Annotated in this window: 96 protein-coding genes, 2 tRNA genes, 3 rRNA genes and 1 pseudogene; 40 read left to right on the top strand and 62 right to left on the bottom strand. The window is 60.1% G+C overall.

What is annotated here, in order from left to right:
• Positions 1 to 3: 3 nt before the first annotated feature.
• The 4 genes from B472_RS16970 to B472_RS13040 form a co-directional block, all read right to left on the bottom strand.
• Positions 4 to 252, bottom strand: a complete 249-nt coding sequence (locus B472_RS16970; protein WP_133176095.1) for a hypothetical protein — start codon at positions 250 to 252, stop codon at positions 4 to 6.
• 292 nt (positions 253 to 544) lie between these two features.
• Entirely contained in the window at positions 545 to 1,921 is a 1,377-nt protein-coding gene (locus tag B472_RS13050) for a hypothetical protein (RefSeq protein ID WP_157951979.1), read from the bottom strand.
• Positions 1,911 to 3,899 carry a CHASE2 domain-containing protein gene (locus B472_RS13045; protein WP_192877870.1) on the bottom strand — a complete coding sequence of 663 codons (1,989 nt, stop codon included), beginning with the start codon at positions 3,897 to 3,899 and terminating at the stop codon, positions 1,911 to 1,913. Before B472_RS13045 ends, B472_RS13050 begins: the two co-directional genes overlap by 11 nt.
• A gap of 2 nt (positions 3,900 to 3,901) precedes the next feature.
• Positions 3,902 to 5,152 (bottom strand): FecR domain-containing protein, encoded by a 1,251-nt coding sequence (locus tag B472_RS13040; RefSeq protein ID WP_019427263.1) that lies wholly within the window; start codon positions 5,150 to 5,152, stop codon positions 3,902 to 3,904.
• A 161-nt stretch (positions 5,153 to 5,313) separates the two neighbouring features.
• On the opposite strand from B472_RS13040, the gene B472_RS13035 reads away from it, so the two are divergent.
• The gene (locus tag B472_RS13035; RefSeq protein WP_019427262.1) at positions 5,314 to 6,018 is read left to right on the top strand and encodes a Crp/Fnr family transcriptional regulator; all 705 of its coding nucleotides are present in this window, start codon (positions 5,314 to 5,316) and stop codon (positions 6,016 to 6,018) included.
• A 9-nt stretch (positions 6,019 to 6,027) separates the two neighbouring features.
• On the opposite strand, the gene B472_RS13030 is transcribed toward B472_RS13035, so the two are convergent.
• The 4 genes from B472_RS13030 to B472_RS13015 are packed head-to-tail and all read right to left on the bottom strand — an operon-like array spanning position 6,028 to position 9,884.
• The gene (locus B472_RS13030) at positions 6,028 to 6,936 is read right to left on the bottom strand and encodes a glycosyltransferase family 2 protein (protein ID WP_019427261.1); all 909 of its coding nucleotides are present in this window, start codon (positions 6,934 to 6,936) and stop codon (positions 6,028 to 6,030) included.
• Positions 6,933 to 7,844, bottom strand: a complete 912-nt coding sequence (locus B472_RS13025; RefSeq protein ID WP_157951978.1) for a hypothetical protein — start codon at positions 7,842 to 7,844, stop codon at positions 6,933 to 6,935. The genes B472_RS13030 and B472_RS13025 overlap by 4 nt, the downstream gene beginning before the upstream one ends.
• Complete coding sequence (locus tag B472_RS13020) at positions 7,844 to 9,070, bottom strand: ABC transporter ATP-binding protein (RefSeq protein WP_192877869.1); 1,227 nt, start codon at positions 9,068 to 9,070, stop codon at positions 7,844 to 7,846. Before B472_RS13020 ends, B472_RS13025 begins: the two co-directional genes overlap by 1 nt.
• Positions 9,060 to 9,884 carry an ABC transporter permease gene (locus tag B472_RS13015; protein ID WP_019427258.1) on the bottom strand — a complete coding sequence of 275 codons (825 nt, stop codon included), beginning with the start codon at positions 9,882 to 9,884 and terminating at the stop codon, positions 9,060 to 9,062. Before B472_RS13015 ends, B472_RS13020 begins: the two co-directional genes overlap by 11 nt.
• 24 nt (positions 9,885 to 9,908) lie before the next feature.
• Between B472_RS13015 and B472_RS13010 the strand changes: the two genes are divergently transcribed.
• Entirely contained in the window at positions 9,909 to 12,683 is a 2,775-nt protein-coding gene (locus B472_RS13010) for a glycosyltransferase (protein ID WP_081504969.1), read from the top strand.
• An 8-nt stretch (positions 12,684 to 12,691) separates the two neighbouring features.
• On the opposite strand, the gene wbaP is transcribed toward B472_RS13010, so the two are convergent.
• Both wbaP and B472_RS13000 read right to left on the bottom strand, forming a co-directional pair.
• The gene (gene wbaP, locus B472_RS13005; RefSeq protein ID WP_116798676.1) at positions 12,692 to 14,170 is read right to left on the bottom strand and encodes an undecaprenyl-phosphate galactose phosphotransferase WbaP; all 1,479 of its coding nucleotides are present in this window, start codon (positions 14,168 to 14,170) and stop codon (positions 12,692 to 12,694) included.
• Positions 14,167 to 15,129: a glycosyltransferase family 2 protein gene (locus B472_RS13000; RefSeq protein WP_202862784.1), complete on the bottom strand. Its 963-nt coding sequence runs from the start codon at positions 15,127 to 15,129 to the stop codon at positions 14,167 to 14,169. Before B472_RS13000 ends, wbaP begins: the two co-directional genes overlap by 4 nt.
• 163 nt (positions 15,130 to 15,292) lie before the next feature.
• On the opposite strand from B472_RS13000, the gene galE reads away from it, so the two are divergent.
• Both galE and B472_RS12990 read left to right on the top strand, forming a co-directional pair.
• The gene (galE, locus tag B472_RS12995; protein ID WP_019427254.1) at positions 15,293 to 16,270 is read left to right on the top strand and encodes a UDP-glucose 4-epimerase GalE; all 978 of its coding nucleotides are present in this window, start codon (positions 15,293 to 15,295) and stop codon (positions 16,268 to 16,270) included.
• 93 nt (positions 16,271 to 16,363) lie between these two features.
• On the top strand, positions 16,364 to 17,539 hold the full coding sequence (locus B472_RS12990; RefSeq protein WP_019427253.1) for a class I SAM-dependent methyltransferase: 1,176 nt from the start codon (positions 16,364 to 16,366) through the stop codon (positions 17,537 to 17,539).
• Positions 17,540 to 17,576: 37 nt separating this feature from the next.
• Here B472_RS12990 and B472_RS12985 read toward each other — a convergent pair whose 3' ends face one another.
• The 8 genes from B472_RS12985 to B472_RS12950 all read right to left on the bottom strand — a co-directional run bounded on the left by B472_RS12985 (position 17,577) and on the right by B472_RS12950 (position 25,170).
• Entirely contained in the window at positions 17,577 to 18,341 is a 765-nt protein-coding gene (locus B472_RS12985) for an enoyl-CoA hydratase (RefSeq protein ID WP_019427252.1), read from the bottom strand.
• A 38-nt stretch (positions 18,342 to 18,379) separates the two neighbouring features.
• The gene (locus B472_RS12980) at positions 18,380 to 18,835 is read right to left on the bottom strand and encodes a DUF2147 domain-containing protein (protein ID WP_019427251.1); all 456 of its coding nucleotides are present in this window, start codon (positions 18,833 to 18,835) and stop codon (positions 18,380 to 18,382) included.
• A 47-nt stretch (positions 18,836 to 18,882) separates the two neighbouring features.
• Positions 18,883 to 20,694, bottom strand: coding sequence for an acyl-CoA dehydrogenase C-terminal domain-containing protein (locus tag B472_RS12975; RefSeq protein ID WP_019427250.1), 1,812 nt, complete (start codon positions 20,692 to 20,694; stop codon positions 18,883 to 18,885).
• Positions 20,695 to 20,785: 91 nt separating this feature from the next.
• Positions 20,786 to 21,532, bottom strand: a complete 747-nt coding sequence (locus B472_RS12970) for a TetR/AcrR family transcriptional regulator (protein WP_019427249.1) — start codon at positions 21,530 to 21,532, stop codon at positions 20,786 to 20,788.
• 110 nt (positions 21,533 to 21,642) lie between these two features.
• Positions 21,643 to 22,506, bottom strand: coding sequence for a fumarylacetoacetate hydrolase family protein (locus B472_RS12965; RefSeq protein WP_019427248.1), 864 nt, complete (start codon positions 22,504 to 22,506; stop codon positions 21,643 to 21,645).
• A 24-nt stretch (positions 22,507 to 22,530) separates the two neighbouring features.
• Complete coding sequence (locus tag B472_RS12960; protein WP_019427247.1) at positions 22,531 to 23,289, bottom strand: SDR family NAD(P)-dependent oxidoreductase; 759 nt, start codon at positions 23,287 to 23,289, stop codon at positions 22,531 to 22,533.
• Between the two features lie 19 nt (positions 23,290 to 23,308).
• On the bottom strand, positions 23,309 to 24,058 hold the full coding sequence (locus B472_RS12955) for an SDR family oxidoreductase (RefSeq protein ID WP_019427246.1): 750 nt from the start codon (positions 24,056 to 24,058) through the stop codon (positions 23,309 to 23,311).
• Positions 24,055 to 25,170 (bottom strand): mandelate racemase/muconate lactonizing enzyme family protein, encoded by a 1,116-nt coding sequence (locus B472_RS12950; protein ID WP_019427245.1) that lies wholly within the window; start codon positions 25,168 to 25,170, stop codon positions 24,055 to 24,057. The genes B472_RS12955 and B472_RS12950 overlap by 4 nt, the downstream gene beginning before the upstream one ends.
• Positions 25,171 to 25,377: 207 nt before the next feature.
• Here B472_RS12950 and B472_RS12945 point away from each other — a divergent pair, with 207 nt between their 5' ends.
• The 8 genes and pseudogenes from B472_RS12945 to manD all read left to right on the top strand — a co-directional run bounded on the left by B472_RS12945 (position 25,378) and on the right by manD (position 34,633).
• Positions 25,378 to 26,115 carry a FadR/GntR family transcriptional regulator gene (locus B472_RS12945; protein WP_019427244.1) on the top strand — a complete coding sequence of 246 codons (738 nt, stop codon included), beginning with the start codon at positions 25,378 to 25,380 and terminating at the stop codon, positions 26,113 to 26,115.
• Positions 26,116 to 26,170: 55 nt separating this feature from the next.
• Positions 26,171 to 27,160 (top strand): annotated as a pseudogene (locus tag B472_RS12940) (sialic acid TRAP transporter substrate-binding protein SiaP).
• A 112-nt stretch (positions 27,161 to 27,272) separates the two neighbouring features.
• On the top strand, positions 27,273 to 27,854 hold the full coding sequence (locus B472_RS12935) for a TRAP transporter small permease subunit (RefSeq protein WP_019427241.1): 582 nt from the start codon (positions 27,273 to 27,275) through the stop codon (positions 27,852 to 27,854).
• Between the two features lie 31 nt (positions 27,855 to 27,885).
• Positions 27,886 to 29,280 (top strand): TRAP transporter large permease, encoded by a 1,395-nt coding sequence (locus B472_RS12930; protein WP_019427240.1) that lies wholly within the window; start codon positions 27,886 to 27,888, stop codon positions 29,278 to 29,280.
• 9 nt (positions 29,281 to 29,289) lie between these two features.
• Complete coding sequence (locus tag B472_RS12925; RefSeq protein ID WP_019427239.1) at positions 29,290 to 30,816, top strand: UxaA family hydrolase; 1,527 nt, start codon at positions 29,290 to 29,292, stop codon at positions 30,814 to 30,816.
• A gap of 81 nt (positions 30,817 to 30,897) precedes the next feature.
• The gene (locus tag B472_RS12920) at positions 30,898 to 31,950 is read left to right on the top strand and encodes a malate/lactate/ureidoglycolate dehydrogenase (RefSeq protein ID WP_019427238.1); all 1,053 of its coding nucleotides are present in this window, start codon (positions 30,898 to 30,900) and stop codon (positions 31,948 to 31,950) included.
• 50 nt (positions 31,951 to 32,000) lie between these two features.
• The gene (locus B472_RS12915) at positions 32,001 to 33,404 is read left to right on the top strand and encodes a mannitol dehydrogenase family protein (protein ID WP_019427237.1); all 1,404 of its coding nucleotides are present in this window, start codon (positions 32,001 to 32,003) and stop codon (positions 33,402 to 33,404) included.
• 17 nt (positions 33,405 to 33,421) lie between these two features.
• Positions 33,422 to 34,633, top strand: coding sequence for a D-mannonate dehydratase ManD (manD, locus tag B472_RS12910; RefSeq protein ID WP_019427236.1), 1,212 nt, complete (start codon positions 33,422 to 33,424; stop codon positions 34,631 to 34,633).
• A gap of 153 nt (positions 34,634 to 34,786) precedes the next feature.
• On the opposite strand, the gene B472_RS12905 is transcribed toward manD, so the two are convergent.
• From B472_RS12905 to rfbB, 8 genes are all read right to left on the bottom strand, one after another.
• A complete protein-coding gene (locus B472_RS12905) occupies positions 34,787 to 35,353 on the bottom strand; it encodes a PaaI family thioesterase (protein ID WP_116798679.1) in 567 nt (188 codons plus the stop codon).
• Between the two features lie 90 nt (positions 35,354 to 35,443).
• Positions 35,444 to 36,862, bottom strand: coding sequence for an MFS transporter (locus B472_RS12900; protein WP_019427234.1), 1,419 nt, complete (start codon positions 36,860 to 36,862; stop codon positions 35,444 to 35,446).
• Position 36,863: 1 nt separating this feature from the next.
• Entirely contained in the window at positions 36,864 to 37,565 is a 702-nt protein-coding gene (locus B472_RS12895; RefSeq protein ID WP_019427233.1) for an SDR family oxidoreductase, read from the bottom strand.
• Between the two features lie 70 nt (positions 37,566 to 37,635).
• Positions 37,636 to 38,223, bottom strand: coding sequence for a TetR/AcrR family transcriptional regulator (locus tag B472_RS12890; RefSeq protein ID WP_040505978.1), 588 nt, complete (start codon positions 38,221 to 38,223; stop codon positions 37,636 to 37,638).
• A gap of 226 nt (positions 38,224 to 38,449) precedes the next feature.
• Positions 38,450 to 39,073: a nucleoid occlusion factor SlmA gene (gene slmA / locus B472_RS12885; protein WP_019427231.1), complete on the bottom strand. Its 624-nt coding sequence runs from the start codon at positions 39,071 to 39,073 to the stop codon at positions 38,450 to 38,452.
• A 43-nt stretch (positions 39,074 to 39,116) separates the two neighbouring features.
• Positions 39,117 to 40,022 carry an acetylglutamate kinase gene (argB, locus tag B472_RS12880; protein WP_026039591.1) on the bottom strand — a complete coding sequence of 302 codons (906 nt, stop codon included), beginning with the start codon at positions 40,020 to 40,022 and terminating at the stop codon, positions 39,117 to 39,119.
• 80 nt (positions 40,023 to 40,102) lie between these two features.
• Positions 40,103 to 40,993, bottom strand: a complete 891-nt coding sequence (gene rfbD / locus B472_RS12875) for a dTDP-4-dehydrorhamnose reductase (protein WP_019427229.1) — start codon at positions 40,991 to 40,993, stop codon at positions 40,103 to 40,105.
• Entirely contained in the window at positions 40,990 to 42,060 is a 1,071-nt protein-coding gene (gene rfbB / locus B472_RS12870; RefSeq protein ID WP_026039590.1) for a dTDP-glucose 4,6-dehydratase, read from the bottom strand. Before rfbB ends, rfbD begins: the two co-directional genes overlap by 4 nt.
• 146 nt (positions 42,061 to 42,206) lie before the next feature.
• On the opposite strand from rfbB, the gene B472_RS12865 reads away from it, so the two are divergent.
• Both B472_RS12865 and B472_RS12860 read left to right on the top strand, forming a co-directional pair.
• Entirely contained in the window at positions 42,207 to 42,662 is a 456-nt protein-coding gene (locus B472_RS12865) for a phasin family protein (RefSeq protein WP_081504973.1), read from the top strand.
• A gap of 23 nt (positions 42,663 to 42,685) precedes the next feature.
• Positions 42,686 to 43,354, top strand: coding sequence for a TetR/AcrR family transcriptional regulator (locus B472_RS12860; RefSeq protein WP_019427226.1), 669 nt, complete (start codon positions 42,686 to 42,688; stop codon positions 43,352 to 43,354).
• Between the two features lie 3 nt (positions 43,355 to 43,357).
• Here B472_RS12860 and B472_RS12855 read toward each other — a convergent pair whose 3' ends face one another.
• The 9 genes from B472_RS12855 to B472_RS12815 form a co-directional block, all read right to left on the bottom strand.
• Positions 43,358 to 44,122, bottom strand: a complete 765-nt coding sequence (locus tag B472_RS12855) for a type III pantothenate kinase (RefSeq protein WP_019427225.1) — start codon at positions 44,120 to 44,122, stop codon at positions 43,358 to 43,360.
• A 46-nt stretch (positions 44,123 to 44,168) separates the two neighbouring features.
• Complete coding sequence (locus B472_RS12850) at positions 44,169 to 44,624, bottom strand: polymer-forming cytoskeletal protein (protein ID WP_019427224.1); 456 nt, start codon at positions 44,622 to 44,624, stop codon at positions 44,169 to 44,171.
• Positions 44,625 to 44,658: 34 nt separating this feature from the next.
• Positions 44,659 to 45,600 (bottom strand): M23 family metallopeptidase, encoded by a 942-nt coding sequence (locus B472_RS12845; RefSeq protein ID WP_019427223.1) that lies wholly within the window; start codon positions 45,598 to 45,600, stop codon positions 44,659 to 44,661.
• Positions 45,601 to 45,732: 132 nt separating this feature from the next.
• Complete coding sequence (locus tag B472_RS12840) at positions 45,733 to 47,145, bottom strand: amidase (protein ID WP_019427222.1); 1,413 nt, start codon at positions 47,143 to 47,145, stop codon at positions 45,733 to 45,735.
• A gap of 80 nt (positions 47,146 to 47,225) precedes the next feature.
• Positions 47,226 to 48,725, bottom strand: coding sequence for a M81 family metallopeptidase (locus B472_RS12835; RefSeq protein ID WP_019427221.1), 1,500 nt, complete (start codon positions 48,723 to 48,725; stop codon positions 47,226 to 47,228).
• 40 nt (positions 48,726 to 48,765) lie between these two features.
• On the bottom strand, positions 48,766 to 50,394 hold the full coding sequence (locus B472_RS12830; RefSeq protein WP_019427220.1) for an ABC transporter ATP-binding protein: 1,629 nt from the start codon (positions 50,392 to 50,394) through the stop codon (positions 48,766 to 48,768).
• Positions 50,394 to 51,278 carry an ABC transporter permease gene (locus B472_RS12825; protein ID WP_019427219.1) on the bottom strand — a complete coding sequence of 295 codons (885 nt, stop codon included), beginning with the start codon at positions 51,276 to 51,278 and terminating at the stop codon, positions 50,394 to 50,396. The genes B472_RS12830 and B472_RS12825 overlap by 1 nt, the downstream gene beginning before the upstream one ends.
• Entirely contained in the window at positions 51,278 to 52,231 is a 954-nt protein-coding gene (locus tag B472_RS12820; RefSeq protein WP_019427218.1) for an ABC transporter permease, read from the bottom strand. Before B472_RS12820 ends, B472_RS12825 begins: the two co-directional genes overlap by 1 nt.
• 59 nt (positions 52,232 to 52,290) lie before the next feature.
• A complete protein-coding gene (locus B472_RS12815) occupies positions 52,291 to 53,865 on the bottom strand; it encodes an ABC transporter substrate-binding protein (RefSeq protein ID WP_019427217.1) in 1,575 nt (524 codons plus the stop codon).
• 61 nt (positions 53,866 to 53,926) lie between these two features.
• On the opposite strand from B472_RS12815, the gene B472_RS12810 reads away from it, so the two are divergent.
• Positions 53,927 to 55,372, top strand: coding sequence for an amidase (locus B472_RS12810; RefSeq protein ID WP_040505971.1), 1,446 nt, complete (start codon positions 53,927 to 53,929; stop codon positions 55,370 to 55,372).
• Between the two features lie 21 nt (positions 55,373 to 55,393).
• Here B472_RS12810 and B472_RS12805 read toward each other — a convergent pair whose 3' ends face one another.
• Entirely contained in the window at positions 55,394 to 55,834 is a 441-nt protein-coding gene (locus tag B472_RS12805; protein WP_019427215.1) for a rhodanese-like domain-containing protein, read from the bottom strand.
• Positions 55,835 to 56,041: 207 nt separating this feature from the next.
• Here B472_RS12805 and icmF point away from each other — a divergent pair, with 207 nt between their 5' ends.
• Entirely contained in the window at positions 56,042 to 59,332 is a 3,291-nt protein-coding gene (icmF, locus tag B472_RS12800) for a fused isobutyryl-CoA mutase/GTPase IcmF (RefSeq protein WP_019427214.1), read from the top strand.
• A 3-nt stretch (positions 59,333 to 59,335) separates the two neighbouring features.
• On the opposite strand, the gene B472_RS12795 is transcribed toward icmF, so the two are convergent.
• Positions 59,336 to 60,268, bottom strand: coding sequence for a 3-keto-5-aminohexanoate cleavage protein (locus tag B472_RS12795; protein ID WP_019427213.1), 933 nt, complete (start codon positions 60,266 to 60,268; stop codon positions 59,336 to 59,338).
• Positions 60,269 to 60,471: 203 nt separating this feature from the next.
• Between B472_RS12795 and B472_RS12790 the strand changes: the two genes are divergently transcribed.
• The gene (locus tag B472_RS12790) at positions 60,472 to 61,968 is read left to right on the top strand and encodes an AMP nucleosidase (RefSeq protein WP_019427212.1); all 1,497 of its coding nucleotides are present in this window, start codon (positions 60,472 to 60,474) and stop codon (positions 61,966 to 61,968) included.
• A 48-nt stretch (positions 61,969 to 62,016) separates the two neighbouring features.
• Positions 62,017 to 62,958: a glutathione synthase gene (gene gshB, locus B472_RS12785; RefSeq protein WP_019427211.1), complete on the top strand. Its 942-nt coding sequence runs from the start codon at positions 62,017 to 62,019 to the stop codon at positions 62,956 to 62,958.
• Positions 62,959 to 62,961: 3 nt separating this feature from the next.
• Here the strand turns inward: gshB and B472_RS12780 are convergent, their stop codons facing one another.
• From B472_RS12780 to B472_RS12765, 4 genes are all read right to left on the bottom strand, one after another.
• Positions 62,962 to 63,612, bottom strand: coding sequence for a hypothetical protein (locus B472_RS12780; protein ID WP_019427210.1), 651 nt, complete (start codon positions 63,610 to 63,612; stop codon positions 62,962 to 62,964).
• A gap of 132 nt (positions 63,613 to 63,744) precedes the next feature.
• Positions 63,745 to 64,512 (bottom strand): class II glutamine amidotransferase, encoded by a 768-nt coding sequence (locus B472_RS12775; RefSeq protein ID WP_019427209.1) that lies wholly within the window; start codon positions 64,510 to 64,512, stop codon positions 63,745 to 63,747.
• Between the two features lie 3 nt (positions 64,513 to 64,515).
• On the bottom strand, positions 64,516 to 64,767 hold the full coding sequence (locus B472_RS12770) for a hypothetical protein (protein WP_019427208.1): 252 nt from the start codon (positions 64,765 to 64,767) through the stop codon (positions 64,516 to 64,518).
• Positions 64,768 to 64,868: 101 nt separating this feature from the next.
• Positions 64,869 to 67,100: a malate synthase G gene (locus tag B472_RS12765; protein ID WP_019427207.1), complete on the bottom strand. Its 2,232-nt coding sequence runs from the start codon at positions 67,098 to 67,100 to the stop codon at positions 64,869 to 64,871.
• Between the two features lie 210 nt (positions 67,101 to 67,310).
• Between B472_RS12765 and B472_RS12760 the strand changes: the two genes are divergently transcribed.
• The 11 genes from B472_RS12760 (at position 67,311) to B472_RS12710 (ending at position 78,053) form a co-directional block, all read left to right on the top strand.
• A complete protein-coding gene (locus B472_RS12760; protein WP_019427206.1) occupies positions 67,311 to 68,255 on the top strand; it encodes a hydroxymethylglutaryl-CoA lyase in 945 nt (314 codons plus the stop codon).
• Between the two features lie 133 nt (positions 68,256 to 68,388).
• Positions 68,389 to 69,315: a LysR family transcriptional regulator gene (locus B472_RS12755; RefSeq protein ID WP_019427205.1), complete on the top strand. Its 927-nt coding sequence runs from the start codon at positions 68,389 to 68,391 to the stop codon at positions 69,313 to 69,315.
• 68 nt (positions 69,316 to 69,383) lie between these two features.
• Positions 69,384 to 71,093 (top strand): arginine--tRNA ligase, encoded by a 1,710-nt coding sequence (gene argS, locus B472_RS12750; RefSeq protein WP_019427204.1) that lies wholly within the window; start codon positions 69,384 to 69,386, stop codon positions 71,091 to 71,093.
• 11 nt (positions 71,094 to 71,104) lie between these two features.
• Complete coding sequence (locus tag B472_RS12745) at positions 71,105 to 71,731, top strand: SPOR domain-containing protein (protein ID WP_019427203.1); 627 nt, start codon at positions 71,105 to 71,107, stop codon at positions 71,729 to 71,731.
• A 30-nt stretch (positions 71,732 to 71,761) separates the two neighbouring features.
• Positions 71,762 to 72,403 (top strand): thiol:disulfide interchange protein DsbA/DsbL, encoded by a 642-nt coding sequence (locus B472_RS12740; RefSeq protein WP_019427202.1) that lies wholly within the window; start codon positions 71,762 to 71,764, stop codon positions 72,401 to 72,403.
• Positions 72,404 to 72,563: 160 nt separating this feature from the next.
• Positions 72,564 to 73,187 (top strand): lipopolysaccharide transport periplasmic protein LptA, encoded by a 624-nt coding sequence (gene lptA / locus B472_RS12735; protein WP_040505974.1) that lies wholly within the window; start codon positions 72,564 to 72,566, stop codon positions 73,185 to 73,187.
• Positions 73,184 to 73,942, top strand: coding sequence for an LPS export ABC transporter ATP-binding protein (gene lptB / locus B472_RS12730; RefSeq protein WP_019427200.1), 759 nt, complete (start codon positions 73,184 to 73,186; stop codon positions 73,940 to 73,942). Before lptA ends, lptB begins: the two co-directional genes overlap by 4 nt.
• A gap of 37 nt (positions 73,943 to 73,979) precedes the next feature.
• Positions 73,980 to 75,521 carry an RNA polymerase factor sigma-54 gene (locus tag B472_RS12725; protein ID WP_019427199.1) on the top strand — a complete coding sequence of 514 codons (1,542 nt, stop codon included), beginning with the start codon at positions 73,980 to 73,982 and terminating at the stop codon, positions 75,519 to 75,521.
• Positions 75,522 to 75,531: 10 nt separating this feature from the next.
• Positions 75,532 to 76,836 carry a class I SAM-dependent RNA methyltransferase gene (locus B472_RS12720; protein WP_050995459.1) on the top strand — a complete coding sequence of 435 codons (1,305 nt, stop codon included), beginning with the start codon at positions 75,532 to 75,534 and terminating at the stop codon, positions 76,834 to 76,836.
• The gene (locus B472_RS12715) at positions 76,833 to 77,264 is read left to right on the top strand and encodes a putative toxin-antitoxin system toxin component, PIN family (protein WP_019427197.1); all 432 of its coding nucleotides are present in this window, start codon (positions 76,833 to 76,835) and stop codon (positions 77,262 to 77,264) included. Before B472_RS12720 ends, B472_RS12715 begins: the two co-directional genes overlap by 4 nt.
• Positions 77,265 to 77,279: 15 nt before the next feature.
• A complete protein-coding gene (locus B472_RS12710; RefSeq protein WP_019427196.1) occupies positions 77,280 to 78,053 on the top strand; it encodes a YecA family protein in 774 nt (257 codons plus the stop codon).
• Between the two features lie 22 nt (positions 78,054 to 78,075).
• On the opposite strand, the gene B472_RS12705 is transcribed toward B472_RS12710, so the two are convergent.
• From B472_RS12705 to B472_RS12680, 6 genes are all read right to left on the bottom strand, one after another.
• On the bottom strand, positions 78,076 to 79,047 hold the full coding sequence (locus B472_RS12705) for an alpha/beta fold hydrolase (protein ID WP_019427195.1): 972 nt from the start codon (positions 79,045 to 79,047) through the stop codon (positions 78,076 to 78,078).
• The gene (locus tag B472_RS12700) at positions 79,047 to 80,012 is read right to left on the bottom strand and encodes a tripartite tricarboxylate transporter substrate binding protein (protein WP_019427194.1); all 966 of its coding nucleotides are present in this window, start codon (positions 80,010 to 80,012) and stop codon (positions 79,047 to 79,049) included. The genes B472_RS12705 and B472_RS12700 overlap by 1 nt, the downstream gene beginning before the upstream one ends.
• Positions 80,013 to 80,139: 127 nt before the next feature.
• A complete protein-coding gene (locus B472_RS12695) occupies positions 80,140 to 81,690 on the bottom strand; it encodes a class I adenylate-forming enzyme family protein (RefSeq protein ID WP_019427193.1) in 1,551 nt (516 codons plus the stop codon).
• Positions 81,690 to 82,946, bottom strand: coding sequence for an acyl-CoA dehydrogenase family protein (locus tag B472_RS12690; protein WP_019427192.1), 1,257 nt, complete (start codon positions 82,944 to 82,946; stop codon positions 81,690 to 81,692). Before B472_RS12690 ends, B472_RS12695 begins: the two co-directional genes overlap by 1 nt.
• On the bottom strand, positions 82,943 to 83,725 hold the full coding sequence (locus tag B472_RS12685) for an alpha/beta fold hydrolase (RefSeq protein WP_019427191.1): 783 nt from the start codon (positions 83,723 to 83,725) through the stop codon (positions 82,943 to 82,945). The genes B472_RS12690 and B472_RS12685 overlap by 4 nt, the downstream gene beginning before the upstream one ends.
• Positions 83,722 to 84,807 carry a peptidase M29 gene (locus tag B472_RS12680; protein ID WP_026039584.1) on the bottom strand — a complete coding sequence of 362 codons (1,086 nt, stop codon included), beginning with the start codon at positions 84,805 to 84,807 and terminating at the stop codon, positions 83,722 to 83,724. The genes B472_RS12685 and B472_RS12680 overlap by 4 nt, the downstream gene beginning before the upstream one ends.
• Before the next feature lie 121 nt (positions 84,808 to 84,928).
• Here B472_RS12680 and B472_RS12675 point away from each other — a divergent pair, with 121 nt between their 5' ends.
• Together B472_RS12675 and B472_RS12670 are read left to right on the top strand one after the other, a co-directional pair.
• On the top strand, positions 84,929 to 85,378 hold the full coding sequence (locus B472_RS12675) for a MarR family winged helix-turn-helix transcriptional regulator (RefSeq protein ID WP_019427189.1): 450 nt from the start codon (positions 84,929 to 84,931) through the stop codon (positions 85,376 to 85,378).
• A gap of 96 nt (positions 85,379 to 85,474) precedes the next feature.
• The gene (locus B472_RS12670) at positions 85,475 to 86,128 is read left to right on the top strand and encodes a hypothetical protein (RefSeq protein ID WP_133176093.1); all 654 of its coding nucleotides are present in this window, start codon (positions 85,475 to 85,477) and stop codon (positions 86,126 to 86,128) included.
• 384 nt (positions 86,129 to 86,512) lie between these two features.
• Here the strand turns inward: B472_RS12670 and B472_RS12665 are convergent, their stop codons facing one another.
• The 14 genes from B472_RS12665 to B472_RS12605 all read right to left on the bottom strand — a co-directional run bounded on the left by B472_RS12665 (position 86,513) and on the right by B472_RS12605 (position 102,350).
• Positions 86,513 to 87,577, bottom strand: coding sequence for an AbiJ-NTD4 domain-containing protein (locus tag B472_RS12665; protein ID WP_019427187.1), 1,065 nt, complete (start codon positions 87,575 to 87,577; stop codon positions 86,513 to 86,515).
• A 432-nt stretch (positions 87,578 to 88,009) separates the two neighbouring features.
• The gene (locus B472_RS16965; RefSeq protein ID WP_133176092.1) at positions 88,010 to 88,738 is read right to left on the bottom strand and encodes a hypothetical protein; all 729 of its coding nucleotides are present in this window, start codon (positions 88,736 to 88,738) and stop codon (positions 88,010 to 88,012) included.
• Positions 88,739 to 88,919: 181 nt separating this feature from the next.
• Entirely contained in the window at positions 88,920 to 89,315 is a 396-nt protein-coding gene (locus B472_RS12660; RefSeq protein ID WP_019427185.1) for a RidA family protein, read from the bottom strand.
• 50 nt (positions 89,316 to 89,365) lie between these two features.
• Positions 89,366 to 91,045 carry an AMP-binding protein gene (locus B472_RS12655; protein WP_019427184.1) on the bottom strand — a complete coding sequence of 560 codons (1,680 nt, stop codon included), beginning with the start codon at positions 91,043 to 91,045 and terminating at the stop codon, positions 89,366 to 89,368.
• A 1-nt stretch (position 91,046) separates the two neighbouring features.
• On the bottom strand, positions 91,047 to 92,243 hold the full coding sequence (locus B472_RS12650) for an acyl-CoA dehydrogenase family protein (protein WP_019427183.1): 1,197 nt from the start codon (positions 92,241 to 92,243) through the stop codon (positions 91,047 to 91,049).
• A 3-nt stretch (positions 92,244 to 92,246) separates the two neighbouring features.
• On the bottom strand, positions 92,247 to 93,107 hold the full coding sequence (locus B472_RS12645) for an enoyl-CoA hydratase family protein (RefSeq protein WP_019427182.1): 861 nt from the start codon (positions 93,105 to 93,107) through the stop codon (positions 92,247 to 92,249).
• A complete protein-coding gene (locus tag B472_RS12640) occupies positions 93,104 to 93,592 on the bottom strand; it encodes a MarR family winged helix-turn-helix transcriptional regulator (protein ID WP_019427181.1) in 489 nt (162 codons plus the stop codon). The genes B472_RS12645 and B472_RS12640 overlap by 4 nt, the downstream gene beginning before the upstream one ends.
• Positions 93,589 to 94,389, bottom strand: a complete 801-nt coding sequence (locus B472_RS12635) for an SDR family NAD(P)-dependent oxidoreductase (protein ID WP_019427180.1) — start codon at positions 94,387 to 94,389, stop codon at positions 93,589 to 93,591. The genes B472_RS12640 and B472_RS12635 overlap by 4 nt, the downstream gene beginning before the upstream one ends.
• Position 94,390: 1 nt before the next feature.
• Positions 94,391 to 96,724, bottom strand: coding sequence for a bifunctional salicylyl-CoA 5-hydroxylase/oxidoreductase (locus B472_RS12630; RefSeq protein WP_019427179.1), 2,334 nt, complete (start codon positions 96,722 to 96,724; stop codon positions 94,391 to 94,393).
• A 204-nt stretch (positions 96,725 to 96,928) separates the two neighbouring features.
• Positions 96,929 to 97,041, bottom strand: a 5S ribosomal RNA gene (gene rrf / locus B472_RS12625).
• 150 nt (positions 97,042 to 97,191) lie between these two features.
• Positions 97,192 to 100,071 (bottom strand): 23S ribosomal RNA (locus B472_RS12620).
• 431 nt (positions 100,072 to 100,502) lie between these two features.
• Positions 100,503 to 100,578 (bottom strand) — tRNA-Ala (locus B472_RS12615).
• 67 nt (positions 100,579 to 100,645) lie between these two features.
• Positions 100,646 to 100,722, bottom strand: a tRNA-Ile gene (locus B472_RS12610).
• Positions 100,723 to 100,819: 97 nt separating this feature from the next.
• Positions 100,820 to 102,350, bottom strand: a 16S ribosomal RNA gene (locus B472_RS12605).
• The 16S, 23S and 5S rRNA genes sit together here with 2 tRNA genes alongside, the layout of an rRNA operon.
• Before the next feature lie 574 nt (positions 102,351 to 102,924).
• Here B472_RS12605 and B472_RS12600 point away from each other — a divergent pair.
• The 7 genes from B472_RS12600 to B472_RS12570 all read left to right on the top strand — a co-directional run bounded on the left by B472_RS12600 (position 102,925) and on the right by B472_RS12570 (position 110,636).
• Complete coding sequence (locus B472_RS12600; protein WP_019427178.1) at positions 102,925 to 104,847, top strand: ATP-binding cassette domain-containing protein; 1,923 nt, start codon at positions 102,925 to 102,927, stop codon at positions 104,845 to 104,847.
• 63 nt (positions 104,848 to 104,910) lie between these two features.
• Positions 104,911 to 105,528 (top strand): LysE family translocator, encoded by a 618-nt coding sequence (locus B472_RS12595; RefSeq protein WP_019427177.1) that lies wholly within the window; start codon positions 104,911 to 104,913, stop codon positions 105,526 to 105,528.
• A gap of 64 nt (positions 105,529 to 105,592) precedes the next feature.
• Positions 105,593 to 106,510, top strand: coding sequence for a DMT family transporter (locus tag B472_RS12590; RefSeq protein ID WP_019427176.1), 918 nt, complete (start codon positions 105,593 to 105,595; stop codon positions 106,508 to 106,510).
• 21 nt (positions 106,511 to 106,531) lie between these two features.
• Positions 106,532 to 107,716, top strand: coding sequence for a PLP-dependent aminotransferase family protein (locus tag B472_RS12585; RefSeq protein WP_116798677.1), 1,185 nt, complete (start codon positions 106,532 to 106,534; stop codon positions 107,714 to 107,716).
• 23 nt (positions 107,717 to 107,739) lie between these two features.
• On the top strand, positions 107,740 to 108,675 hold the full coding sequence (locus tag B472_RS12580) for a PhzF family phenazine biosynthesis protein (RefSeq protein ID WP_019427174.1): 936 nt from the start codon (positions 107,740 to 107,742) through the stop codon (positions 108,673 to 108,675).
• Between the two features lie 49 nt (positions 108,676 to 108,724).
• On the top strand, positions 108,725 to 109,399 hold the full coding sequence (locus tag B472_RS12575) for a histidine phosphatase family protein (protein ID WP_019427173.1): 675 nt from the start codon (positions 108,725 to 108,727) through the stop codon (positions 109,397 to 109,399).
• Positions 109,400 to 109,475: 76 nt separating this feature from the next.
• Positions 109,476 to 110,636, top strand: coding sequence for a lipoprotein (locus B472_RS12570; protein WP_040505970.1), 1,161 nt, complete (start codon positions 109,476 to 109,478; stop codon positions 110,634 to 110,636).
• Between the two features lie 56 nt (positions 110,637 to 110,692).
• Here the strand turns inward: B472_RS12570 and B472_RS12565 are convergent, their stop codons facing one another.
• On the bottom strand, positions 110,693 to 111,520 hold the full coding sequence (locus B472_RS12565) for a creatininase family protein (RefSeq protein WP_019427171.1): 828 nt from the start codon (positions 111,518 to 111,520) through the stop codon (positions 110,693 to 110,695).
• A gap of 102 nt (positions 111,521 to 111,622) precedes the next feature.
• On the opposite strand from B472_RS12565, the gene B472_RS12560 reads away from it, so the two are divergent.
• Both B472_RS12560 and B472_RS12555 read left to right on the top strand, forming a co-directional pair.
• Positions 111,623 to 113,992, top strand: a complete 2,370-nt coding sequence (locus B472_RS12560) for a protein-disulfide reductase DsbD (RefSeq protein WP_019427170.1) — start codon at positions 111,623 to 111,625, stop codon at positions 113,990 to 113,992.
• 63 nt (positions 113,993 to 114,055) lie between these two features.
• A partial coding sequence (locus B472_RS12555; RefSeq protein WP_304598332.1) for a uroporphyrinogen decarboxylase family protein occupies positions 114,056 to 114,426 on the top strand: 371 nt, incomplete at its 3' end.

The raw sequence follows: 114,426 nt of genomic DNA, 5'->3' as shown, positions 1-114,426 counted from the left end.
GTCCTAGTGAAGGGCGTTCAAGCGAATACGGGCCGAGATAATGGTTGAAGTTAATAAATTACGATTAATAAATCGCTTGTTTTTCTCTTTGCTTGCAGTGAGCGTGAAGGTCTGGTCAGGCGATGAAAACGACAAAACACCAGATTCTTTCTGGTCAACAGCATTGCAGCTGGAGGCGGCTTTGTCTGCCTTTGCAGCATGCAGGCCGACATTGAAAGTTTCTGCTTTCAGTGCGTATGTGCAAATTTGCATTTGATTTTTCCTTAACAAAAAAATCCAGGTTTAAAAACAAGCTTCCTGAAAAAAGGAAACCACTTATAAAAAATTCTTCTTTGGCTTTCAGGACATTTGTACTGACTTGCAAGCCGTTGTTCTTTGGGGCATCAACGCTTAACGTGGTGACTTTCCTCAGAAGTGCTCATTTTAAGCGATGCCTGCACCTTTTTTTGTGTGATTTGAATCACAAGATGGCTTAGTTATTGGGCTTGTTGCGTCAAAACATCGGTTTTTGCCTATTTTTTAAGCAGTTTTTGACTTTTCATTCCTATTTGCTTGTCCATCGCAGCCCCGCATAGATTGATAGATTCTTGATATTTAACAATGCGTTAGAAGATTTTTGTGAAGTTGATTCAACATCTAGGCCTGCACTCCACTGTGGCGCCACGGGCCACCAAGCACCCGTGCCCCAATCGATTCGGGTACTGCGATTGACCAAATCACCCAAAAGAGGACTGAATCGTTCACTGTCTTGCAGTATGGTCTGCCTCAACCACGCTTGGGTTGAAACTTTACCCACCAGTCTTTCGTGTCGGATGGTCCAGTCTTGGCGTTTTTTGTCGCCGCCCGGTCTTTGTGTGGCTTGTGCTCGGTCATGCCCCGTGCCAATACCCCAGTGGGTTTCAGTCTGGTCGGTGTGCTTGCAACTGCCCTCTAATCTAACTTGGGTAAAGCGGCCATTGAGGTTGCTGCTGCTTGTATAAGTTTGATCGGCACTGCCCAAGCTGGTGCGCCATTTGCAAGGCATGGTCCATGGCGCAAAGTGGTATTGCAGCGTCAGGCCTTGGTCTTGGTAGGTAAAGCTGTTGTTGCGGTGAAAGTGGTGTCCGTCCCAGCGCACATGCAGCTGGCCTGCTTTGAAGGGTTCGACATAGGTGGCTGAAACAGCGGCCATGTGGTTTTCAGGCACCCCTGCGGCTTGACGGGTTTGCAGGGCCATGGTCAAGCGAAGGTCAGGGCCGCCGGCTGGGCTTTGGCCTTGAACGGCCAAGAGGTTTTTCAGCCCAGCGCCGCTTTGGGGCTTTGAGCCATCGTCCAAGGGAACCAACACTGGGCCATTGGATAAAAACAGTGTGATGGCATTGGCGTGGGTGGCGCTGGACAGGTTGGTTTCGTGCCCTGCTGTGGTTTGCAACAGTTGGGCCCATGACCATTTAGACAGGGCTGCGGGCCGATCACCAGAGGTGTCGAGCAGCCATTGGCGCAGACTGGGGTGAATGTCGGGCCGGGCACTGACTTGGTTGACGATTTGTTGGGCGCTGGCGGTTTCGCCCAACAGGGCCAATGCATGGGCGAAATCCAGCTGTGTACCCGGTTGCTCGGGGTTGAGCAAGAGCGATTTTTCAAGTGAATTGGCCGCTTGTGCTGCTTGGTTCAGCGCCAACAATAAGGCGCCCAGGTGTGCGTGGTAGTCGGCCCGGTTTTCACATAAGAGGCTGTGGGTTTGGGCCCGCCGCAGGGCTGCTCTTTGGGCTTCGGCGTCGGTTGGGGGCAATGGGGCAAAGCCAGCTGGGCATGAAGCTGCCTGAGGCTCAGTGACCAAGGCGGGCGTTTGGCCATGCGCCAACGCACATGCCAACAGGCCAACAATGCCCATTAAGGCTTGGCGTGGAGAGGCAGCCGTGTGGCTTTGTTTAACCGACAAGGGCTTGGTCTTGTTCGGCACTGTACACAAGGTGCAGATGGGCCGGACCGTACTGGACTGGCAGGCTGTGGATTTTGCGTGGCTGGGTTAGTCCGGCCAACAAAAAGTCACCCAAGGCTTGCGCTTTGGCGGGTTGGGCCAAGCGCACCACTTCGGGGCCCAGAAGGATGGGGTAGGCCAATTCGGCGGTGAGGTTTTCGAGGCGCGATGCGATGGTGACGGTTTCGCCCAAAACAGCGTGAACACGGCGCTGTGCTGGGCCAAAAGAGCCGATCATGATGTCGCCACTTTCGATGCCAATGCCCAAGTCAAGGGGCGGTGTTTTGCGGCTGGCGACTTTGGGTAATTGCGCCACGCCTTCGCGCCAAATTTCTTCGGCGGCACCCACTGCTTTTTGGGCGTGGTCTGGGCAGGGGCTGGAGCCATTCCAAACGGCCATGAGGCCGTCACCCACCATTTGCTCGACCACACCACCGTGTTGGCTGACGATGCGGTCAACGGTGGTGTAAAAAATGTGCAGCACGGTGGCAGATTCTTCTGGCGTGCGGCCTTCGCAATAGGCCGAAAAATTGCGCAGGTCAACAAACATGACCGTGGCTTGTTGGCGCTGGGCCATGACTTGGGCTGTAGGCCCTGCAAAGGCGACTTTGCGGGCAGCACCTTCAGGCAGGTAACTGGCCAGGTTTTGGTAGAGGCGTTCGCGTTCAAAGCGCACGCGCAGCATTTCGGCCACCAGCAAATTGACCGCAAAAACCGCAATGAACATGAGCGGTGTGCCCCAAGCCAGCAGTTGGTGCTGGGCCAAGAGCAAATAGCTGTGCGCGCCCCACACCAGTGCGGCACTGATTAAAGCCATGGCTGGCACAGCTACCGCAGCACCCAGTCGGGGCACACGCAAGGCCAACAACAACAGCAAAGCACTGATGGCACCGCTGACCCATGGCCAGAAAGTAGCCCACTGGGGTGCATAAGGGGTGCGTTCATCCAGGGCTGCTGCCAGCAACTGGGCGTGGACTTCGATGCCGCCTACAGCGCCGCCTTGCGGTGTGGGCACAGCGTCGCCCGCGCCCATGGCGGTAGAGCCAATGAGGGCCCAAGCACCTTGCAGCAGCTGGGCGGGCACGCGGCCGGCCAGAACGTCAGAGGCCGACAAAGAGATAAAGCCTGCACGGGGCGTTTGGTAGGACACCAAGAGTTGGCCTTGTGGGTCGATGGGGAGCTTGAAGCTGCCCACTTGCAAGGTTTGCTGCGGACCGCTGAGCTGGCTTTCGGGTCGCCATTGTGGCTGTGCGCCTGTGGCAGCAGCCAAAGCTGAGACCACCAGTGCTGGGTAGGTTTGGCCTTGGTGGCAAATGAGTGCGGGTACGCGGCGGATGGTGCCGTCAGGGTCTATGACGGGGGTGATGTGGCCCACGCCCTGCCCTGCTTGCAGCACGCTGGCAGCAGGAGCCATGTAACCAAATGCGTTGGGGGTGCCGGGTGGGCAAGCACCTGCCCCAGCAGCACCCATGGCACCCAATGCGCCAGATAAGGTGCCGGTTTGCACGGTGTGTTGGGGGTTGAGGGCAAACAGCTGCGCGATGACGCTGGGAGCACCGTTTTGCAGCGCTTGCTTCAGCGCTGGGTCTTGGGCCTGAGCGCCGTCAAAAAGGATGTCAACGACTTTGAGGCTGACGCCTTGCTGGTCAATGGCTTGCAGCAACTGGGCCACGCGGTCACGGGGCCAGGGCCAAGGACCGAGGGCTTGAACGCTTTTTTCGTCGATGTCGATGACGACCACACGGCGCTCTTGGGTTTGGCTGTCAGCCAAAGACCAGGTACGGCTGCTGAGTCGGTCGTTCCAGCTGCTGAGCCAAGGTGCCATGGTGGTTTGGAGCACCAAAACCACCAACAATGCCAACGCAAGCGCCAAGGCACGCATACGCATGGCGCTGAGCAAGATGCGGGAGAGCCAGGGCGCAGATGAACTGTGGGCCATGCTCATCGCCCCCACAAGGTCGCGCCAGAAACGCTGCCAAGGCCTACGGGGTTGCTGAAGAAGTAACCGGCTTGTCGCCCATTGAGGCTCATCGCACCGGCCAAATTGCCTTGCCCAAGCGCTGCGGGGCTGATGAAGATGCCCGTTTGCACATCGACTTTGCCGCTGTAATGGAGGTTTTGGGTGGCAATGCCGTTGGCCTGGACTTGCAATTGGGTCGAGAAGCTGCGCTGGGCAAAGTCAACGCTGAAGGTGCCACCGTTGACCTGCGCGGCCACGATTTCGTTGGCTGGGTTGCGGTACTGGGCAGAAGCCGCTTGGAGTTTGAAGCCGACTTGACTGTCCAGACTGGGCAATTGGTTAAGGACGTTGGGTTCGCGAAACAGGAAGTAATAACCGTCGCCCACGGTGACTTCATTGCCTTGCAAGGCTTGACGGAAAGACAGAGTGAGCGCATCGCCTGGTGCCGGGACTTGCGCCCAGCGGCCCCAAACCAGTCGGGTTTCGGGGAGCAGCGTGTCGGGCACGTTGCGTGGTGTTACGGCGCGCTCGGTGTTGTCGCGCATTTGGCGGTCAAGCTGGCTGATTTTGCCGGGCTCTTTTTGTCCCGAAATGAGCTGCAGGCTGGGGTCTGCCGCACCGCTGCGATAGACCAGTGCCATGCCGACCATGTCAGCGGTCAGGTCTTTGGCCCGGGCGCCTGTACAGACACCCAATGCTTCGGCGCGGCAAGTTTGGTCAAACGGGGCCATGACGATGGCGCCCTGGTTGACGGTGACTCGTGTGGCGCTTTGCGTGGCTTGGGTGGTGAAGTCGGTGCCTTTAACGCCAATGGCGACCAGGGGGGTATTGAGCCTGAAACGGTCTTTGGCTTCCTGCGTAGCTTGACCGGAAATAGAACGAACCTCGCCTCGGTCAAGGCTCAGACGCACAACCGAGGTGCTGGGCTGAGTGGGGTTGAAGCGGAATTCATGGATGGTGAAGACCGAGTTGGGCCGAACGCTGATAAGGCCGCCGTCGATAAAACGGATGTGAACGTGACCGTTGACGGTGGTCTTGATGACGTCGCCCTCGAGGATGGCGTCGCCTTTGACAAGGTTATGGGCTGGGCCTGCAGGTCGCTGGACTTCAAACTGACCCACCACCAAGGTGATTTCCCCCACACGGCTGTGGGCCCACACAGGCAGCATGAGGCAAACCGCCAAGAGGCTGGTTAACCAGGTTTTGAAAATCATGCTGAGCGGGGTGTTCATGGTGGGATCAAGGCGTGAAAAGATATTTTATGAAATGCGGTGCCTTGCAGCGTGTGCGCACAGTCACAGGTTTGAAAATATTTAAAACAAAGAGAAAAGTCAAAATGTCATCATTTAGGGCTCATTTTCGTGAACTGGCGCTGTTTCATAATAGTAGGCTCATGGCCATTCACCCATCTTTGTTGCTGCAGTTTTCACTGCTCAGGCACTTGCCTGCCCCGGCATTGCCCGAGGTAGCAGCGTTGTCGGTGCTCAAAACCTTTGCCAAGCGCGAAGTGGTGTTGGACAAAAATGCGGATTCTGGTTATTTGTATTTTTTATTAGAAGGTCAACTTCAGGCGACAGGCTTTACCCTGGATGGCAAAGAGGTGGGCTTGTATGCCGTGGCCGAAGGGGAGTATTTTGGCGAAATCGCCATGCTGGATAGCCTGCCCCAGCCAGAGATCATGTTGGCCAACAAGAAGTCACAGGTGGTGTTGGTGCCCAACAGCGCAATCAGGCCCATGATTTTGTCGCAACCCCTGATGACAGAGGCGATCACCTTGGGCCTGACGCGGCGAATTCGCCAACAAAGCGAACAACGGCAAATCTTGTCCATCAACAACCCCTTGCAACGGGTGTGTGCGCAGTTGCTTTTGCTGTTTCGCTATGCCCAAGGGCAAAAAGAGGCCGTGGATTTGGAGAGCAAACAGACTTTGATGAATCCACCGACTCACCAAGAATTGGCCATGATGGTGAACTTGAGCCGCGAGACGGTAACTCGGGTGTTTCAGGTGCTGCAGTCGAACGGCGCCTTGGATCGCCAGGTTGATTTGATGCAAGTGGATTTGAACCACATTGCCCGATTGGCCAACAGCGCCGATTAAGGCTTGCACTCAGTCGGGTACTTGACCCTGAGGGCCGGTACGGCCAGCCCAGCCGTCTCGCAAGCCCCGGACCACATGCGCCAGTCTGGATGAGCGTTCGGGGGCCCAAATCAAATTGGCAACAATGACCCGAATGGCGTACAAAATATGGTGCGTGCGCCAGCCCAAAGGGAATCTTGAGTCTCTAAAGAGTTGCATGGCGTTGCGCAAGACAAAGTAGTGACGAAATGGGCTGTGCACATGGAACTTGCGTCCCAAAATGCCGCCCGATTTTTGTCCGATTCGATGCGGCAAGATCACGCTACCGTCCATCAGCAGGTGGTAGCCCATGTGACGGGCCCGTCCGCACCACTCCACATCGATCCAATCAATGAACAGGCCTTCGTTGTTAGGGCCTATGTCTTGCCATGCGGCCCGAGAGATCAAGCAACCCGAGGTGATGAGGTGGTCCACCACTAAGCTTTTGCCCATTGTGGGTGTCAAGCGCCGACGACGCCAGTTGTATGGGGCAAAGGTATGCAGCATGTGGCCCGTGTCTTTGTCCTGTGGTGCGGGCCCAATGGCTGCAAGCCGGTTTTGGGGCTGTTTTTGTTGAATGGCGTTCCAAGCACAGCGCAACTGCTCGACCAAGCCAGGCGGAGGAAGGCTGTCTTGATCGAACCCAATCACTGCATCAGCACCTTGTGCGAATGCTTGATCAAACCCGAAATTGATGGCGCCCGCCACGCCCAAGTTGCCAGAACACTGGACTTGCTTGACCGAGGCCGGCCAAGGACCTGCCAATGGCTGTGGGCCGTTGTTGACGAGCCAGATGGTTTGCACATCAGGCTGCAGGTTGTCTACCAGTTGCTGGAGTGCTTGGGGATCTGGATGAAAGCACACGATCACGGCACAGACGGTGGTGATCTGTGCCGTCATGGTGTGGATGGGTGCTCGCAAACCGCCAGACCGCTGTACCAATGCCAGCCTTGCCAAGCCCAAGGGGTTTGTTGCACCACTGTGGCGAGAAAGTCAAAGTAGGCCTGCAGCACCTGGTGCGCATTGAGTGGCATGTGCATTTTTTTAAGGTGCAGGCGGTATGAACCCAGCAGGTCCGGGCACAGCAAGGCCAACGTGATGGGGGTGCTGTGGGCCAGGGCTTGCTCGACCACACCCGCACCGACATGGAAGCAGCGTCCCATGAAGCGAACGGGCGGATGGTCGCTTGTGGGGGTGGGGTTGTCGCAAAGACTGATAACAGCATGCTTGCTCTCAAAAGCTTGCTTGAGCCCACGCAAAAGAGCACGGGGTTCGTCGGTGAAAAGGTAACGACCTCCTGCAAACTTGGCTTCACTTTGCCCGTTGATGATGCGCATGAATCGCCCGGTGTAGGGCGCCATGGGGGAGGCTTTTTCGGTGGCTGCAACCCCCCAAGTGGGTACACCAGATTGGCCCAACACAATGCCGAGTGTGTTGTGGTGGTGGGAGTGATAGGTCAAGACCAAGCCACCTTGCTCGCGCAGACTCTGCAGGATATCGGGCTGGTCGGTTTGCATGTGTTGACGGACCCAGTCCGCATCCATGCGGTGGTAGTCAAAAATACTGCGGGCAAAGAGTCCATGGCTGGCCAGCCATTGCTGGCTCAGGGCATTGGCCACTTCGGCTCTGGCACCGTAGGCCTGCATGTAGGACTGCATCAGTGCGGGCAGGTCTGCCTTGTAGGGAGATGCCAGACGCCCCCAACGCCGAGCCAGTCGAAAGTTGGCACCGGGCAAGTGCGACAGCCATTGGGCGCCACGGAAGAATCGCTGGCTGGCTAACGCAAATGCGAGCTGTTTGTCGTCCATCAAAGAGGCTGCCATTGGTGGGGAATGGAGACAACGCCTTGTTCAAGGTGTGGTTGCGTCACTTGCACAGATGCAAAATGCTCAACGCCTTCATAAACGTGAACGGCTCGTTCGCACATGAGGTAGGCAGAGAGGGTGTAACGACCTTTGAGCAGGGGCAGCTTGGGGAACCTCAGGTGCGCGCGGCCCAGGCCTGTTTCGTTGCGGGTCAGTGTGACGCCGTCAATCCACGTGCCCGTGCTGCACAGCACGCGACCATCTGCACCGTAGACCATGAGGGCCAGGTTGGGCATGGGCATATGGGGGTCAGACATGAATTCAAATTCAACCCCCAGTTCGCTTTCGCCGCTGCGGGCATGCAGCTCGGTGCCACTGAGGTCGTCACAACGGGCCTTGAGGCCCGTCAGACGCACAACACCCGTGCCCACCAGACCAGGTTGCAGACTGGCTGCACCCGCTTGAGCGGGATCTTGTCCGGCTGAGCGCTGGGCAAGCCAGTCGTTGTATTGCGAGATGACCTGCGCCGATGGGCCTTGCGCCATGACTTTGCCCTGGTGCAACCAAATGCAGCGCTGACACAAGGCCTCAACCTGAAACAGTGAATGCGAGCAAAACAGCAAGGTCACGCCTTCTTGCTTGAGTTGCATGATGCGGTCAAAAGATTTGCGGGCAAAGACACCGTCGCCTACGGCGAGGGCTTCATCGATGACCAAGATGTCGGGCTTGACGGTTGTTGCAATTGAAAAAGCCAATCGCACGTACATGCCACTGGAGTAGGTGCGCACAGGTTGGTCAATGAATTCACCGATGTCGGCGAATTCAATGATTTCTTGCAGGTGCTGCTGAATGTGGCGGGGCGACATGCCGTAAAGCGCAGCGCTAAAAAGGATGTTTTCGCGACCCGTGAAGTCTTGGTTAAAGCCAGCACCCAATTCGAGAAGAGCAGCCACCTGCCCATTGACTTGAAGGTGCCCATGGCTGGGGGTGAGAGTGCCGCACAGCAGTTGCAGCAAAGTGGACTTGCCGGCGCCGTTTTGTCCGATCAGGCCGATCGCTTCGCCGGGCGCGATGTCAAGGTCGATGCCTTCGAGCGCATTGAAGTGGCCCTGTTGGCTTTCGCGGCCACTCAAAAGTTGCCACAGGCGCTGATAGGGCGATGCCCCCAAAACGTAGCGCTTGCCGATTTGGCGGGCTTGAATGGCGTTCAATGGGCGATCAAATGACATCAGCGAATCCTGCACGAACTCGGCGGTACAGGGCATAACCCAGCAGTGCCATCAAGAGACTGACCAACAGGGATTGGCCCCACATGAGCAAGCTGGGCTGGTGTCCACCAAAGACCCAAGAACGGACTTGCTCTATCCAAACGGTCAATGGGTTCCAGCCGATGATGGTTTGCACCAAAGGCGGCAGTGCTGAGACCGGGTAAAAAACTGGACTGAGAAATTGCAGCAGGCCGATGATGAGCGTGACCACCTGGGGCAGGTCGCGCATGAAGACACCCAAGGATGCTAAAAGCAAGCAAACGCCCCAGAACAAGAGCGCCATGGGCAAGAGCAATAAGGGCAGCAAAAGCCACTGCCATTGGGGTTGAACACCCCAGAAGGCGGCCACCGTGAGCAAGAGCAGCATGGAGATGCCTGCATGAAAAAGGGCGTTGACAACCGGCGCCCACGGCAACAAGGCCAGAGGAAACACGACTTTTTTGACCAAATGCGGTTGCTCAATGATGAGACGCGATGAGCGCCCCCAGCATTCGGCCATGGCCTGAAAGATGAGCAAACCGGCAAAAAGGTGGAGTGCAAAGTCGATGGGGCTGTCGCCAGCGCCAGGCCAACGGACTTTGAAAATGTATTTGAAGGCCAGCGTGTAAACACCGAGCATGAGCAAGGGCGCCAAAAAGGCCCACAACCAGCCCAAGCTGGTGCCGCGGTAACGAACTTCGATGTCTCTGCGAGCCAGCTGAAACGAGAGCCAACCGAAGTAGCGCAGGCTTTGTTGTTGTGCTTGAACGGGCTCTGCTATCGAGGTGGCTGACATGCCCGAATTGTATGATAAGGCGTTATGACGTACCCACTTGTTTCCTTGCTCATTCGCAGTATTGACCGAAATACTCTGACTGAGACTTTGGCCTCTGTTGCCAAACAAACTTATCCGAACATTGAGGTACTTGTGGTGGCAGCAGTCCCTGGTCATTTGCCACTAGTTGGGGCGGATGGCCTGGGCAGGGTACGGCTGGTGACCACCGAGCTTGCTTTGCACCGTTCGGCAGCGGCAAACAAGGCACTGGACTTGGCACAAGGGACATACGCGCTATTCTTGGATGACGATGACTGGATAGGTCCCGATCACATCAGCACCCTGGTCAAGTCGCTGCAAGAATCACCTGACATGGCCGTGGCGTACAGCCGCACCCAAGTGGTGGAAGCGGGTAAGGCTGACAGCGATTGCGCGGTGATGGGATTGCCGTTTGATGAATTGCGCTTGCTGACTGGCAATTGGATGCCGCTGCACAGCGTGCTGTTTTCGTTGCGACTGCGCGAGCTCGGTTGCCGTTTTGACGAACAACTGGACCTTTACGAGGATTGGGATTTTTGGCTGCAAGCGGCTCGGCACACCCCATTTTTGTATGTGCCTGTGGTGTCGGCTTTTTATCGGATTCACGACAGCTCGGGTGTGCACGGACAGGCCATGTTTTACGGAGCGGCTGCCCAAAAAATCTACAAAAAATGGCGCAACCTTTGGACAGAAGCTCAGATGTCGGTTTTGATGTCGCGCGTTTGGCAGCATGAAGATTTATCCACCATCTTGAAAGCGAGCCAAGCCGAGGCCTTGCAACTCAACCACAATGTGCAGGCCCTCACCAGAAAGCAAGAAGTCCTTGCGACAGCCCATGCCCAAGCGCTTGATGAAATCTTTAACAGCCGCAGTTGGCGGTTAACGGCCCCTTTACGGAAAAGTCTTCACAGGGTGCAACAATGGATTCAGGCGGGCCAGTCAACGGGCCGCGTGATGGTGACCGCATTGTCTTCGCTGCACAAATTACCCTCCCTTTTGCGCAAGCAAGGCGTACGCGGTCTTTTGAGACGCCTAGAGTCTGAGTTGGATCAGGGCGCTTCTTATTTGCAGTGGATCGCACAAAACGAGCCTTCTGAAGCTGACCGGAAAAAGATGGGCGAACGTATCCAAAACTGGCCGCACCAGCCACTGGTGAGTGTGTTAGTACCCACTTACAATTCGCCCCTAAATTATCTGAAGGAGGCCGTTGAGAGTGTTCAGGCCCAGATCTACCCACACTGGGAGTTGTGCATTGCCGACGATGCATCCACCGATCCGGAAGTTGCAGGTTATTTGCGTGAACTCGCCCTGAAAGACGCGCGCGTGGTGGTGACTTTCCGCGAAAAAAATGGCCACATTTCGGCCAGCAGCAATTCAGCGCTGGAGAGTGCCAAGGGAGAGTGGGTTGCGCTGCTTGACCACGATGACCGTTTGCACCCATTGGCTTTGTTTCATGTCATCGAGGCTCTTCAGTCACACCCTGATGCTCAAATCATTTACAGCGATGAAGACAAGATCGATGCCCACGGCTTGCGATTCGGGCCCTATTTCAAGGGCGAGTTCAACCGCGAGTTGATGTGGGCACAAAATATGATCAGCCATCTTGGCTGCTACAGGCGTGACGCGCTGGTGGAAATCAACGGTTTCAGATTGGGATTTGAAGGCTCCCAAGACTACGACTTGGCTTTGCGCGTGATTGAACGTTGCAGACCACATCAGGTCGTTCACGTGCCGCATGTTCTCTACCATTGGCGTGCAATCTTTGGCAGCACTGCTCTGGCACCCGATCAAAAACCTTATGCGGATTCGGCCAGTCGGCGGGCATTGTGCGAGCACCTGGCACGGGTTGGGATTTCAGCCGATGTGGAACCTGCGCCAGCCATTCCCAACATGAACAGGGTTCGGCCAAAGTTACCTGACCCATTGCCCTTGGTGAGCATTTTGATTCCAACACGCGACCGTGTTGAATTGCTGAGAACATGCATCGAGTCCATTCAAGGCAGGACGGCCTACCCTCATTATGAAATTGTGGTGGTTGACAATGGAAGTTCAGAATCGGACAGCCTGATTTACCTCGACGGTTTGGTGCAGCAGGGGATCAAGGTGATCCGAGATTCAAGGCCATTCAACTTTTCAGCTTTGAACAACCTGGCTGCATCACAAGCGCAAGGAGACTTTTTGTGCCTGTTGAACAACGATATTGAGATCGTGACAGGCGATTGGCTGGAAGAAATGCTTTCTTTTGCCGCCCTCCCCGGTATCGGGGCTGTGGGCGCCAAGTTGTGGTACCCAAACGCGCATGACGGGCTGCAGCATGCAGGCGTGGTCATTGGCATGGGCGGTGTGGCTGGCCATGCGCATGTTGGTTTGGCAAGGGGGCAAGTCGGGTATTTTGGAAGGATCGCCCTGCACCACCGCTTGATGGCGGTCACGGCAGCCTGTATGCTGATCCGTAAAAACCACTACCTGCAAGTCGGTGGCTTGGATGAGTCAATTGCCGTGGCCTTCAACGATGTGGATTTCTGCTTGCGGCTGCATGAGGCTGGTTTGGCTTGCATACTGACGCCGTATGCCGAAATGATTCACCACGAATCGGCCAGCCGGGGCGATGATTTGTCGGCTGCGCAACGCGATCGTTTTATGACTGAGGAAAAATTCATGCACGAGCGCTGGGGCGATCGGCTCCAAAACGATCGATTTTTCTCGCCAAATTTGTCACTGGCCCACCCCGATTTCAGGCCCGCAGAAAAAAGCCGAACCCAGTCACTGTCAACCCCATGATCTTTTGATCAGTACGCACCTTCGCGTTTGACGACCACTTTGATGGTTTTGAGCAGAATGATGAGGTCGTACCAAAATGACCAGTTTTTGACGTACCAAGCGTCAAGGTACACGCGCTTGTCGTAATCAATGTCGGAGCGGCCACTGATTTGCCACAAGCCCGTCATGCCGGGCCTGACCAACAGGTAGTAACCCACGTCAGAGCCAAAACGCCGCAATTCAGTGCGCACCACGGGCCGTGGGCCGACCAAGCTCATTTCGCCGAGCACCACATTGAGCAGTTGGGGTAACTCATCGAGGCTGGTACGACGTAAAAAATGACCAAAGGCGTTGACTCTTGGATCAGCTTGGAGTTTGCGCTCGGCCAGCCATTGCTTGCGAAGTTCAGGTTTTTGCTGCAAAAGTTTTTCGAGCTGTTTTTCAGCATCGACCACCATGGTGCGAAATTTGAAGCACTTGAAGACCCTGGATTTTTTCCCTATTCGGGGATGGGCGAACAAGGCAGGACCACCATCCCGACGTATCAAGTAGGCGATGGTCAGCATCACGGGACTGAGCAAGGCGAGCAAGATCAGCGCCGTCGCGGTGTCAAAGACGCGTTTGGTCAGGCGAGCGGGCCAGCGCCGCAGGTTGTTGCGCATGCGCAGCAGTGCCACTTCGTGCGAGAAAAAGTGCGACATGTCTGTGCCGTGCAAGGGAACGCCGCGCATGGCTGGGATGACGCTGATGTCTGGCACACCCCATTGGGCCAGTTGCCTGAGCCAGTACTCGCGCTGATCGGATTGGGCGTGCTCAAGCGCTATGACCCACTGGACCCCTGGCTGTTTGGCAATGCGGGACATTTTGGCCAGCGATTGACGGGGGTGGGTTTGTTCATCGATGCTGTTGTCAGCGCCACCAGCATCTACAAAGCAATGCACACGCAAACCCATTTCGGGCTGGCTGCGCAGCGCCTGAGCAGCGTCTGCCGCATTGGGCCCAATGCCAATGATGATGGTGGGGCGCTCCCATAGACCGAGTTGCCGCAGCACTGCGCGTGTGAGCATTCGCCCAAAAATGAGGGCGATCAAGACCAAGGTCCAAGAAACCATCCACCAAAGGCGCGATGCATTCCATTGGGCGGTAGCGACAATGGCGATATCAAGCAGCGCCAGCAAGCCCGTCAATCGAATGAAGTCGCCAAGTTCGTCCCAAAACGGTTTGCGGTCGCTGTAATGCTGGTAGCTCATGAGAAGCAGCACCAGGCCCAACAGCGCCGTGACCGCCCAGGCCAGAAACCGCTCAAGGTCTTGCCCAGACAGCCAAGCGGATGTGTTGACCACCGAGCCGGTGATGAGCCCAGCACATAACAGCAGTGACACCCCAAAGGCCAAAGCCATGGCCACCAAGTCGCCCACCATGATGGCCAATTTGGTCAGTCGAACCTGCAAATGCGTGAGCTCTGACACTTTGGTCGGCATTTGGACTGGGGCGAAGTCTTGCTTCAAGCCCAATACCCCTTGTGCATGGACAGGCCTTGGTTGATCGCCCGGGGCATGAATGGGCTCCAGTGTCCCAGCTTGAAACCTGCGGCTTTAACCAGGTTGCGCAGCAGTGCCAAAGGCAGATGTTGTGGTGCTTGTGCCCAGAGATGTCTCATCTCAGATGTCATGAATTTCAGGCCCTCATTGCCCGCGCTGCCAAAGGTGTCCATGAGCCAGCTTTGCCGGGCATGCAAAACCCCCGTATCGAAGTAGCGGGCCAGTTCTTCACGCAGCGCGTAATTATGTGAATGATAAACGTGGGCGCTGGCTTGGTATCGGATGGCGCCCCCAGCCATCAGCAGGCGGGCGGCCAAATGCATGTCCTCACCCAAGATGAGGTCAGGGGCAAAGCCGCCCACTTCGCGCAGGGCCGAGAGGCGGTAGGCCGCAAACGAGTTGGATAAAAAACAGGTTTTGATGCCTTTTGCGGCTTTGTCTTGCAGGGTGACCGTGTGGCTTTGCGCAGGGTAGTTGAAAAGGCGAGCGTGTGCCGCAATCGGCGTTGCGTTGGCGTGAGGGAGTTGACGGCCGTAGGTGGCGGCAACTTGCGGATCGTCAAAGGCCTTCAGCAGTTGGTGCAAGGCATCGGGGCGGGCCAAGATGGCGTCTTGCGTGAGAAAAATGGCAAACTCTGCGCCCCAGCTGAGTTGATCGATCCCCGCTTGGCGCGTACCGCCGTGACTGAAGCGGCTGCGCTGCACGGGTTGTACGGTGTAACCCAAAGCTTGGGCAGCTTGGGCACTGCCGTCGGTCGATTCGGAATCGAGAACAATGACTTGGTGCGGTGGAACGTCTTGCTGCTGAAGGGCCGAAAGAAATTCGCCCCAAGCCTGGCCCGGGTTGCAAATGGGCACCAAAAGCACGGCACGGCTTTCTGGGCTGGCAGCGTGTGGTGGGTGGGGCACCATGTGAAGAGGGGGCATTGTGAGGATGTTCAAGACCGGGTATTGTGCCTTTGTTGCCCGCTGTTTCAACTGGCTGCGGTGGTCATCGCGCCGGTTGTGCAGGGCGTGAGGCCGCTTGCTGGCACACTGATCGGGTGGCTCGGTTTTTGGTTCAGGGCTCTTTTTTTCAGAGGGACGGTTGATGTTGAATGTTCTGGTGGTGGGCGGTGCGGGCTTTATCGGCTCACACATGGTGAAAATGCTGGGCCAAACCGGCTGCCGCGTGACCACGCTGGACGATTTGTCTTCGGGTCACCGCGATGCCGTGCTGTACGGTGATTTTGTCCAGGGCGATATGGGCGACCGTGCTGTGCTGGATGCGGTGTTGTCGCGTGGTTTTGATGCGGTGATGCACTTTGCATCCTTCATTCAGGTGGGCGAGTCGGTGCAAAAACCAGCTCTCTACTACCAAAACAATGTGGTGAAGACGCTGGGATTGCTCGATGCCATGCGGGCCCACGGTATCCAGCGCTTTGTTTTTTCATCCACGGCCGCCACTTTTGGCGAGCCTCAGTACTCGCCCATCGACGAAAAACACCCGCAGCAGCCCGTCAACCCCTATGGCCGCACCAAGCTGATGGTGGAGCAGGTGCTGGCCGATTACGCACTGGCTTATGGTTTTCGGTCAGTGAGCTTGCGTTACTTCAATGCGGCTGGCGCTGACCCCGAGGGCCAGCTGGGCGAGCGGCACGACCCTGAGACGCATTTGATCCCACTGGTTTTGCAAGTGGCCGCCGGGCGCAGACCGCATCTGCAGGTGTTTGGCCGCGATTACGACACGCCCGATGGCACCTGCATTCGTGACTATGTGCATGTGACGGATTTGTGCAGCGCTCATGCGCTGGCCTTGCAGTCGCTGATGGCTGGGCAAGGGGCCGATTGCCAAGCTTACAACCTGGGCAGCGGGCATGGTTTTTCGGTGCAGGAAGTGATCGACACTGCCCAGAAAGTGAGTGGTCGCTCTGTGGCCGTCATGGACAGCCCAAGGCGTCCGGGTGACCCGTCACGTCTGGTGGCCGACCCGACAATGGCTCGCCAGAATCTGGGCTGGCAGCCCCAACATTCAGACCTGCGCACTTTGATTGAGCACGCTTGGCGCTGGGAAACCCGGCAGGCTTGAGGCATCGGCCAGGCTGGCCAGCCCGACCGGGCTATAGTCCCGCACCGGGCCACAGGCCTCATTTTTAAAACAGGCGCCCTCGGGCGGTATGGCATGACAGGGCTGAGCGAGTTGCGTTGGACGGAAAAAGGTGAGACCCGTTCGGCTTTGTGGCGCATGGATTCGGGTGCGGTGATGCCCAAGACGGTGGTGTTGGCCGATGACACGCTGACGGCCGATTCGGCTTACCGGCTGGCGTGTGCGGGCACGGGCCTGCTCTGGCGCAGCGACTTTCAAAACGCGCGGCAGTTGCTGCAGGCCATGGCCCGCCGCATGGACCAACCCAAAAAGACCCGCGCCAAAAAGGCCACCAGCGATGCGGCCCCTGCCCCGGTGCCGGGCGCGGCTTTTCATGCGCACCGCTTGGCGCAGTCGCAGCGCAACCGGGTGCTCAACTCGATCCTGGTCGAGTTGGATGGTGACTACGGCATGGCTTTGCGCCGCGCCCCCGATGTGCGCCAAGCCTGTGTGCAGGCTTTTGGCCCGGCGCAGGGCCAGCGCTCGGTGCTGTCGCTGCGCAGTTTGCAAGGTGCGGTGGGCGCTTTTGAATGGCGCAAAAACGGCGTGGAAGTGCCCGGCATGGGCGTGGCGCTGCGCATTTATCCGCATTACGGGGTGTTTTCTCCGGTGCGGGGCGAGTATGTGGATTTGGTGGCCCAAGCCCCCTTGCCCGAGGCTTTGAGGACGCAATCGCTGGCTTTTGATGTGGGCGTGGGCACAGGCGTTTTGTCGGCCGTGTTGGCACGCCGGGGCGTTGAGCAGGTAGTGGGTACTGACTTGTCAGAGCGGGCTGTGGCCTGTGCGCGGGACAATTTGCAGCGTTTGGGCCTGCAAAATCAGGTGTCGTTAGTTAAGACCCACTTATTTCCGACAGGCCAAGCCGCCTTGGTGGTGTGCAACCCACCGTGGTTGCCTGCACGCCCGGTGGGCTTGCTCGACCAAGCCGTGTACGACGAGGGCAGCCAAATGCTCAAGGGATTTTTGGCGGGCCTGCATGAGCACCTGTGCGAGGGCGGCGAAGGTTGGCTGGTTTTGTCAGACCTGGCCGAACACCTGGGCCTGCGCAGCCGCGAAGCACTGTTGGGCTGGATCGCCGATGCGGGCTTGGTGGTGCTGGGGCGGCTGGATGCCAAGCCGGTGCACGCCAAAGCGCAAGACAGCACCGACCCTTTGTACGCGGCCCGATCGGCCGAAGTCACTTCGCTGTGGCGCCTGGGCGCAGCGGGCTGAGCCGGCCCCCTGCGCTCCCTGCCCCCTGCCGTGTCCGTCAGACTTTTGAAAAGTCGGGTTTGCGCTTTTCCATGAAGGCGCCAAAGGCTTCTTTGGCGGCGGGCTCGCGCAGCATGCGGCCAAAACTTTGGCCTTCTTCGTCCATCTTTTGCAGCACTTCTTGCTGGCTGCTGCCCTTCATGAGGCGCTTGGTGGCGATGAGCGAGCTGAGCGGCTTGGCCGCCAGTTTGCGCGCTTGAGCTTGGGCATGGCCATTGACTTCGGTGGGCGGCACGACGCGGTTGACCAGGCCGACTTCTTGCGCGGCTTCGGCAAAAAAGGGCTCGCCCATGAGCAAGGCTTCTGCAGCGCGGTGGTAGCCGAACATGCGCGGCGCCAGCAGGCTGGACGCCGCTTCGGGGCACAGCCCCAGGTTGACGAAGGGCATGGAAAACGCCGCGTTGTCACCGGCGTACACCAGGTCGCAATGGAACAGCATGGTGGTGCCGATGCCCACCGCAGGCCCGGCCACGGCGGCGAGCAGCGGTTTTTCGAAGGTGGCAATGCCGCGCAAGAAACGGAAAACAGGCGAGTCTTGCGTGGTGGGCGGCTGGTTCAAAAAGTCGCCAATGTCGTTGCCCGCGCTGAAGATGCTTTCATGGCCTTGAAACAGCACCACACGCACGCTGGCATCGGCCGCGGCTTGGGCCACGGCGTCGGCCATGGTGGCGTACATGGCCGAGGTGATGGAGTTCTTTTTGTCCAAGCGGTTGAAGGTGATGGTCATCACCCCCGCATCGGTGTGGGTCAGGATGTCAGACATGAAGGTCCTTGTGGTGGGGTCTTGCGAGGCGAGAGGGTTTACTGCACCCGAATCCAGGTTTGGGTGCGGCCCAGCAGGGGCGCGCCGATGAAACCACGGACTTCGAGCTTTTTGCCGCCATCGATCGGGGTCAATCGCAGGCTGTAGTTTTTGCCGTTCTCAGGATCGAGGATTTTCCCACCCTCCCACACCGCTTTGCCGTCACTTTGTTGACCGCCCCGGATGATTTCCATGCCAATTTTGGGCTGGCCCTTGCGGTCGTCGGTGCACAAGGTGCAGTTGGGTTCAGGGCTGGGGGTGGTGGCCAAAGAGCGCTCGACCACACCCGACAAACCGCCACCGGCTTTTGGGGTGATGCGGATTTCGGCTTTGGGTTGCTGGGTGGCATCGTCGATGCTGCGCCACAGACCCACCGGGCTCATTTGGGCGTGGGCCGCCAGGCTCAGCAGGCCGGCACTCAGGGTCAGGGTCAGGGTCAAAACGTTTTTGATCATGGGTTCTCCTCCAGATGGGGTTTCAGGGGGGGGATGGACCTGTCGTGTCAGGCCAATGCGGCGTCGGTGTCCATCAGCACCTCGCTGCCGGCCCGAATGCGGCGCATCAGGCTGGAGGTTTCGGGCATCAGGCGGGTGAAGTAAAAACGCGCGGTCTGCAACTTAGCCTGGTAGAAGGGGTCGGGGCGCTGGGCTTGCTCTTCGGCTTCGGCCAATTTGGCCAATGCAATGTGTGCCGAACGGGCCCAGAAGTAACCCAGTACCAGATGGCCCACCACGCGCAGATAGTCCACTGCAGCGGCGCCGACTTCGTCCGCGTTGCTCATGGCTTTCATGCCCACTTCGCCGGTGAGTTGCGTGAGCTTTTGGCCCAGATCGGCCAGCGGTTGGATGAATTCGCCCATGGCCTCGTTGGCCATTTCGGCCTTGACCAATTGCTCGACCAATTTGCCGAATTTTTTGAGCGTGGCGCCTTGGTTGCCCAGCACTTTGCGGCCCAGCAAGTCCAGCGACTGGATGGTGTTGGTGCCTTCGTAGATCATGTTGATGCGGGCATCGCGCACGTACTGCTCCATGCCCCACTCTTTGATGTAGCCGTGACCCCCAAACACCTGCTGGCAGGCGGATGTCGCTTCCCACGCGTTGTCGGTGGTGAAGGCCTTGACGATGGGCGTGAGCAAGGCCACGACTTCGGCGGCTTCGGCCCGCACGGCCTCGTCGGGGTGGTTGAGTTCTTTGTCGAGCAGCAAGGCGCAATAGCAAGCCAGGGCGCGGCCCCCCTCGGCATAGGCCTTGGCGGTCATGAGCATGCGGCGCACATCGGGGTGCACGATGATCGGGTCGGCGGGTTTGCCCGGCGCTTTGACACCGGTGAGCGAGCGCATTTGCACACGGTCTTTGGCGTAAGCCAAGGCATTTTGGTAAGCCACTTCGGTCAGGCCCAGCGACTGGTTGCCCACACCCAAACGGGCGGCATTCATCATGACGAACATCGCCGCCAGGCCTTTGTTGGGCTGGCCCACCAAAGTGCCCACAGCACCGTCCAACACCATCTGGCAAGTCGCATTGCCGTGGATGCCCATTTTGTGCTCCAGGCCGCCGCAGTAGATGCCATTGCGCTCACCCATGCTGCCGTCGGCGGCCACGTTGAACTTGGGCACGATGAAGAGGCTGATGCCTTTGCTGCCGGGAGGCGCATCGGGCAAACGGGCCAGCACCAAGTGCACGATGTTGGGGGCCAGGTTGTGTTCGCCCGCGCTGATGAAAATCTTTTGGCCGCTGAGTTGGTAGGTGCCGTCAGCCTGTGGCTCGGCCTTGGTGCGCAGCATGCCGAGATCGGTGCCGCAGTGGGGCTCGGTCAGGCACATGGTGCCGGTCCACTCGCCGCTGGTGAGCTTGGGCAGGTACAGGGCTTTTTGCTCGGCCGTGCCGTGCGCGTGCAGGCACTCATAGGCGCCGTGGCTGAGGCCCGGGTACATGGTCCAAGCCTGGTTGGACGAATTGAGCATCTCATAAAAGCACTGGTTGACCACAAAGGGCAGGCCTTGACCGCCAAACGCAGGGTCGCAGCTGAGCGCTGGCCAACCACCGGCCACGTACTGGGCATAGGCTTCTTTGAAACCATCGGGCGCTTTCACTTCGTGCGTGTCACGGTTGAGTTGGCAGCCTTGGGTGTCGCCGGAGATGTTGATCGGGAAGATCACCTCGGCGGCAAATTTGCCGCCTTCTTCGAGCACCGCGTTGATGGTGTCGGCGTCGGTGTCGGCGTGCTTGGGCAGGGCTTGGAGTTCGGCACTCACATTGAGCAACTCGTGCAGCACAAATTGCATGTCGCGAAGCGGTGGGTTGTAGACGGGCATGGAAGGCTCCTTGAATCGGTGGAAATGGGGTCAGAAAAAGAAGCTGATGGAGGCTGAAAGAGGCTGTGAAAATCGGGCGCGCTTGAAAAAATCAATGGCCGGCAGGCTTGCGGCGGGTTTTGGGCACGGCCACCAATTTGGCCGCCTTGGCGCCCGCAGCGGGCACGGCCGAAGGGGGCATGGTGGGGGCGCCGTAGCGCGCCAAGATGTGCAAAAAGCCCCGGCGCGCTCGGTCGGTGGCGCTGGGGTTGCGCAAGAAACGGGCTTCGTAATGCAGCGCCAAGATCAAGCCATGGATCTCAAACGCGATCTGGTGGGCGTCGGCCTCTTGACTGAGTTGACCTTCGGCCTGCGCCAACTCCACGGCGCGGCGCAAAGCGGTTTGCCAAGTGGCCACCGATGACGCCAAGGCATCGCGCACCGGGCCACTGCGGTCATCAAACTCGACGGCGCCACTGATGTAAATGCAGCCAGAATCGATCTCGGCCGAGGTTTGAACCATCCAGTTGTCAAACATGGCGTGCAAACGGGGCAAACCACGGCGCTTTTGCATGGCCGCATAAAAAACGCTGGATTCGAAGCGGTCGTGGTATTCGCGGATGACCGAAATTTGCAGCTCTTCACGCGAGCCGAAATGTGCGAACACGCCCGACTTGCTCATGCCGGTGACTTCGGCCACAGCGCCAATGGACAGGCCTTCCAGGCCGATTTGTGAGGCCAAGCCCAGCGCCGCGTCGATGATGACGGCCTTGGTTTGCTGGCCCTTGATGAGCACGCGCCGGCCCGGTTCGGGGGGCGGGAGGCTTTCGACGTTGGAGGGGGTTTGGCGGTCGGTCATGGTGCACAAAAAAGAACGATCGTTCTATTCTGCACCAAAACCACCCGCCAACACCAAGAACCCGTCAGATCGAGGGTAAATCAGGATCTGACGGTCGCGCTGGACAGGGTTCAGGCTTTGAAAGCCACCACCTTTTGGGTTTGCTCGCCCAAACCTTCGATGCCCAAACGCATGACGTCGCCACGCTTCAAGTACACCGGTGCGGGTTTGCCGTCGACCTTGACGCCCATGCCCACGCCGGGGGGTGTGCCGGTGGTGATGATGTCACCGGGCTCCAGCGTCATGAACTGGCTCACGTAGCTGACCAGCTTGGCCACGCCAAAGATCATGGTCTTGGTGTTACCGGTTTGGTAGCGCACGCCGTTCACATCGAGCCACATGCCCAGGGCTTGCGGGTTGGGCACTTCGTCGCGCGTGACCAACCAAGGACCCACGGGGCCAAAGGTGTCGCAGCCCTTGCCCTTGTCCCAGGTGGCGCCGCGTTCGAGTTGGTATTCGCGCTCGCTCACGTCGTTGACCACGCAGTAACCGGCCACATGGTTGAGGGCGTCTTTTTGCGTGACATAACGGGTACGGGTGCCAATGACAATGCCCAGTTCCACTTCCCAATCTGACTTTTTGGAGCCTTTGGGCAGCATGACATCGTCGTCAGCACCCTGAATGCAAGAAATGGCTTTGGTGAACACGATGGGCTCGGCCGGGATGGGCATCCCCGCTTCGGCCGCATGGTCGGCGTAGTTCAAACCAATGGCGATGAATTTGCTGGTGTAAGAGATGGGCGTGCCAAAACGCTTTTTGCCACGCACCAAGGGCAATTTGTCGGTTTTGACTTTGGCCAGCTTGGCCAAGGCTTTGTCGTTCAGCTGGTCTGGCGAGATGTCTTTGACCACCGCGCTCAGGTCGCGCAAGCGGCCTTCGGCGTCGATCAAGCCGGGTTTTTCTTTGCCGGGTTGGCCATAGCGAACGAGTTTCATAATTGCCTTTCAGTTTTCAAAGTATCAATAAGTAGAGCGGCCACCCGACAGGTCAAAGACCGCGCCGGTGGAGAAGGAACATTCTTCGGTGCTCAGCCAGGTCACCATGGCGGCGACTTCTTCGGGCTCGCCAAAACGGGCCATCGGAATTTTGGAAAGCATGAACGCGATGTGCTCGGGCGTCATTTGATCAAAAATCGCCGTCTTCACAGCCGCGGGGGTGACACAGTTGACGCGCACACCGGTGTCGGCCAGCTCTTTGCCCAGCGATTTGGTCAAGCCAATGACCGCCGCCTTGCTCGCACTGTAAGCGCTGGCGTTGGGGTTGCCATCTTTGCCCGCCACCGAGGCGATGTTGACGATGCGCCCGTAGTTGCGCGCCTTCATGTGCGCGCTGAGTTCGCGGCAGCAATAAAACAAGCCATTCACATTGACATCGAACACCTGCTTCCAAGCATCGACCGGATAGTCCCAGACCTTCACATTCGGGCCGGTGATGCCGGCGCTGTTGACCAGCACATCGACGCCTGCCAGCGCCGTGGTTTGCGCGGTGGCCTGCACCACCGAAGCGTGGTCGGTCACATCGACTTGCACCGTGTTGACCACCGCACCCAGCTGACCTTGGCGCAGCTGCTCAGCGGCTTTGGTCATGCCTGCCGCATCGCGGTCCCAGATGGTGACCCGCGCACCGGATGAGAGCATGCGCTGCGCAATCGCAAAACCCAGGCCAGTGGCGCCACCGGTGATGACCGCGTGACGGCCTTTCAAGTTCAATAAATTCATGTCTGTCTTTCTGAGGAGATCAAATGGTCATGCCGCCGTCGACCATGTAGGCATTGCCTGTGGCAAAGATGGATTCGTCGGATGCGAGGAAGGTGACGATGGGCGCGATCTCATGCGCCTGCGCCAAACGCCCCATGGGCTGACGGTTGATGAAGTCTTGGCGCGCCTGCACCGGGTCGGCGTAGCTGTTGATGCGGTCTTGCAGCGAAGGCGTGTCCACGGTGCCGGGGCAGATGCAATTGCAGCGCACACCCTGGCGCACGTAGTCGGCCGCCACGCTTTTGGTGAGGCCAATGACGGCCGCCTTGCTGGTGCCGTAAATGAAGCGGTTGGGCAAGCCGCGCACGCTGGAACACACGCTGGCCATGTTGATGATGCTGCCGCCGCGACCGTCTTGGGCAAACTGCGCCACCATTTTGGGGATGACCGCCTGGATCATCCAGAACTGAGAGCGCACGTTCAGGTTGAAGGCGAATTCCCAGTCCTCGTCGGTGGCCAGTTCGATGTTGCCGTTGTGTACAAAACCTGCGCAGTTGAAGACGATGTCGATGCGCTTGAGGCTGGCCACCTGGGCTGCAATCGCCTGCTTGTCGAGCACGTTCAGCACCGCCGTGTGCACATTCGCCACACCTTGGTAGCTTTTGAGCAAGTCGGCATTCACATCGGTGGCGTACACGGTGGCACCTTCAGCCGCCATGGCCAGCGCCGCTGCTTGGCCAATGCCTTGCCCGGCGGCGGTGACGAGCGCAATTTTTCCTTTGAGTCTCATGATGTCTTGATCTCCAGATGGGTCATTTGTCGTTGTTCAATGGCGGCCCAGTCCCAGGCGATGCCAAGACCTGGGGTTTCGGGTGGCAGGGCATACCCGTCCTGCACCTGCAGGCGCGAGGTGGTGATGTCGTCGAGCTGCGGAATGTATTCCACCCATGCGGCGTTGGGCACGGCCGCGCACAGGCTCACATGCAGCTCCATCAAAAAGTGCGGGCACACCGCCACATCAAAGGTTTCGGCCAGGTGTGCGGTTTTGATCCAGGGCGTGATGCCGCCAATGCGGGCCACATCGGGCTGCACGATCGAGCAAGCGCCTTGCTCCAAATATTCGCGAAACTGCATCGGGTGGTACATCGATTCGCCCACCGCCACGGGAATGGTGGTGTGCTCGCGCAACTGGCGGTGGCCCGACACGTCTTCGGCGGGCAGGGGCTCTTCGATCCAGGCCAAACCCAGCCCGTCGAAAGCCCGCGCACGGCGCACCACCTCGGCCCGGTTGAAGCCTTGGTTGGCATCGGTCATCAGCTCAAAGCCCGGCCCCACCGCGTCGCGCACGGCAGAAAGGCGCGCCACGTCTTCGCTCACATGCGGGCGGCCGATCTTGATCTTGGCCCCTTTGAAGCCCTGCGCTTGCGCCGCCAGTGTTTGGTCCACCAGCGCCTCAGGTGACAAATGCAGCCAGCCACCCTCGGTGGTGTACAGCGGCACACGCGGCTGCGCCCCGCCCAGCAAACGCCACAAAGGCAAGCCCTGGCTTTGCGCGCGCCAGTCCCACAAAGCGGTGTCCACACACGCCAGCGCCAAGCTGGTCATGGCCCCAACGGCGGTGGCGTGGGTGTGAAAAAACAAATCCTTCCAGATGGCTTCAACCATGACCGGGTTGCGGCCCATCAGGCGCGGGGCCAGGTGGTCCTGGAGCAAGGCAATGACCGACGAACCGCCGGTACCAATCGTGTAGGCGTAACCCGTGGCCGCAATGCCGTCACTGCAATGCAGCGTGAGCAAAATCGTTTCCTGCGTCACAAAGGACTGGATGGCGTCGGTGCGCAAGACCTTGGGCGGCAAGTTGACTTGCCGCAGACTCACGCGGTCGATGGTGACGTGGGACATAGGGGGTTAAAACGCAGAACCCATAAAACCCTGCAAGCAAGGCATGAACAAAGGGGTGTGAAGCATGCGGCCGTCAGCCCAAGTGGGTCGTCATTTTTGCGACACACAGCATGCGGGTTTGTGCGGAGTGGCAGGGTTGATGGGTCATGTGATGATTGTGCAATTGGTCTGACCACTTGTCCAATTCACGTTATCCCTGATGCCCTTATGCCCCTGCAAACCGTCGCACCGCATCGCCTTTACCGTCAGATTGCCGAGCAACTTCGGCAACTGATGGTGTCGGGTGAATTTGCGCCCGGCTCGCGTTTGCCCGCCGAACGCGATCTGGCGCTGCAGCTGGGTGTGAGCCGCCCTTCTGTGCGCGAAGCCCTGATTGCACTCGAGGTCGAGGGCATGATCGAAGTGCGCACAGGCTCGGGCATTTATGTCCAGCAAGCTGTCCACAACGCAGCGCATCACGGCATGGCACTGGACGCCGACTTCGATGCCGACACCCCGGCCAATTGGGGCCCGCTGGAAGTCATGAGCGCGCGGATTTTGGTGGAGGCCGAAGTGGCTGCACTGGCTGCTGTCCACGCCCAAAAATCACACGTCAAAGCGATCCAGACAAGCCTGAAACACATGCAGCGCGAAGCTGCGCGCAATGAAGTCCCCCGCGAAGGCGACGAAGCCTTTCACCAGGCCATCGCGCTGGCTTGCGGCAACAGCGTGCTGCTCGACACGGTACAGCGCTATTGGCAAGCACGCCATGGCCCATTGTTTGAGCGGCTGGGCGACTACTTTGAACGCCCAGCGTCTTGGCAAGCGGCCATTGACGAGCACCAAGCGGTGATGCGCGCCATTGAGGCGCACGACAGCAGCGCCGCGCGCAAAGCCATGCAAAAACACCTGAAACAAGCCCACAAAAGATACAGCGCGAGCTGGCGCCGCGCACCCGCCCGTTAGGGTGGTTTTTCTGTTCCCGCGTCAGCATATTTCAAACCCCAACGAGGAGACAACGATGAGCAAACGATTTACCCTGAAAACCCTGGCCGCCGTCGGTGCGGTGGCCATGGGCACGCTTTTGGCCAGCACGGGCGTCATGGCCCAGCAAAAACTCAAGTGGGCCCACGTCTATGAGACATCAGAGCCCTTCCACACCGAGTCGGTGTGGGCTGCCGAAGAAATCAAGAAACGCAGCAACGGCAAGTTCGACATCCAGGTCTTCCCAGCGTCCACCTTGGGCAAAGAGACCGACATCAACCAAGGTCTGACCCTGGGCACGGTGGACATGATCATCAGCGGCCCCTCCTTTGCAGCGCGCACCTACCCGCGTTTTGGCATCGCTTACTACCCCTTCATTTTCCGTGATGGCGACCACCTGCTCGCTTACTCCAAGAGCCCTGTGTTCCAGGAAATGATTGGCGAATTCCGTGCCCGCACGGGCATTCAGGTCACGGCCTAAACCTACTACGGTGCACGCCACACCACCGCCCAAAAAGCCTTCACCAACTGCGCCGGCATGAAGGGCATCAAGATCCGCGTACCCGATGTGCCCGCCTACCGCGCCACACCTGAGGCCTGCGGCGCCAACCCCACACCCATTGCTTTTGCCGAGGTGTATTTGGCCCTGCAAAACGGCACCGTGGAAGCCCAAGAGAACCCATTGACCACCATCGAGGCCAAGAAGTTTTTTGAAGTGCAAAAAGCCATCATGCTCACCGGCCACATCGTGGACGGCCTGACCACGCAGATTGCGCCCCACCTCTGGAATCGCTTGAGCGATGCCGAAAAGAAGATCTTCACCGATGTGACCCAGGAAGCGGCGGTGCGTGCATCGGCCAAGGTCAAGGCCCGCGAAGCCGAGCTGGTGGAAGAGTTCCGCAAGAAAGGTTTGCAGATGGTGCAAGTCGACCGCAAATCCTTCCAGGATGCGGTGCTGAAAAACAAGCCTCTGACCGGCATGGGCTTCACGCAGTCTGACTTCGACAAGATCCAGGCAGCCAAGTGATCTTGGGGCTGTGCCGCCAGCACAGCCCACCCACCACGCTGGGCCATGGCCCAGCGTGCGTTGGCATGACCGGACCTGCGCGTCCGAACATCGACTTTTCAGTTCCGAAAGAATGGCCATGAGCAAGCTGCAAGACCTGGATGACCTGCCCAAAGTCATGGGCGATGACGGTCAGTTCCACGCCACCGATGAGGCGGTGGACTTGTCTGGGACGCCCATCGAGGCTTGGGTGGCCTTGCTGTTTTTCTGGGCCTTGGGCCTGACGGTTTTTTACCAGTTTTTCACCCGCTATGTGCTCAACGATTCGGCCTCCTGGACCGAAGAGATCGCCCGGTATTTGTTGATTGCCACGGTGTTCACGGGTGCGGCCATTGGCGTGGCCAAGAACAACCACATTCAGGTTGATTTTTTCTTTCGCTTCATGCCCGCCCGGCTGTCTTATGCAGTGGCCTTGCTGGTGGATGTGATGCGCATCGCGTTTTTTGGCGCCGCCACCTTTTTGACGGGCCAGATGATGCAGAAGTTGGGCAGCTACAAGATGACGATCATCGACTTGCCCATGAACTGGGTTTACGGCGTGGTGATGGCCGGTTTTGCCGCCATGTGCTTGCGATCCATTTGGGTCATGCGCATCCACCTGCAACGCGGCTACACCGTGCTGGAGCGCCCCGAATCCGAAATGACGGACCGCTGAACAGCCCCCCGAACGACAGAAAGCACCTGCCATGTTGAAAATCATTTTCCTGCTGCTGATGAGTGGCGGCATTCCGGTGGCCATTGCCATGGCCGGAGCCTCGCTCATTTACCTGTTTTTCGCCCAAAGCTCGCCACCGTTTGTGGTGATCCACCGCATGGTCTCGGGCATCGACAGCTTTCCGCTGCTGGCCGTGCCTTTCTTCATCCTGGCGGGCAACCTGATGAACAACGCCGGCATCACCAACCGCATTTACAACTATGCACTGGCTTTGGTCGGCTGGCTCAAGGGCGGCTTGGGTCACGTCAACGTGGTGGGGTCGGTGGTGTTTGCGGGCATGAGTGGCACGGCCATTGCCGATGCTGCGGGCCTGGGCACCATTGAAGTCAAGGCCATGAAAGACCATGGCTACAGCACTGAATTTGCCGTGGGTGTCACGGCCGCATCGGCCACACTGGGGCCCATCATTCCGCCCAGCTTGCCCTTTGTGATCTACGGCATGATGGCCAACGTGTCGGTGGGGGCCTTGTTCCTTGCGGGCATCTTGCCCGGCATTTTGATGGCCCTGTTGATGATGCTGACTGTGGCTTTCTTTGCACACAAGAATGGTTGGGGCGCTGACATCAAATTCGAATGGCCTCGGGTCATCAAGGCCCTGACCGAAACCACCGTGGTCATAGGCTGGCCACTGGCCATTTGGTGGACCGTCAAAACCTTTGAAACACCGCCCCAGATGACGGTGTTTGTGGCTTTGGCCTTCTTGTTTTTGGCCGACAAGCTGTTCAAGTTCCAAGCCGTCTTGCCCATCATGACCCCCATCATCCTGATCGGTGGCATGACCACGGGCGTGTTCACGCCCACCGAAGGCGCGATCGCCGCCTGTGTGTGGGCCTTGATTTTGGGGTTTTTCTGGTACCGCACCCTGAACCTGAAAATGTTTGTCAAAGTTTGTCTGGACACGGTCGAAACCACCGCCACCGTGCTGTTCATCGTCGCCGCAGCCAGCATCTTTGGCTGGATGCTCACCGCCACAGGTGTGACCACCGCCATTTCTGCTTGGGTGCTGGGCTTCACCCAAGAGCCTTGGGTGTTTTTGTTGCTGGCCAATGCCTTGATGTTGTTTGTCGGCTGCTTCCTAGAGCCCACGGCCGCCATCACCATCCTGGTGCCCATTCTTGTGCCGATTTGCCAGCAGTTGGGGATTGACCTGGTGCACTTCGGTCTGGTCATGGTGCTCAACCTGATGATCGGTTTGCTGCACCCGCCTATGGGCATGGTGCTGTTTGTGTTGGCGCGGGTGGCCAAACTCAGTGTGGAGCGCACCACCATGGCCATCTTGCCCTGGCTGTTCCCCTTGTTGGGCAGCCTGGCCGTGATCACCTATTTCCCCAGCCTGGTGCTGTGGTTGCCCAAACAATTTTATTGAGACCTTGTCATGAGTTCATTCATTCGACTTCACCCTGCCGACGATGTCGTCATTGCCCGCGCCCAACTGATGAGCGGCAGCACCGTGGACGGCGTGGCCGTTCGCGGCCTGATTCCGCCGGGCCACAAAATCGCCACCCGGGCCATCGCCGTGGGCGAGCCGGTGCGCCGCTACAACCAGATCATTGGTTTTGCCCACCAGCCCATCGCCCCCGGCGAGCATGTGCACACGCACAACCTGAACATGGGTGCTGAAAAAGGCAACTTCGAGCGCGATTACGCCATCGGGCAAGACGTCAAACCCGATCCGGTGCGCCAGCAAGCGACCTTCATGGGCTACAAGCGCTCGGACGGCCGCGTGGCCACACGCAACTACATCGGTGTGCTGTCCAGCGTCAACTGTTCGGCCACCGCCGCGCGCGCCATTGCCGATCATTTTTCCAAGCGCAACAACCCCGCAGCACTCGCCAACTTCCCGAATGTGGACGGTGTGGTCGCTTTGACGCACGGCACCGGCTGCGGCATGGACAACGAGGGCATGGGCATGCAATTGCTTGAGCGCACCTTGGCAGGCTATGCCACACACGCCAACTTTTGGGGTGTGGTGGTGGTGGGTCTGGGCTGCGAAACCAACCAGCTCAACACCTGGCTGGCACACAGCAGCTTGCGCGAGGGTGACACGCTCAAGGTCTTCAACATCCAGGACACGGGCGGCACACGCTTGACGGTGGAAAAAGGCATTGCCTTGATCCAAGACATGCTGCCGCGTGCCAACGCCATCACCCGCGAGCCTTGCAGCGCCGAACACATCACCGTGGGCCTGCAATGCGGCGGCTCGGATGGTTATTCGGGCATCAGCGCCAACCCTGCGCTGGGCGCGGCGGTGGACTTGTTGGTGCAGCACGGCGGTACCGCCATCCTGAGCGAAACGCCTGAGATTTATGGCGCTGAGCACTTGCTCACACGACGCGCCGTCAAGCCCGAGGTGGCGCAAAAACTGATCGAGCGCATCCGCTGGTGGGAAAACTACACCGCCATCAACGGCGGCGAGATGAACAACAACCCCTCGCCCGGCAACAAGGCGGGCGGCCTGACCACGATCCTGGAAAAATCATTGGGGGCCGTGGCCAAAGGTGGCACCAGCAACCTGCAGGCGGTGTACGAATACGCCGAGCCGGTCACGGCGAAAGGCTTTGTTTACATGGACACGCCCGGCTACGACCCGGTGAGCGCCACGGGCCAGGTGGCCGGCGGGGCCAACTTGATTTGCTTCACCACCGGACGCGGCAGCGCCTATGGCTGCGCGCCCTCGCCCAGCCTGAAGTTCTCGACCAACACGGCCTTGTGGAAAAAGCAGGAAGAAGACATGGACCTGAACTGCGGCGAGATCGTCGACGGCGGGGTGAGCATCGCCGAGATGGGTCAGCGCATTTTTGAAAGGATTTTGGCGGCAGCGTCGGGTGAGCCCACCAAGAGCGAGCGCCACGGCTACGGCCAAAACGAGTTTGTGCCATGGCAAGTGGGCGCGGTGATGTGAACCCATGGACCCGCCTTGCGGACCACCCCACATCGCGCACAGGGTGCGCTCCTACAACCTCTTCGCCTTGAAAGAACCCGCATGAGTCACCTCATTCCAGCCGCCGATCTGCGCCAGCACATCACCCGCATCATCGCCATGACCGGCAGCGCGCCGGCCGAAGCCGCACAAGTGGCCGACAACCTGGTCATGGCCAACCTGAGTGGCCACGACTCGCATGGCGTGGGCATGGTGCCGCGCTATGTGGATGCGGTGCTCGAAGGCGGCCTGAATCCGAACACGGGCGTGAAGGTTTTGCTGGACACCGGCCCGCTGCTGAACCTGGACGGTCAACGGGGCTACGGTCAGATCACCGGCGTGCAAGCCATGCAGATGGGCATTGAACGCGCCAAGCTGCACGGTGTGTGCACCGTGGCCCTCAGCCGATCTCACCATTTGGGCCGCATCGGCCACTTTGCCGAAATGGCCGTGGCGCAAGGCCTGGTGTCGGTGCATTTTGTGAACGTGCTCTCACGCCCTGTGGTCGCGCCCTTTGGCGGTGGCGATGGTCGCTTTGGCACCAATCCCTGTTGCATCGGCGTGCCCATGGGCGGCCGCGCACCCTTTGTGCTGGACTTTGCCACCAGCCGCGTGGCGCAAGGCAAGATGCGCGTGGCCCACAACAAAGGCGAGCAAGTGCCACCCGGCTATTTGATTGACGAGCACGGCCACCCCACCAACAACCCCGGCGTGGTGGTGGTGCCGCAGTCCAACGGCCTGTTTGGTGCGCTCATGACTTTTGGCGACCACAAAGGCTTTGGCATGGCCATGGCCTGCGAGTTGCTGGGCGGCGCGCTGACTGGCAGCGGCACCTGGCACCGCGAAGCCGACCACCAACGCGCCGTGCTCAACGGCATGCTGACAATGCTGATCGACCCGGTGCGCTTGGGCACACAAGACATGTTCGAGCAAGAAGCCCTGGCCTTTGCCGACTGGCTGCGCCAAAGCCCCGATGCCCCTGGCAGCGATGGCGTGAAGCTGGCCGGCGAGCCTGAGCGCACCGCACGTGCCGAGCGCGAGCAAACAGGCATCTGGATCGACGACGCCACCTGGGCCGAGATTGAGGCGTCCGAGCAAAAACTGGCAGGCCGTTGAGTTTTGCCTGACCCCAACCGCCCCATCAGGATCCCGCTCCTCTGACACCCATGCACCTGTGCGCTCTCAACTTGGCATCGCTGCCCGCTGACATCCACACCCCCATTTACGACCGCCGCCGCCATGCCCCGGGTGTGGTGCATTTGGGCTTGGGCGCTTTTCACCGGGCGCACCAAGCCATGGTGTTCGACCAACTGCTGAGTGCGGGCGATACGCGCTGGGGCATCCACGGCGTGGGCATGACGCGACCGGATTTGGTGAACGCCTTGCGTGCACAAGATGGGCTTTACGCGGTGCGCGTGGCCGACGGTCAAGGGGTGAGCTGGCATGTGCCTGGCGCGCTTTGGCGCATGCATGTGGCCGCCACAGAGCGCAACGACGTGGTGCAAGCCATCGCCGCCGCCAGCACCCGCTGGGTCACGCTCACCGTCACCGAAAAAGGCTACACGCCAGCCTTGGCACAGCTGCTGCTGGACGGCTTGCGGCTGCGCCAGCAAGCGGGTCTACCGGGCCTCACCATCGCGTCGTGCGACAACCTGCAAGGCAACGGCCACAAGCTGCAGGCCCTGGTCAAAGCCGCGACGAGGGCACAAGACGCCGAATTGCTGCGCTGGTTGGATGCGCACTGCGCCTTTCCGTGCAGCATGGTCGACCGCATCGTGCCCGCAGCCACCACCGACGTGCTGGCCGCAGCCAGCCAAGCGCTGGGTCTGCGCGACGACGCCGCGCTCAGCACCGAAGGCTTTTGGGAATGGGTGATCGAAGACCGCTTGGCCGACCCGGCTGACGCCGCCCTGCTGCAAAGCGCCGGTGTGCGCGTCACCCCCGATGTGCACAGCTACGAAGAGGCCAAACTGCGCATGCTCAACGGCAGCCACTCGGCCATGGCGCTGATGGGCGCGGTCACCGGCAGGCCTTTCATTGCCAGCTGCATCGGTGAGCCGCCTGTCCGCAGCTTTGTGCACCGCTTGATGAGTCGTGAAGTCGCACCGCACTTGGCCCGCAGCGACTGGGCCGACTACCGCGACGCGCTGATCGCACGCTTTGGCAACCCCTATTTGAAGCACAGCGTGCACCAGATCGCCACCGACAGCTCGCAAAAAATCCCCCAGCGCTGGCCGCCTTCGGTGCTGGGCCAGATTGCGCAAGGCGCTTCGTTTGAACACCACGCCTTGGCAGCAGCGGTCTTTTTGCGCTACACGCTGGGTGTGGACGAGCAAGGCCAGGCGTACGCCCTGAACGACCCGCAAGCCGACAGCCTGATGGCCATGGGCGCTGCGCAACGGACCGAGCCTGAGGCTTGCGTGCGCGCCCTGTTGGCGCGCGAAGACCTGTGGGGCAATGCCCTGTCCGGCCACGCAGCATGGGCCGCCCGCGTGACGCACTGGCACCAGCAAGTGATGCAGCACGGTGTGGATGCAAGCCTCCAGCAACTGCTGCAACTAGAAGCCTGAACTCAAAGGTCTGCGCTATGGAAATCACCACCGCCCGCGTCATCGTCTGCAGTCCCGGCCGCAACTTCGTCACCCTCAAAATCGAAACCGACCAGGGCGTGTACGGTATCGGCGACGCCACGCTCAATGGCCGCGAACTGGCCGTGGTCAGCTACCTGGAAGACCACGTCATCCCTTGCCTGATCGGGCGTGACCCGCAGCAGATCGAAGACATCTGGCAATACCTCTACAAAGGGGCTTACTGGCGGCGCGGCCCGGTGACCATGAGCGCCATTGCTGCGGTGGACACCGCGCTGTGGGACATCAAGGCCAAGATGGCCAACATGCCGCTGTACCAGCTGCTGGGCGGGCGCAGCCGCACCGGGGTGATGGTCTACGGCCACGCCAACGGCCGCGACACGGCCGAAACGGTGGACGAAGTCTTGCGCCACAAGGCAGAAGGCTACTTGGCCATCCGCGCCCAAAGCGGCGTGCCGGGCCTGAACAAGGTCTATGGCGTGGGTGGCCAAAACCGCCTGTACGAACCCGCCGACGGCAACTTGCCCAGCGAGCACGATTGGAGCACCGAGAAGTATTTGCGCCACACCCCCGGCCTGTTTGAAGCCGTGCGCGAAGCCGTGGGCCCCGACATCCATTTGCTGCACGACGTGCACCACCGCCTCACACCCATCGAAGCGGGACAACTGGGCAAAGCCCTGGAGCCCATGCGCCTGTTCTGGATGGAAGACCCGACGCCCGCCGAGAATCAAGACGCCTTCCAGTGGATACGCCACCACACCACCACGCCGATCGCGGTGGGCGAGATTTTCAACAGCATCTGGGACTGCAAGACCCTGATCGAAAAGCAGCTGATCGACTACATCCGCACCACCGTGGTCCACGCGGGCGGCATCACCCACCTGCGGCGCATCGCCGATCTGGCCAGCCTGTACCAAGTGCGCACTGGCTGCCACGGCGCGACCGACTTGTCACCCGTGTGCATGGGCGCAGCGCTGCACTTTGACACCTGGGTGCCCAACTTTGGCGTGCAGGAATTCATGCCGCACAGCGAAGAGATGCTCTCGGTCTTCCCGCACGATTACCGCTTTGAGTCCGGCATGATGCACTGCGGCGAGTCCCCCGGCCACGGGGTGGACATCGACGAGAAGCTGGCCGCCAAGTACCCTTACCAAAGGGCTTACCTGCCAGTGAACCGGCTCCAGCATGATGGGACGCTTTGGAATTGGTGAGTTGGCCTGAATATGAATGGGCTGCTTTGCAGTGTTAGGCGTCTCTCATTGGAAATTTGAACATCGATAGATTTTCCTCAGGCAGCCCATCAACAAGAGGCATCAAGGTAGAGACCCCCAGAATGTCTGCATGTACTCAACGGGCGAGCGAAGTTATCTGACTTGAGGCAGCGCCTCGAAAATGGCACAAGTCGTGGTGGCATGTGCATACAGTTTCCCGTCGGGACCCACAATCCGCGCTTCGGATGTACCGATCTGGCGACCGACGTGAATGGCATTGCCGATACAACGCAGCGGACCTGTTTGGGTGTTGGCGGCTCGCACGATGTTGAGATTGATCTGGCTGGTCGTGTAGCCCAAGCCTGCTGGCAGTTTGGTCTGCACCGCACACCCCAATGCGAAATCCAGCAAGGTCGCGTACCAGCCCCCATGCACCGAGCCCAATGGGTTGTAGTGCTTGAGCTGTGGCGTCGCCTGAAAAACAGCCCGGCCCTCACCCACTTCAATCAACTCGCAGTCAAAAGTGTCCGCCATGTAGGGATGGGGCAGCTCACCCTCCAGCAAAGCCGTCATCACCTGCAGTCCCGTTTTGCCGAGCACCTGTTGGGGTTTCGCGAGACCCGCGTGTCCACCCCCTCGTTCGGCTCGGCGACGTCGAACGTCTTCCAGTTGCGCTTGCCATGCGTTCAAAGTGGCTTGGACTGTGCTGTCAGTTTGCATGATGGGCTCCATCAGTTGGTATGAAAGTTGTTATGCACACGGACACGCCAGTGTGCGCAATGAGAATGGATGAGATGAGTTGACACAAGGTCATGGCTGTGCAACCCGAGGCTTGGTGTCGACAGGCCAGCACAGCAGTCCTGTCAGCAATGCCAGCAGACCATGCAGCAGGTAGAAGGCATTGAAGTCAGCATGTTGGAGCGTGGCATGGCCCAACAGCGCCACGGTGAACGCCACGCCGAGCACGGAGCCAATTTGTCGCGTTGCCTGGTTGACCGCACTGCCTACAGCGTAGTGGGCAACGGGCAAGCGATTCACGGCCGCAGCTGACAAGGAGGGCAGCACCAAGCCCACAGCGATCCCGCTCATCAGCAGGCCGGGCAGCCAGTGCAGCAGATAGTTCGGCGCGTTGCCGGGCACCAGAAAGAACCATAAGCTGCTGAGGGCATACAGCAGCGAACCGCCCACCAAGAATCGTCTGTGGCCCAAGCGTGAGGCCAGTCGTCCGGTGATGATGGCTGTAGGCATGACCAGCAAAGGACCAGGCGTCACGGCCAGGCCCGCCTGTGGCAGCGTGTAATGCCAGACCCCGGTCATGTAGAAAAAGAATCCCAGAAACATCATCGAGAAGGCCGTGCCGAACACCAGCGTGGCCCCGTTCACGTATCGGTAGGTGCGATGTTGAAACAGCGACAAATCGATCAGCGCGTTTTCTCGGGTTCGAGCCCACAGCACAAAGCATGCTCCAGCCAAAAGACCACCGGCCCCAACCCAAGCAATTTGTTGAGCGGACCAGCGCAACTCACCGCTTTCAACAATCGCCAAGGCGACCGCGCCCACTGCAAGCATCAGCAACACCAGGCCCACAATGTCGACGCTTCGACGCTCCATCGGTTGAACTGCTTCTTCGATGTGTGAGGCGCTGCGCCAGAGTGCCCAAAGAACCACGGGCAGGTTGATGTAAAAAGCCCAGGGCCAGCCTGCACTGGCAGTGACCCAACTGCCCAAACTCGGCCCCACTGCTGCGGCCAGACCACCCACAGCACCCCACAAACTCACGGCCACGGCACGCTTTTCGGTGGGGAAGGCGGCCAACACAATGGACATGGAAGCGGGCGTCAACAATGCGGCCCCAATGGCTTGAAAAGCGCGTGCTGCAATGAGCCAATCGACAGAAGGTGCCGCGCCGCAAGCCACCGATGCCAGCAGAAAAAGTGTCAGTCCTATTCGGAATGTGCGGCGACGTCCATAGGCATCGGCCAATCCACCGGCGGGGATCAACATGGCGGCGTACACGACCGTGTAGCCATTGAGCACCCAAGACAGCTCGGCGGCAGAAGTGCCCGCAAAGCTCTGGCGCAGTGCTTCGAAAGCGGCAAACAGCATCGTGGTGTCCAAGGACACCAAAAAGGTGGCGCTGCAAGCAATCCAAAATGCAGGCCACGGAGATTGAGCAGTCTTCGATTTGGACTTGCCCGTCGGTGGTGTGGGAGCCTGATGGGTCGTCATCTCAGCGTGCCGCCAAATAAACGGCCTGATCCGCCGACAGGCCAGCCTTGACCTGTTGGGTCATTTCATCGGCCAGAACCTCATGGGCACCCGCTTCAAGCGCTTGCAGTGTGCGCTCGACGATGGCCTCTGGTGTTGACTTGGGCATCTCGATCCCTTTGGTGAGGTCTGTATCCACAAAGCCCATGTGCAAAGTCAGCACCTGGGTGCCCTGACCTCGGAGGTCATTGCGCAAACCATTGCTCAAGCTCCACAAGGCCGATTTGGAAACGGCATAGCTCGCGAGCTTGGGGCTGGTGATCCAACTGGCAATGGAGGCCACGTTGATCAGTGCGCCGCCACCATGTTGGGCCAGCACAGGCGCAAAAGCACGGCTGATGCGAAGCGGTCCCAGCACATTGGTTTCCAGGTGATTTCGCAGCATGGCCTCTGCATCTTCGGCCATGAAACTACCGAAGTTGGCAATGCCCGCATTGTTCACCACGATCGTGACGTCCTGAGCCAGTTGCGCGGCGGCCTGAACATCTGCAGCTGAGTTGACATCGAGCTTGATGGGGGTCACACCGTTCAAATTTATTTTGGAGGGGTCACGCGAACCTGCATAAACTTTTTTTGCGCCTCGCACGAGAAAGGCTTTGGCAAACGCAAGTCCGATGCCGCGATTAGCGCCTGTGATGAAGACGGTGGAATTTTCAATTTGCATGGTTTACTTTCTTTATGATGATCGTCATATTTTGGAGTGAAAAAATGTCTTGTCGTTTGAGACAAGGCCATCAATGTTGTGTGGGAAGTGGGTGACGCTCGAGCAGCGCCTGCCGTGTTTGGGCCAAAATGGCGCGCCCCTCTTTGCCGCCAACTGTGCGCGCCAATTGCAAGGCACCAACCATCGTTGCAGTGATCACCGATGCCTCACTCGCATCTGCATTTTCAGGCAAGGCAGCCTGCACCAACGCAATCATTGCATCCACTCTGCGGCGAGCCTCCACACGAACCACGTCGTCTTGACGCGTCATTTCAGAAGACAGTGCGGCAACCACGCAACCATCCTCGACACGGTCCATGTGGGCCTGATGCAAGTAAGTTTCGACCAAGGCTTGAAAGCGCGTACCGCCCTGGGTCAGACGGCGCTCAATCACTTCTGTCAAAGAAGCAATGTTTTCTTGTCCTGCTCTGGCCATGGCTTCGACCACCAATGCATCACGCGATTCGAAGTGCGCATAAAAGCCGCCATGGGTCAGTCCGGCTTCTTTCATGATGTCGGCAACACCAACGCCACGGTAGCCCGCGCGACGAATCGCTTTGGATGCCACATCGACGATGCGGGCATGACTCAATTCTTTTCGGTTGGGCGATGATGACATGATGACCATCATATTAGAGACCATCTGGTTTGATCAAGTGTCAGAAACTGCCCATTATTTTGGATGGTCCACCACGCAACCGCTTAGGGTCAGCTTCAGCCAATGGTGAACGCAAGGCCTTGGTCTGCCTTCAGCCTTTATCCGCCATTGACGCACACAGCCCGGACACAGCCAGAACATGCGCAACAACTCCATCTGTGCAGCACACTGGCAAGCTGGGAATGCCTTAAAGCATCCGCGCCAGTGCAGCCTGCAGATGCTCCGATGGCAAGCGCTTGAAGCCCGAGCGGGCAAAGCGCTGCAAGCGCCCTTGCATGAAAGCCACCAGCACCGAGGCCGTCACTTGGGCCTCGGCGCTGGGGGTGGGTGCATCAGCGGTTTTGAGAGATTGGCGCAGCTGCGCTTCGATCTTGTCAAACAACAAATTGATGCGCTCTTGCAAACGGTCATGCTCAAAAGCCAAAGCTTCGCCGTTCATGACGCGGCTCATGCCGGGGTTTTTTTCCGCAAATTGCAAGAGCAGCGCGACGATGCGGCCGGCTTGTTGCGGGCCAGCGGGTTCACGGTCGGTGACCTGGCGGATCAGGCCCATGACGGACTGGTCCACAAAATCAATCAGCCCTTCGAACATTTGGGCCTTGCTGGCAAAGTGGCGGTACAGCGCCGCTTCACTCACACCAATTTTGGCAGCCAAGCCAGCAGTGGTCACGCGCTCGGCGCCCGGCTGCTCCAGCATGGCGGCCAGGGTTTGCAAAATCTGCAAGCGGCGCTCACCCGGGCGCGGGCGCTTGCGGGCAGGGGTGGCGTCTTCGTCGCTGTCGTGTTCGGGCGCTTCGGTTGGGTTGGGCATATCGTCTCTTCTTGGTGTTGCTGCGCGTGTTGGGGCCGCTGCTTTACCGGCTGCGGATCATGGTGCCAAAGGCTTGTTCGGACAAGACTTCAAGCAGCATGGCGTGGGGCACACGGCCGTCGATGATGTGCACGGCATTGACGCCGCTCTTGGCCGCATCGAGCGCGCCCGCGATCTTGGGGATCATGCCACCGCTGATGGTGCCATCGGCGCATAACTCGTCGATGCGGCTGGGCGTCAATTCGGTCAGCAGCCGACCTTCTTTGTCCAATACCCCGCGGATGTTGGTGAGCATGAGCAGTTTTTCGGCTTGCAGCACAGTGGCCAATTTGGCAGCCACCACGTCGGCATTGATGTTGTAGCTTTCGTTGTTGGCACCAAAACCAATGGGGCTGACCACGGGGATGAAGGCATCGTCTTGCAGGCATTGCAGGATGGACGGATCGATGCTTTCGATCTCGCCGACTTGGCCCACGTCGTATTCTTTGCTGGGGTCTTGGGCGTCCACCAAGCGCAATTTTTTGGCACGAATCAGGCCACCATCGCGGCCCGTCAGGCCCACGGCTTTGCCGCCTGCGCGGTTGATCATCCCCACAATGTCTTGCTGCACTTCGCCGCCCAACACCCATTCGACGACCTCCATGGTTTCGGCATCGGTCACGCGCATGCCCTGAATGAACTCGCCGGTTTTGCCCAAACGCTTCAAAGCCGTTTCGATTTGCGGACCACCGCCATGCACCACCACCGGGTTCATGCCCACCAGTTTGAGGAGCACCACATCTTCGGCAAAAGCTTGTTGCAGGGCCGGGTCGGTCATGGCGTTGCCGCCGTATTTGATGACCAGCGTTTTCCCGTGGAACTTGCGGATGTAGGGCATGGCCTGCGCCAGGATCTGGGCTTGGTCGTGCGGGGCTACGGCAGTGGCAACGGCAATAGAGGTGTCGGTCATGGTGGAAGGCTTCAAAAAAACGCGTGATGACGGAAAAAAGAGCGTGCGTTTCAACGATTGTGCCGCAAGGCCAAGGGCGATCAGAGGATCTCGGTCAACAAGCGATTGACCCCGGCTTGCCATGGGGGCAACACCAGCCCAAAGGCTTGCTGCAGCTTGCCCGTGTGCAGGCGTGAGTTGCGTGGGCGCTGCGCTGGGGTCGGGAAGGAAGACGTGGGCACGGGGGCGATCTCATTCACCCGCAAGGCCAGATCGGGGCGCACACAGCGCGCCTGGGTGATCACGTGGCTGGCGTACCCGTGCCAGCTGGTTTCGCCCGAAGCCACCAAGTGGTAAATGCCTGACAAGGCGGGTTTTTGCAGCGCTTGGCGAATGGCATGCGCGGTGACATCGGCGATCAGGTCAGCGCCCGTGGGTGCACCGTGCTGGTCATCGATCACCGTGAGGCGTTCGCGCTCGGCGGCCAGTCGCAGCATGGTTTTGGCAAAGTTGCCGCCCCGCGCCGCATAGACCCAGCCGGTGCGAAAAATCAGGTGTTGGCAGCCACTGGCGGTGATGCGTTGCTCGCCTTCGAGTTTGGTTTGGCCGTACACACTCAGCGGCCCGGTGGCATGGCCCTCTTGCCAAGCCTGCTCACCCTGGCCGTTGAACACATAGTCGGTCGAGTAATGCACCAGCCAGGCACCGATGTCGGCCGCAGCCTGCGCCAGCGCGGCGGGGGCGGTGGCGTTCAGGCAAAGGGCCAGGTCGGGCTCGGACTCTGCCTTGTCCACGGCCGTGTGGGCGGCGGCGTTGACGATGACATCGGGGCGCCAGTCGCGCACCGTTTGCGCCAAGCGTTCGGGCTGGCTCAGGTCGCCACAATAGTCGGTGCTGTGCCGGTCCAGCGCCAGCAGCTCACCCACAGGGGCCAGGCTGCGCTGCAGCTCCCAACCCACTTGGCCGTTTTTGCCGAGCAGCAGGATCTTCATGCTTGACGCTCTGCGTAGTTTTGGTTCACCCAATCGCGGTAAGCCCCGCTTTGCACGTGGCTCACCCACTCGGGGTTGGCCAAGTACCACTCGACGGTTTTGCGGATGCCGGTGTCAAAGGTCTCGGCCGGCTTCCAGCCGAGTTCCGCTTCGAGCTTGCGCGCATCGATCGCATAGCGGCGGTCGTGGCCTGGGCGGTCGGTCACGTAGCTGATTTGCTCAGCGTAGGGCTTGCCGTCGGCGCGAGGGCGCAGCTCGTCGAGCAGCGCGCACACGGTTTTGACGATCTCGATGTTGGGCTTCTCGTTCCAGCCGCCCACGTTGTAAACCTCACCCAATCGACCGGCTTCGAGCACGCGGCGAATGGCGCTGCAATGGTCTTTGACATACAGCCAATCACGCACTTGCATGCCGTCGCCGTACACCGGCAGTGGCTTGCCCGCCAGCGCGTTGACGATCATCAGCGGGATGAGTTTTTCGGGGAAGTGGTAGGGGCCGTAGTTGTTGGAGCAGTTGGTGGTCAGCACCGGCAGGCCGTAGGTGTGGTGCCAGGCGCGCACCAGGTGGTCGCTGGCGGCTTTGCTGGCGCTGTAGGGGCTGTTGGGCTCGTAGCGGTGGGTCTCACTGAAGGCCGGGTCGCCTTGGGCCAGCGAACCGTACACCTCGTCGGTGGAGACATGCAAAAAGCGAAACGCCGTTTTGTCGGCTTCGGGCAATGCGCCCCAGTAGCCGCGCACCGACTCCAGCAAGCGGAAGGTGCCCACGATGTTGGTCTCGATGAAGTCACCGGGGCCGTGGATGGAGCGGTCCACATGGCTTTCGGCGGCGAAATTGACCACCGCACGGGGCTGGTGCACGGCCAACAGGCGGCTGACCAAGGCGGCATCGCCAATGTCGCCTTGCACCAACTGGTGGCGAGCATCGCCTTGCAGGCTGGCCAGGGTTTCGGGGTTGCCCGCGTAGGTGAGCTTGTCGAGGTTGATGATGGGCTCTCGGCTGGCAGCCAGCCAGTCGAGCACGAAGTTAGCGCCGATAAAACCCGCGCCGCCGGTTACCAAGAGGGTCATGACATCCATGGATTGGGGTGCAACAAGAGGCCGCACCAACTGCGCTCGATTTTAGAAGCATTGCGCATGGACCCGCTGACACCTTGGGTTGGCTGCTGCAGGGCTTCAAGCAGCGGTTAAAGTGGTGGCTTGTTCAGGAAACGACCATGGCCACCTCAGACCCCTCCAAGCGCAAAACCGCCAAGCCCACAACGGCCAGCGACCCCTTCACACCACCCGCACAACAAGTGTGGCTGGCGGGTCTGGGGGCCATGGCCAAAGCCCAAGAACAAGGCAGCAAAGCCATGGAAGCCTTGCTCAACGACGGGCTGGCGTTTCAACGCAAAAGTCAGGCCGAGGCACAGCAACGCCTGCAAGAAGCCACCGAGCGCCTGAGCCACATGGCCAGCGATTTGGGCCAGCAGGCCACAGGGCGCGTGGACAAACTGGAGCACCTGTTTGAAGACCGCGTGGCCAAGGCCTTGCACCGCTTGGGCATGCCGTCGCTTTTGGACATTCAGATGCTGACAGAGCGCGTGGCCCAACTGGAAGCGCAGTTGGCGGCTTTGCAAAGCAAATCCAGCCCCGCAGCTGCCAAAAAGTCCCGCAGCCGTTCGGCCTGAGGCCATCACGGCACAGCCCTGACATGGCCAAGAAAGCACCCCGTCGAACCGCCGAGCGCATCGCAGAGGTGACGCTGGAGCTCTTTAACCGGTTTGGCGAACCCAATGTGTCGACCACTTTGATCTCGGCAGAGCTGGGCATCAGCCCCGGCAATTTGTACTACCACTTTGCGTCCAAAGATGCCTTGGTCAACCACTTGTTTGACCGGTACGAAACCGCCATGCTGGGTTTGCTGGAAGCGGCCCCTGACGTGAAGGATGTGGAAGACACCTGGTTCTTCTTGCACTCGCTGTTCGAGCAGGTCTGGAGCCACCGTTTTTTATACCGCGACCTGAACAACCTGCTGTCGGGCAACCGGCATCTGGAAACGCATTTTCATGCCATCTTGGAGCGCAAGACCTGGGCTTTCAGGCAAATGCTGGAGTCATTGGCCGCAGCCGGCCTGATGCGCTTGAGCCCTGACAACATCGAAACCTTGTCGGCCAGCATGTCGGTGATGGTGACCTATTGGCTGAGTTACGAATATGTGCGCAACCCACGCCAAGCGATGGAGCCGGCCAGCGCTGGCTTGGCCCTGACCCGCGGTGCGCAGCATGTCTTGGCGCTGCTGACACCCCACATGGCCGATACCGACTTGCAAAGCCATTTGCTGGCCTTGACTGCGGCGTACAACACGCCCAGTCAAGACTGATGTTCAGTTGAAACGCTGCGCGGCCAGCGCCAGCAGGCCGTCAAAAATCAGGTTGTCCACCAATTCGAACTGCACCGACATGCTGGGCGCCATTTTCCAGCCCGCACCGCCCGTCATGATGCACAGGGGCTCTTGCCCGGTGTGTTCGCGCAGGTGCTGAACCATGCGCTCACAGGCACCCGCAATCGCATAGGTGCCGCCACTGGTCAAGGCATCGCTGGTGTTGGTGGGGAAAGGCGTGACCTCGCCGGTGGGCACGTGCAAGCCGGCCGTGCCGGACTCCAGTGCCCGCAGCATGATGCCGTGGCCGGGCAAGATCAGGCCGCCTAAAAAGCGGCCCTCGGCGTCAATGGCCTCAACGGTCACCGCCGTGCCCACCATTACCACCACCAAAGGACGCGCCGAACCGTGCGCCAACATGCGTTGGCGGGCACCCACCATGGCCACCCATCGGTCAGCGCCCAAACGTGAGGGGTGGTCATAGCCGTTGGTCAGGCCCGCCTCTTGGGCGCTGGGCACCACCCATTGGGGGGTCACATCCCAAATGTCCATTTGCTCTTGCACGCGGCGCTTGATGGCATCGCCCGCCACCACACACCCCAGCATGTGATCGGGTTTGGGCAATTCGGCCCATGCACCGTCGGACAAGCGGTCGATGTTTTCCAAAAATTCAGCGCCTTGCGCCATCAACTGTCCACTGGGGTTAGGTCGGTCGTACAGCGCCCATTTCAGGCGGGTGTTGCCTACATCGATGGCTAAGAATGTCATCCGGCGATGATAATGATTTTTGACGGCCCACTTTCCCGGCGGCGTCTCACTCGGGCTGGCCCGTGCTTTTGGCCTTTTCAATGGCAGCCCGGACATTCCGATCAATGCCCGCCGACGCCTCATGGACTTCCACCTGAAGCATCAAGCCCAGCAAGCGCGCGCCGTGTTCGACGGCCATGGAGGCGTATTTGATGTCGCCTTGCACCAACGCACTGGCCATGAGCTCCACCCGCTCAAAGCCATGCAAATTGCCCGACACTTTGCCAGCCACAATGATGCGACTGGCGATCACATCGCCATGGATCTCACCGGTGGGGCCAATCACCACCGAGATGGCGCCGTCTTTGGGCGCCTCGATGTTGCCCACCACCTTGCCGTCAATCCGCACGCTTTCCTGCAACTTCAGGCAGCCATGGATCTCGGCGTTGCGGCCAATCAGGGTGTCAAACTTTTCCTGCCCCATGACCAGGGGTGTGAGGTTGGTTTTTTTGGATCCGAACATGGGAGTCTCCTTTTGACGATGATTCTGCGCCGCTTCAGGAGCGGCTCCATGCGGCCAATGCCTTGACAGGATGCAAGGCTCGCCCATTGAAGATGACTTCGTAATGAAGGTGCGGACCGGTGGAGCGCCCCGTGTTGCCCAAGGTGCCCACGGTTTGGTGCGGCGCCATGATTTGCCCGACTTCTACATGAATGGCCTGCAGGTGTGCATAGCGGGTCACAAACCCTTCTGCATGCTGGATGTCCACCATCTTGCCGTAGGCGCCCGAATACTCAGCCACCCGCACAACGCCGGGTGCAGTGGACAAAATCGGGGTGCCCACAGGCGCCACAAAATCAATGCCTTCATGCATGCTGGGCAAACGTGACAGGGGATCGACCCGAAAGCCAAAACCACTGCTCACAGCAAAATCACCCGCGATGGGCAGCAAGGTGGGCAACAAGTCGATGCGCCCCAGGTCTTTTTGCCACCGGTTTTGCATCTCCTGCATGGCTTGGTCGTAGCGCTGGGCTTTTTGCAAGGACTGGTCAATCTGGGTGGCGAGGGCGCCCTCATTCGAGCGCCACAGGGGCAGCAGGTTCATGGGGCCACCCCGGCCGAGCCAACCCTCGGTGTGCACCGAGGACGAAAAAGAGAAGAGTTTTTCCAGGCCCAAGCGTCCGAGTGCCTTGTTTTTGATCTGCTCCAGTTGCGTCATGCGGTCGGTGACGCGGGCCAGCTGTTGGTTCAGCTCGTCGAGTTTGCCCCGGTAATCGGCTTCGATTTTTTGCTGCTCACTGTGGCTGGTGACGCCGCCCATGCGATGGGCCAACTCGGGCACGTATTCCACAGCCACCCGCAAACCGATCAAATTGAACACAAACCCCAGCAACACCAAAAAACCGGACACCGCCGCCACCGCCGCCAAGACCGTGCGGGTGGTGATGGACACAGTGACCACTTTGGCGGCAGGCCCTGAGACCCAAATCAATTGCATGGCTTCCCCACATGAATGCGATGTCCCCCCAAGCGCTTGGCGCCAGGGTCAACCGGTCATTACACCAAAAGAATGGCTCGCAGCCAACAGGGCCATACCGGGTAGCGCGTTCAAGGCAAGAGAGGCGCCACTTCAGAGCTGGGGGCGCATGACCGGCTGCACCGATTCATAGGCCCGCGCGGCACGCAGCACCAAGGCATCGCCAAACATCGGGCCCACGATCTGCAAACCCATGGGCAAGCCGGCTTGGGTCAAGCCGCAGGGCACGGTGATGGCCGGTTGCTGGGTCAGGTTGAAGGGGTAACTGAAAGGCGTCCAGCCCAGCATGCTGGCGGGGTCCATGGGTACCGTACCGGCTGGGCGCGCCTCAAAAGCCGGAATCGACACCGAAGGCGTGACCAAAAGGTCGTAGCGCTGCATGAACTGGCGCATGTGCGAGCCCAACACACCACGGCGCTGGTTCAATTGCTGAACTTGCAAGGCGGTCAGTTGGGCACCCAGTTCGGCCTCCGCCCGAAAATCCGGGTCAGCCACAGCCTGCTGGGCAGCGCTCAGGCCATGCCACACGGTGTGTGCGCCTAAAAACCACAGGCCCGTGGTGATCTCCAGCGGGTCTTCAAAACCCGGATCAAGCTGCTCCACATGCGCACCCAAGGCCTGCAGTTGCCCAACCGCCGCGTTCACCGCCGCAGCGATTTCGGGATGCACATTGTTGGCATAACCCAAGGTGGGCGAGTACGCGATGCGCAGGCCCCGGATGCCGTCTTCAAGGCCCACGGTGTAGTCGCTCGCGTCCGGCGGCAGCGAGGTCCAATCGCGGGCGTCGGCTTGCTTGAGCACGTTCATCATCAAGGCCGCATCGCGAACGCTCATGGTGTGCGGCCCCAAATGGGCCACCGAGCCAAACGGTGACAAGGGGTAAGCAGGTACACGGCCAAAGCTGGGTTTGAGGCCCACGTTGCCGCAAAACGCCGCAGGGATGCGCACACTGCCCGCGCCATCCGTGCCCACGCTCAAGGGCCCCAGACCTGCAGCCACGGCCGCTGCCGTGCCACCCGAGGAGCCGCCGGGTGTGTGGTTCAGGTTCCAGGGGTTGCGCGTGATGCCTGTGGCGGGCGAATTGGTCTCACCCTTGCACCCAAATTCGGGGGTGGTGGTTTTGCCCAGCAGCACCGCGCCCGCTTCGCGCAAGCGGGCCGTGGCCGGGGCATCCACCTCCCAGGGCTGCTGGGGGTCGATGGTGCGGCTGCCGCGCAAGGTGGGCCAGCCGCGGGTCAAGATCAGGTCTTTGATGGAGGCCGGCACGCCCTCGAGCGCCCCCACCGGCGTGCCTTGCTGGCGGTGCGCCTGCCAACGGGCTTCACTGGCACGGGCACTGGCCAAGGCGGCTTTGTCATCCACCAGGCAAAAGGCATTGATTTGCGGGTTGATGCGCTCAATGCGCTGCAACACCGCCTGCGTGACGTCCACAGGCGACGCCTGCCCGCTGCGGTACAGCGCCAGCAGTTCATGGGCGGGTGTTTGGGTCAGGTCTGTGGGGCTCATGCGGATCTCCAGTCTGGGTGGGTCGGGTCACGCCCAGCCCTTCAAAGCCGAGCGACAAGGCCAAGTTTCAGGGCCAAGTTTCAGGGTCGGGTGCGGGTGTGGGGACTGAGTTTTTTCCAAGGCAAATCGCCCGGGTCGGCGGCCATGGGCCCAGCCGCTTTGGCCACCAGCACACGGCTGGCAATGGGCGTGAAATCGGCGCGGAAATGGTTGGAACTTTTCACCACCAAGAGCTTCATCTGCTCGGGGTGGATGCCCACGGCACGGAACAGCTCGCGGTCCAGCATTTGCATCTTGCCACTGGCGACGGCGATCAGCACACCGTCGATTTCCAGGCAGGCGCAAGGGCCGATGTGGGCCTTCATGCCGGTCATCATCGGGCCTTTGAGTTCGCAGTCGTCTGCCCCCAAAGCGCGCACCGTGAAGCGCCCTTGCAAAGGCGGATCACTCGGCTCACCGGTGAAGGTGGGCACGGCTTTGCCCAAGGCCAATTGCAAGCTGGCACCCACCCCTGCGGCGTGGGCCATGCGCGCGGCCTCGGGGTCGTACAACAAACCCAGCGCCACTTGGCCGGGCCAGCGCTGACCCGCGCCTTGCTGCAACAAAGCATGCAGCATGCCCGTGGTATTGCTGTCGCCACCCGCCCCCGGGTTGTCTTGCGTGTCGGCCATCACCACGGGGGCTGAAGACACGTCGGCGGTGGCCAAAGCCTGCGTCACGGCTTCGCGGGCGGGCAGCACATCGGGGCGCCACTGGCCGGGTTCGGCCACGCGTTCAAACAATCGCTGGACCGCCATTTCAGCTTGAGGGCCGTGGCCCCAGACCACGGGGCCACACTCGTCAAAGTCGGACGCTGGAAAGCCCATGCAAAAACTGAGCATGCAGCCTGTCTGCGTTTCCAGCGCGATCATCTCTTCGTAAAGGTCCTTGGCCGGGGCCATCCAAGTGCTTTGCGCATTGAGCGGAATCAAAAACGGCAGGCGACGTGCCTGCACTGGGCGTTTGGCGCCTGCGCGCAAATGCTCGCGCAGCAAGATGGCGGCGCGTTCGCCGGTCGCGGCCATGTCAATGTGCGGGTAAGTGCGGTAAGCCACCAGGCCATCGGACACGCGCAGCATGCGCTCGGTCACATTGGCGTGCAGGTCCAGGCTGGCCACGATGGGCACACGGGGCCCCACCACAGCACGGATGCGGGCGATCAACTCGCCCTCGCTGTCGTCGGCGTTTTCGGCCACAGCCGCACCGTGCAGGTCCAGGTACACGCCGTCCAAGCCCTGCACCATGGCGGCACGGACGTCTTCCAAAATGGCGCTGCAAATGCGCTCAAAAGCGTCACGCGTGACATACGACGATGGCGTGGCCCCGGCCCAAGCCGAAGGCACCAGCTGCCAGCCTTCGCGGCGGGCCGCGTCGATGAAACCGCCCGCAGGGATGTTCACGCCGCTCATCTGATCGAGCATGGCCTGCCCGCGCACATAGGCCGGAAAGGCCTCACCGGTTTGGAAAGCGGCCCAATCGGCCAAGCTGGGGGCAAAGGTGTTGGTCTCGTGCTGGTAGCCAGCGATCAGGATACGGGTCATGGCGGGAAGCAATCAAGATTCGGACAGGATTCGAACGGCCTCAAACGGGTTCAAGTGGCGGCAAGGCTGCGGGTGCAGCAAAAAGCAAACGGCGTGTGTAGTCTTGTTGGGGGTTGGCATACAACTCGGCCGTCGGGCCTTCCTCGACGATGCGGCCTTGGTGCATCACGATGACGCGATCGCACAACTGGGCGGCCACACGCAAGTCGTGCGTGATGAACAACAAACCCAAGCCCAAACGGCCCTGAATTTCTCGCAGCAAATTGAGGATCTGCGCCTGCACGCTCACATCCAAAGCGCTGACGGCTTCGTCGGCCACCAGCACTTGGGGCCGGCATGCCAGCGCACGGGCAATGGCCAAGCGCTGCCGTTGGCCGCCACTGAACTGGCTGGGGTAGCGCTGCAAAGCTTCAACCGGCAAACGCACCTGCGCCATCAATTCCGCCGCCAAAGCTTCGGCCTGCGCTCTGGACTGACCAAAGTTCATGGCCCCCTCCACCATCGACTGGCCTACGGTGCGGCGCGGGTTGAGTGATCGGTTGGGGTCTTGGAACACCACCTGCACCCGGTTGCGCAAAGGCCGCAAACGGGCCTCGGGCAAGGTCGCCACTTCGTGCTCACCCCACAAAATCTGGCCCTCGGTCGGATCGATCAAGCGGATCAGGCAACGGGCCAAGGTGGACTTGCCCGACCCCGACTCGCCCACAATGCCCACCGTCTCGCCCGCACGCACCGCCACATCGGCATTTTGCAAAGCGGCGGTGGCGCGGTTGCGCCCCAGCCAGTCGCGGCTGGCATAGGTTTTACCCACACCTTGCCCGGTCAACAGTGCAGGGCCACTGAAAGCCGGCTTGGCGGCAGGCGGCGTCATGCCTGGCACGGCCGACAGCAACTGCCGGGTGTAGTCGGCCTTGGGGCGGCGCAAGACCTGCTCGCACGGACCGCCCTCGACGGCTTCGCCCTGGTTCATCACCAACACTTCGTCGGCGATCTCGGCCACCACGCCCATGTCGTGGGTGATGAAGAGCACGGCACTGCCTTGCTCGGTTTGCAGATCGGCGATCAAGCGCAAAATTTCTTTTTGCGTGGTCACATCCAGCGCGGTGGTGGGCTCGTCGCAAATGATGAGTGCGGGCTTGAGCACCACGGCCATGGCGATCACGATGCGCTGACGCTGCCCTCCGCTGAGCTGGTGCGGGTAGCTGCGCAGCATGCGTTCGGGGTCAGGCAGGCGCACCCGCTCAAAAATGCGCAAAATCTCGGCGCGGCGTTGTGCCGCTGGCCAATCGGTGTGGGTCGAGAGCAGCTCGTCGACTTGGTCACCACAGGTCATCACCGGGTTGAGCGCGGTCATGGGTTCTTGGAACACCATGCCCATGCTGCGCCCGCGCAAGGCCCTCAAACGCGCGGCCGATGCGCCCAACAAAGACTCGCCTTGCAAGACGATGTCGCCGCCACTGGGTTGGAGTTCTTTGGCCAACAAGCCCATCACGGTGGTGGCCATGACCGACTTGCCCGAACCCGACTCGCCGACCACGCACAAGGTCTGACCTGGCAGGATGTTGAGCGACACCCGGTGCACCGCATGCGCACGGTCACCCCCTGGGGGCAAAGAGACCGACAAATCGCGGATGGACAACACCGGCACAGGGATGGACACCGTGTTCATCACGCCCCCCTTTTGGCAAACTTGGGGTCGAGCACGTCGCGCAAACCATCGCCCAACAAATTCACCGCCAGCACCGTGGGCACCAAAAACAAAGCCGGGTACAGCACATTGCCCGGGTACTGACTGAACTGCACCCGGCCCTCGGCCATGATGTTGCCCCAGGTCGGAATGTCGGCCGGTAAGCCCAGCCCCAAAAAGCTCAAAATGGCCTCGGTCAACACCGCACTGGCCGCAATGAAGGTCCCCTGCACGATCAAAGGCGCCATGGCATTGGGCAAGATATGCCGCCACAAAATGACGGGCGTGGGCGTGGCCAAAGCACGCGCCGCCTCGACAAAGGGTTCTTCGCGCAAAGACAAGACCAAGGACCGCACCAAGCGGGTCACGCGCGGGATTTCGGGCACGGCGATGGCCACCACCACGGTCCACAACTGCGCGCCCAAAGCGGCCACCAAAGCGATCGCCAACAAGATGGCGGGGATGGCCATCAAGCCGTCCATGAAGCGCATCAACACCGCATCAAGTGCCCGAAAATAACCGGCCAACATGCCCAAGGTGCCGCCCACCAACAAGGCGGCCACGGCAGTGAACAAGCCCACCAACAAAGACACCCGCGTGCCGTACAAAACCCGGCTGTAAATGTCGCGCCCAAAGTTGTCAGAACCCATCCAGAAGGTGTGGGCCACGCTGGTGCCGTCCAGCAGCGCAAACGCACCCACGGTGCCCGACAAGGTGTTGATGTGGCCCGAATCCATGGCTGCAGGGTCAACCGTGCCCATCCAAGGGGCCAAACCTGCGATCAGGAGCAACAGACCCAACACCCCTGCCCCAAAACGTATGGAGGTGTTGGCCAGCAATTGAGAAGCCAAGGGTTTCATGGGCATCAGTACCGAATGCGCGGGTCGAGCCACAAATAGCTCAAGTCCACCAGCAAATTGATCAGCACATACAGGGCACTGAAAAACAAGACCACACCCTGAATGACCGGAAAGTCTCGGTTGAGCACCGCATCCACGGTCAGCGAGCCCAAACCGGGGATGGCGTAGACCGTCTCGGTCACCACCACGCCACCAATCAGCAAAGCCACACCGATGCCAATGACGGTGACGATGGGCACAGCCGCGTTGCTGAGCGCATGGCGCATCAAGACAGCCTGTTCGGTCACGCCTTTGGCACGCGCCGTGCGGATGTAGTCTTCGGTCAGGGCCTCGGACACACTGGCCCGCGTGACCCGGGCAATCAAGGCCACATAAATGGTGGCCAAACTGAGCCAAGGCAAAACCAGTTGCCAAGCCCATGGGCCCACGCCTTGAGAAGAAGGCCCCAACAGCCGCTTGTAGCCTTGCACCGGGAACCATTTGAGCTCGATGGCGAAGATGTAGATCAGCACATAACCAATGACAAACACCGGCACCGAAAAGCCGGCCACGGCAAAACTCGACAAGATGCGGTCGAGCCAACCGCCCATGCGCCAAGCCGCCAAGGTGCCCAAAGGCACCGCCACCAACACGGCCAAGAACATGGTGCCCGCCGCCAGCGACAAGGTGGGCTCGATGCGCTGGCCAATGAGTTCCAACACCGGCTTGCCCAGGTAAAAGGAATACCCCAAATCACCCTGGAGCACGCCGCTGAACCAGATCCAAAATTGCGTCCAAAGGGGCTGGCTCAAACCCAATTGCTCGCGGATCCGGTCAATGTCTTCGTTGGTGGCGTTGTTGCCCGCAATCACCGCCGCAGGATCGCCCGGCGTGAGACGCAAGATCAGGAAGACCACCACAGCCACCGTCAACAAGACAGGGATCAGCGACAGCAATCGCTGCATCAAAAAACGCAACATGGGGGCTTTCGTAACGCGGCAAGGCGTTCAAAGTCGGCACGCGGGCGTGCCGACCCGAATCAATTTTTCTTGATGTTCCAGTAAACCTGAGCACCTGCAGGCACCAGACCTGAGATGTTTTTGCGCAGCGCCGCTGGGTTGAAGTACTGACCCAATGGCACGTGCGATGCGGTCTCCATGGCGCGCAATTGAATTTGCTCGGCAAACTGCTTCTTTTGCGCATCGTTGGTGGCCTGGGCGAACTTGACCTTCAAATCCTCGATCTGCTTGTCATCCTGCCAACCGAACCAGCCTTTGTCGCCCGCCGCGTTCATCATGGCCATGGTCAAGGGGTTCAGGATGTCGCCAGCCGTCCAGGCCGTCATGAACGCGTTCCAGCCGCCTTGCGCTGGGGCATCCTTTTTGGCACGGCGTGCCACCAGCGTGGCCCAATCCATTTGCTGCATGTCCACTTTGAAACCAGCAGCTTCCAGTTGCTGCTTGGCCACCAAAGGCAGTTTGGCGATCGAGGCCAGATCGGTCGGGCGCATCAAGAGCACGGGGGTGCCGTCATAGCCGGCTTCTTTCAGCATTTGGGCGGCCTTTTTGGGGTCGGCCATGCCGGTGTAGATGCCCATCTTGTCGCTGGCCAGCGGCGTGCCGCAGGGGTAGATGCTCTTGCAAAAAGCAAACATGCCGGGTGCACCCACCTGGGTTTTCAGGTGCGCCTCTTGACCCAAAGCGACCATGGCCGCTTGGCGGACCTTGACGTTGTTGAAAGGTGCGTGCAGGTGGTTAAAGCGGAAAATGAACTGCAAACCAGCCGGCTGTGCATCCACGATCTGGATGTCTTTTTGCGCCTTCAAAGAAGAGTACTGTTCAAAGGTGGGCTGCTCGACGATGTCGACCTCGCCCGCCACCAAGGCATTGAACTGGGTTTGCGGGTCACGGATGATGACCCACTCCACGCGGTCCACATGCACGGTTTTGCCGCCGGTCGTGCCGTCTGGCGCCTCAGCGCGCGGCTTGTACTTGTCATTTTTGACATACACCAAGCGCTCACCGGGCTTGTATTCTTCGGCCACAAAGCGGTAAGGGCCTGAGCCCACATGCTCTTTGATCTGCTCGGTGCCGGGTGTGGCCGCGATGCGCGCGGGCATGATGAACAGCACGTTGGACGAGGGCTTGCCCAAGGCTTCCAGCATCACACCAAAAGGCTGCTTGAGTTTGATGACAAAGGTCTTGGCGTCGGGAGCGCTGTAGTTGTCCACGCTTTTGGCCAACACACCGCCAAAACTGTCGCGGCTGGACCAACGCTTGATCGAGGCCACCACGTCTTCGCTGGTCACCGCTTTGCCGTCATGGAACTCCAGGCCATCGCGCAGTTTGAATGTCCAGGTCAGGTTGTCTTTGCTGACCGTCCATTTGTCCACCATCTGGGGCTTGACCTTGCCCGACAGATCGGTGCCGAACAAGGTGTCATAAATCATGTAACCGTGGTTGCGGGTGACAAATGCCGTGCTCCAGACCGGGTCCAGGATGGTCACGTTGGCATGGGGCACCACCTTCAGGGTCTTGGTTTGCGCCTGAACAGCCCAAGGGCTCAACAAAGCAGCAGACAAGGCAGCCAGGGCGAAAAGAGAACGACGTTTCATAAAAGCACTCCAGTCAATAGGGCGACATGATCCAACGAACGGTATCACTAAAAATCAGAGGATGAAACCCTCAGCGACACACATTACCGATTTCAGCGCCACAGACTTGTCTCGTGCGATACAGCAACGGCAGGTGTCCTGTCATGAGGTGATGCAAGCCACGCTGGCTCAGGTGGACCGGTTCAACCCGGGCAGCAATGCCATCGTCAGCCGTGTCGATACCGAGGCCTTGCTGCGCCAAGCTCAAGAACGCGATGCGCAGTTGGCGCGGGGCGAATCCATGGGCTGGATGCACGGCATGCCCCAAGCCATCAAAGATTTGGCCAACGTGCAGGGCCTGCGCACCAGCTTGGGCAGCCCCCTGATGAAGGACGTTGTGGCCGCTGAAGATGGCCTCATGGCCCAGCGCATGAAGGCATCGGGCGCGATCGTGATCGGTAAAACCAACACGCCCGAGTTTGGCCTGGGCTCGCACACCTTCAACGAGGTGTTTGGCCCCACCCGCAACGCCTGGGACCCGAGTAAATCGGCCGGCGGCAGCAGCGGTGGCGCAGCTGTGGCACTGGCACAACGCCTGCTGCCCGTGGCCGATGGCTCGGACTTCATGGGCAGCCTGCGCAACCCGGCGGGCTGGAACCATGTGTTTGGCATGCGCCCCTCGCAAGGGCGGGTGCCGATGCAACCTGCGCAAGACGTCTTCATGGCACAACTGGCCACCGAAGGCCCCATGGCCCGCCATGTGGCCGACCTGGCCATGCTGTTGTCGGTGCAGGCTGGCCCCCACCCGGCCAGTCCGCTGAGCCTGGCCGATGACCCTGCCCTGTTGGCAGGCAAGCTGGACAGCGATCCGAAAGGCCAACGCGTGGGTTGGTTGGGTGATCTGCAAGGCCACTTGCCCATCGAAGACGGCATTTTGGAGGTGTGCCAAACCGCCTTGAACAGTTTCACGGGCATGGGCTGCACGGTGGACGAAGCCCAGCTGGGCATGCCGCCCGAGCAAATTTGGCAGACCTGGTTGGTGTGGCGCCAGGCCTTGGTGGGGCCGCGCATCGCGCCTTTGTGGCTCAACCCGGCCAACCGGGCGCACATCAAAGCAGAAGCGCTGTGGGAACATGAACAATACCTCACCCTGACCGGGGCACAACTCATGGCCGCCAGCGCCAGCCGCACGCGTTTTCACCACAGCATGCTGGCTTTGTTTGAAAAGTTCGATGTGCTGGCCATTCCGGTGGCTCAGGTTTGGCCTTTTGATGTGAACCTGCGCTGGCCGCAAAGCATTGCGGGCCGCAGCATGGACACTTACCACCGCTGGATGGAGGTGGTGATTTACGCCACTTTGGCAGGCTTGCCGTCCATCAGCGTGCCTGCCGGTTTTGGCGCCAACGGGCTGCCGATGGGCTTGGCGCTGATTGGCAAGCCACAAGGCGACTGGGCGCTGCTGAAGTTGGCGCACGCTTACGAAAAAGCCAACCCAGAACTGATCAACCGCCGCCCGCCAGGCGTTTGAGTCGCGTCCCGCGGCTTGACCTCAGTTTTGCTGCCAAGGCAGCCCGCGAACGCGCCAGCCGCCTTGGACGCCCCGGTGTGCTTGGTCGTCCGGGTCGCCCTCAAAACCCTCCAGGATGTTGTAGGCCTGCAAACCCAGCTCGGTCGCACGCTGAGCGGCGGCGATCGAGCGCACACCGCTGCGGCACAACATCAGCAGTTTTTTGCCATCTGCGCCCAAGGTCTGTGCACCTGCGTCAAAACCCGGATTCATGACCATGCCGGGCCATTGCTTCCAGGCCAAGGCATGGGCACCGGGCACAAAACCTACCCATGCCCGTTCGGCGTCAGTGCGCACGTCCACCAATTTGGCCTCGCCCGATTGCATCCAGGCCCATGCCTGTTCGGGCGAAATATCGCCTGCATGGCCGGTGGCCGCTTGGATGGACGGAAGTGTAGGTACGGCTGTGGTGGGTGAGGTCATCGGGTGCTCATTCAATCAGTCAAGGCAAAAACGACAAGGACAATTCAGGCGCCAGTGGCCTGAGGTCTATCCCCCAAATCATAGCTTTTTGCCGGGCGGCACAAGTGTCAGTGACAGGACAGGCCGCAGCGGCTAAGATGCGGGTTTTGGTTGACGTTTACGTCAACGTCAAAGCTCAGAACACTGCCCGCTACCGGAGACGCCCTCATGACCGACTTGTCCGCCGAATTCAAAGCCCTGGCCGAATACCGCCCCACCCACAAAGTGCGTTTTGTGACCGCCGCCAGCCTTTTTGACGGGCACGACGCCGCCATCAACATCATGCGCCGCATCCTGCAAAGCATGGGCGCCGAAGTGATCCACCTGGGCCACAACCGCTCGGTGGACGAGGTGGTGACCGCAGCGCTGCAAGAAGACGCACAGGGCATCGCCATCAGCTCTTACCAAGGCGGGCACAACGAATATTTCAGCTACATGGTGGACCTGCTCAAAGCCCGGGGCGGCGAGCACATCCAAGTGTTTGGCGGCGGTGGCGGCGTGATCGTGCCGTCCGAAATCCGCGCCCTGGCCGACAAAGGCGTGCGCATTTTCAGCCCCGAAGATGGCCAAAAAATGGGCCTGGCCGGGATGATTGGCGAAATGGTCATGCGCTGCGATAAAGACATCAGCCCCTTGGCCCCCAAGACCATCGATGCGATTCAAGGCCATGGCGAAATGCACTGGCGTGCTTTGGCGCAGCTGATCACAGCGCTGGAAAACGACAAAGCCGACGCCAGCGTGGTCCAAGCCTTGCGCGAACAAGCTGCCCAAAAGAAGGTGCCCGTGCTGGGCATCACCGGCACGGGCGGCGCGGGCAAGTCGTCGCTGACCGACGAGTTGATCCGCCGCCTGCGGTTGGACCAAGGCGATGCGCTGCGCGTGGCCGTGATCTCGATCGACCCTTCACGCCGCAAGAGCGGCGGTGCCTTGCTGGGCGACCGCATCCGCATGAACGCCATCAGCCCTTGGTCACAAGGCCCGCGCGTCTTCATGCGCTCGCTGGCCACGCGTGACTTTGGCTCCGAGATCAGCAAGTCGCTGCCCGATGTGATCGCCGCTTGCAAGGTGGCGAATTTTGACGTGGTCGTCGTTGAAACTTCGGGCATTGGCCAAGGCGACGCGGCCATCGTGCCGCATGTGGACGTGCCGATGTACGTGATGACGCCCGAGTTTGGCGCAGCCAGCCAGCTCGAAAAAATCGACATGCTGGACTTTGCCGAGTTTGTGGCCATCAACAAGTTCGACCGCAAAGGCTCCAGCGACGCCCTGCGCGACGTGGCCAAACAGGTGCAGCGCAACAAAGAAGCCTGGACCGTGCCGACCGAGCAGATGCCCGTGTTTGGCACCATGGCCGCCCGCTTCAACGACGACGGCGTGACGGCGCTGTACCAAGCCCTCAAGGCCCGACTGTCCGAGCTGGGCATGAACACCACCGAGGGACGGTTGCCCGTGGTCCACGTTCGCCACAGCACGCACCAGAACCCGGTGGTGCCGTCTTCCCGCACCCGTTATCTGGCCGAAATCAGCGACACGGTGCGCGGCTACAAAAAGCGCGCCATCGACCAGTCGCGCCTGGCTCGCGAGATTCAGCAACTGCGCGCCGCCGCCCGCATGCTCGAAGTGGGCAAGTCAGGCCGCGCCAAAGCCGCCGAAGCTGCGATTGACCTGGCCGTGAGCCGCGAACAAACGCAAGACCCCGCAGCCCGCAAGCTGCTGGCCCAATGGCCCGACATGCAAAAAGCCTATGCGGGCGACGAGTACGTGGTCAAAATTCGCGACAAAGAAATTCGCACCGCACTCACCACCAAATCCTTGTCTGGCACCACCATCCGCAAGGTGGCGCTGCCGCAATACGAAGACGACGGCGAAGTGCTCAAGTGGCTGATGCTGGACAACGTGCCCGGCAGCTACCCCTACACCGCAGGCACCTTCGCCTTCAAGCGCGAGGGCGAAGACCCCACCCGCATGTTCGCAGGTGAAGGCGACCCCTTCCGCACCAACCGCCGCTTCAAACTGGTGAGCGAAGGTTTGCCCGCCAAACGCCTGTCCACAGCCTTTGACTCGGTCACGCTGTACGGCAACGACCCCGACCTGCGCCCCGACATCTACGGCAAGATCGGCAACTCGGGCGTGAACGTGGCCACGCTGGATGACATGAAGGTGCTGTACTCGGGCTTTGACCTGTGCAACCCGACCACCTCGGTGTCGATGACCATCAATGGCCCTGCGCCCTCGATTCTGGCCATGTTCATGAACACGGCCATCGACCAGAACATCGACAAGTTCAAAGCTGACAACGGCCGCGAACCCACCGAAACCGAAGCCGCCAAGATCAAGGAATGGGTGCTGGCCAACGTGCGCGGTACGGTCCAAGCCGACATCCTGAAAGAAGACCAAGGCCAAAACACCTGCATCTTCTCCACCGAATTCAGCCTGAAGGTCATGGGCGACATTGCGCAGTACTTTGTGCACCACGACGTGCGCAACTTCTACTCGGTGTCGATTTCGGGTTACCACATCGCCGAAGCCGGGGCCAACCCGATTTCTCAGCTGGCGTTCACGCTGTCGAATGGCTTCACGTTTGTGGAAGCGTACTTGGCGCGTGGCATGCACATCGACGACTTCGCGCCCAACCTGTCCTTCTTCTTCAGCAACGGCATGGACCCGGAATACACCGTCATGGGCCGTGTGGCGCGCCGCATCTGGGCCGTGGCCATGAAAGAGAAATACGGCGCCAACGAGCGCAGCCAAAAACTCAAGTACCACATCCAGACCTCGGGCCGCTCACTGCACGCCCAAGAGATCCAGTTCAATGACATCCGCACCACGCTGCAGGCGCTGATCGCGATCTACGACAACTGCAACAGCCTGCACACCAACGCCTTTGACGAAGCCATCACCACCCCCACTGCAGATTCGGTGCGGCGTGCCATGGCGATCCAGATGATCATCAACCGCGAATGGGGCCTGGCCAAGAACGAAAACCCGAGCCAAGGCGCCTTCATCATCGACGAGTTGACCGAGTTGCTGGAAGAAGCCGTGTTGGCCGAATTTGAAAAGATCGCCGAGCGCGGCGGCGTGCTGGGCGCGATGGAGACCGGCTACCAGCGCGGCAAGATCCAAGACGAGTCCATGCACTACGAGATGCTCAAGCACACCGGTGAGCTGCCCATCATCGGCGTCAACACCTTCCGCAACCCCAAGGGCGACGAGGTCATGGAAACGCTGGAACTGGCCCGCTCAACCGAAGAAGAAAAGCAGTCGCAACTCCAGCGCCTGAACGACTTCCACGCCAAGCACGCCAGCGAGTCGCCCGCCATGCTCCAACGCCTGCAACAAGCCGTGATCGACAACGGCAACGTCTTTGAGGTGTTGATGGACGCGGTGCGTGTCTGCTCACTCGGCCAGATCACCAACGCGCTGTTTGAGGTGGGTGGTCAATACCGGCGCAACATGTGAACCTCAAAAGTTCACCCGATCCCCACCCTTGAGCGCCAGCATGCTGCGCGCCTCATCGGGTGTGGCGATCTCCAGGTTGAGGGCTTCGAGCACGGTGCGGATGCGCTGGACCTGCTGCGCGCTGGACTCGGCCAATTTTCCGGGGCCGATCCACAGCGAGTCTTCCAGGCCCACACGCACGTTCGAGCCCATGGCCGCGCCGATGCTGGCCAACGCGATCTGGCCCTTGCCTGCGCCCAGAATCGACCACTGGTAATCGTTGCCAAACAGCCGGTCTGCGGTGCGGCGCATGTGCATCAGGTCTTCCGGGTGCGGGCCAATGCCGCCCAAAATGCCGAACACCGATTGCACAAACAAAGGTCCTGTGACCAGCCCCCGGTCACGGAAGTGCGCCAGGTTGTAGAGGTGGCTGATGTCGTAGCACTCGAACTCAAAGCGGGTGCCGTTTTCGGTGCCCAGGCGCAAAATGGTTTCGATGTCCTTGTAGGTGTTCTTGAACACCAGATCGCGGCTTTTCTCCAGGTGCTCGCGCTCCCACTCATGCTCAAAATTTTTGAACCGGTCCAGCATGGGGAACAAACCGAAATTCATCGAGCCCATGTTGAGCGAAGCCACCTCGGGCTTGAAGGTCAGCGCTGGCTGCATGCGCTCGTGCACCGTCATGTGCGGGCTGCCGCCTGTGGTCAGGTTGATCACGGCCTTGGTGTGGGCCTTGATCTTTTGCAAAAACGGCACAAAAAACGCCGGGTCTTGGGTGGGGCGGCCGTCTGCCGGGTCGCGGGCGTGCAGGTGCAAGATGGCCGCGCCCGCCTCGGCGGCCGCAATGGCCGCGTCGGCAATTTCGTCGGCTGTGACCGGCAAATGCGGCGACATGCTGGGCGTGTGGATGGCGCCCGTGGGGGCGCAGGTGATGATGACTTTGCGGGCTTTGCTCATGAACCGTCTCCTGAAAATGGTGAACCCGCTGCATGCAGGCTTCGCGTGCGCTCTAGCATGCCTGACAGGCCAGGGCGGCGTGGTCACCAAGGCAACAACCCCACGGCCACGACACACGCGGGTCACGCGATTGCAGCAAAATGCACAAGACCCGAGCACCCACTTTGTGGACGCCCCCACCAGACCCCCTGCCCAGGAACCCTATGCAGCACCTGCCGCCGTTCATCGCCCCCTCTGAACACCAAGATGCCGAAAGCGCTTTGGCGCAAATCCAGCACATCTACCAGCACAGCGTGAACCACCTGCGCCAAGCCATGCGTGAATTTGTGGCAGGGGCCGACATGACCGACACCCGGGTGCGGGCTTATTACCCGTTTGTGCGGGTGCACATCAGCAGCCCCAACCGCACAAGCACAGGACTGGACAGCCGGCTGAGCTATGGCTTTGTGGCCGAGCCGGGCCGCTTTGAAACCACCCTCACGCGGCCCGACTTGTTCGCCTTCTACATCCGTCAGCAGTTGGCTTTGTTGCTGCAAAACCATGGCGTGAGCTTGCAGGTGGGCACCAGCAACCAACCCATTCCCATCCACTTTTCTTGGGCAGAAGACGAGCACATGGAAGGCAGCCTGAGCCCCGAGCGTCAGGCCCTGATGCGCGAGGTGTTTGACCTGCCGGACTTGGCCGCCATGGACGACGGCATCGCCAACGGCACGCACGAGCCCGCAGCCTCCGAAGCACGACCGCTGTCGCTCTTCACCGCGCCGCGCATTGACTATTCCTTGCAACGGCTGCGCCACTACACCGGCACCTCGCCGCGCTGGTTTCAGAACTATGTGCTGTTCACCAATTACCAGTTCTACATCGACGAGTTCATTGCGCTGGGTCGCACCGAGATGCAAAACCCCCACAGCGAGTACATCGCCTTTGTCGAACCCGGCAACATGGTCACGCGCCGCGTGGGCCTTTCGCCCGAAGACGTGGACGCCCAGGGCCAAACACCGCCGCGGCTGCCGCAAATGCCCGGCTACCACCTGGTGCGCAAGGGCCACAGCGGCATCACCATGGTGAACATCGGCGTGGGCCCCGCCAACGCCAAAACCATCACCGACCACATCGCCGTGCTGCGCCCGCATGCCTGGCTGATGCTGGGCCACTGCGCGGGCCTGCGCACCACGCAGCTGCTGGGCGACTATGTGCTGGCCCACGCCTATGTGCGCGAAGACCATGTGCTGGACGAAGAACTGCCACTGTGGGTGCCGATCCCGGCGCTGGCCGAAGTGCAGGTGGCGTTGGAACGTGCCGTGTCCGAGGTCACCGGTTGCCATGGTGCAGACCTCAAACGCCTGATGCGCACCGGCACGGTGGCCAGCACCGACAACCGCAACTGGGAGCTGCTGCCGGACAACAAGCCGCAACGGCGTTTCAGCCAAAGCCGCGCCGTGGCCCTGGACATGGAAAGCGCCACCATTGCCGCCAACGGCTTTCGCTTTCGGGTGCCCTACGGCACCTTGCTGTGCGTGAGCGACAAACCCCTGCATGGCGAGATCAAGCTGCCCGGCATGGCCAACCACTTCTACCGAGAGCGGGTCAATCAGCACCTGCAAATTGGTATCCGCGCCGTGACTTTGTTGCGCGACGCTGGCCCCGAACAACTGCACAGCCGCAAACTGCGCAGCTTTGCCGAAGTGGCCTTCCAATAAGACGCTCCGGCGTCACGGTTTCGCCCTTTTTTGTGACACAGTCCTGCCATGCACATTCTTTTCATTGCCGACCCCCTCGAGTCCTTCAAGATTTACAAGGACACCACGTTTTCGATGATGCGCGAGGCGCAAAAGCGCGGCCACCAGGTCGTGGCCTGTGAGATGACCGATGTGCGCTGGCAGCGTGACGAAGCCGTATCGGCCCAAGTGCGCGACATCACGCTCACAGGACAAGCCGACACCTGGTTCACCCCAACCGCGACACGACGCGCCCATTTGAAAGACTTTGGCGCGGTGATCATGCGCACCGACCCGCCGTTTGACAGCGAATACTTTTACGCCACCCACCTGCTGAGCCAAGCCGAGCGCGAGGGCGCCAAGGTCTTCAACAGCCCCGCGGCCCTGCGCAACCACCCCGAAAAGTTGGCGATTTTGGAGTTTCCACAGTTCATCGCGCCCACGCTGGTCACGCGCAGCGAAGCCGATATTCGCGCCTTCCATGCCGAACACGGCACCATCATCTTGAAGCCCCTGGACGGCATGGGCGGCACGGGCATTTTCAAGGTGGGCGCAGACGGCCTCAATTTGGGCGTGATCGTCGAAACCTTGAACCGGGGCGGCGCACAAACCGTGATGGTGCAAAAGTTTCTGCCCGGCATCGCGCAAGGCGACAAGCGCGTGCTCCTGATTGGCGGCAAGCCCGTGCCCTTTTGCCTGGCCCGCATCCCGCAAGGCGGCGAAGTGCGCGGCAACTTGGCAGCAGGTGGCAAGGGCGTGGCGCAACCCATTTCAGCGCGCGACCGCGAAATCGCCGAAGCGCTGGGCCCCATCCTGTTTGCGCGCGGCTTGATGCTGGTGGGCCTGGACATCATTGGCGAGAGCCTGACCGAAATCAACGTGACCAGCCCCACCTGCTTTCAGGAAATCACCGACCAGATGGGCTGTGATGTGGCCGCGCTGTTCATGGACGCGGTTGAAGCAGCGCTTTAAAGCTCAGGGGAATTTCTCAGGGGTCCAGCGCAAGCCCAAGGACAGCCACTGCTGATCGGCGCGCTGGACGTTCGGCCCACCTAAAGGCGCTCCTAAAGGCGCTCCTAAAGTTGCATCCACCTGCAACACACCGGGCAACACCTGGTAACGCAGGCCGGTTTGCCAAAACGGTTTTTGCCGGTCTGTGCCAAAGCTTTCGGCAATCCACATCCAGCGTTCATGGAACTGGAACTCCAGGCCCGTGCCCCAAGTCATCTGGTCACGCCTTGTGGCCCGGTCTCTGCTCCAACCCAGGTTGGTGTGGCTGACCCACCGGTCGTCCATGAAGGACACCGACACCGGCACGTAGGCATAGGTTTGACCTTGCGCCAAGTCCAAATCGGTGTGCGGGCGATGGCGCGTTTGGCCGAGGGCCAAGCCCGCGCCCCAACCGTTGGGGGCCATGGTTTTGAACAGGGTTTTGACTTGCAACACGGCATCCACGCTGTGCCCCAAGGCGGCATCGCGCAAAGCGGCCCCACCCGCCGTGATCTCGAACCGACCCGTCGGGTTGCAGGCCGGCAATGCCCATTGCTCGGTGCGGTTGGCATCGCGGCGTGACCAGGTTTCAAGTTGGCAGCTGCCCGCGGTGGTCATGCGGGCATCGTCGGTCATGAACGGCCTGGCAGCCCACGTCAACGTGGGCGTCAGCAGCAGCCCAAGCAGTGCTATCCAATTCAAAAGGGTCCTCATACCACGATGTTAAAGCGCTTCTGTGACACAACGATCACCGTACACCGCTGGGCATCATGCCCCCAGCAGGTCACCGCCTTCAAAGGTGTACAAGCGGCCAGGCTCAAAAGCCACCCAGGCCTCGTCCGTGGTCAACGGCGCGGTCACGACCACCGCCACCCGGTCACTGGCACGGGTGTGGTCGGCAAAGTTCACACTCAGATCTTCGTCACTCAAAGTGGCTTGGGTAAAGGGGTGCTTGCGCAGCACATGGTGCAATTGGGTGCTGGCGTGGGCCCACAAGGCCTGTCCGTTGGACAGCAAAAAATTGAAGGTGCCGTGCCGGGCAATTTGGGGGACGAGTTCGCGCAATGTGAAGCTGAGCTCTTGCACGCTGGGCACGCTGGCGTGAGACTTGGCCAGCTCTTGCATGAGCCAGCAAAACGCCCGCTCGCTGTCGGTCTGCCCCACGGGTTTGAAGTTGCCGTGCAGGCGTGGCGCAAAATCCACCAGGTTGCCGTTGTGCGCAAACACCCAGTAGCGCCCCCACAACTCGCGCACGAAGGGGTGGCAGTTTTCCAGCTTGACGTCGCCTTGCGTGGCTTTGCGGATATGGGCAATGACGTTTTGGCTTTTGATCGGGTAGCGCCGGATCAACTCGGCAACAGGCGAGCTGCTGGCACTTTGGTGGTCCACAAAATGACGCAAACCCTGACCTTCAAAGAAAGCAATGCCCCAGCCATCACCGTGGTGGTCGGTCAGGCCGCCGCGCTGCGCAAACCCACTGAAACTGAAAGTGATGTCGGTCGGGGTGTTGGCATTCATGCCCAGCAGTTGGCACATGCTTCAGTCTTTCTGGCTCAAAGCTTGGTTTGCCCATCGGCGCCGCTGCGCATCGCGCCACAGGCGAATGGCCAGCACCACCAGGGGCAGGGTGTGCAAGAAGAAGTCAAAAATGTCGATGGGCCGACTCAAATGGCCCTCGAACAACATGCGCCACTTTTCCACCAAATGCGGCTCGGGCACAAAAGGCGCACCCGCCAAGTAGATGGCCAAGGCCACCAACAGCCACTTCGGTATCCGGTCAATCCAGCGCATCGCGCCCTCCTCAAAACACCATTTTCAGCCATACACAGCAAAACGGCTCCCGAGGGAGCCGTTTTTTTTCAAGCACCGGACCGTGTCCGATCTCGGCGCTTTCAGGCCGCCTTGACCTTCAGGCGCCAAGCGTGCAACAGCGGCTCGGTGTAGCCACTGGGCTGCGCTTTGCCTTTGAAGACCAGATCGCAAGCCGCTTTGTAAGCCGCCGACTTGGCAAAGTTACCCGCCATCGGTTGGTAGGCCGCGTCGCCCGCGTTTTGTGCGTCCACCACGGCGGCCATGCGCTGCATGGTTTGCTTGACTTGCTTTTCGGTCACCACGCCGTGCTGCATCCAGTTGGCCATGTGCTGGCTGCTGATGCGCAAGGTGGCACGGTCTTCCATCAGGCCCACACCGTTGATGTCGGGCACTTTGGAGCAGCCCACACCTTGGTCCACCCAGCGCACCACATAACCCAAGATGCCCTGGGCGTTGTTGTCGAGTTCTTTTTGTTTGTCTTCGGCCGACCAGTTGGCCGCGTCTTTGGCGACCACGGGGAACTGCAGCAAGGCGTTGAGGGTGGTTTCGCGCAGCTCTTTGGCGTCTTGCTTGGCCACGGCTTTTTCCATCTGCTTTTGCAGCGCAGGCACGTCCACCTGGTGGTAGTGCATGGCGTGCAGCGTGGCAGCGGTGGGGCTGGGCACCCAAGCGGTGTTGGCACCGGCCATGGGGTGGCCGATCTTGGCTTTCAGCATGTCGGCCATCAGGTCGGGCATGGCCCACATGCCTTTGCCGATCTGGGCGCGACCGCGCAGGCCGCAAGCCAGGCCCACGTTGACGTTGTTCTTCTCGTACGCACCCAACCAGGTGCTGTTCTTGATGTCGCCCTTGCGCATGACAGGGCCGGCCAACATGCAGGTGTGCATTTCGTCGCCCGTGCGGTCCAAAAAGCCGGTGTTGATGAAGGCCACGCGGCTCTTGGCGGCGGCGATACAGGCTTTGAGGTTGGCGCTGGTGCGGCGCTCTTCGTCCATGATGCCCAGCTTCACGGTGGAAGGCTTCATGCCGATGACTTTTTCGACACGGCCAAACAGCTCGTCGGCAAAGGCCACTTCTTTGGGGCCGTGCATCTTGGGCTTGACGATGTAGACGCTGCCGGTGCGGCTGTTGCGCAGGGGGTGCGAAGACTTTTTCTGCAAGTCGACCAAAGCACAGGTCACGGTGATCATCGCGTCCAGAATGCCTTCAGGGATTTCGTGGTTTTTGCCGTCAGCGCCTTTGTAAAGAACAGCGGGGTTGGTCATCAGGTGACCCACGTTGCGCACGAACATGAGCGAGCGGCCGTGCAGTTTCACGGTGCCCTTGCCCGCGGGTTTGGTGTACTCGCGGTCACCGTTCATGGTGCGGGTGAAGGTCTTGCCGCCCTTGTGCACTGCTTCACTCAGGCTGCCTTGCAAGATGCCCAGCCAGTTGGCATAGGCCAACACTTTGTCCTCAGCGTCCACAGCCGCCACCGAGTCTTCCAGGTCAAGAATGGTGGACAAGGCGCTTTCAGCGATCAGGTCGGACACGCCGGCCGGGTCGGTTTTGCCGATGGGGGTGGTCTTGTTGATTTGCAGGTCGAGGTGAATGCCGTTGTGCACGAACAGGACGGATGCCGGGGCCTTGGCGTCGCCCGTGTAGCCCACGAATTGCTTGGCGTCTGCCAAGCTTGAAGTTTTACCGTTGGCCAGGGTCACGACGAGCTTGCCCGCTTTCACAGCATAGCCCTTGCTGCCCACATGCGAGCCGGTCTTCAGCGGCGCGGTGCGGTCGAGGACGTTGCGGCAGTAGTCGATGACTTTGGCGCCGCGCTTGGGGTTGTAGCCCGTGCCTTTTTCACACCCTTCGGCCTCAGAAATGGCGTCGGTGCCATACAGCGCGTCGTACACAGAACCCCAACGGGCGTTGGCCGCGTTCAGGGCGTAGCGGGCGTTCAGAATCGGCACCACCAACTGTGGGCCGGCCAGCTTGGCCAGCTCGGCGTCCACGTTGGCGGTGGTGGCTTGGGCGTTCTTGGGCTCGGGTACCAGGTAGCCGATTTGCGCAAGGTATTTGCGGTAGGCCTTCATGGCTTTGCCGTCGGCCACTGGGCCGGGGTTGGCGGTGTGCCAAGCGTCCATGGCGGTCTGGATGCGGTCACGCTCGGCCAGCAAGGCGATGTTTTTCGGGGCCAAGTCGGCCACGATGTCGTTGAAGCCTTGCCAGAACTTGTCTTTGTCCACGCCGGTGGCGGGCAGCATCTGGTCGTTGATGAAGTTCAGCAGCGGGTTGGCCACTTGCAGGTTGTGAATCGCGGTGCGTGCAGTCATGAAAACCTCTGGGGTCAAGTCAAAAAAATGGGGCGTGGTCGCGCTGCTGGTCGTGCAATGGGCAGGCTGACACTTCTCGGAAAAGACTCTATTCTAAATTTAGACACAGATAAACTCGCCCAAACTGCATAGACCCATGACTTTTAAACACAAATGCAGGCCCTCACGGGGCCCCAGCCAACGCTTGACGCTCTGCGGTTTAATTCAGCCATGACCAGCGCCAACACCCCAGTTTTGCCTGCCGAAGTTTTGATCAGCGAAGTCGGCCCACGCGATGGGCTGCAATCGGTCAAGGCCACCATGCCCACGCTGGACAAACTGCGCTGGATCGACGCACTGGCGGCGGCAGGCTTGCAAGAGATCGAAGTCGCCTCGTTTGTACCCGCCCATCTGTTGCCGCAAATGGCCGATGCGGCCCAGGTGGTGCAGCACGCGCTGCGCCACAGCGGTGTGCGGGTGATGGCCCTGGTGCCCAACTTGCGTGGCGCCCAAGCGGCACTGGCTGCTGGCGCGCAAAAGCTCACCCTTCCCGTGTCGGCCAGCCCAGCACATTCGTTGGCCAATGTGCGCAAAACACCCGAAGCCATGGTCGAAGAAGTGCGGGCGGTTCTTCGCTTGCGCGACGAGATGGCACCGGGCGTGCCGGTTGAGGTGGGCATGTCGACCGCCTTTGGCTGCACCCTGCAAGGCTGGGTGCCCGAAACCGATGTGCTGCGTTTGGCACTGCAACTGGCAAAAGCGGGCGTGGACGAGATCGGCCTCTCGGACACCACCGGCATGGGCAACCCGGCGCAGGTCACGCGCTTGTTCAAGGCGCTGTTCAGCGAGATTGGCGCATTGACGGGCGCGGCCCACATGCACAACACCCGGGGCCTTGGCCTGGCCAATTGCTTGGCCGCCTATGAGGCAGGTGTGCGCACTTTCGACAGCTCGCTTGGCGGCTTGGGCGGCTGCCCTTATGCCCCGGGCGCTTCGGGCAATGTGGTGACCGAAGATTTGGTCTTCATGTTCGAAGCCATGGGCGTGCACACCGGCGTTGATTTGGAACGACTGATGGCCGCCCGCGAGCCCCTGAAATACGGACTGCCCGGCGAGCCGCTGTATGGCATGACCCCCGAAGCGGGATTGCCCAAAGGGTGGCCCACGCCTTTGTAGGCGTTCCCCCCTCTTGGCCATGCCTGGGTGGGCTGATGCCATTCCATCGCCACGGGGTGAGCCCCCACAAAGACAGCGGCAATCGACGGAAATCAACAGGAATTGCAACCTTACACCCGCATAATCGGGCCGCATGGACAAACTCAAAGTTTTCGAAACCTTTGTCTCGGTGGCCACCAAAGGCAGCCTGACGGCTGCGGCCAGGACCGAGGGTGTGGCGCCAGCCATCATTGGCAGGCGGCTGGATGCGCTGGAAGAAAACTTGGGCGTCAAGCTGTTGATGCGCACCACTCGCCGCATCAGCCTGACCCACGAAGGCAGTGCGTTTTTGGAAGATTGTCAGCGCTTGCTCTCCGATGTGGCCAATGCCGAAGCCAGTGTGTCGGCCGGAGGCGTCAAGGCCAGTGGGCATTTGCGCATCACCGCACCGGCCGGATTTGGGCGCCGGCATGTGGCCCCGCTGGTGCCGCGCTTTCGCGAGCTGCACCCAGATGTCTCCATCTCACTGAACCTCAGTGACCGGGTGGTGGACCTGGCCGCCGAAGGTTTCGACTGCGCCGTGCGGGTGGGCGATCTGCCTGACTCGTCTTTGGTCAGCGTGCGACTGGCCGACAACCGCCGCTTGTGCGTGGCAACGCCGGCTTACTTGGCCAAGCGTGGCACGCCCTTGCAACCCTCGGACCTGCTGCAGCACGATTGCTTGACCTTGTCGAGTGACGCGTCGCAAACCCGGGGCTGGGCCTTTCGCAACCCGACCGAAAGCGGTCACGAGGTGGTCCACCTGCGCCCAGGTGGCCCGCTCGACTGCTCTGACGGGCAAGTGCTGCACGACTGGTGCCTGTCAGGCTATGGCATCGCTTGGCGCAGCACCTGGGAAGTGGAGGCCGAAATTCGCGCAGGCCTATTGGTCGCAGTGCTCGAAGACTTTGCGGCGCCACCCAACGGCATTTTTGTGGTGTTCCCCCAGCGCAAGCACCTGCCCCTGCGGGTGCGGTTGTGGATCGACCACCTCAAACACCATTACGCCCAGCCTGGCTTTTGGCAAGCGCCAGGGGATTGACCTCCCACATGCACGGCCGTGCGTGGTGACACCGGGTTGCTTTGGATGCAGCCCGTAAAATCGACCCCATGCTTTCAGCCAAACAACATTTGCTCGCGGCCTTGGCCGCCGAGCTTGAAAAACTCCAAACCGGCGCCGGTGCGCGTGCGGCCTTTGAATCGCCCAAAGTGGCTGCCCACGGCGACCTGGCCTGCACTGCCGCGATGCAACTGGCCAAAGCCCTCAAGCAAAACCCCAGGCAGCTGTCCGAAAACCTGCGCACCGCTTTGTTGGGCACCCCTGCTTTTGAGCGTTGGGTCGAGGCCATCGAGATCGCAGGGCCCGGTTTCATCAACATCCGCCTGAAAGACGCGGCCAAGCAGGCCGTGGTGCACGAAGTGCTGCAAGCGGCCGAATGCTTTGGCGAGCAACCCGCCCAGCCCAACAAGGTGCTGGTCGAATTTGTCTCTGCCAACCCCACAGGCCCGCTGCATGTGGGTCACGGCCGCCAAGCTGCTTTGGGTGATGCCATTTGCAACCTGCTCGCCACGCAGGGCCAACAGGTTTACCGTGAGTTCTATTACAACGACGCGGGCGTACAGATCAGCACCTTGGCCAAGAGCACGCACATGCGGGCCCAGGGCATCCAACCCGGCGATGCCACATGGCCCACCGACCCGGACAACCCCGAGAGCAAAGCGTTCTACAACGGCGATTACATCCAGGACATCGCTGCCGATTTTCTGGCGGGCAAAACCGTACAGTCCGATGACCGCACCTGCACGGCCAGCGGCGATGTCAATGACGTGGACGGCATGCGCGAGTTCGCCGTCGCTTACTTGCGCCGCGAGCAAGACCTCGACCTGAAGGCCTTTGACGTTCGGTTTGACAACTACTATCTGGAGTCCAGCCTGTACACCAGCGGCAAGGTCGATGCGGCGGTGCAAAAGCTCAAAGACGCGGGCAAGACCTACGAAAAAGATGGCGCGCTGTGGCTGCAATCCACCGATTACGGCGACGACAAAGACCGCGTCATGCGCAAGGGCGACGGCACCTACACCTACTTTGTGCCCGATGTGGCTTACCACATCACCAAATGGGAGCGCGGCTTTTCACGCGTGGTCAACATCCAGGGCACCGACCACCATGGCACGATTGCCCGGGTGCGGGCCGGCTTGCAAGCAGCCAATGTGGGCATCCCCGAGGGCTACCCCGACTACGTGCTGCACACCATGGTGCGCGTGATGCGTGCTGGCGTTGAAGTCAAGATTTCCAAGCGTTCTGGCAGCTACGTCACGCTGCGCGACCTGATCGATTGGACCAGCAAAGACGCGGTGCGTTTTTTCTTGCTCTCGCGCAAACCCGACACCGAGTACATCTTCGACATCGACTTGGCGCTGGCGCAAAACAACGACAACCCGGTGTACTACGTGCAATACGCCCATGCCCGGATTTGCTCGGTGTTGGCGGCTTGGAAAGAAAAAGACGGGGGCGATGTGGCCACACTGGCCCATGCCGACCTGTCGCCTCTGCAAAGCCCGCAGGCCCAAGCGCTCATGTTGGCCTTGGCCAAGTACCCCGACATGCTCACATCGGCTGCCACCGACTTTGCGCCGCACGACGTGACCTTTTATTTGCGCGACTTGGCCTCGCAGTACCACAGCTACTACGACGCCGAGCGCATTTTGGTGGACGACGAAGCGGTCAAAAAAGCGCGCCTGGCGCTGGTGGCCGCCACTGCGCAGGTGCTGCGCAATGGCCTCAAGGTGCTGGGCGTGTCCGCCCCGCAAAAAATGTGAATGGACTTGTCATGACTTTGAAAACCCAACATGGCGGCACTTTTTTAGGTTTCATCCTGGGTCTGGTGTTGGGTCTTGGCGTGGCCTTGGGCGTGGCCATTTATGTGACCAAGGTACCCACACCGTTTTCGAACAAAAACCAGCCCCGCACCAATGCGCAGGATGTGCAGGAAACCGAAAAGAACAAAGACTGGAACCCCAACAGCGTGCTGCAACCGAAGGCACCCGCCGAGCCGCCAGTGGCACCCAGCGCCAGCCAACCCAATGCGGACACCCCTGCCGCTGCGGCTGACGCAGCCAAACCCGTGCCTCGGCCTGCAGTGACCGCCGATCCTCTGGGCGATTTGGCCAAAACCAAATCGGGCCTGAGCACACCCGTGACACCCCCTGACTCGACCGATCCGTTTGACTACCTGGTCCAAGCCGGCGCCTTTCGCACCAGTGCCGACGCCGACGCCCAAAAGGCCAAGCTGGCCATGCTGGGTCTGGATGCCAAAGTGTCCGAACGCGACCAAGCGGGCCGTGTGGTGTACCGTGTCCGCATGGGGCCGTTCAGTGACAAAAGTGTCGCCGAACGCATCCGCACCCAACTCGAAGCCAACGGCATCGAAAACACCTTGGTCCGCGTTCAGCGCTGACCGCCTTCTTGTCATCTAAGGGAGCACTCCATGAAACGTCGCCTTTTTTCCACCCTCATGCTGTCCTTGACCGCTTGGTTGGGCAGCACCTCGGCTTGGGCACAGCAAGCCTTCCGTTCGGGCAAGGACTACATCACCCTGGAGCGCCCGGTCGCCACCGAATCGGGCACCGGCAAGATCGAAGTGCTGGAGTTCTTTTGGTACAGCTGCCCCCACTGCAATGTGTTTGAGCCGGCATTTGAGCAATGGGCCAAAAACGCCCCCAAAGACGTGGTGGTGCGCCGGGTGCCCGTGGCTTTCAGAGAAGACTTTGTGCCCCAGCAGCGCCTTTACTACACGCTGGAAGCGATGAACTTGGTCGAAAAAATGCACATCCGGGTGTTCAACGCCATCCACGGCGAAAAGCTCATGCTCAACAGCGAAGCCACCGTGCTGGCTTGGGCCGAGAAACAGGGTATCGACAAAGCCAAGTTTGCCGAAACCTACAAGTCATTCGGCGTGGCCGCCAAAGCCAAGCGGGCCGTGCAGTTGCAAAATGATTTCAAAATTGAAGGTGTCCCTTCGTTGGGCGTGGCTGGCCGTTACTACATCGACGGCACTTTGGCAGGCAACATGGACCGCGCCCTGAAGGTGGCCGAAGCCCTGATCGCACAAACCCGTCAGGGCCGCTGAGGCCCTGTTGGCGGCGGCCCAGCACCGTGCCGCGATGCCCACCCACCCGCAAGCACTTGTGTTGGCGGGTTTTTTGCTTTTTAAAGGCATCATGGCCTGCCTTTTGGGCTTGAATGGGCGCAACTTGCACCTACAATGGGTGCGTTGCACAGCAAGATTCATGCCCCCTAAAGCCCATCCTCTTTCCAGCCGTCCCATCCTGGCCTTTTTGGCGCTGTGCGCCAGCCTGCTCGCTTGGCCCTGCTTGGCAGAAAAAGCCGATCGCGACAAACCCATGCAGATCGAAGCCGACAGCATGCGGCACGACGAGGCAAAACTGTTGACCCAATTCACGGGCAAGGTGGTGGCCACCAAGGGCACCTTGATCTTGCGGGCAGCCCGCATGGACGTGCAACAAGACAGCCAAGGCCGCCAAGTGGCCAAATTGTGGGCTGCACCCTCTGAGCGCGTTTTTTTCAAGCAAAAGCGCGAAGGTCTCAATGAATTCACCGAAGGCGAAGCCGAAGAAGTCATCTACGACAACCAATCCGATGTCGTGACCTTGTTGCGCCGGGCCGATATGCGCATCCTGCGCGGCACCGAAGTGGCCAACCAGTTGCAAGGCCACACCATCGTCTTCAACAACATCACCGAAGTGATCACCGTGGATGGCCAACCCAGCCCGTCTGCCGAACGGCGGGTGCGTGCCACCTTGGTGCCGCGCGCCAAAACACCCGACAACACCCCGGTGATGGCCCCTGCATTGCGCACCAGCCCGGGCGTGGCGCCCACCCAAAAGCCATGAGCCAGACCGACAAGCCAAGCCGTCTGGAAGCGCACCACCTCCAAAAAGCCTATGGCAGCCGCAAGGTGGTGCACGACGTGTCGGTGCAGGTGGACAAAGGCGAGGTCGTGGGCTTGCTCGGCCCCAACGGCGCCGGCAAAACCACTTCGTTCTACATGATCGTGGGCCTGGTTCGTGCCGATGGTGGACAGATCCTGATCGACGGAGAAGACGTCACGCGCATGCCCATCCACAAGCGCTCGCGCATGGGCTTGTCGTATTTACCGCAAGAAGCCTCTATTTTTCGCAAGCTCTCCGTGGCCGACAACGTGCGCGCCATTCTGGAATTGCAAACCGACGCGCAAGGCCGCACCTTGAGCAACGCCGATGTCGAAAAACGCCTGAGCGAATTGCTGGGCGATTTGCGGGTGGACCACCTGCGCGACTCGCCCTCAGTGGCCTTGTCAGGCGGTGAGCGCCGCCGCGTGGAGATTGCTCGCGCCTTGGCCACCGACCCCCGCTTCATTTTGTTGGACGAGCCCTTTGCGGGCATCGATCCGATCGCGGTGATTGAGATCCAGCGCATCATCGCTTTCTTGAAGCAGCGCGGCATTGGCGTGCTGATCACCGACCACAACGTGCGTGAAACGCTGGGCATTTGCGACCACGCCTACATCATCAGCGAAGGTCGCGTCTTGGCCGAAGGCACGCCCGACGAGATCGTGGCCAACGCCGATGTGCGTCGGGTGTATCTGGGCGAACACTTCAGAATGTGATGCACACCCAGCCCGTTCTCGCGAAGAAAGTGCAGCCATGAAGCCCGGCCTGTCGCTTCGCATGTCCCAGCACCTGGCGCTCACGCCCCAGTTGCAACAATCGATCCGCCTGCTGCAACTGTCCACGTTGGAGCTGTCGCAAGAAGTCGACCAGATGCTGGACGACAACCCTTTTCTGGAACGCGCTGAAGAAGAAGCCCCAGCCGAAGCCTTTGGTCTGGAGCAAGCAGACAGCTACGTGAGCTTGGGCGACCGGGTGAGCGAAAGCGCCAGCACGTCGAGCAGCAGCGAAGACAGCGCCAGCGAAACCCGTGACGAAGTGGTGACCGACGTGGCCGAAAGCTGGGACGGTGACGGCAGCGTGGACATGCGGCCCGACGACAGCGAATGGGGGGGCGATGCCACACCCCGTCAAAAGAACGGCGAAGAAACTGCAGACGCCATTGACTTGGCCCGCAGCAGCGGCTCGCTGACCGACTTTTTGCACCGCCAGGCTTTGTCACTTCGCCTGTCTGAAGTGGACCGCGCCGCCCTTCGCTTTTTGATCGAGTCGCTTAATGACGATGGCTACCTGACCGACACGCTGCCCGAGCTGGCGGCCAGTTTGGCCGGCACCGACGACTTTGAGCAGATCGACGAGTTGGTGCACCGTTTCACCGTGGCGCTGGGCTTGCTGCAATCACTCGAACCGGTGGGCGTGGGCGCACGCGACTTGACAGAATGTCTGCGCATCCAGGTCAAGGCTTGGCTGCAAGACGACCCGCAAAGCGAAGTCGCCCAAGCCGCATTGGCCATTTGCGCTCAACCGCTGGAGATGCTGGCCAAGCGCGACTACAAACGTTTGGCGGTGGCCTGTGGCCTGAGCGAAGCCGTGGTCAAGGCCGCCATCCCCTTCATCGCCCGGCTTGAACCCAAGCCCGGCCGCCCCTTTGTCCATGCCGAGCAAAACATCATCATCCCCGACGTGTTGGTGGTGAACACCAGCAAGACGGCCAGCCCCAAGTTCCGCATCCAGCTCAACCCCGATGTGATGCCCAAACTGCGCGTGCACGACATCTATGCCAACGCCTTGCGCGGAGGCAAGGGTGACAACCATGCGGGCCTGCAGCAGCGCCTGCAAGAAGCACGCTGGTTCATCAAGAACATCCAGCAGCGCTTTGACACCATCTTGCGCGTGTCCACCGCCATCGTGGAGCGACAGAAAAACTTTTTGACACACGGCGAATTGGCCATGCGCCCACTGGTGCTGCGCGAGATCGCCGATGAGCTGGGCATGCACGAGTCCACCATCAGCCGGGTGACCACGGCCAAATACATGGCCACACCACAAGGCACGTTTGAGCTGAAATACTTCTTTGGCTCGGGCCTGGGCACCGACAGCGGCAGCGCCGCATCGAGCACCGCCGTGCGGGCACTCATCAAGCAGTTTGTCTCCGCCGAAAAACCCGCCAAACCCCTGTCCGACAACCAGATTTCTGAGATGCTGAAAGAGCAAGGCATCGACTGCGCACGCCGCACGGTGGCCAAATACCGCGAAGCCCTGAAGATCGCGCCTGCGAACCTGCGCAAAACCCTTTGAGAGTATTTGAGTGAATTCATTGAACCTGTTCATGCCCTGCGCCGCGGGCGTTGAAGGCTTTTTGGCCGACGAGGTGCACGCCATCACCGGCCTCACAGGTCACGACCTGATGACCGGCCGCGGCGGCGTGATGGCACGCGCCTCATGGCGTGACGCCATGCGCATCAACCTGCACAGCCGCCTCACCCAGCGCGTGTTGGTGCAGTTGTCGGTGACCGATTACCGCCACGAAAACGACCTGTACAACGCCGCCAGCGAAGTGGCCTGGGAAATCTGGTTCACCCCCAAACAAAGCTTCAAGATCGACATCACCGCGCAGCACAGCCCGCTGACCAGCCTGAACTTTGCCGCGCTCAAGATCAAGGACGCGGTGGCCGACCGTTTCCGCGCCAAGCGCGGCGAGCGCCCCAACGTGGACACCACTTGGCCCGACGTGCGCATCTATGCCCACGTCACGCCCGAAACCCTCACGCTGTACATCGACACCTCGGGCGAGCCCCTGTTCAAACGCGGTTGGCGCACCGACAAGGGCGACGCACCCCTCAAAGAAACATTGGCCGCCGCCATGATTGCCGCCAGCGGTTGGGACGCCACGGTCCCGCTGTACGACCCCTGCTGCGGCAGCGGCACGATTCCGATCGAAGCGGCGCAAATCGCCTGCGGCATCGCTCCCGGCTTGCAGCGCCGCTTTGGCTTCGAAAAATTGCTGCCCTTCCAGAACCACGTTTGGCAAGGCCTGATTGAAGAAGCCCGCGACCTGGAACACGAACCCACCGCGCCGGTTTTTGGCAGCGATGTGGCCTTCCGCATGGTCGACTTTGCCGAGCGCAACGCCGAGCGGGCTGGCGTGTCGGGCGTGATCGAGTTGCGGGGGGGCGACGCGCTGCAGCGCATGCCACCCAGCGAGACCCCCGGCGTCATGCTGCTCAACCCGCCCTATGGCGAGCGCATTGCCGCAGCGGGTGTGGCCGGGCGTGGGCGTGACAACTTCCAACCAGGCGCCTTGGCAAACGCACGGGCCTCCGAGCAGAGCCACCACCGCGAAACCGCCCAGACCGACGACGGCGGCGACTTCTTCGCCCAACTGGCCAGCCACTGGAAGAAGAACTACAGCGGTTGGAGCGCCTGGATGCTCACGCCCGACCTGAAGCTGCCCAGCAAAATGCGCCTGAAAGAATCCCGCCGCGTGCCCATGTGGAACGGCCCCATCGAATGCCGCTTGTTCCGCTTTGACATGGTCAAAGGCAGCTTGAAGCGCACACCGACAGACGCCTCTGCAGACAAAACAGGGGATACCGGAACGCCTGCCGCATGAGTGTGAGTACCCCAGTGCGCCGCGTGCTGGACACCAACATCGTGCTCGACCTCTGGGTGTTTGACGAACCTCAGGCCGAGGCCCTGCGCACCAGCGTGGAGAGCGGCAGCACGCAATGGCTGGCCACCGCCGCCATGCGCGAAGAGCTGGCCCGCGTGCTGGCCTACCCGCAAATCGTCAAACGCCTGACGCACCGCCAACTGCCCGCCAGCGCCGTGCTCGACCACTTTGACCGCCACGCACAACTGCAGCCCAACGCCCCCAAAGCCGAATACACCTGCAATGACGCCGATGACCAAAAATTCATCGACCTGGCCGTCGCCCACACCGCCGCCCTGCACAGCAAAGACGCGCAAGTGCTGTGCATGAAAAAGCGCCTGGCGCGCTGCGGCGTGGCGCTGAACCCGGTCACTACAATCCCCGCCTGACCACAGGAACACACCATGAACACCACCGCTGGCTTGGAAGCCGAAGACTTTGACACCCTGGACAACATCCTGGACGAACTGCGCGAGCGTTTTGAAGAAACACCGCAGTGGGAATTTTGTGAGGGTTTCATGGCCGCGCTGGTGTGCTGCCGCCGCGCCATTCCTGATGCCGAATGGCTGCCCATGCTGCTGGGTGTGGACGATGGTGAGGATGGCGGCAGCTTTGCCGACGACGCCCAGCGCCAGCAGTTCATGGCTTTGTGGCAGCGCCGTTTTGACGAAATCAAACTCGCGCTCGACACCCCCGTGGAAGCACTGGACGACGACAAAGCCTATGCACCCGAGGTGATGGATGTGCGCGGGGCGATTGCATCCTTGCCGCCCGAAGAGCGCGAAGACATTGAAGACAGCGAAATCCCCTCTTTTGCGCAGGTGTGGGCGCTGGGTTTCATGTTCGCGGTGGAAAACTGGCCCGAAGAATGGGCCACCCCCAAGGACAAGGAAGCGGCCAAGTGGTACGACCTGTCACTCGAGGCCATCGTGGCCCTGACCGAAGACGATGATGCGGTGCCCACCTTGTCGGCCTTGTCCGAAGACGGCCCACCCAGCGTCAGCGAAGAGCGCCTGAACGCCTACGGCGAAGCGCTGTGGGCGGTGTACGACCTGCGCGAAATCTGGCGCAACATCGGCCCGCGTGTGGCGCAGGTCATCAAAGAAGCCACGCCAGGTCGGAACGATGCGTGCAGCTGTGGCAGCGGGAAAAAGTTCAAAAAGTGCTGCGGGGCCTGAGGCCGCCGCCAAACCAGCCCAGTCAAACCATCCACTTGGCCAAGGCTTCGCTGGTGGCCTCGGGCAGCTCTTCCGGAATGAAGTGACCTGAAGACATCAGCTGACCGCTGACTCGGCCAGCGCATTGCGCCTGCCAGAGCTCGACCGGCTTGAACATGCGGTTGACCACGCCGCGATCGCCCCACAGCACCAGGGTGTCGCAGGCGATTTTGTCGCCACGCGCACGGCTGTCTGCGTCGTGCTGCAGGTCGACGCCTGCGCTGGCGCGGTAGTCTTCGGCCGCGCTGTGGATGGCCGCGGGCCAGCCCTTGTCATTCACCGCCGGGTTGCAAAATGCGCGTTCGTATTCGGCCAGGGCTTGCGGCTCGATGAAACCCAGCCCCAAGCTGCCCCAGCCGCCCAACTTGGCGTGCAGGTAGGCCTTGGGCTTGCCGCCGATCATGAATTCGGGCAAGGGTGCGGGTTGCGTCAGGTGGAACCAGTGGTAGTAGGCCTGTGCAAACGCAAAGTACGGATCGGTCACCGGGCCGGAGACCTCGAGTGTTTTGCCCCAAAGACCGCTGTACATGTCGAGGGTCGGCGCAATGTCGATGATGCACAGCTTCTTGACGCGCGGCGCGTGGTCGAGCGCCAAACGGTGCGCCACGCGCCCGCCCCGGTCGTGACCGCACAAGAAAAAATCGCCCACGCCCAAGACATCGAGCAGGCCGACGACTTCTTGCGCCATGGCGCGCTTGCTGTAATGCAGGTGCTGCGCATCGCCCACAGCATGGGACGAATCGCCATAGCCACGAAGATCGGGCATGACGATCCGGTAACGGCCGCGCAAGTTTTGCGCGACGCGCTGCCACATGACATGGGTTTGCGGAAAGCCGTGCAGCAAAACCAGCACAGGCAAATGCGATTGCCCCGCCCAATCGGCGGTGCGCCGAAAGCACACCGGCAAGCCCGCCACGGTGAGCGTCTGGCGCTCGAAGTCGTCAAACCAGGCCATCAGTCGACCTTGGCGCCCGAAACCTTGACCACTTCAGCCCACTTTTTGTGTTCTGACTCAATGAGCGCTGCAAATTGCGCGGGCGTGTTGCCGCTGGGAATCGCGCCCAATGTGGCCAGGCGTTCTTTCATGGCAGGGGAAGCCAGTGACTTGGCCACTTCCTGCTGAATGCGGTTGACCACATCGGCGGGTGTGCCGGCTGGCGCCAAGAGACCGAACCAGCTGCTGGCTTCAAAACCTCTGAGGCCAGCCGCCTCTTCGATGGTGGGCAACTCGGACATGGCCGCGGAACGCTGGCTGCTGGTCACGGCCAGGGCCTTGAGCTTGCCCGACTTGATCAGCGGTATGGCCGAAGGCAAGTTGTCGAACATGACGTCCATGGTGCCACCGGCCAAATCGAGCAAGGCGGGACCGGAACCCCGGTAGGGAATGTGCGCCATGAAGGTGCCGGTTTGCGATTTGAACAACTCGCTCGCCAAATGGATGGAGGTGCCGTTGCCACTCGACGCCATGTTCAGCTTGCCAGGGTTGGCGCGGGCGAACTTGATGAAGTCGTTGACGCTGTTGATCTTGTTGGCCGTGGCTTTCTCGGCATTGATCACCATGACATTGGGCACACCGGCGACCAAGGTGATGGGCGCGAAGTCTTTGAAGGGATCGTAGGGCAGCTTGGCATACAGGGCGCTGTTGATGCCGTGCGTACCCACGGTGCCCATGAGCAGCGTATAGCCGTCGCCTGCCGACTTGGCCACTTGTTCCGCACCCAGGTTACCGCCTGCGCCGCCTTTGTTTTCGATGATGAAAGACTGACCAAACGCTTTGCTCAGGTCCGGGGCAATCGCACGTGCCAGGATGTCGGTGGTGCCGCCGGGCGCAAAAGGCACCACGATCTTGACCGGCTTATTGGGCCAAGCGCCTTGGGCCCAAGCCACCGAGGTGGTGGACAACAAGACCGCAGCGGCCATACCCAAGATCGGGCGACGTGAAAAATAACGTGACATTTAAACTTCTGAACCTCTGAATGAATGAACCCGCTGATGATGCCACGCGGCATAAAAAACGCTGTCACGCAGGGGAAGAAAGGGGGAAGATTCAAGGTTTTGTGCCGTGCAAAAGCGCCAGCAAAGCGGGCTTTTGCACCTTGCCCAAAGCGCTCTTGGGCAGGCTGTCCCTGAAGACCACGCGCCGGGGCAATTTGAACCGGGCAATTCGGCTTTGCAAATGCTGCAGTACGGCCTCGGCGTCGAGGGTCTGACCTGCCGCATCGCTGGTACGCACCAACACCGCCACCGGCACCTCGCCCCAGCGCACATCGGGCAAGCCGACCACCGCGCACTCGGCCACGCCGGGCAGTGTGACCAGCAGGTTTTCGATTTCGGCCGGGTAGATGTTCTCGCCCCCGGAGATGATCATGTCCTTGCTGCGGCCCACGATGGTGATGCAGCCGTCTTCGGCGCGCTGGCCCAAGTCACCCGAATGAAACCAGCCGTCCTGCAGGCCCGTGTGGGACTCGCCGTCGGCACGCCAGTAGCCGCGCATCAGGTTGGCAGCGCGGATGCAGACTTCGCCCGTTTCACCGGGGCCGACTTCCTGGCCTTGTGCACCGATCAGTTTGACCTGGGCCTCCGGGTGCGGCCAGCCTGAAGCGCCCACGCGGGCCATGGCCTCGGGCAAACGCAGCACGATGGACACGGGGCCGGTCTCGGTGGTGCCATACACCTGGCCGACAGGCACGCCGCGCGCGTGCAGCGTATCCAGGTAGGCCACAGGCACGGTGGACGAGCCGGTCATGATGCCGCGCAGGCAGGCCAGCGAGGTCTCGGCCCAGCGCGGGTGTTCAAACACGGCGCGCATGGTGGCGGGCACGAGCAATGACAAAGAGGGTTGGCTCGTGTTCATTTCACCCAGCCAGGCAGACGGATCAAAGCGCGGGTGCAGCACCACCGGCACACCGGCCAGCAGCGCGGGCAAAGTTTGAATGCACAAGCCCCCCACATGGAACAGGGGCAGCGTGGACAGCACCTTGTCGCCCGGCACAAAGTCGTGCGCCCAAGCGCTGGCGCGGGCGTTGGCCAGCAGCGCCGCTTGCGTGTGCACCGCGCCTTTGGGCACACCCGTGGTGCCCGAGGTGTAGACCAAGAGCAGCGGCAGGTCGTTGTGCACATCCCAGTGCAGTTTGGGCAGCGGCAGACCGCGTGGCGAAGCGCTGGCGATCAGCTCATCGTGGTGGGTGTGCTGCAAGCCCTCGGCCTGCAGTGCCTGGCCCGTATCGGCGTGGTGGCTGTCGTGCACCAGCAGGCGCGGTTGCGCATCGTGCATCACCTGCTGCAACTCGGGCACGGCCAGGCGAAAGTTCAGGGGCAAAAAAATCGCGCCCAGCCGGGCGCAGGCCACCAGCGTGACCAGCTGCAGTTCGTGGTTCAAGCCCAGCCAGGCCACACGGTCACCCGGCTGCACACCCCAGTGAGATTGCAGGTGCGCGGTGACCCGCTCGATGCGCCGCCAAAATTGGGCGAAGTCGTAGGCCAAGGTCTGATCGGGTTGGCGCTCGTCCCCCCTGAAGGTCATGGCGGGCTGAGCGCCGCACTCCTGCGCCAACTGCGCAAAGCGCGCCGCGATCAGGCTGCTTTCCTGGGCGAACATCACTCGTCTTTTTCGCCGGGTTCGTACAGGGCTTCGCGGCCAATGCGGTCCATGCACAGCTCGGCCGTCCAGGGCAGCATGAGCGAGCCGCAACGCGCATCGCGGTACAGGCGCTCCAGCGGCAAGCTTTTCAACATGGACTGGCCGCCGCAGGTGCGGATGGCCAGGCGGGCGATGTCTTGTGCGTTTTCCATGATGGTGTACTGCGCGGCATAAGCGCGCAGTCGGGTGGACTTGCTCGGGTCCACCTTGGCGTCTTCGATGGCACGCAAAAACAGGTTGCGGGTTTGTTCGAGCTTGATGAACATCTCGGCCACGGCGATTTGCTTGGTCGCGAACTGGCGGCGCTTGACGGGGCCGGTGCCCGGGATCTCGCCGCGCAGGTAGGCCACGGTGAAGTCGTACGCCGCTTGCGCGATGCCCATGTAAGTGGGCGAAAGCGTCATGAACATGTGCGGCCAGCGGCTGGCGGCCTGAAAGTAAAGACCTTGCGGCATGAGCGCCGCGACGTCGGGCACGAACACGTCTTTGAAAATCAAATTGCGCGACACGGTGGCGCGCATCCCCAGCGGGTCCCAATCGCCTTCGATCGTCAGGCCCGGCGCGGTGCGGGGTATGGCCAGGTACAGGGTGTCGCGGCGCGACAGGTCAGCGCCCTCTTTCTTCTCGGTGCACAGCACGCCAAAGTAATCGGCAGCATCGGACAAGGAAGCAAAGATCTTCTTGCCGTTGACCTTCCAGCCACCCTCCACCTTGACCGCCAGGGTGCCAAAGGGTTGCGCCCCTGAGGCGGCAGCGCCGCCTTCAGAAAACGGCTGCGCGTAAATCGCGCCGTCTTTCACCACACGGGCAAAGTGCGTGGCCTGGTGCTGGCGGTGGATGGCGCGCTGCTCGGGCGTCATCTCCAGGTCTTCTGACAGCAGGCCACTCCAGAGCATGGTGCAGACATGCATGTTGAAGGTGAGGGCGGTGGCGCCGCAGTAGCGACCGATCTCGGCCGACACCATCGCATAGGTCGCGTAGTCGGCACCCTGGCCGCCATGCGCTTCAGGCACGCACAGTGCCAGCAAACCTGCGTCGCGCATGTCGTCGTAATTGGCAAACGGAAACTGCGCATCGCGGTCGAGCTGCGCTGCGCGGGGGGCGAACTTCTCACGACCCAGCTGACGGGCCAATGCCATCAGCTTTTGCTGTTTCTCAGTCAGGGGGTAGTCGTCGCCACAAATCGGCATGGTCTTGTCTAGCATGTCGGTCATGGTTGCATGTCCTTCAAGAATTTTTCGAGTTCGGCGTTGAACGCCTCGGGCTGTTCGCAGTGCAGCAAATGGCCCGCACCCGCCAGACAGGCGTAGCGCGCGCCGGGAATTTTTTGCGCCATCTTTTCCATCACGGCGGGCGGCGCGGTGCGGTCGTGTTCTGCCGCCAAGCACAACACCGGCACGGTGATGGTGGGCAAGGCGGCGCGTTGCTCGAACTGCACCAGCGCACGCAAGGCGGCGCGGTAGGTGTCGGGCGCAACGGCGGCCATGCCTTGGCGGGCCAGGGTCAGCGCGGGGGCAGTGCAGCCGGGCGCCACCATCGACGGGATCAAACGGTCGGCGATATCGCCCATGGTTTTGCCCGCCTCCAGAGGGGCCAAGCGCTGCGCCAAAAACTGCTTTTGAAATTCGCCATCGCTGTGGCCAAAAGCCGGGCTGCTGGCAGCCAGCAGCAGGCCACGGATGCGCTCTGGCTTTTGCGTCCAGGCTTGCAGAGCGACCATGGCCCCCATGCTGTGGCCCACCAACACGGCTTGGTCGATCTGCGCCGCGTCCAACATTTGCCAGAGGGCTTGCGCCAAGTGCGCAAAGTCATAGGGGGTGACCCTAGGGCTGTCGCCATAACCGGGCATGTCCCAGGCCAGGCTGCGCCAGCCCAAAGCGGCCACATGCGCTTGCTGCGCTGCCCAGCCGTGTCGGCCACCGCCCACACCGTGCAAGAAGACCACAGCGGGTTGTGCGGGCAAACCCACTTCGGTGAAGGCAGGCGCGCTCATGCCAGCGCCGCGCTCACGACTTGGCCGGCATCGACCACCACCGCGCCGTCGAGCCGGATGGTGCAGCCGCGCATGGGCAGGTCAAAGTGGCCCAGCGTGTGGCGACCCGCGACTTCGTTGGCCCCGGTCGAATACAAAAAGTTGCCCGCAAATGCGCGCAGCTCGGTGCCATTGCAGTCGCGCTTGTCGTAAAAGGCCATGGCGTCCCAACGCGCCGCCGGGTTCAGGCCAAAGCCCACATGCGACACCGCATAGCAGGCGCGGTGACCTTCAGCGTCTTCCCAGGCCTTGTAGTAGCCGCGCATCATGTCCACATCCACGCCCTGCCCTTCGATGGCGACCACGCTGTCGTTCTCGATCGTCAAACGGATCGTGTCGCGCAAATAGCGTTTGAAGGTCAGGTTCACATCGCCCGGGGCCATGACCAGCGTGCCGTTGACGCTGCCCGCTGGCGGGAACGCCAGCGCCAGGCCGCCAGGCCAGTGCGACACCATGCCCGGCTTGGTGCAAAAGCCCCACACACCGCCGACCACCGCTTGTTGGTTGCCCTGTTTCAGGTTCACGCGCAAGTCAGTTCCAGCGGCTGACGTGACGTGCATCAACTGTGCGGCGCGGAGCTTTTTCATGGCCGAGCGCACCACGCCTTCGAGCGCCGGATCGGGCACGGTGCGTTCCAAAATTTCGGGATGCTCGTTGGACACCATGAGCAGACGCGGCATACGGCCGTCCACGCCCTTCATGATGGTAGGCAACTCGGACGCGTGCAGCAGGCCTTCGACGGTGCAGTCCACCACCATGTCGGCGCGGGCCAAAGCGGCCACCACGGGGCCGAGTTGCCCAATAGCGTCACTCGCGCCTGTGGAGCGCACAGGCGCGGGGGCGGTGAGTGCGGGCGTGGTCAACGTCACTTCGAACACCTTGGCGCCCATGCCTTCCAATGCCAGGCGCGCCAACTCGACGTTCACACGGCGCGACTGCGTCTCCGACAAAATGGCCACCACCTCACCGGGCTGCACTTTGCACAGCGTGAAGGTGCGGGTGAACGCCGCGAGCCACTTGTGTTCGATCTTTTCTACCAGCATGCTTGTCTCCTGAAACTCTACCCAAGGCAAGCCGTTTTCGGCCTTCAAAAACAGTTTATATGAATTTTCATGTAATGTGAGGCTTTCAATCGAGCACAGCCCAACGTTTTGCCCCTGCCCCATGACCTCTTCACCCGGCTTTGTTGACGACTACCTGGCCTACTTGCTGGCGCGGGCCAGCCATTTGATTTCGAGCGAATTCCACGCCGTGGTGGAAGCCAACGGCCTGAGTCTGATGGAGTGGCGCGTGATGGCCAGCCTGTCGGGCAAAGACAGCTTGAGCATCAACGAGCTCGCCAGCATCGTGCTGGCCAAACAACCCACCGTGACCAAGCTGGTGGGACGCATGCAGGGTGCCGGGTGGGTCCAACGTTGTGACGCCACACACGACAAACGGCAAAGCCTGGTGAGACTCACAGCCGCTGGTCGGCGCAAGGTGCAGCCCCTGCTGAAGCAAGCCAAAGCGCATGAGGCGCAGGTGGTGTCGGCCTTGGGTTCGGACCCGGCGCATCAACTCAAGCTCATGTTGGAGAGGCTGATCGCCACACACACCAGTCACGGTAACTGCTGAATCGCTTTCAAGTTTTGAGGTTGCTATTGGCACCTTCGTTGCTCTCCAATCTTGCATATGCATAGATTAAGATTAATGAAAAATCAGGGGAAAAACATGAGGCATCTCGTCCTTTCAGCACTTCTTGGGTTAACGAGCTTGGGCGCTGCTGCTCAACCCGCCGCAGATATGGCGCAACTAGCCCAGCGCTTGGAAGGGACGATTTACGTGATCCCCCACCGTGAGTCTGCCGACGGTTCATTAACTGCGTGCGGTTTGGAGTTTGGTGCTCTAAAGCGTGACTTCAGCACGATGAAAGGAGCTCCGGTCAAGTTAGTAGGTTCCTTCTACTTGCGCCCCCACACCACGACAGGTCTTGCATATATGTTGAAGGTAGGCGCATTCGATGGCTTCGGCTCCACAAACGGATTTGCACCTGCTAATGCGTTTATTCGTGGACCGAATAGTAGGGCACCCAAAAAAGCAATTCGACTGGAAGCAGAGAACAAGGGCTATGCACTTTTTGTCGGTTCACTTGACGATGAAGTCATTGCCGCCTTTGCCGGAATTGCGGAGAAAAAACAATTGGTTGTAGGGTTTAACAGGAAGCCCGGCCAACAGGACGTCATATTCAATCTTGACTTGACGGTAATCGATACCAAGATGGGTTCTGATGGACAACCTATCCGCAATCGAACAAACGCGGCGGTAGATGAGTTTCTTACTTGTTCGGAGGATTTGATGAAAACTCCAGATGCCAAGCTCAAATAGACCGCTTTCAATTGTTTGATGTGATGCATATCCTACAGATGTTCAGAGTCCGGCAGCACGGCAATTGGTATTAACAGCCATCAATGAGCCTTGCATCAGCATAGGTCCGATCCCTGTCTTTTCTTGACTATCAAAAAAATCAGTATTGATAGATGCCTTATATGCAGCGGTTGCGGTCCTCCGCAGCAGATCGCAGAGCTCACGGTGATGTTCAGGAAGCCGTCATCGGGTTGCGTGGATACCGGCGGCGATGACCGCTGTCGGGGGCGGAGCAGCCGTCCAAGACAGTCGGGCTGCCGAACACCGCCTCAAGCTTCAGCGAACGTCTGCTGCGCCGAGGGTCGAAAAGATGCTCTCGACCCTTAGCGGGCAGCCGCTAGCAGGTCAAGATGACTTCAGTCGACGGACCATCGTTCGGATCCATGACATGGCGGTTTCGATGGCCCAGTCGGTCTGCGGCAGAGTCAGGGTCGGCATAGGCTGATCGCCTGGTCCGTGGCCCACCGCGTTGCGAACCTTGGTGAAGTAGTCCTTCAGCATCTCGCCTTCCCAAACGTCAAGGAAGCCGTGATCCTTCTTCATCAGGTTGTCGATGTACTGCGCCGCACCGCGCTCCGTGCCTCTAGTCCATCCCTTCTCGGCCGAGATGATCTTGATCGTGCTCTCTAGCGCCTTGGCTGCATAGATCGCGGGGTCCTTGCCGTTGCTGTCACGCTGGTCCAGAGACTCCTTCATGTCTATATCGACGTTCGACCACTTTGGGTCAGAGACCAGGGTCCAGAACGGCTTCGAGATTTGGCGCTCCACGAGCTGGTCAGTGGCGAACTGGATGAAGCCGTTGTGATAGTTAAGCGGCGCGCCAGCTCGTCGGAAGCGCTCATTGAGTTCTTCGACCTTCGCGTTGAAGGCATCGTTGACAGCCTTGTTTCTGGCGATCACGCCTTTAGATGGGTCGCCCGGTAAACGCAGGCCGCGACCTTTTGCCCTGGCCGCATTGATGCTTGCATCCCGGATTTCACTGGGCAAGAGGTAGTTGATCGCTGCTATCTCGATGCCGCGCTTGCGCATCACTAACTCGACCAGGCTGATGCGGGCCTTGATGTATGCGTCGGGGTCCCACGAGTCATTGAATGGACCGGTTAGGAACTGCTCGAAAACGTACTCGTATGAGTACCAGCCGCTGACCGGCATGTCTGTGCCGAACGCATTCTTCTGGGTGTAGGAGTAGTAGCGGGGGGCAAGCTCCTTGCGTCCGAGTTCGTTAGCCAGCTGATCGTGCAGCTCCTTGTACTTCGCGACGTTAGGTGCGTTTTCCTTACCATCGCGCCAGTACGGATAGACCTCCTTGATGAGGTTGTAGATCTGCGTCAGCAGGCGGCGCTCTTGATCGCTAAATGTGGACCAGATCGGCTGGTCTTTGTACCGGTCTGCAAAGATGTCGGTCAGCACTTTCTCAATCCTTCTTCTCTGAGTCGGTCAATGCTAACCGAGCGGTCGCCGAAGCCTTTGGTGCGCATTCGGGAATCATCCATTCGATGCGACCAACCGCTTCGGATCGATCTGCGACGGTCGCGTTACGCGATAGCGTCACTCGAACAGTTCGCATGTGAGCATCGGGCCAGACGGCTGCTTCCAGGGGCGGAGCTGCCAGCCAGGCCGCTCCAAGTCGTTCAACCGCTTCTGACAACAGCGGTCATTCGGCGTGCCTTGCTCGAACGTCCGAGATCAGCCTAAATGAGACATCCAAAGAGATTTAGCTGGACTCCAATTGCAACCCGAATGTTGATTGGACTTTCCTGCCACCTTTGCTCCATTTTCTGTTCACCCTGAAACAGCGCGGTGCCAAGAATCATTTGGGCATGATCCCTGTCAATGACGTGCTTATTGCTTGGTCCCGATAACAATCAGGCCATCACTCTTATTTGGGGTGAGAGCTAGAGCCAATAACTTGTTAGGTGTGACCGAAGTATCAATGTGCGTTACACCAGTCAGGGTGCTTTGCCCAACCGCACAACCACTGCCAATGGATGAGAGCGTAATGTTGTAAATGTTCTTACTGCCAGAACGCGGGACGATGCTACCGGTGGTAATACAGTTGGTTTGATTGAGAACAAAACGCCCATTGCTATCAATCGTGATGGCGCCAGGAATCAATGTGTAGGCACCAGACCTTCCAACAAACGACCAAGTACCCATTGCATTTGCAGCGGTTGCCGGTGTGTCATATGACGATTGATACGTCAGAGGGACGGTGACACCGTTGCCACTTAAGGACATTGATGACTTTGCCTGGACTGTGCCAGTTAGGTTGCCGCTGGTAGATCTATTTGTTACGAAGTTGAAATCAGTTCCGTTGATGGAAACGCTGGCCCCATTGACAACAGCTGAACCATAGAGAGCACCATAAATTGTTGAGCCTGATGAATAGATACCCCATGTCTCACCGGTCTCTAGGACAGCGGTATTTACTGTGTAGCCTGTTGATGCGACACCAGTCCACAAGCCTTGTGGATCAGTGTTTGTTACGTTTGAACCATCGCCACCGCCACCGCATCCTGTCAGTATTGCAACAGTACTTGCAATAAAGCTCAGCTTGATCCATGTTGTCATTCGCAACCTTTCGAAGTAAATTTAAAGTTACTAAGTATATATTAATATTTTCATATTATTTACTTTGGTATCAATTTAACTTCGATTTTATTGCTTGCCAAACGCTTGGTTCATAACAAGCTGCAGATGGTGCGGACAATTAACCCTTCTTGGCAACGTAACTGACGAAGCGCGAATCCACTCACTCCGGCACCACCGCCGTCACTTCAATCTCAACTTGGGCGCGGTCTTCCACCAAGTCGGCCACTTGCACCAGCGTCATGGCCGGATAGTTCTTGCCAATGACTTCCTGATAGACCTTGCCCAGCTCCCTGCCGCGTGCCAGGTATTCCTTCTTGTCTTTGACGTACCAGGTCATGCGGGCCATGTGCTGCGGGCCAGCGCCCGCGCAGGCCAGCGTGTCGACGATGTTTTGCAGGGCTTGGCGGCACTGGGCTACAAAGTCGTCGGTCTCGAATTGGGCTTGGCCGTTCCAGCCGATCATGCCGGCCACAAACACCATGCGGCCTCGCGCTTCGATGCCGTTGGCATAGCCTTTGGCGGGCGCCCAGCCTTCGGGTTGCAAGACGTTGAACATGCTTTTCCTTTGATCAGTTGGGGACAGAGCTAAAGATCTGTCCCGCAAAGTTATTTGTTGACTGAAATTTGACGCAACTTGAAGCGCTGCAGTTTGCCGGTTTCCGTGCGGGGCAAGGCGTCCAGAAAGACCACCTTACGCGGGTACTTGAACGGGGCGATGGTTTGCTTGACGTGCTCTTGCAGGGCTTTTTCCATGGCCGCATCACCCGTGTGGCCGGGCTTGAGCACCACATAGGCCTGCACGATGTGCCCACGGTCTTCGTCGGGCATGCCGACCACGCCGCATTCGGCCACGGCCGGGTGTTGCAGCAAAGCGCCTTCCACCTCGGGGCCTGCGATGTTGTAGCCCGCCGAGATGATCATGTCGTCGTTGCGCGCCTGGTAGCTGAAGTAGCCATCGGCGTCCATGACAAAGGTGTCGCCGGGCAGGTTCCAGCCGTCTTTCACATAGTCTTGCTGGCGCGGGTCGGCCAGGTATTTGCAGCCTGTGGGGCCGCGCACGGCCAAGCGCCCCACGGTGCCGGGCGGCACGGGCTGCATGTCGTCGCCCACGATCTGCGCCACATAGCCGGGCACCACCTGACCAATGCTGCCGGGGCGCACTTGCGCGCCCGCGCTGGAGATGTAGATGTGGATCACTTCTGTGCCGCCAATGCCGTCGGTCATCTCGATGCCCGTGGCCTGCTTCCACAGCTGGCGGGTGGCGTCGGGCAAGGCCTCGCCTGCCGAGACGGGGTGCTTGAGGCTGGACAGGTCAACGCCTTTGGTCAGCGTCGCCATCTGGCGGTACATGGTGGGCGCGGTGTAGCACTGCGTGGCTCGGTACTTGGCAATGGTCTGCATCAAGGTCTCGGGCGTGTGCTTTTCAAGCAGCACGGTACTCGCGCCATAGCGCAGCGGGAACGCCAGCAGACCACCCAAGCCGAAAGTGAAGGCAATGGGCGGCGTGCCGCACACCACATCGTTCTCGTTCATCTGCAAGATGTGGCGCGGGAACAAATCACACATGGCCAGCACATCGCGGTGAAAGTGCATGGTGCCCTTGGGCTTGCCCGTGGTGCCACTGGTGAACGCGATCAGGCACACGTCGTCGCGGCTGGTCGGGTGGGCGGTGTACGCCCCACTTTGCCGCGCCATGCGCTGCTCCAAGCCATCGGGAGCGTCACTGCGGAAATACAGCGCTTGTTTCAAGCTGGGCGTGTGACTGGCGTGGCCGGGTGTCATGCAATGTTGCAACTCGTCGGCCAGCAAGCTGTCGCACAGCGCGGCGCTGACCTGCGCTTTGTCGATGATTTGCGCCAACTCGCCCGCACGCAGCAGCGGCATGGTGGGCACCGCCACCAGGCCGGCCTTGATTGCGCCCAGCAAACACGCGGCCATCATGGGGCTGTTGCCGCCGCGCAGCAAAATGCGGTTGCCGGGCACCAGACCCATGTCGTGTGTCAGCACCTGAGCGATGCGGTTGGTTTTGTCCTGCAGCTGGGCATAGGTCCAGCTGAAGTCTCCTCCCCCCGTGTGGAAGTCGCTCACGCCATGCAGCGCGATGCGCTCACCTTTTCCCTCGCGCACATGCCGGTCCACCAATTCCACGGCGCAGTTGAGTTGGTCCGGGTACTCCAGCTCGGGCCGGTCGGCCATGAACACGGGCAGCTGGTCTTGGGGCGGTAGCCGGTCACGCGCAAAGCTGTCGGTATGGCTGCTGGGCAGCAATGTGTTCCAGTCGCTCATGTCAACCTTTCAACAAATCCTTGCCGATGATCAGTTGCTGCACTTCGGTCGCACCTTCGTAAATGCGCAGCGCCCGGATCTCGCGGTACAGCGACTCCACCATCACGCCTTTTTTGACGCCCATGCCGCCGTGCATCTGCACCGCCATGTCGATGATCTGCTGCGCGTTTTCGGTGGCGGTCATCTTGGCCATGGCCGCCTCGCGGGTGATGCGTGCGCCCTGATCGCGCAGCCAGGCGGCGCGGTAGGTGAGCAGCGTGGCGGCGTCCAGCAGGGTGGCCATTTGCGCGATCTTGGTTTGGGTGATCTGAAAGTCGCCCAAGCTTTGGCCAAACATCTTGCGCGAGCGCGCCCAAGCGATGGACTCGTGCAGCGCACGCCGCCCAAACCCCAAAGCCGCTGCCGCCACCGAGGTGCGGAACACATCGAGTGTGGCCATGGCCACCTTAAAGCCCTGGCCCGCATCGCCAATGCGCTGCGCTGCAGATACCTTGCAGTTGTCAAATTTCAGCGTGGCCAGCGGGTGCGGCGCCACCACGTCGATGCGTTCTTCGATCGACAAACCGGGCGAGTCGGCATCCACAATGAAAGCGGTGATGCCCCGCGCCCCGGGCGCTTCGCCCGTGCGGGCGAACACCACATAAAAGTCGGCAATACCGCCGTTGCTGATCCAGGTCTTGCGGCCGTTCAGCACATAGCCATCTGCCGTGGCGGTGGCGCTGCACTGCATGGCGGCCACGTCGGAACCTGCTTCGGGCTCGCTGAGCGCAAAGGCCGACAGGGCTTGGCCTGAAGCCACACGCGGCAAGTAGCGCTGCTTTTGGTCAGCCGAGCCCATGAGGCTGATGGCCCCTGTGCCCAGACCCTGCATCGCAAATGCGAAGTCGGACAATCCGTTGTGAAAAGCCAGCGTTTCGCGCAGCAGGCACAGCTGGCGCGTGTCGATCACGTCAGACGCTGCGCCATAGTCCGTGCCCGACACCGCGTGTCGGAGCCAACCGCCGCTGCCCAGCAGGCGAACAAGGCGGATGCATTCGGCATCCACCGCATCGCGGCTTTCGTCGTGGTGAGCGTGGGCCAAATGCTCGTTGCACCAGGCATCCAGCCGGACTTTGAAACTGCGGTGGCTGTCGTCAAAGAAAGGCCAGTCGAGTTCTGCGGGGTGCTGTTTTGGCTGTTGTGCTGGGTTGTTGGACATGGCTCAGTCGCCTTCAAAGATGGGCGTTTGCTTGGCCACGAAGGCGTGGTAGGCCCGGTGGAAATCGTTGGTCGCCATGCAGATGGCCTGCGCTTGGGCTTCGGCTTCGATGGCTTCGTCCACGCCCATGTTCCATTCTTGCTGCAGCATCTTCTTGGTCATGCCGTTGGCAAAGGTGGGGCCAGACGCCAGTTGGGCAGCCATGGCTTGTGCCTCGTTCAGCACTTCTTCTGCGCCGCACACGCGGTTGTAAAAACCCCAGCGCTCGGCCTCCAGCGCGCCCAAGCCGCGCCCGGTGAACAACAGCTCGCTCGCACGGCCCTGACCAATGATGCGCGGCAGCAATGCGCAAGCGCCCATGTCGCACCCGGCAAGGCCGACCTTGTTGAACAGGAAATAGGTTTTGCTGCGCTCGGTGCCATAGCGCAAGTCAGACGCCATGGCCAAAATCGCGCCGGCCCCGGCGCACACGCCATCGATGGCGGCAATGATGGGTTGCGGGCAGGCGCGCATGGCTTTGACCAAGTCGCCCGTCATGCGGGTGAAGGCCAGCAGGCCCGGCATGTCGAGCTTTGTGAGGGGACCGATGATTTCGTGCACATCGCCACCAGAGCAGAAGTTGCCCCCGGCCCCGGTGATGACCACCGCGTGGATGTCGGGTGCGTAGGCCAATGCGCGGAAGAAGTCGCGCAGTTCGGCATACGAATCAAACGACAGCGGGTTCTTGCGCTCGGGGCGGTTCAGGCTCACCGTGGCGACGCCGTCTTTGACGGACAGCAAAAAATGCGCAGGCTGATAGCCCGCCAGAGGCTGGTTGTGGCGTGGCAGCTGATGCGCCTGACCGGGCAGGTAGCGTTGGGTCATGTCTTCTCCTTTTGAGGGGTGCGTGTGCCGGACTTCAAGGTGCCCAGCAGTTGGTGCAACTGTGTTTGTTCTGGCTCGGCCAGCGGCGAGAGCAGCTCGACCACCCAGCCTTCGTGGGCCAAGGCCATGGCGGCAAACGCTTCGCTTCCGGCGCTGGTCAAACTGACGGTGAAAGAACGGCGATCGCCGACTTGCGTCTGACGCTGCACCAGTTGTTCTTTTTCCAGCTGGTCCACGATGCTGGTGACGTTGCCACCCGTCACCATCATGCGGCGCGACAGTTCGCTCATTGACAGGCCTTGCGGCTCGCGCTCCAGTTGCGCCATCAGGTCAAAGCGCGGCAGTGTGATGCCAAACTGTTCGCGCAAGCGCTGACGGATCGTGTCTTCGATGCGGGTGGTGCATGACAGCAGGCGCAACCACAAACGCAGTGAGGCGTGGTGCTCGGCATGGGCACGCACTTCCATGTCGGTCATGCTGTTCATCCTGCCAACTCCCCACCGTCAATGGCAATGGCTTGGCCGTTGATGGCGTCGCTGCCTGCAGCGCACAGCCACAGCACGCTTTGCGCCACTTCGTTCGGTTGCACCAAACGCTGCTGCGGGTTGCTGGCGGCCAAAGCCTGGCGCGCTTCGGCTTCGCTCTTGCCAGTTTTGCTCACGATGTTTTGCACCGCTTCGCGCACGATGTCGGTTTCGGTGTAACCGGGGCAAATGGCGTTCACGGTCACGCCCTTGCGCGCCAATTCAAGCGCGAGCGCTTTGGTCAAACCCACCACACCGTGCTTGGCCGCCACATAGGCGCTCACATAGGCGTAGCCTTTGAGTCCTGCGGTGCTGGCGATGTTGACGATGCGCCCAGGGGTGCCAGACTTGGCGGCTTCGAGCATGCCGGGCAGCACCGCCTGGATGCAGTGGTAGGTGCCCGTGAGGTTGACGCTGATCATCTGCTGCCAGAGCGCGGCATCGGTCTTGGCAAAGGGCTGGCTGCTCGCCTGTCCCGCGTTGTTGATGAGGATATTGACAGGGCCAAAGCGGGCTTGCGCCCCCTGCACCGCCGCTTGAACGGCGTGTTCATCGGCCACGTCCATGGGCGCGATCAACACCGCCACTTCGGGCACTTGTGCGCGCAACGTTTCGGCCTGGGCTTGCAGGGTGTCTTGCGAACGGCCACAGAGCGTGAGGCGACAACCCGCTTGCGCCAACTGCAGCGCGATGGCAGCGCCGATGCCTGCACCCGCACCGGTGATGAGGGCGTGGCGACCTTGCAGTTCTTGGGCCATCTCAATCCCCCTTGCTGGCGGTCTGCTGGGCTCGCTCGCGGGCGAAACCTGCTTCAAGCTGGGGCTTGCCCGACGCGTAGGCGCGGGGCCAAGCGATGTCTTTGTAGCCGATGCGCGCTGCTTCGGTCAGCGTCCAGGCTGGGTTGGCCAGATGCGGGCGGGCCACGGCACACAGATCGGCGCGACCTGCGGCCAGGATGCTGTTGACGTGATCCGCCTCAGAGATGGCGCCCACCGCGATGGTGGCGATGCCGGCCTCTTGCCGGATGCGGTCGGCAAACGGGGTTTGGTACATGCGGCCGTAGGTGGGCTTTTGCTGGGCGCTGACTTGGCCTGACGAGCAGTCGATCATGTCGGCCCCAGCGGCTTTGAAGGCGCGGGCGATCTCGACCGCATCGGTGGGCGTGATGCCGCCTTCGACCCAGTCATGCGCCGAGATGCGCACCGACATGGGCAGGTGATCCGGCCAGGCGGAGCGCACAGCAGCGAACACTTCGAGCGGGAAGCGCAGTCGGCTGGCGAGCGATCCACCGTAGTCGTCGGTGCGCTGATTGGTCAGGGGACTGATGAAGCTCGACAACAGGTAGCCGTGCGCGCAATGCAGTTCGAGCCAATCAAAGCCGGCTTGAGCTGCGCGCCGCGTGGACGCCACAAAGTCGGCCGTGACTCGGTTCATGTCGGTGCGGCTCATGGCGCGGGGCACATCACCGTGCGGCAGATAGGGCTGTGCAGAGGCCGCCAGCAGGGGCCAGTTGCCTTCGGCGTCATCTTGGGGCAAGGGCTGGTCCATGCCCGCGCCTTGCCAGGGGCGGCAGGAGGAGCCTTTGGGTCCGGCGTGGCCGATTTGCAGACCGATTTTGGCGTCCGACTTGGCGTGCACCCAGGCGGTGATGCGTTTGAAATCCTCGGTCTGTTCGTCGCTCCACAGCCCTGGACAGCCATGCGTGATTCGGCCATCGGCGCTGGGGGCGGTCATCTCGACCATCACCAAACCGGCGCCACCCATGGCGCGTGCGCCCAGGTGCACCAAGTGGTCTTCTGCCACTCTTCCGTCGATGGCCATGTACTGCGCCATGGGTGAAACCACCACGCGGTTCTTCAGCGTGACCGAGCGCAAGGTGTAGGGCGTGAACATGGGCGGGCGGACGCCTGGCTGGGCCGTGCGGCCTGCAAACCAGGCCTCATAGCCTTCAAGCCAAGCTTTGTCACGCAGTCGCAAATTCTCGTGGCTGATGCGCTGGCTGCGTGTGAGCATGGAGTACATGAACTGCTCGGGCTCGAGTTGGTCACAGTAGCGCTCACCACACACCTCGAACCACTCCATTGCGTTCCAGGCGGCGTTTTGCAGGCGGATCACGTCGATTTCACGCACGGCCTGGTAATGCTTGAGCACCTCGGGGATTCGGTCGGCTGTATCACCCAGCTCTTTGAATTGGCGCACCAGTTCGATGGCGTCTTCGAGCGCCAACTTGGTGCCCGAGCCAATCGCAAAATGCGCTGTGTGCACCGCGTCGCCCATCAGCACCACATGGCTGTTGCCGTTGAAGTGGGACCAGTTGGCGCACTTGACGCGCTGGAAGTTGAGCCATGCCGATCCCCGCAGGTGCCGCGCGTTGGTCATCAGCTTCTCGCCTTGCAGGTTCTTGGCAAAGAGTTGTTCACAAAAAGCAATGGACGCGTCTTGATCGGCCTTGTCCAGTCCGTGCGCCAGCCAGACGTGCTCGGGGCACTCAACGATGAAGGTCGATGTTTGCTTGTCGAATTTGTAGACGTGCGCCTGAAACCATCCGTGCTCTGTTTTTTCGAACAAAAAAGTGAAGGCGTCGTACTGGCGGTTGGTGCCCAACCAAATGAAACGATTGGGTCGAGTGACGATATCGGGTTTGAACACTTCGGGCAGGCGGCTGCGCACACGCGAATTGACACCATCGCTGGCAATGACGAGGTCCGCATCGGGAAAGTCCAAATCTGAATTCACATCTTGCTCGAACATGAGTTTGACGCCGACCTGTTCGCAGCGATCTTGCAAGATGTTGAGTAACTTCTTGCGCCCGATGCCTACAAAACCATGTCCGCCTGAGCGGATCACCCGATTTTTGAAGTGCAGCTCAATGTCATCCCAATGGTTGAAGGCTTGCTCCACCTCGCCTGCGGTTTCTCTGTCCCACTCGCGCATGTTCTCAAGTGTCTGGTCAGAAAACACAACACCCCAGCCAAAGGTGTCGTAGGGCTTGTTGCGCTCCACCACGGTGATGTCGTGGTGGGCGCCAAGCTTTTTCATCAACAAAGCAAAATACAAACCCGAGGGACCACCGCCAATGCACACGATTTTCATATTGCTTCTCTTTGCTACAGACCACACAAGCCATTAATTAAGGCCTATATATTTTAGGTCTCAAGTATTTATGCAAATGATCAATAGGTCAATCGGGGGGTAACCCGTAGAGGAGCAAAAAAATGAGGGATGATGCGAATGAAGAAATGCTTCGCACAAAGCAAAACGCCCCACCGGAGGGTGAGGCGTTTCGGGCTGTTAGAAGCCTGACGATGTCCTACTTTCACACGGGAATCCGCACTATCATCGGCGCTAAGTCGTTTCACGGTCCTGTTCGAGATGGGAAGGAGTGGGGCCAACTTGCTATGGTCATCAGGCAAAACTTGTTGTCGTCTTGACTTTTCAATCAAAACAACGAATTCATAGAGCTTCGAATCAGATTTCGGCTTTTCAGCCATTTTTGAATGCGTCAACTTGGCATAACTTCCTTGACCAATGCACACCTTACGATGTGTGATCAAAGTTATAGGGTCAAGCCGCACGAGCAATTAGTATCAGTTAGCTTAACGCATTACTGCGCTTCCACACCTGACCTATCAACGTCCTGGTCTTGAACGACTCTTTAGGGGGCTCAAGGCCCCGGCAGATCTCATCTTGAAACGAGTTTCCCGCTTAGATGCTTTCAGCGGTTATCTCTTCCACACTTAGCTACTCGGCAATGCCACTGGCGTGACAACCGATACACCAGAGGTGTGTCCACTCCGGTCCTCTCGTACTAGGAGCAGGCTTCCTCAAATCTGCAGCGCCCACGGAAGATAGGGACCAAACTGTCTCACGACGTTTTAAACCCAGCTCACGTACCTCTTTAAATGGCGAACAGCCATACCCTTGGGACCGGCTACAGCCCCAGGATGAGATGAGCCGACATCGAGGTGCCAAACACCGCCGTCGATATGAACTCTTGGGCGGTATCAGCCTGTTATCCCCAGAGTACCTTTTATCCGTTGAGCGATGGCCCTTCCATACAGAACCACCGGATCACTATGTCCTACTTTCGTATCTGCTCGACTTGTCAGTCTCGCAGTTAAGCACGCTTATGCCATTGCACTATTATCACGATGTCCGACCGTAACTAGCGTACCTTCGAACTCCTCCGTTACGCTTTGGGAGGAGACCGCCCCAGTCAAACTGCCTACCATGCACTGTCCCCGATCCAGATAATGGACCTAGGTTAGAACCTCAAACACACCAGGGTGGTATTTCAACGTCGGCTCCACTGAAACTAGCGTTCCAGCTTCAAAGCCTCCCACCTATCCTACACAGATCTGTTCAAAGTCCAATACAAAGCTACAGTAAAGGTTCATGGGGTCTTTCCGTCTTTCCGCGGGGAGATTGCATCATCACAAACATTTCAACTTCGCTGAGTCTCAGGAGGAGACAGTGTGGCCATCGTTACGCCATTCGTGCAGGTCGGAACTTACCCGACAAGGAATTTCGCTACCTTAGGACCGTTATAGTTACGGCCGCCGTTTACTGGGACTTCAATCAAGAGCTTGCACCCCATCATTTAATCTTCCAGCACCGGGCAGGCGTCACACCCTATACGTCCACTTTCGTGTTTGCAGAGTGCTGTGTTTTTATTAAACAGTCGCAGCCACCGATTTTTTGCAACCCCGTTCGGCTCCCTTTGTTCAAGTTCACCTAATTGGGGCATACCTTCTCCCGAAGTTACGGTATCAATTTGCCGAGTTCCTTCTCCTGAGTTCTCTCAAGCGCCTTAGAATACTCATCTCGCGCACCAGTGTCGGTTTGCGGTACGGTCAATGACAAGCTGAAGCTTAGTGGCTTTTCCTGGAAGCAGGGTATCACTCACTTCAGGTGCAAGCACCCTCGTTATCACCCCTCATCTAAGCCCGGCGGATTTGCCTACCGAGCACGACTACAGGCTTGAACCAACATATCCAACAGTTGGCTGAGCTAACCTTCTCCGTCCCCACATCGCACTTGTCATCGGTACAGGAATATTGACCTGTTTCCCATCAGCTACGCATCTCTGCCTCGCCTTAGGGGCCGACTCACTCTACGCCGATGAACGTTGCGTAGAAAACCTTGCGCTTACGGCGAGGGGGCTTTTCACCCCCTTTAACGCTACTCATGTCAGCATTCGCACTTCTGATACCTCCAGCAGGGTTTACACCGCCACCTTCACAGGCCTACAGAACGCTCTCCTACCACTTGCAATAAATTGCAAATCCGCAGCTTCGGTAACTGGCTTAGCCCCGTTACATCTTCCGCGCAGGACGACTCGATCAGTGAGCTATTACGCTTTCTTTAAATGATGGCTGCTTCTAAGCCAACATCCTGACTGTTTTAGCCTTCCCACTTCGTTTCCCACTTAGCCAATTTTAGGGACCTTAGCTGGCGGTCTGGGTTGTTTCCCTCTTGAGTCCGGACGTTAGCACCCGGTGCTCTGTCTCCCAAGCTGTACTCATCGGTATTCGGAGTTTGCCTTGGTTTGGTAAGTCGCCATGACCCCCTAGCCAAAACAGTGCTCTACCCCCGATGGTAATACTTGAGGCACTACCTAAATAGTTTTCGGAGAGAACCAGCTATTTCCAAGTTTGTTTAGCCTTTCACCCCTATCCACAGGTCATCCGCTAATTTTGCAACATTAGTCGGTTCGGACCTCCAGTACCTGTTACGGCACCTTCATCCTGCCCATGGATAGATCACTTGGTTTCGGGTCTACACCCAGCGACTGATCGCCCTATTCGGACTCGATTTCTCTACGGCTTCCCTATTCGGTTAACCTTGCCACTGAATGTAAGTCGCTGACCCATTATACAAAAGGTACGCAGTCACCCCTTTCGAGGCTCCTACTTTTTGTAAGCATGCGGTTTCAGGATCTATTTCACTCCCCTCCCGGGGTTCTTTTCGCCTTTCCCTCACGGTACTTGTTCACTATCGGTCAATGATGAGTATTTAGCCTTGGAGGATGGTCCCCCCATATTCAGACAGGATTTCTCGTGTCCCGCCCTACTTGTCGTTAGCTCAGTACCACACATCTGTTTTCGCATACGGGGCTATCACCCACTATGGCCGGCCTTTCCATGCCGCTTTGCTAACAGTTGTGCTATCACTAACAGGCTCTTCCGATTTCGCTCGCCACTACTTTCGGAATCTCGGTTGATGTCTTTTCCTCGAGCTACTGAGATGTTTCAGTTCACCCGGTTCGCCTCGCATGACTATGTATTCATCATGCGATACCCCTAAGGGTGGGTTTCCCCATTCAGAAATCTCCGGATCAATGCTTATTTGCCAGCTCCCCGAAGCTTATCGCAGGCTTTCACGTCTTTCGTCGCCTATCATTGCCAAGGCATCCACCACATGCTCTTATTCACTTGACCCTATAACTTTGAACTCTCTTGCGAGACCTCATCGTTGTTTTCAAGGAATGTCTGTCAGGTCTTTCACCTGACGCGTTATGCCGTAAATGAATAATTCCTCAACACCGGATGTTTCCATCCAATATCAAAAGAACAATTCGTCATTACTTGAATTTCAAACGTCGTTTGAATATTCGTTTTGACGCAATCAAAAAATTGTCACCAGGGGCACGGTCCGCACTAAACCTTTACGAATGTGCGGTTTCCCCTGGCAACTCTGATTCGACTCTATGAATTTTTAAAGAACAGCCGTGTGCCTTTCGACACTTGTCAATCGATCAATATCAATCAACACAAAAACAGCCTTCGCAATCTCTTGCCAAGCCGCTTTTGTTTTGAATGAAGATGAATAAAGGCCCCCGACAGGACCCGCTCAACATTTCGATAAGTGATGGTGGAGGATGACGGGATCGAACCGACGACCCCCTGCTTGCAAAGCAGGTGCTCTCCCAGCTGAGCTAATCCCCCATTGTCTTGCCCTTGGCACCCTGGCAAACCATTTAGTAAGCCATGTGGCACCCGTCTTCAGAAGGATTGGTGGGTCTGGTTGGTCTCGAACCAACGACCCCTGCGTTATCAACACAGTGCTCTAACCAACTGAGCTACAGACCCAAGCCGGTCACCAATGACCAGGCAAAGCCTGAGCCCTCAGCGACAACCTTCCAACAACCGATAAGTGTGAGCGTTCAATTTAGATTGCAGTTTCCAGAAAGGAGGTGATCCAGCCGCACCTTCCGATACGGCTACCTTGTTACGACTTCACCCCAGTCACGAACCCCGCCGTGGTAATCGCCCTCCTTGCGGTTAGGCTAACTACTTCTGGCGAGACCCGCTCCCATGGTGTGACGGGCGGTGTGTACAAGACCCGGGAACGTATTCACCGTGACATTCTGATCCACGATTACTAGCGATTCCGACTTCACGCAGTCGAGTTGCAGACTGCGATCCGGACTACGACTGGTTTTATGGGATTAGCTCCCCCTCGCGGGTTGGCAACCCTTTGTACCAGCCATTGTATGACGTGTGTAGCCCCACCTATAAGGGCCATGAGGACTTGACGTCATCCCCACCTTCCTCCGGTTTGTCACCGGCAGTCTCATTAGAGTGCCCAACTGAATGTAGCAACTAATGACAAGGGTTGCGCTCGTTGCGGGACTTAACCCAACATCTCACGACACGAGCTGACGACAGCCATGCAGCACCTGTGTTACGGCTCTCTTTCGAGCACGCCTCTATCTCTAAAGGCTTCCGTACATGTCAAAGGTGGGTAAGGTTTTTCGCGTTGCATCGAATTAAACCACATCATCCACCGCTTGTGCGGGTCCCCGTCAATTCCTTTGAGTTTCAACCTTGCGGCCGTACTCCCCAGGCGGTCAACTTCACGCGTTAGCTTCGTTACTGAGTCAGTGAAGACCCAACAACCAGTTGACATCGTTTAGGGCGTGGACTACCAGGGTATCTAATCCTGTTTGCTCCCCACGCTTTCGTGCATGAGCGTCAGTACAGGTCCAGGGGATTGCCTTCGCCATCGGTGTTCCTCCGCATATCTACGCATTTCACTGCTACACGCGGAATTCCATCCCCCTCTACCGTACTCTAGCTATGCAGTCACAAAGGCAGTTCCCAGGTTGAGCCCGGGGATTTCACCTCTGTCTTACATAACCGCCTGCGCACGCTTTACGCCCAGTAATTCCGATTAACGCTTGCACCCTACGTATTACCGCGGCTGCTGGCACGTAGTTAGCCGGTGCTTATTCTTACGGTACCGTCATGAGCTCCTAGTATTAATAGAAACCTTTTCGTTCCGTACAAAAGCAGTTTACAACCCGAGGGCCTTCATCCTGCACGCGGAATGGCTGGATCAGACTTGCGTCCATTGTCCAAAATTCCCCACTGCTGCCTCCCGTAGGAGTCTGGACCGTGTCTCAGTTCCAGTGTGGCTGGTCGTCCTCTCAGACCAGCTACAGATCGTTGGCTTGGTGAGCCTTTACCCCACCAACTACCTAATCTGATATCGGCCGCTCCAATCGCGCGAGGTCTTGCGATCCCCCGCTTTCATCCGTAGATCGTATGCGGTATTAGCGTAACTTTCGCTACGTTATCCCCCACGACTGGGCACGTTCCGATATATTACTCACCCGTTCGCCACTCTCGAGGGGTTGCCCCCTCTACCGTTCGACTTGCATGTGTAAAGCATTCCGCCAGCGTTCAATCTGAGCCAGGATCAAACTCTATAGTTCGATCTTGATTTTTTTCGGTCTTTCGACCAACTCATAAATTGGAATCGACGTGGTCACCATCTCTGATTTCCACATCTTTTTTACTTCATGAGCGTTTGTTAGCTAATTAAAGCTAAGTTCCGAAGAACTTGGCAATCACCATCAAACGCCCACGCTTATCGGCTGTATATTTTTAAAGAACCCAAGGCAACTCTCGCTACCCCGTCTTGCCACGCTGCGATCAGCGAAGCCTTGTAGTCTAACACAGCTTTTATCGCTGCGTCAAATTTTATGAAAATTTCTTGCGGTGCAAGTCGTTTTCTTTCTTGCTGTGTTGAACTTGACTTTTGAAAAGTCAGCTCGTTTACAGCGAAGCCTTCGATTATTGCACACTTTTCAGCACTTGCTTAGGTTTTCGAAAATTTCTTGCATGAACAACACTTTTTCTTAACCTTTCACTGTGCATGCCTTCATTCTTTCGAAAGTTGACTTGTGTGCAGCGAAGCCCTCGATTGTAGCGCAACTTTTTAGTCGCTGACTACTTTTTTGAAGCACAAGTGAAAGTTTCTTGCAGGCCAGCCCGGATAATGGGTTCATGGCTTTACTCACACTCTTGAACGCTTCTCTGGCCTTTGGCCATGTCGCACTCCTCGATCACGCCGATTTCTCTTTAGAGAGTTCGGAGCGTATCGGTTTGATTGGTCGCAACGGAACAGGCAAGTCTTCACTGCTCAAAATTCTGGCGGGCATGGAGCGGCCAGATGATGGTTCTCTTCACTTACAGCAAGGTGTTCGCATTGCCTATGTGGCACAAGAGCCTGTATTGGTACCTGAACACACGATTTTTGAGTCCGTGCGTGAAGGTCTGGCTGAAGTGGTGCAATGGATCGACGATTACACACACAGCCGGGGCGACCTGGACACCTTGCAAGGACTGATCGAGTCGCGAGAGGGTTGGGGCTGGGAGCAAAGACTCGAAGAGACCCTGCAACGTCTGAAACTCGACCCCAATGCGGTTGTTCAGTCTTTGTCTGGCGGCATGCGAAAACGCGTGGCATTGGCACAGGCTCTGGTCACACGGCCTGACGTGCTCTTGTTGGACGAACCGACCAACCACCTCGACTTGAATGCCATCACTTGGCTGGAAGACCTGCTGATCGACTTCAAAGGCAGCGTCATTGCCATCACCCATGACCGCGCCTTTTTGGACCGCATTGCGACCCGAATCATTGAGCTGGACCGGGGCAAATTGCGCCCATATCCTGGCAACTATGCAGCCTACCAAGTGCAAAAAGAAGAGCAATTGGCGCAAGAAGCCGTGATTCAGGCCAAGGCAGACAAATTACTCGCCCAAGAAGAGATATGGATCCGCAAAGGCGTGGAAGCCCGCCGCACCCGCAGCCAAAGCCGGATCACGCGACTGCAAAACCTGCGCGGCGAGCGGGCTGCACGCCGAGAAAAGGTCGGCAACGTCAAGATGGAAGTAGCCTCTGGCCTGCCCAGCGGCAAACTGGTGGCCGAATTGACCGACGTGAGCAAAAGCTTCACACAGCCCGACAGCAGCGTGCGCACCATCATTGACAAGTTCACCGGCACCTTGCTGCGCGGCGACAAAATTGGCTTGCTGGGGCCCAACGGCGCGGGCAAAACCACCTTGCTTAAATTGATTTTGGGCGAGCTCGAAGCCGACAGCGGCGAAGTTCGCCGTGGCACAAAAATGGAAGTGGCCTATTTTGACCAGATGCGCGACGCACTGGACCTGGATGCCACGCTCGAGGATTTCATCAGCCCCGGCAGCGAGTGGATCGAGATCGGCAACAAGCGCCAGCACGTCAAAAGTTACCTGGGCGACTTCTTGTTTTCGCCGGCTCGCGGCACATCGCCCGTGCGTTCGCTGTCTGGCGGTGAGCGCAACCGCTTGCTGCTGGCGCGCTTGTTTGCACGCCCGGCCAACGTGTTGGTGTTGGACGAACCGACCAATGACCTGGACATCGAAACCCTCGAGCTGCTCGAAGAGCTTTTGCAAACCTACGAAGGCACCGTGTTTCTGGTCAGCCATGACCGCGCCTTCATGGACAACGTGGTCACCGGCATCATTGCCTGCGAAAGCGCTCCGGACCAGCCTGGCTTCTGGCGCGAATACGAGGGCTCGGTGCAAGACTGGCTGGTCCAGTCCCAACGCGCACAAACCATTCGGGCCCAAGCCACACAAAAAAACGGCGCTGCAAACGCCAACACGTCCACAGCCTTGAGCCCTTCGGGAGCCACCAGCGCTCAAGCCGCCGCTGCGCCCGCACGCAGCAAACTCAGCTACAAAGAGCAACGCGAATTGGCCGAATTGCCCGCGAAGATCGAAGCTCTGGAAAAAGAGCAAACCCAAACCCGCGCTCAACTGGCCGATGGCAACGTCTACCAACGTGATCCAGGTCTGGCACAACAACTCTTCAGGCGCGACACTGAAATTGATGATTTGTTGTTGGCGGCCATGGAGCGCTGGGAAGTGCTGTCGGCACGCTGAATTGGCCTTTCTGTGTCGAAGCGGTGACCTGAAAAGTGGCCGTTTGGCCCTACATTCCAAAGCATGACCCCCTCAGAACTCAGCGCTCTGTTGGTGCTGGCCACCGTGAGCAGTTTCACGCCAGGGCCCAACACCACTTTGTCCACCGCCATGGCTGCCAACCACGGCCTGCGCCGGGCCATGCGCTTTGTGTGTGCTGTGCCGGTGGGCTGGGGCATCTTGTTCACGCTGTGCGCCACGGGCTTAGGTGGTTTGGTGGTGGCCTTTCCACCTTTGCGCTGGGGCATCGTGACCTTGGGCACGGGCTATTTGCTGTGGCTAGCCTCGCGTTTGTGGCAAAGCGGCAGCTTGCAGCAAGCCGACAGCGCCAAGCTCCAAGTGGGCTTTGTGCAGGGTGTTGGGCTGCAATTCCTCAACATCAAAGCCTGGATGCTGGCCCTGGCCATCGTGGCGGGCTGGATCGCCGGGCGAGAGGATGCCACGGCCCGCACACTGGTGCTCCTGCCCATCATGGTGGCCTATGGTTTTTTGAGTAACCTGACCTATGCCTTGGCCGGTTCGATGCTCAGACACTGGCTGGCACACGGGCGCCGTTTGCTGATGTTCAACCGCTGCATGTCGATAGCGCTGATGACCACAGCATTTTGGATATTGAACGGCTTGCGCCCAAACGCCGCCTAAGGCGTGGTCAAACGACTGACCGCCAAACGCAACGCTTCTTTTAAACGGCCACTTTAAACGCCCCATGAGCGAAACCCTGCAACGACGCGAAACCCAAGGCCTGTGGCTCGGCCTGCTGGGCGTGGTGATCTTTGCGCTCACCCTGCCCATGACGCGCCTGGCCACCGGTACGGTCGATGCCCCGCAACTCTCGCCCTGGTTTGTGACCTGGGGACGCGCTGCACTGGCGGGCGTGCTGTCGGCGATTTACCTGTTGGCCGTGCGAGCGCCCTGGCCCCTGGCTGCGCAACGCGGGCCCTTGTATTTATCGTTGGCAGGCAACGTGATTGGCTACCCCCTGCTGCTGGGCTGGGCGCTGCGCCATGTGACGGCCAGCCATGCCGCCGTCATCACCGCCTTGTTGCCTCTGGCCACAGCCGCAGCAGCCGCTTGGCTCATGCACCAACGCGCACGCTGGGGTTTCTGGGTGTTCGCAGCTCTGGGTAGCAGCTTGGTTGCGGTCTACAGCGTGCTGCGGGCGGCACAAATGGGGCACGGTTTTGGCCTGACCTGGGCCGACAGTCTGCTGCTCGGCGCAGTGGTCGCCGCATCACTGGGCTATGTGGCGGGCGCCAAAGTCACGGCCAGCATGGGCGCTGAAAAGGTCATCAGCTGGGTCTGCGTCATGGCCCTGCCCATCACCCTGCCCGGAACCTGGCTCACCTGGCCCACCCAGCCGATCGGTACCACCTCTTGGCTGGGCTTGCTGTATGTCGGCGTGTTTTCGATGTGGGCCGGCTTTTTTGCCTGGTTTCGCGGCCTGTCCCTGGGCGGTCCGCTGCGTGTGAGCCAGCTGCAATTGCTGCAGCCCTTCATCAGCATTTTGGCCGCCATCCCTTTGCTGGGAGAATCGCTGGATGCGATGACGCTGGGCTTTGCCTTGCTGGTCGTGCTCACCGTCTTCATGGGGCGGCGCATGGCCAACACCCCAGTCACCCGATAAAGACAAACAATGGAGCAAAAAATGAACTGGACGCTGGCCCAACGTGCCGACAAAATGAACCCCTCGGTGATCCGCGAGATCCTGAAAGTCACCGAAAAGCCCGGCATCATCAGCTTTGCGGGCGGCCTGCCCTCGCCACTGACCTTCCCGATTGATGCCATGCGCGAAGCCAGCGAACGCGTGCTCAAGGATGACGGCAAAGCGGCCCTGCAATACGCCGCCAGCGAAGGCTACGGCCCCTTGCGTGAGTGGGTCGCCCAAGACCTGCTCAAGCAGGGCATGCACATCAGCCCCGACCAGGTGCTGATCACCACCGGCAGCCAACAAGGCCTGGACCTGGTGGCCAAGATCCTGATCGACGCGGGCAGCCGCATCCTGGTGGAGACGCCCACCTACTTGGGCGCCCTGCAAGCCTTCACCCCCATGGAGCCGGTGGCTGTGGGTGTGAACAGCGACGACCATGGCGTGGATGCGGCCGACCTGCGCGCCAAAGTGGGCACGGGTGCGGACAAGGCCCGCTTTGTGTACCTGCTGCCCAACTTCCAGAACCCCACCGGCCGCACCATGACCGAAGAACGCCGCGCCGCCGTGGCGCAAGTGGCTGTCGAGTCTGGCCTGCCCATCATCGAAGACAACCCCTACGGCGACCTGTGGTTTGACGCGCCCCCCGCGCCCTCGCTCAGCGCACGCCACCCCGAGGGCAGCGTGTACCTGGGCTCGTTCTCCAAGATCTTGGCTCCCGGTTTGCGCTTGGGCTACCTGGTGGCGCCCAAGGCCCTTTACCCCAAACTCTTGCAAGCCAAGCAAGCGGCCGACCTGCACACGCCCAGCTTCAACCAGCGCGTGGTGGCCGAGGTGCTCAAAGACGGCTTCATCGAGCGCCACGTGCCCACCATCCGCGCCCTGTACAAACAGCAATGCGAAGCCATGCTGGCCGCACTCGACCGCGAAATGGCGGGCCTCGGCCTGTCCTGGAACCGCCCGGTGGGCGGCATGTTCTTGTGGGTGCAATTGCCCCAGGGCATGAAAGCCATCCCCTTGCTGGCTAAAGCCGTTGAAAAAGGCGTGGCCTTTGTGCCGGGCTCGGCCTTCTATGCCCAAGACGCGAGCGAAAGCACCCTGCGCCTGTCGTTTGTGACGGCCACGGTGGACCAGATCAACACCGGCATGATCGCGTTGGCTGCAGCCATTCGGGAATCGCTCTGATCCCTTCACCTCAAGTCAAGGCCATGAGAACCCGCGCCTACCAACAAGTCGACGTCTTCACCGACACCGCCTTTCTGGGCAATCCGCTGGCCGTGGTGCTGGACGGCACGGGCCTGAGCGACGCGCAGATGCAAACCTTTGCCGCCTGGACACAGCTGAGCGAAACCACCTTTGTGTTGCCGCCCACGCCCGAAGGCGCTGCAGGTGGGGCCGACTACCGGGTGCGCATTTTCACACCCGGTGCTGAGTTGCCGTTTGCGGGCCACCCCACACTGGGCACGGCCCACGCCTGGCTTCAAGCCGGCGGCCAACCCCGGCAAAGCAGCCACTTGGTGCAGGAATGTGGTGTGGGTTTGGTCAGCTTGAAGTCGGTCGATGGCCGCTGGGCTTTTGCCGCGCCGCCCTTGCAGCGCCAAACGCCTGCGCCAGCCCGGCTGGCCGAGGTATTGGCGGCTTTGGGCCTGCAGGTTGATGAAGTGCTGGCCGCGCAAGACCTGAACAACGGCCCGCACTGGCTGGGCCTTTTGATCAACTCGGTGGACCGCCTGCTCGCGCTAGAACCTGACCACGCGGCGCTCAAACGCCTGAACACCAAGGTCGGTGTGGCGGCCAAACGTGAGGCCAACGCCAACCACTCAGCAAACGGCCTGATCCGCCGCGCCAACCGCGAGGCCCGCGCTTTTGCGCCGTCCACCCGCGTCGCCAACGACCCGACCGATCTGGAGGTGCGCGCCTTTGCCGCCCCGGTGGGCATCGCCGAAGACCCGGTCACTGGGAGTTTGAACGCCTCACTCGCCCAATGGCTGATGGCCGAGGGCCACATGCCCACCCGCTACAGCGCCCGCCAAGGCACGGCGCTGGGGCGTGCAGGCCAAGTGTTCCTCTCCAAAGACGCACAAGGCCAGGTCTGGGTGGGCGGCGATGTGGTCGGCTGCATCCAGGGCGCCGTCACCCTCTGATCACCCCAGCGACAGGCGCAAGCCCCCGGGCTGCGCACAATCGCAGCCCATGGGAACACTCTATTTGGTCCGCCACGGACAAGCCTCCTTCGGGGCCGATGACTACGATCAACTCAGCCCGCTGGGCCGCCAGCAAGCGGTGCGCTTGGGTGAATACCTGCGGCCCAAACTGCAGGACAAACCCATCGAGGCGGTGATGATGGGCAGCTTGAAGCGCCACCGCCAAACCTGGGAAGGCATTGCCGAAGGCGCAGGCTTGCCGCACACCCCGGCCGTGTGGCCGGGCCTGAACGAATACGACAGTCAGGCGCTGATCGAGTCCATCCACCCCGAACCGCTGGCCAAACCCGACACGCCCGAGCTGTACCGCCACCATTTCCGGCTGCTGCGCGATGCGCTGCAGGCCTGGATGGCCGGGCGCACCCAGCCGCGCGGCATGACCAGCTACGCCGACTTCGTGGGCGGCATCGAAGCGGCGCTCGACCATGTGCGGCAAAACCACTCGGGTGACGTCATGATCGTGTCCAGCGGCGGCCCCATCTCCACGGCCGTGGGCCGCGTGCTGGGCACTCCACCCGAAACCACCATCGAGTTGAACCTGCGCATCCGCAACACGGCACTGACCGAGTTCGTGTTCACCCCAAAGCGGCACATGCTGCTGACCTACAACACGCTGCCCCACCTGGACAGCGACGCACACCAAAGTTGGATCACTTTTGCCTGAGTGAATGCACGGGTGCACATGCTTTGCGCGTAATCCCTAGGCATAACCTCAAAAACTCAAGGGCAAAATCACCTGGATGAATCTTTCTCCCACCAGGTCAGATCCTGGACATGCCCAAGGCGGCATCGCGCTCAGGGCCCAAACCCCGAATGAAGCCGAAGTTTTGGCCATGGACCTGGCCGCTTGGTGGGGTGGTTTTGAACTCCCTACCTGGGCCCAATCGGTCACGCTTGACCGACCTGAGGGTGGCTGGTCGGTGCATTGCACATTGCAGCCCAACGCCCTTGAACAACTCATGCCCGGCCACGACACCCTGGGCCTGCACCAAAGGCTCAGCCAGACCAAGGACGACCGACCCGAGTGGACGGTGGAGCGTGAGATTGCCGTGGCCCTGCTGGGCTCGCCCCACCTTTTCAGCTTTGCCAACCTCGCCGCCCTGCAGTCGCACATCAGGGTCAGGCGCAACATGGTGCTGGCCGCCCGCAAAACTGCGCTGGCTTTCAAAACCGAAGCGGCCGAACGCCCAGAAGCCGACTGGCGTTACCAAGAAGGTCCTGGCTTCATCCTGAACCCTGGCCGCCCGCTGATCGACGCCTTGGTGGCCGCCACCCAGCCCGAAGCCACGGGCAAGCTGTACGATTTTTCTTGCTACCGCGCCACCGAATACGTGATTCTGTTGGGCATCGCCCAAGAATTGGCGGCCCACCATCCCGCCTTGTTGGCCGATCTGCAGCGACTCAACGAACGGCACGCGGTTCGCTCAGGGCAGTTCCACGATGTGTTTTTGATCGAATACGGCAGCATGGCAGCGCCCTTGCCCAGCCGGTTTTATGTGCCCGGCGATCGGCTGTGGTTTCGCAACCCCGACGAGCGCTCGTCCGACATCGAGGGCTACGAAGGCTCCTGGGTGATCTACATGGGGGGTGGGCTCTTCAGCAACTTTTGGCAGCGCGATCGGCCGTTCACCTTGGAATCCAAAGCGATTGAAATTTTCCACTGGCGGCACGGCGCCAGGGTGGACAACCAGGGTCAATTGGTCATGGACGAGTCGGTGGTTGAACAGCATGTGGCCCAAACAGAGCGCGACCCGCAGGCCCGCCAGCAGGTGCTGGAGCGCATGGTGCGCATGCGCGACCCCCAAGGGGTTTATGCCGAAGGCGGCTGCATTGACGCCACTCGCGAGCACCCGCGCAACGTCAGCCGGGATGACTGCAAGTTGGTGTTGCCGACTTTTTGAAACCCTGCACCGAATTCAAGCCCGTCCGGCAAGCCGATTCGGCCTCCACACCAGGCTCAGCCAATCTGCTCACGCAAGGTGGTGGGCGGCAGTTGGTCGATTTCAGTCAACAACTGCGCCAAAGCGCGGCCTGAAGCCTCCACCAGCGCTTGGCCCTTGGGTGCTGTGGCCGCAGCCGCATTGCCCGCTGCGCCGTGGCGGTTGTAGTCCTGCATTTGCCAGCCCAGCTTGGCGCTTTTGCCATTGCCCAAAATCTCAAAACGCTCCGCGCGGTCTTGCGCCGTCGAACGGAAGTTTTGCGCCTGTGCCATGCGCACGGTGTCAGGGCGCAGCGCCAGCATCATCGATGTTTCGGTGTCGCCGGCGTGCACGCCAAAGCGGTGCTCTTCGGCGCTGAACAGCGCGTTCGCATCACCGCCCTGCGCATCGCGCAAAGGCAAATTGAACCAACTCACGCTGTACACCAACATACCCAGCCGAGCGCGCAAGTCACGCGCCACGATGTCCATCACGCTCACTTGACCGCCGTGGGCATTGAGCAGCACCAGTTTTTTCACGCCGCTGGCCGCCACCGACTCGCCAATGTCGGTCCACAAACGGATCACGGTTTCGGCCTTGAGCGTCAAGGTGCCTGCAAAACGCGCATGCTCGGGGCTCAAGCCCACGTTTTGGGTGGGCAAAAACAAAGCGGGCAAATCGGCGGGCAAGTGAGGCCAACAGGCCTGTACCACGCCGTTGACCAAGTCGGTGTCCACAGACAATGGCAGGTGAGGCCCATGCTGCTCGGTAGCGGCCACAGGTAAAACGGCAATCAGCCGATCCAGCGCCTGTGTCTGAAAATCGGTGGTGGTCCAGTCGGCCCAAAGACGTGAAGGGTTTTGCATCTTTGGCATCTTAATGGAGCCGGGGCGTGTACAGTGCCTCTCCCATAGCGCCCCGACTAAAGTGTGGGGCTCCCTTGAAGGATTGTTGTGAAAGTTTCCCGGATGTCTCGTGACTGGACCCGCTTGCAGGCTTGGACTGCTGTTTGGGCCCTTGCCTGCATCAGCGTCTTGATGGCATGGCCCGCGCCAAGCTGGGCTCAAAGTGGTGCGCTGTTTTCAACAAAACCCGCGGTACCGGGCACTTCGGCCGTCTCCAGCACTTCTGGCAGCAGTGCTTTGTTGTCGGGTGCACGCCCCGTGGTGAGTACCGAACAGGTGCGGGCCGAGTTGCTGGTGCACGCCCCCCAAGGCCTCCAAGCGGGTCAGACGTTTTGGCTCGGCCTGCAAATCGAACACCAGCCCGATTGGCACACCTATTGGCAAAACCCCGGCGACTCCGGTCTGCCCACGCGCCTGCAATGGCAATTGCCCGCTGGTTTGCAAGCGGGTGACATCGCCTGGCCTGTGCCTAAAAAGTTTCCGATTGGCACCTTGGCCAACTATGGCTACGAAGGCCGTTTGCTGTTGACCGTTCCGATCACGGTGTCATCGGATTTCAAATTTCCAGCCAACGCCCCCTTGACTGTGCAGCTGCAAGCCGATTGGTTGGTGTGTCGCAAAGAATGCATTCCACAAGAGGGGCAATTGGCCCTGAGTCTGACCTCTGCCACAGCACAAACGCCACATGCGGCCTTGTTTGAAAAAGCCCGCAGCCAAAGCCCTCAAAAAATCGCTCAGCAGCAACCTGAAGGGCCAGAGGCCATGGCTGGGCAGACCACCTTGTCGGAGGACGGCAAAAACCTGCGCTTGGTAGTGCAAGGTCTGCCCGCCCACTGGCGCGGCCAGATGCTCAGCGCCTTCCCGGTCACGCCCAACGTGGTGCACAACGCAGCCGTGCAAGGCAAAGACTGGACACAAAAATGGCAAGGCGCGGTCTGGGGCGCGCAAATCCCGGTGTCTGAGGAGCGTGGCGACAGCCCACGAAGCATGCGCTGGGTGATCGCTGCCGGACCCGAGTCGTCCCCCAAAGCCCCGGCTTTTGAGTTTGAAACACCGGTCATCGGCACTTGGCCCGCACTGACACAAACCGCCCCCGCCGAGATCTCGCCGGCCCTTGCCAAGGCGCTGGCCGAAAATGCCCGGCTTGCAGAAAAACCAACGGCCTCCAGCACCACCGCTCTGGGCTTGGCCTTGGCCATTTTGGGCGCACTGGCAGGTGGCTTGCTGCTCAACCTCATGCCTTGCGTGTTCCCCATCTTGGCCATCAAGGTGCTGGGTTTTGCGCAGGCCAACACCTCGCAAACCCAACACCGTGCAGCGGGTCTGGCCTACACCGTGGGTGTGGTGCTGTCGTTCATGCTGCTGGGCGGCCTGATGCTGGTCTTACGGGCTGCAGGCGAGCAATTGGGCTGGGGCTTTCAATTGCAATCGCCCCCCGTGGTGGCGGGCCTGGCGCTCTTGTTCACCCTGCTGGGTCTGAACCTGGCCGGTGTGTTTGAGTTTGGGCAAATGCTGCCCAGCGGCCTGGCCACACTGCAAAGCCGCCACCCGACGGTGAACGCCGGTTTGTCCGGCGTGCTGGCCGTGGCCGTGGCCTCGCCCTGCACCGCGCCCTTCATGGGGGCATCTTTGGGCTTGGCGATTGCGCTGCCCGTATGGCAAGCGCTCATGGTGTTTGCCGCCATGGGCGTGGGCATGGCTTTGCCCTATCTGGCAGCGAGCTGGTGGCCGGGCATCGCCCGCGCATTGCCACGCCCGGGGGCCTGGATGGTGACTTTCCGCCAAGCCATGGCCTTCCCCATGTTCGCCACCGTCATTTGGTTGCTGTGGGTGCTGGGCCAGCAAACCGGCATCGACGGTGCCAGTGGCCTTTTGGCCTTGTTGCTCACCGTGGCTTGGCTGGTGTGGGCCTTAGGCTTGAGCGGTCGCACGCGTTGGGTATTGAGCGGTTTGGCCCTGGTCACTTTGCTTTGGCTGGGCAGCAGTTGGTTACCACAGGCTTTGCGCGAAGCACCGGCAGAACCGGTGGCCAGCGCCAGCGCAGCCAGGACTGGCCAAGCTTCCGGGAGCGGTACAGCCAACGCCCCCGTATGGCAAGCATGGTCTGAAGCCGCTTTCCAAGCCCACCAGGCTGCAGGCCGCTCGGTGTTTGTGGACTTCACGGCCGCCTGGTGTGTCACCTGCCAATACAACAAGAAAACCACCCTGGCCGATGCCCGAGTGCTGGCCGACTTTGCAGCTCGCCAAGTGGTCCTCATGCGGGCCGACTGGACCCGCCGCGATCCGGCCATCACCCAAGCCCTGACGGCGCTGGGCAGAAGCGGTGTGCCGGTCTATGCGCTGTATGCACCCAATCGTACGCCCGTGCTCTTGTCGGAGTTGCCCAGCGTGACGGAAGTGCAAAATGCTTTGCAGGGGCTGGCGGCGCGTTGAGCCCGCAAATCGGCCCTCCAGCGACCCCGCCAAACCCCGATCGCGGCCTGCCACAATAAGGGGATGAGCCCATTCGCCCCTCTCCAAAACGACAGCTTCCTGCGCGCCTGTCTGCGCCAGGCCACCGACCACACCCCCGTCTGGCTCATGCGCCAAGCCGGCCGTTACCTGCCCGAGTACTGCGCCACCCGCGCCAAGGCCGGCAGCTTCATGGGCCTGGCCACCAACGTTGACTTCGCCACCGAGGTCACCCTCCAACCCCTCGAGCGTTACCCGCTGGACGCCTCCATCCTGTTCTCAGACATCCTCACCGTGCCCGACGCCATGGGCCTGGGCCTGTCCTTTGCCCAAGGCGAAGGCCCGCGCTTTGCCAAGAACGTGCGCGACGAAGCCGCCGTGGCCGAACTCGCCGTGCCCGACATGAACAAGCTGCG

This window comes from Limnohabitans sp. Rim28, assembly GCF_000293865.2.
Taxonomy (GTDB): domain Bacteria; phylum Pseudomonadota; class Gammaproteobacteria; order Burkholderiales; family Burkholderiaceae_C; genus Limnohabitans_A.
Note: the sequence above shows the minus strand (reverse complement) of the source record. Positions and strands in the feature narration are given on the sequence as shown.

What these genes read in the sequence shown, in the direction of transcription:
- B472_RS16970 (WP_133176095.1), bottom strand. Translation starts at nt 252, where the DNA reads ATGCAAATTTGCACATACGCACTGAAAGCAGAAACTTTCAATGTCGGC.
- B472_RS13045 (WP_192877870.1), bottom strand. Translation starts at nt 3,899, where the DNA reads ATGGCCCACAGTTCATCTGCGCCCTGGCTCTCCCGCATCTTGCTCAGC.
- B472_RS13040 (WP_019427263.1), bottom strand. Translation starts at nt 5,152, where the DNA reads ATGAACACCCCGCTCAGCATGATTTTCAAAACCTGGTTAACCAGCCTC.
- B472_RS13035 (WP_019427262.1), top strand. Translation starts at nt 5,314, where the DNA reads ATGGCCATTCACCCATCTTTGTTGCTGCAGTTTTCACTGCTCAGGCAC.
- B472_RS13030 (WP_019427261.1), bottom strand. Translation starts at nt 6,936, where the DNA reads ATGACGGCACAGATCACCACCGTCTGTGCCGTGATCGTGTGCTTTCAT.
- B472_RS13025 (WP_157951978.1), bottom strand. Translation starts at nt 7,844, where the DNA reads ATGGACGACAAACAGCTCGCATTTGCGTTAGCCAGCCAGCGATTCTTC.
- B472_RS13020 (WP_192877869.1), bottom strand. Translation starts at nt 9,070, where the DNA reads ATGTCATTTGATCGCCCATTGAACGCCATTCAAGCCCGCCAAATCGGC.
- B472_RS13015 (WP_019427258.1), bottom strand. Translation starts at nt 9,884, where the DNA reads ATGTCAGCCACCTCGATAGCAGAGCCCGTTCAAGCACAACAACAAAGC.
- B472_RS13010 (WP_081504969.1), top strand. Translation starts at nt 9,909, where the DNA reads ATGACGTACCCACTTGTTTCCTTGCTCATTCGCAGTATTGACCGAAAT.
- B472_RS13000 (WP_202862784.1), bottom strand. Translation starts at nt 15,129, where the DNA reads ATGCCCCCTCTTCACATGGTGCCCCACCCACCACACGCTGCCAGCCCA.
- galE (WP_019427254.1), top strand. Translation starts at nt 15,293, where the DNA reads ATGTTGAATGTTCTGGTGGTGGGCGGTGCGGGCTTTATCGGCTCACAC.
- B472_RS12990 (WP_019427253.1), top strand. Translation starts at nt 16,364, where the DNA reads ATGACAGGGCTGAGCGAGTTGCGTTGGACGGAAAAAGGTGAGACCCGT.
- B472_RS12985 (WP_019427252.1), bottom strand. Translation starts at nt 18,341, where the DNA reads ATGTCTGACATCCTGACCCACACCGATGCGGGGGTGATGACCATCACC.
- B472_RS12980 (WP_019427251.1), bottom strand. Translation starts at nt 18,835, where the DNA reads ATGATCAAAAACGTTTTGACCCTGACCCTGACCCTGAGTGCCGGCCTG.
- B472_RS12975 (WP_019427250.1), bottom strand. Translation starts at nt 20,694, where the DNA reads ATGCCCGTCTACAACCCACCGCTTCGCGACATGCAATTTGTGCTGCAC.
- B472_RS12970 (WP_019427249.1), bottom strand. Translation starts at nt 21,532, where the DNA reads ATGACCGACCGCCAAACCCCCTCCAACGTCGAAAGCCTCCCGCCCCCC.
- B472_RS12965 (WP_019427248.1), bottom strand. Translation starts at nt 22,506, where the DNA reads ATGAAACTCGTTCGCTATGGCCAACCCGGCAAAGAAAAACCCGGCTTG.
- B472_RS12960 (WP_019427247.1), bottom strand. Translation starts at nt 23,289, where the DNA reads ATGAATTTATTGAACTTGAAAGGCCGTCACGCGGTCATCACCGGTGGC.
- B472_RS12955 (WP_019427246.1), bottom strand. Translation starts at nt 24,058, where the DNA reads ATGAGACTCAAAGGAAAAATTGCGCTCGTCACCGCCGCCGGGCAAGGC.
- B472_RS12950 (WP_019427245.1), bottom strand. Translation starts at nt 25,170, where the DNA reads ATGTCCCACGTCACCATCGACCGCGTGAGTCTGCGGCAAGTCAACTTG.
- B472_RS12945 (WP_019427244.1), top strand. Translation starts at nt 25,378, where the DNA reads ATGCCCCTGCAAACCGTCGCACCGCATCGCCTTTACCGTCAGATTGCC.
- B472_RS12935 (WP_019427241.1), top strand. Translation starts at nt 27,273, where the DNA reads ATGGCCATGAGCAAGCTGCAAGACCTGGATGACCTGCCCAAAGTCATG.
- B472_RS12930 (WP_019427240.1), top strand. Translation starts at nt 27,886, where the DNA reads ATGTTGAAAATCATTTTCCTGCTGCTGATGAGTGGCGGCATTCCGGTG.
- B472_RS12925 (WP_019427239.1), top strand. Translation starts at nt 29,290, where the DNA reads ATGAGTTCATTCATTCGACTTCACCCTGCCGACGATGTCGTCATTGCC.
- B472_RS12920 (WP_019427238.1), top strand. Translation starts at nt 30,898, where the DNA reads ATGAGTCACCTCATTCCAGCCGCCGATCTGCGCCAGCACATCACCCGC.
- B472_RS12915 (WP_019427237.1), top strand. Translation starts at nt 32,001, where the DNA reads ATGCACCTGTGCGCTCTCAACTTGGCATCGCTGCCCGCTGACATCCAC.
- manD (WP_019427236.1), top strand. Translation starts at nt 33,422, where the DNA reads ATGGAAATCACCACCGCCCGCGTCATCGTCTGCAGTCCCGGCCGCAAC.
- B472_RS12905 (WP_116798679.1), bottom strand. Translation starts at nt 35,353, where the DNA reads ATGCAAACTGACAGCACAGTCCAAGCCACTTTGAACGCATGGCAAGCG.
- B472_RS12900 (WP_019427234.1), bottom strand. Translation starts at nt 36,862, where the DNA reads ATGACGACCCATCAGGCTCCCACACCACCGACGGGCAAGTCCAAATCG.
- B472_RS12895 (WP_019427233.1), bottom strand. Translation starts at nt 37,565, where the DNA reads ATGCAAATTGAAAATTCCACCGTCTTCATCACAGGCGCTAATCGCGGC.
- B472_RS12890 (WP_040505978.1), bottom strand. Translation starts at nt 38,223, where the DNA reads ATGTCATCATCGCCCAACCGAAAAGAATTGAGTCATGCCCGCATCGTC.
- slmA (WP_019427231.1), bottom strand. Translation starts at nt 39,073, where the DNA reads ATGCCCAACCCAACCGAAGCGCCCGAACACGACAGCGACGAAGACGCC.
- argB (WP_026039591.1), bottom strand. Translation starts at nt 40,022, where the DNA reads ATGACCGACACCTCTATTGCCGTTGCCACTGCCGTAGCCCCGCACGAC.
- rfbD (WP_019427229.1), bottom strand. Translation starts at nt 40,993, where the DNA reads ATGAAGATCCTGCTGCTCGGCAAAAACGGCCAAGTGGGTTGGGAGCTG.
- rfbB (WP_026039590.1), bottom strand. Translation starts at nt 42,060, where the DNA reads ATGACCCTCTTGGTAACCGGCGGCGCGGGTTTTATCGGCGCTAACTTC.
- B472_RS12865 (WP_081504973.1), top strand. Translation starts at nt 42,207, where the DNA reads ATGGCCACCTCAGACCCCTCCAAGCGCAAAACCGCCAAGCCCACAACG.
- B472_RS12860 (WP_019427226.1), top strand. Translation starts at nt 42,686, where the DNA reads ATGGCCAAGAAAGCACCCCGTCGAACCGCCGAGCGCATCGCAGAGGTG.
- B472_RS12855 (WP_019427225.1), bottom strand. Translation starts at nt 44,122, where the DNA reads ATGACATTCTTAGCCATCGATGTAGGCAACACCCGCCTGAAATGGGCG.
- B472_RS12850 (WP_019427224.1), bottom strand. Translation starts at nt 44,624, where the DNA reads ATGTTCGGATCCAAAAAAACCAACCTCACACCCCTGGTCATGGGGCAG.
- B472_RS12845 (WP_019427223.1), bottom strand. Translation starts at nt 45,600, where the DNA reads ATGCAATTGATTTGGGTCTCAGGGCCTGCCGCCAAAGTGGTCACTGTG.
- B472_RS12840 (WP_019427222.1), bottom strand. Translation starts at nt 47,145, where the DNA reads ATGAGCCCCACAGACCTGACCCAAACACCCGCCCATGAACTGCTGGCG.
- B472_RS12835 (WP_019427221.1), bottom strand. Translation starts at nt 48,725, where the DNA reads ATGACCCGTATCCTGATCGCTGGCTACCAGCACGAGACCAACACCTTT.
- B472_RS12830 (WP_019427220.1), bottom strand. Translation starts at nt 50,394, where the DNA reads ATGAACACGGTGTCCATCCCTGTGCCGGTGTTGTCCATCCGCGATTTG.
- B472_RS12825 (WP_019427219.1), bottom strand. Translation starts at nt 51,278, where the DNA reads ATGCCCATGAAACCCTTGGCTTCTCAATTGCTGGCCAACACCTCCATA.
- B472_RS12820 (WP_019427218.1), bottom strand. Translation starts at nt 52,231, where the DNA reads ATGTTGCGTTTTTTGATGCAGCGATTGCTGTCGCTGATCCCTGTCTTG.
- B472_RS12815 (WP_019427217.1), bottom strand. Translation starts at nt 53,865, where the DNA reads ATGAAACGTCGTTCTCTTTTCGCCCTGGCTGCCTTGTCTGCTGCTTTG.
- B472_RS12810 (WP_040505971.1), top strand. Translation starts at nt 53,927, where the DNA reads ATGAAACCCTCAGCGACACACATTACCGATTTCAGCGCCACAGACTTG.
- B472_RS12805 (WP_019427215.1), bottom strand. Translation starts at nt 55,834, where the DNA reads ATGACCTCACCCACCACAGCCGTACCTACACTTCCGTCCATCCAAGCG.
- icmF (WP_019427214.1), top strand. Translation starts at nt 56,042, where the DNA reads ATGACCGACTTGTCCGCCGAATTCAAAGCCCTGGCCGAATACCGCCCC.
- B472_RS12795 (WP_019427213.1), bottom strand. Translation starts at nt 60,268, where the DNA reads ATGAGCAAAGCCCGCAAAGTCATCATCACCTGCGCCCCCACGGGCGCC.
- B472_RS12790 (WP_019427212.1), top strand. Translation starts at nt 60,472, where the DNA reads ATGCAGCACCTGCCGCCGTTCATCGCCCCCTCTGAACACCAAGATGCC.
- gshB (WP_019427211.1), top strand. Translation starts at nt 62,017, where the DNA reads ATGCACATTCTTTTCATTGCCGACCCCCTCGAGTCCTTCAAGATTTAC.
- B472_RS12780 (WP_019427210.1), bottom strand. Translation starts at nt 63,612, where the DNA reads ATGACCGACGATGCCCGCATGACCACCGCGGGCAGCTGCCAACTTGAA.
- B472_RS12775 (WP_019427209.1), bottom strand. Translation starts at nt 64,512, where the DNA reads ATGTGCCAACTGCTGGGCATGAATGCCAACACCCCGACCGACATCACT.
- B472_RS12770 (WP_019427208.1), bottom strand. Translation starts at nt 64,767, where the DNA reads ATGCGCTGGATTGACCGGATACCGAAGTGGCTGTTGGTGGCCTTGGCC.
- B472_RS12765 (WP_019427207.1), bottom strand. Translation starts at nt 67,100, where the DNA reads ATGACTGCACGCACCGCGATTCACAACCTGCAAGTGGCCAACCCGCTG.
- B472_RS12760 (WP_019427206.1), top strand. Translation starts at nt 67,311, where the DNA reads ATGACCAGCGCCAACACCCCAGTTTTGCCTGCCGAAGTTTTGATCAGC.
- B472_RS12755 (WP_019427205.1), top strand. Translation starts at nt 68,389, where the DNA reads ATGGACAAACTCAAAGTTTTCGAAACCTTTGTCTCGGTGGCCACCAAA.
- argS (WP_019427204.1), top strand. Translation starts at nt 69,384, where the DNA reads ATGCTTTCAGCCAAACAACATTTGCTCGCGGCCTTGGCCGCCGAGCTT.
- B472_RS12745 (WP_019427203.1), top strand. Translation starts at nt 71,105, where the DNA reads ATGACTTTGAAAACCCAACATGGCGGCACTTTTTTAGGTTTCATCCTG.
- B472_RS12740 (WP_019427202.1), top strand. Translation starts at nt 71,762, where the DNA reads ATGAAACGTCGCCTTTTTTCCACCCTCATGCTGTCCTTGACCGCTTGG.
- lptA (WP_040505974.1), top strand. Translation starts at nt 72,564, where the DNA reads ATGCCCCCTAAAGCCCATCCTCTTTCCAGCCGTCCCATCCTGGCCTTT.
- lptB (WP_019427200.1), top strand. Translation starts at nt 73,184, where the DNA reads ATGAGCCAGACCGACAAGCCAAGCCGTCTGGAAGCGCACCACCTCCAA.
- B472_RS12725 (WP_019427199.1), top strand. Translation starts at nt 73,980, where the DNA reads ATGAAGCCCGGCCTGTCGCTTCGCATGTCCCAGCACCTGGCGCTCACG.
- B472_RS12715 (WP_019427197.1), top strand. Translation starts at nt 76,833, where the DNA reads ATGAGTGTGAGTACCCCAGTGCGCCGCGTGCTGGACACCAACATCGTG.
- B472_RS12710 (WP_019427196.1), top strand. Translation starts at nt 77,280, where the DNA reads ATGAACACCACCGCTGGCTTGGAAGCCGAAGACTTTGACACCCTGGAC.
- B472_RS12705 (WP_019427195.1), bottom strand. Translation starts at nt 79,047, where the DNA reads ATGGCCTGGTTTGACGACTTCGAGCGCCAGACGCTCACCGTGGCGGGC.
- B472_RS12700 (WP_019427194.1), bottom strand. Translation starts at nt 80,012, where the DNA reads ATGGCCGCTGCGGTCTTGTTGTCCACCACCTCGGTGGCTTGGGCCCAA.
- B472_RS12695 (WP_019427193.1), bottom strand. Translation starts at nt 81,690, where the DNA reads ATGTTCGCCCAGGAAAGCAGCCTGATCGCGGCGCGCTTTGCGCAGTTG.
- B472_RS12690 (WP_019427192.1), bottom strand. Translation starts at nt 82,946, where the DNA reads ATGACCGACATGCTAGACAAGACCATGCCGATTTGTGGCGACGACTAC.
- B472_RS12685 (WP_019427191.1), bottom strand. Translation starts at nt 83,725, where the DNA reads ATGAGCGCGCCTGCCTTCACCGAAGTGGGTTTGCCCGCACAACCCGCT.
- B472_RS12680 (WP_026039584.1), bottom strand. Translation starts at nt 84,807, where the DNA reads ATGCTGGTAGAAAAGATCGAACACAAGTGGCTCGCGGCGTTCACCCGC.
- B472_RS12675 (WP_019427189.1), top strand. Translation starts at nt 84,929, where the DNA reads ATGACCTCTTCACCCGGCTTTGTTGACGACTACCTGGCCTACTTGCTG.
- B472_RS12670 (WP_133176093.1), top strand. Translation starts at nt 85,475, where the DNA reads ATGAGGCATCTCGTCCTTTCAGCACTTCTTGGGTTAACGAGCTTGGGC.
- B472_RS16965 (WP_133176092.1), bottom strand. Translation starts at nt 88,738, where the DNA reads ATGACAACATGGATCAAGCTGAGCTTTATTGCAAGTACTGTTGCAATA.
- B472_RS12660 (WP_019427185.1), bottom strand. Translation starts at nt 89,315, where the DNA reads ATGTTCAACGTCTTGCAACCCGAAGGCTGGGCGCCCGCCAAAGGCTAT.
- B472_RS12655 (WP_019427184.1), bottom strand. Translation starts at nt 91,045, where the DNA reads ATGAGCGACTGGAACACATTGCTGCCCAGCAGCCATACCGACAGCTTT.
- B472_RS12650 (WP_019427183.1), bottom strand. Translation starts at nt 92,243, where the DNA reads ATGTCCAACAACCCAGCACAACAGCCAAAACAGCACCCCGCAGAACTC.
- B472_RS12645 (WP_019427182.1), bottom strand. Translation starts at nt 93,107, where the DNA reads ATGACCCAACGCTACCTGCCCGGTCAGGCGCATCAGCTGCCACGCCAC.
- B472_RS12640 (WP_019427181.1), bottom strand. Translation starts at nt 93,592, where the DNA reads ATGAACAGCATGACCGACATGGAAGTGCGTGCCCATGCCGAGCACCAC.
- B472_RS12635 (WP_019427180.1), bottom strand. Translation starts at nt 94,389, where the DNA reads ATGGCCCAAGAACTGCAAGGTCGCCACGCCCTCATCACCGGTGCGGGT.
- B472_RS12630 (WP_019427179.1), bottom strand. Translation starts at nt 96,724, where the DNA reads ATGAAAATCGTGTGCATTGGCGGTGGTCCCTCGGGTTTGTATTTTGCT.
- B472_RS12600 (WP_019427178.1), top strand. Translation starts at nt 102,925, where the DNA reads ATGGCTTTACTCACACTCTTGAACGCTTCTCTGGCCTTTGGCCATGTC.
- B472_RS12595 (WP_019427177.1), top strand. Translation starts at nt 104,911, where the DNA reads ATGACCCCCTCAGAACTCAGCGCTCTGTTGGTGCTGGCCACCGTGAGC.
- B472_RS12590 (WP_019427176.1), top strand. Translation starts at nt 105,593, where the DNA reads ATGAGCGAAACCCTGCAACGACGCGAAACCCAAGGCCTGTGGCTCGGC.
- B472_RS12585 (WP_116798677.1), top strand. Translation starts at nt 106,532, where the DNA reads ATGAACTGGACGCTGGCCCAACGTGCCGACAAAATGAACCCCTCGGTG.
- B472_RS12580 (WP_019427174.1), top strand. Translation starts at nt 107,740, where the DNA reads ATGAGAACCCGCGCCTACCAACAAGTCGACGTCTTCACCGACACCGCC.
- B472_RS12575 (WP_019427173.1), top strand. Translation starts at nt 108,725, where the DNA reads ATGGGAACACTCTATTTGGTCCGCCACGGACAAGCCTCCTTCGGGGCC.
- B472_RS12570 (WP_040505970.1), top strand. Translation starts at nt 109,476, where the DNA reads ATGAATCTTTCTCCCACCAGGTCAGATCCTGGACATGCCCAAGGCGGC.
- B472_RS12565 (WP_019427171.1), bottom strand. Translation starts at nt 111,520, where the DNA reads ATGCAAAACCCTTCACGTCTTTGGGCCGACTGGACCACCACCGATTTT.
- B472_RS12560 (WP_019427170.1), top strand. Translation starts at nt 111,623, where the DNA reads ATGTCTCGTGACTGGACCCGCTTGCAGGCTTGGACTGCTGTTTGGGCC.